Raw genomic sequence first — 86,559 nt, forward strand, 5'->3', positions numbered from 1 at the left:
CAGTTCTTGCCGCCGATCAGGTTCGGGCAGATGTCCTTGGCGGGATGGCCCGGCCCGGGACGCTTGTCGGGATCCTCGACCGCGCGCATCGTGGCGACGTCCCACTTCTTGGCCCAGTTGGAGAACACGTATTTCTCCGCCGACAGCACCTTGCCGGTCTCACGGTTGGCGACGAAGAAGAAGCCGTTGCGGTCGGCCTTCATCAGCGTCGGAACGGTGCTGCCGCCGATCTTGAGATCCGCGAGCACGGCTTCGTTGACGCCGTCATAGTCCCACGCGTCGGCCGGCGTGGTCTGGATGTGCCACTTGATCTTGCCGGTGTTGGGATCGAGCGCGAGCGTCGAAGCCGTGTAGAGGTTGGTCAGCTTGCCGAAGTTGCCGTCGCCGGTCGAACGCACCGCCGTGTTCCACGGGGCGGGATTGCTGGTGCCCCAATAGACCGTGTCGGTCTTCGGATCGTAGGAGCCGACCAGCCAGGCCGCGCCGCCGCCATGCTGGGCGGAGTCGCCCTTCCAGGAATCGCCGCCGGGCTCGTCCGGCGAAGGAACGGTGTAGGTCTGCCACACCTGCTTGCCGGTGTTGATGTCGAAGGCCAGCAGCGCGCCGCGCACGCCGTATTCGCCGCCGCCGAAACCGGTGATGACCTTGTCGCGCACGACGAGCGGCGGCGAGGTGATGACCGAGCCCTGCTTGTAGTCGACCACCTTCGCCGTCCACAGCGACTTGCCGGTCGCGGCATCGAGCGCGGTCAGCTTGCCGTCGAGGCGGCCGACGAAGATCTTGCCGTCGGCGTAGGAGACGCCGCGGCTGTTCACGTCGCAGCAGGCGTATTGCAGCACGTCCTCGGGAATATCGGGCTCCCAGGTCCATTTGCGCTGCCCCGTCGCCGCATCGAGCGCATAGACGTATTTCGGACCCCACGAGCTCGAAACGTACAGCGTGTTGCCGATGACGATCGGCGAGGATTCGTTCGAACGCAACGACGCCAGCGAGAAGGAGTAAGCGAGCGTCAGCTTCCCGGCGTTCTCGGTGTTGATCTGCTTGAGCGGGCTGAAGCGCGTGTTGCCGTAATCGTGGCCGGCAACGGCCCATTGATTCGAATCGGATTGCGCGTTGAGCACCGAGTCGTTGGCGCGAACGCCCGGTGTAACGGCGGCGAGCATCGCAATCATGGAGATGCCGGCCAAGAAGCCCTTCGTTCCAAAGGTCATGTATTCCCTCCGCGATGTTGTTGTGCACGCCTCGTTGGGCGCCTGAGCGCACTGCGCTCGTGATGCGCAGTTCGCCTGCGAGCCATCGTTCGAAATTACAGCATCGCCGTTTCGCGCTTAGTATAGGCGGAAGGTAGTAGTGCAAATCATCGGCGGCTTTCGCCGCTCATCTTGTTGTCGCGCCTTGCGTCCTGCCCTTGTTTTGCAGCTTGAAATGCGCGTTCGAATGAAGGCGGCATCGCGCATCAATCACGATGATGGCGCTACCACGCCGGCGAGATTTTCGAAGAAGCTCGCGGCGAGTTTTCGCGACGTCGAGTCGATCAATCGCGAGCCGAGCTGTGCGAGCTTGCCGCCGATCTGCGCATCGGCCTCGTAGTGCAGGATGGTGACATCAGGGGCTTCTTCTTCCAGCCTGACCTTCGCGCCGCCCTTGGCAAAGCCGGCGACGCCGCCGGCGCCCTCGCCGACGATGCGATAGCCGTTGGGCGCATCGATATCGGTCAGCCTCACCTTGCCGCTGAACGCCGCCTTCACCGGACCGACCTTCAGCACCACGGTCGCCGTCATCTCGGTCGGCGACGCCATCTCGAGCGATTGGCAGCCGGGAATGCAGCGCCTGAGAATTTCGGGATCGTTGAGCGCAGCCCACACCGTGTCCTTCGACGCCGGGATCCGCTGACTGTCGTTCATCTGCATCGCTTCCACCCTTGTTGCCGTTGCCTGTACGGCTCGACTAGGGGCACGGGCGGCTGCGTTCAATCGCCAGGAAGTACTAGGCGCGCATGGCCCGGCGATTGGCCCGCCGGCCTCGCCCCGGGGCATGATTTCGCTGCATTGCCGTAAGCAAAATCAATGGCTTAAGTCGTCTCGTCCTACTACCAAGATCGCGATTACAAAGGCGGGGGCGCATGCTCCTATTCGCGCAACGAGCACGGCATTAAAGGGAGGAACGACGCACGACCGGGCCTAGGTCCAAGGCAAGCGGCGAGATGACCACGGCACGCGCGACCGGCTCACGCGCCTATTGCGGCGGCAGCCGAGCACGCCATTGCAGATGCTAGCTGCGACTTTCCGTGTGTCTCCCACAATGTCGCAGCACGTGATGGCGGCGGCACGAGACGTTGTGGCCGAATCGCAGATCGGCGACCGTCATCACGATGACCCTTCCATGACCGCGGTCAGCAAAAACCCAGTTGCAAAGTTTCGTTTGCGCTGTCTCTAATTAGAACCAATCAAAATAACTTTGGGAGGACTTCAAGTGTCTACAGTCAAACTGACGGTCAACGGCAAGGCCGTTGCTGTCGATGTCGAGGACCGCACGCTGCTGGTCCAGCTCCTGCGCGATCACCTCAACCTGACCGGGACCCATGTCGGCTGCGACACCAGCCAGTGCGGCGCCTGCGTCGTGCACATGGACGGCCGCGCGGTGAAATCCTGCACCATGCTGGCGGGGCAGGCCGACGGCGCCAGCGTCACCACGATCGAGGGCATCGCCAAGGGCGACGAACTGCACCCGATGCAGGCCGCCTTCCGCGACAATCATGGCCTGCAGTGCGGCTATTGCACGCCGGGCATGATCATGTCGGCGATCGACATCGTGCACCGCCATGGTGGACAGCTCGACGAGGCGACCGTCCGCACCGAGCTCGAAGGCAATATCTGTCGCTGCACCGGCTATCACAACATCGTCAAGGCGGTGCTGGACGCCGCCGGCCGCATGAAGGTCTCGCAGGCGGCCGAGTAAGCGGCGCGCCTCGAAACAAGAACAACCGTCGCAGCCGTCGATGGACGGCGCGATCAAGGAAATTTCCGGTCGGGAGGACCAGACATGGGTGTTGAAGGCATCGGCGCACGCGTCGTGCGCAAGGAAGACAAGCGTTTCATTACCGGCAAGGGCCGTTACGTCGACGACATCAAATTGACGGGTATGACCCATGCCTATTTCATCCGCAGCCCGCACGCGCACGCCAAGGTCAAGAAGATCGACTCGTCCGCGGCGCTGAAGATGCCGGGCGTGGTCGCGGTGCTCACCGGACAGGAGCTGGTCGACGACAAGGTCGGCAACCTGATCTGCGGATGGGCCATCACCTCCAAGGACGGCAGCCCGATGAAGATGGGCGCATGGCCGGCGATGGCGCCGGAGACGGTGCGCTTCGTCGGACAGGCAATTGCCGTCGTGATCGCCGACAGCAAGAATCTCGCGCGCGACGCGGCGGAAGCCGTCGTGGTCGACTACGAGGAGCTCCCCGCGGTCGCCGACATGCACGCCGCCATCAAGCCCGGCGCGCCGCAGCTTCATCCTGAGGCGCCCGGCAACCAGGTCTATGATTGGGTGATCGGCGACGAGGGCGCGGTGAATGCTGCCTTCTCGAAAGCCGCCAATGTGGTGAAGCTCGACGTCACCAACAACCGCCTCGCGCCGAATGCGATGGAGCCGCGCGCGGCGATCGCCGATTACGACACCGCGGAGGAGCACTTCACCCTCTATACGACGTCGCAGAACCCGCACGTCGCCCGTCTCGTGCTCTCGGCGTTCTACAACATCGCCCCCGAGCACAAGCTGCGCGTGATCGCGCCCGACGTCGGCGGCGGCTTCGGCTCCAAGATCTTCATCTATCCCGAGGAGATGGTGGCGCTGTGGGCCTCGAAGAAAGTCGGCCGTCCCGTCAAGTGGACCGGCGACCGCACCGAAGCCTTCCTCACCGACGCGCATGGCCGCGATCATATCACCCATGCCGAGATGGCCTTCGACGCCAACAACAAGATCATCGGCCTCAAGGTGAAGACCTACGCCAATTTCGGCGCCTACATGTCGCTGTTCTCGTCCTCGGTGCCGACCTATCTCTACGCGACGCTGCTGTCGGGCCAGTACAACATCCCGGCGATCCATGCCGAGGTGATCGGGGTCTACACCAACACCACGCCGGTCGACGCCTATCGCGGCGCGGGCCGGCCGGAGGCGAGCTATCTGATCGAGCGGTTGATGGAAACGGCGGCGCGGCAGCTGAACGTCGATCCGGCCCAGTTGCGGCGGACCAACTTCATCACCCAGTTCCCGCACCAGACGCCTGTGATCATGGCCTACGACACCGGCGACTTCAACGCTTCCCTCGATGCGGCGATGAAAGCGATCGATTATGCCGGCTTCCCTGCCCGCAAGGCCAAGGCGAAGGCCGACGGCAAGCTGCGCGGCATCGGCGTGTCCTGCTACATCGAGGCCTGCGGCATCGCGCCGTCGAAGGCGGTCGGCAGCCTGGGCGCCGGCGTCGGCTTGTGGGAATCGGCCGAGGTGCGCGTCAACCCGGTTGGCACCATCGAGATCCTCACCGGCTCGCACAGCCACGGCCAGGGTCACGAGACCACCTTCTGCCAGCTCGTCGCTGAGCGCCTGGGCGTTCCGATCAGCCAGGTCTCGATCGTCCATGGCGATACCGACAAGGTGCAGTTCGGCATGGGTACCTACGGCTCGCGCTCGGCGGCCGTCGGCCTCACCGCGATCCTGAAGGCGATGGAGAAGATGGAATCCAAGGCCAAGAAGATCGCCGCGCATGCGCTGGAGGCATCGGAGGCCGACATCGTCATCGAGAACGGCGAGTTCAAGGTGACAGGCACCGACAAGGCGATCGCCCTGCCGATGGTCGCGCTCGCGGCCTATACGGCGCACAATCTGCCTGACGGGATGGAGCCGGGTTTGAAGGAGAGCGCCTTCTACGACCCGACCAACTTCACCTTCCCGGCCGGCGCCTATATCTGCGAGCTCGAGGTCGATCCCGGCACCGGCAAGACTTCCTTCGTCAATTTCGTCGCGGCCGACGATTTCGGTCGGCTGATCAACCCGATGATCGTCGAGGGCCAGGTCCATGGCGGCCTTGTACAGGGGATCGGGCAGGCGTTGCTCGAGCATGCGATCTATGATGCGAACGGCCAGCCGGTCACGGCCTCGTTCATGGATTACGCCATGCCGCGCGCCGACGACGTGCCGTCGTTCAACCTGTCCCACACCACGACGCTCTGCCCGGGCAATCCCTTGGGCATCAAGGGTTGCGGTGAGGCCGGCGCGATCGGCGCATCGGCGGCCGTGATCAACGCGATCACGGATGCGATCGGCAAGAACAACCTGGAAATGCCCGCAACCCCTGACAGGGTGTGGCGCACGATCCACGCGGCTTAAGGGAGGACCGAAGATGTACCAGACCACCTATCATCGCGCCTCCTCGGTCGACGAGGCCGCCAGCCTGTTCGCCAAAGGCAGCGAGTCGAAGTTCCTCGCCGGCGGCCAGACGCTGCTGCCGGTGATGAAGCAGCGCCTCGCAGGTCCCTCCGACGTCATCGACCTCGGCAGGATCAAGGAGCTGCAGGGCGTCGAGCTGTCGGGCGACACTCTGACCATCAAGGCCGCGACGACCTATTACGACATCATGACGAATGCCGATGTGAAGCAGGCGATCCCCGCGATCGCCTATCTCACCTCGGTGCTCGGCGACCCCGCCGTGCGTTATCGCGGCACGATCGGCGGCTCGATCGCCAACAACGATCCGGCTGCGGATTTCCCGGCGGCGCTGCTCGCGCTCGGCGCCACCGTGAAGACCAACAAGCGGTCGATTGCGGCGGATGATTTCTTCCAGGGCCTGTTCACGACGGCGCTCGAAGACGGCGAGATCATCACCGCCGTGTCATTCCCGGTGCCGGCAAAGGCGGGCTACGAGAAGATGCGGCATCCGGCCTCGCGCTTCGCGCTGACCGGCGTGTTCGTGGCGCAAGCCAAGTCGGGCGAGGTTCGGGTCGCCGCCACCGGCGCCTCGCAAACCGGCGTGATGCGGGTGGGCGCGATCGAGGCGGCGCTGAAGGCGAACTGGTCGCCATCGGCGATCGACAGCGTCAGCATCTCGGCGAACGGATTGCTGGCCGACATCCACGGCACGGCGGAATATCGCGCCAATCTGATCAAGGTGATGGCACAACGCGCGGTCGCTGCTGCGCGCTGACAGTTCGACTTAGCGTCTCCACGCAAATTTTCCGCGGCGCGCACTTCGGTGCGCGCCGTTTTATTTTGGCCGTGCGGCATGAAAACCGCTTGCCTCGCTGGCGTGAAGGCGAGAAAAGTTAATCGGCCGATTAACTCGCTCAACAGAAGAAACGTCAGAGGCGATTGCCGATCGCCGGCATCCGTCCGCGACCCGAGGAAACAACAACGTGCTCGACAAACCCTCCCCCACCTCCTCCGTCCGCGCTTCCGGCCCGCTCTCGGGCTTCCGCATCGTCGAATTCGCCGGCATCGGGCCCGGTCCGTTCGCCTGCATGATGCTGGCCGACATGGGCGCCGACGTCGTCACGCTCGACCGCGTCGGCGCGAAGAAGAGCATGAAGTCGGTGGCCGGGCGCGGCCGCAAGGTGATCGAGCTCGACCTCAAGGACAAGGCGGCGATCGCGCAAGTATTGGATCTGCTCGCGAGCGCGGACGCGCTGGTCGAGGGTTTTCGCCCCGGTGTGATGGAGCGGCTCGGCCTCGGGCCGGACGTCGTGCTCGCACGCAACCCGAAGCTGGTCTATGGCCGCATGACCGGCTGGGGCCAGGAAGGCCCGCTCGCCAACGCCGCCGGCCACGACATCAATTACATCTCCATCACCGGCGCGCTCGCCGCGATCGGTACGAAGGAAGCGCCGGTGCCGCCGCTCAATTTGGTCGGCGATTTCGGCGGCGGTGCGCTCTATCTCGTCGTCGGCGTGCTCGCCGCACTGCTGGAAGCACAGAAGTCGGGCAAAGGCCAAGTGGTGGACGCGGCGATGTGCGACGGCGCGGCCTCGCTGATGTCGTTCTTCTTCGACATGACCACGATGGGACGCTGGACCGAGGAGCGCAACCAGAACTTCCTCGACGGCGGCGCGCATTTCTACGGCGTCTACGAATGCGCCTGCGGGCACTTCGTCTCGATCGGCTCGATCGAGCCGCAATTCTACGCGCTGCTGCGCGAGCACGCCGGCCTCACCGACGCCGATTTCGACGCGCAGATGGACCGCAAGGCCTGGCCAGCGCTGAAGGAGAAGCTGAAGGCCGTGTTCAAGAGCAAGACGCGCGAGGACTGGTGCAAGATCATGGAAGGCACTGACATTTGCTTCGCGCCGGTGCTGACCATGTCTGAGGCGACACAGCATCCGCACATGGTCGCCCGCAACGTCTTCATCGAGCGGCACGGCGTGAAGCAGCCGGCGCCCGCGCCACGGTTCTCGCGCACGCCGTCAGCGGCACGCGAGCCGGAGGCGGCGGGGATCGGCGCGGTGATGAAGGCCTGGCAGCGGTAGAGCCAGCGGGCACGCTCTCGTAGGTGGGCAAAGCGAAACGTGCCCACCACTTTGGGCGAGATCACAGAGAGATGGTGGGCACGGCGCTACGCGCCTTTGCCCGCCCTACGGCAGCGCGGCTGACGTCCTACGCCGCGTCCCCCACCTTCAACACGCCGCGCCGGATCTGGTCCTCCTCGATCGATTCGAACAGGGCCTTGAAATTGCCCTCGCCAAAACCGTCGTCGCCCTTGCGCTGAATGAACTCGAAGAAGATCGGGCCGATTGCGTTGGCCGAGAAGATCTGCAGCAGCACCTTGGTCTGGCCGCCATCGACCACGCCCTCGCCGTCGATCAGGATGCCGTTCTTCTTGAGCCGGGCGACATCCTCTCCGTGCTTGGGCAGGCGCGTATCGATCTTCTCGAAATAAGTGTCGGGCGGCGACGGCATGAACGGCAGGCCGGCATCGCGCAAACCTTCGATGGTGCGATAGATATCGCGGCAGCCGCAGGCGATGTGCTGGATGCCCTCGCCGCGATAGGTCTGCAGATATTCCTCGATCTGGCCGGACTCGCCGGCGTCCTCGTTGATCGGAATGCGGATCTTGCCGTCGGGGCTAGTCAGCGCGCGCGAGAACAAGCCGGAGGCGCGGCCCTCGATGTCGAAGAAGCGGATCTGGCGGAAGTTGAACAGCTTCTCGTAGAACCCGGCCCAGACATTCATGCGGCCGCGATGGACGTTGTGGGTGAGATGGTCGAGATAGAACAGGCCGGCGCCATGCGGCTTGGGATCGCGCGCGCCCAGCCATTCGAACTCGGCGTCATAGGCCGAGCCCTTGGCACCGTAACGATCGACCAGATAAAGCAGGCTGCCGCCGATGCCCTTGATCGCGGGCACATCGAGCGTCTTCTGCGCCGACGACACATCGGCCGGCTCGGCGCCGAGCGCAATCGCGCGGTCATAGGCCGCCTTGGCATCGACGACGCGAAAGGCCATGGACGGCGCACAAGGGCCGTGGGCGGCGACGAACTCATAGCCGTGCGTGCCGGGCTCCTCGTTGACGAGATAGTTGATGTCGCCCTGGCGATAGACCGTGATCTTCTTGGTTCTGTGGCGCGCGACCGGCGCATAGCCCATCAGCTTGAACAAAGCGTGCAAGTCTTGCGGATTGGGATGGGCGTATTCGACGAACTCGAAGCCGTCGGTGCCCATCGGGTTGTCGGCAGTGATCGTGGCCGGCGGTGCATCGTGCGGAAACGGTCCCATGGTGTTCTCCCGAATGGCTGCTGACAGGGAACTATCCTTCATGGGCCATGCAATGAGCGTGCAAACGAGACGGGCTTTGGCTATTCTATGCACGATCCGCGCATGAAACGGATGAAAGACGCATGATTTCTGTTGACGCCTTCGACCTCAGGATTCTCGGCGCGCTCCAGGACGATGGCCGCCTCACCAACCAGGAGCTCGCCGAGCTCGCGGGCCTGTCAGCCTCGCAATGCTCGCGGCGGCGGATGCGGCTGGAGGAGGAGAAGGTGATCGCGGGCTACCACGCCGACCTCTCCAGCGAGGCGCTCGGCTTCGGCGTGATCGCCTTCATCCAGGTGGGACTGGCGACACATTCGCCGGACAATTCCAAGCGTTTTCGCGCGCTGGTGAACCGGATCGATGAGATCCAGGAGGCGTATTCGCTGACGGGCGATGCCGACTATGTGCTCAAGGCCGTGCTGCGCGATCTCAAGGGCCTGTCCAACCTCGTCAATGACGTGCTGATGCCGCACCAGAGCGTGGCGCATGTGCGCTCCTCGATCGTGCTTGATAGGCTGAAGGAGAGCTCGAAGCTGCCGCTGAAGGAGATCAAGCCCGGCTGAAATCGAGGGAACTATGGCATTCGCGCTGGCAACGCGATCTGCGATGATCGCAGCTCCAGTTGCGGAGATTCAACATGGCGCTCCAGCTGCGACCGAACTGCGAATATTGCGATTGCGACCTGCCGCCCGACGCGACCAATGCGCGGATCTGCTCCTATGAATGCACGTTCTGCGCGGACTGCGTCGAGACTAAGCTGTTCAATGTCTGCCCGAATTGCGGCGGCGGCTTCGCTCCGCGGCCGATCAGGCCGGCGCAGGAATGGCGGCCGGGCGTATGCATCACCAAGCAGGCGCCGTCCGACAAGCGGGTGCATCTGAAGTACAGCGTCGAGGATGTCGCGGCGCATTGCGCGCGGCTGCGCGACGTGCCGCCGGAGAAACGGTGATTTGGCCCGCTACTCCGCCGCCAATATCGTTCCTTCGACCTCGCCGAACCCGACGCGATAGCCGTTGCCCTGGCACCAGCCGCGCATGACGAGGCTGTCGCCGTCCTCCAGAAACGAGCGCCTGGCGCCGCCGGGCAGTTCGACCGGCTCGGTGCCGTTCCAGCTGATCTCGAGCAGGCTGCCGCGCTGGTTCTTCTCCGGGCCGGAGATGGTGCCGCTCCCTAAGAGATCGCCGACATTCATGGCGCAGCCCGAGGAGGCGTGGTGCATCAATTGCTGCACCGACGACCAGTACATGTACTTGAAATTGGTGCGGCTGATGCTGGCGGGCGCATTGGCACCCGCAGCGCGCAAGGAGACGTCGAGCTCGACATCGTAGTTCTGCGGCTTGGTCTGCTTGAGATAATCGAGCGGCACCGGCTGCTGCTCCGGCCCATTCAGGCGGAACGGCTCCAGCGCCTCGCGCGTCACCACCCAGGGGCTGATCGAGGTCGCGAACGCCTTTGCAAGGAACGGACCGAGCGGCACATATTCCCATTGCTGGATATCGCGCGCGCTCCAGTCGTTGAGCAGCACGAAGCCGAAGATCATCTCCTCGGCCTGTTGCTCGCTCAGCATGCCGCCCATCGGCGACGGCTGACCGATGACGACACCCATCTCCAGCTCGAAATCGAGCCGCTTGCACGGCGCAAAGCTCGGCAGCTCCACGTTCGGCGGCTTCAGCTGCCCGCGCGGCCGCTTCACCCTGGTGCCGGAGACCACGACGGTGGAGGCGCGGCCGTTATACGCGATCGGCATATGCAGCCAGTTCGGCTGCAGCGCATTGTCCTTGCCGCGGAACATCACGCCGACATTGGTGGCGTGCTCCTTCGACGAATAGAAATCGGTGTAGCCGGAGACGGCGAAGGGCAGGTGGAGCTTCGCGTCGCGCATGAGAACGAAAGCGCGCGAGCGCAACTGCTCGTTATCGCGAAGCTCCGGATTGTCGTGCCGCAAGAGCTCGCTGATGCGCGCGCGGGTTTTCGACCAAACCTTTGGACCCAGATGCATCAGGGCGTTCAGTCCTCCTGCAAATGTGCCCGGATCGCCCGCACTGATCAGGCCATCTTGCTCGAGCTCCCAGAGATCGAGCACGTAGTCGCCGATCGCTACGCCGAGGCGCGGGGCACGGCCATCCTTGGTCGAGAACACGCCATAGGGCAGATTTTGGATCGGGAAGTCCGAGGCCGGATCGACGGCGATGAAGGAGCGGAGGCTGGGGTCGTTGGGGTGGGGCATTGGTTCCTGCCGAATGTTTATTCACAGTTTCTCCGCCGTCATTCCGGGGCGCGCGGAGCGCGAGCCCGGAATCCATATTCACAATCGTGGTTATGGATTCCGGGCCTGCGCCTTCGGCGCATCCCGGAATGACCAAGTAACTACGGCTTGCCCGGATCGAACCGCTTCTCCAACCCCTTCCAACAATCCGCGTAATCGGCCTGGAGCGTGGCGGCGTTCGCCGCATGCGCGGTGACGCGCTGCGGGTAGCGGGTCTCGAACATGAAGGCCATGGTGCCGGTCAGCTTCACCGGCTTCAATTCGCCGTTGCTGGCGTGCTCGAAGGCGTCGCGGTCGGGGCCGTGCGGCAGCATGCAATTGTGCAGCGAGATGCCGCCGGGGACGAAGCCCTGCGGCTTGGCGTCGTAGACGCCGTAGATCAGGCCCATGAACTCGCTCATGATGTTCATGTGATACCAGGGCGGCCGGAAGGTATTTTCCGCGACCATCCAGCGCTCCGGGAAGATCACGAAGTCGATATTCGCGGTGCCCGCCGTCTCCGACGGCGAGGTCAACACCGTGAAGATCGAGGGATCGGGATGGTCGAAGCCGATCGCGCCGACGGGAGAGAAGGTACGCAGATCATACTTGTACGGCGCGTAATTGCCGTGCCAGGCCACGACGTCGATCGGCGAATGCGGCAACGTGGTCTTGAACAGCGAGCCGCCCCATTTCACGTAGAGCTCGGTCGGCGTGTCCTTGTCCTCGTAGTTTGCCACCGGCGTCAGGAAGTCACGCGCATTGGCGAGGCAATTGGCGCCAATCGGCCCGCGCTCCGGCAGCGTGAAGGCGCCGCCATAATTTTCGCAGAGATAGCCGCGCGCCGGGCCGTTCGGAATCTCGACGCGGAACTTGACGCCGCGCGGGATCACCACGATCTCGCCAGGCTCGGCATCGATACGGCCGAACTCGGTGACAAGGCGCAGATTGCCCTGCTGCAGCACGAACATCAGCTCGCCGTCGGCATCGTAGAAATGCTGATCCACCATCGACTTGGTGATGAGGTAGACATGCGCGGCCATGCCGGCCTGCGTATTCACATCCCCCGCCGTCGTCATGGTCTGCACGCCCTGAATGAAGGTGACCTCCTCCTTCGGCAGCGGCGTCGGATCCCAGCGCAGCTGCGCGATCGGCAGGTCGTATTCATGGCACGGCGCCGAACGCCACAGCCCGGCGTCGACCTTCTCGAAGCGGCCGGAATGCTTCACTGAGGGGCGGATGCGGTAGAGCCAGGAGCGCTCATTGCTGCCGCGCGGCGCGGTGAAGGGCGAGCCCGAGAGCTGCTCGGCATAGAGTCCGTAGGCGCAGCGCTGCGGCGAGTTGCGCCCGATCGGCAGCGCGCCCGGCAGCGCCTCGGTCTCGAAAGAGTTGCCGAAGCCGGACATGTAGCCCGGCGTCACCTGGGCCGAGCTGCGGATGATCTGATCAGGCGAGGTATTGATGTTCATGACTATCCTCCTCCTTGCAAAGCGGCCCACATTTCCTGGTCGCGCTTGTCGGTCCAGATCACGGGGTCGTCGATACCGGATGCTTCGTCGTAGGCGCGCGAGACATTGAACGGCAGGCAGTGCTCGTAAATGGCAAAGCTCGAGAATTTCGGATCCATCACCTCGCGCGTCGCCGCCATCGATTCCTTTAAGCTGCGGCCCCTGGCGACCGAGATTTCGGCCGCGCCATAGAGCGAGGTGACGAAGTCGCGCGTCATCGCGATGGCCTCGCGCACCGTGGCGGTGCCCTTCAGCGCATCGCCGCGGCCCGGCGCGATCGCCTTCGGATTGAAGTTGCGGATCTCGTTCAGCGTCATCGGCCATTCGCGCAAATGCGCATCGCCGCAATAACAGGCCGAGTGATATTCGATGAGGTCGCCCGAGAACATCACCTCTGCATCCGGCACCCAGCCGACGATGTCGCCCGAGGTGTGGCCGGCGCCGAGCTGCATCAGGCGCACCTCGCGCTTGCCGAGATAGATCGTCATCTCGCCTTCGAAGGTCAGCGTCGGCCAGGTCAGGCCGGGAATGCTCTCCGCATCCTGGAACAGGCGCGGAAAGCGGCCGTACTCGGAATCCCAATCCTGCTGGCCGCGCTCCGCAATCAGCCGATGAGTCTCCTGCGAGGCGACGATACCTTGGGCGTGATAGGCGGAGGCGCCCAGCACGCGCACGGCGTGATAATGCGACAGCACGACATATTTGATCGGCTTGTCGGTCACCGTGCGGACCCGCTCGATCACCTTGTTCGCCATGGCCGGCGTCGCCTGCGCGTCGAACACGAGGCAGCCATCGTCGCCGACGATCACGCCGGTGTTGGGATCGCCCTCGGCGGTGAAGGCATAGAGATCGGTGCCGATCTCGGAGAAGGTGATCTTCTTCTCGGAGAGATCGCCGGTGGATGCGAAGTTCTTCGCCATCAATTCGTCCTTCAGGTCAGGGTTATTGTTGTTGCTGTTGCTGCTGCTGGCCGTCGATCATGCGGCGCTTGGCGAGTCCGATCGCCTCGCGCAGCACGTCGATGTCGCCGATATGATTGGCGAGGATCAGAACCAGCGCCGCGTCGAAATCGGCGCTCTGCTCCTCGGTCAGGCCGCGATGCGCCTCGACGATGGCGCGGAAGGCGTCGTCAGGGCGCGCGAAGTTCGAACTGGTGGAGAGCGGCATGCCAGACCTCAATACAAACCTTCGGCTCGCGCCAGCGCCGCCGCGATCGCCGAACGGGTCGGATGACGGAAGCGCGCCGCGACATAACCGTCGGGCCTCAGCAGGTAGGCGGCACCCGGCACGGCGCCGTAGCGCTTTGCGATTAGGCCCGAGGGATCGGCAAATTCACCGTCGGCGCCAATGCGGATGCCCTTGATACCATCAGGCGCATCGATCGGCGCGCCATTGCTGAACGACAGCAAGGTGAAATCCGTTCCACCCTTGCGGAAGGCATCCGTCAGATAGATCGGCTCGCCGGCGGACGTTGCGGCGGGCGCGTCGAGCATCGAACCGCCGGGCGGCGGTCCACCGCGCCACGTATCCGCATCAAGCGAGGACAGCGGCGTATCGTAGCTGCACGGCACCGACAGCCGACCGCCATTGACCATGCGCTTGCCGAACTCGGTTTCCTTGGCCAGCGACAGCACCGCCTTGCGCAACCGCGCCTCCTGATGCGAGTTCGGTGCCATGAAGTCGGTCGAGCGGGTGGATTCGCGGATGTTCTCGTCGGCCGCCATGCTGCGCTCGAGATGGTAGCTTTCGAGCAGGCTCGCAGGCGATTTGCCGCGCAGCACGCGGTCGAGCTTCCAGGACAGATTCTCCGCGTCTTCGAGTCCCGAATTCGCGCCACGCGCACCGAAGGGCGAGACCTGGTGCGCGGAATCGCCGGCAAAAATGACGCGGCCATGGATGAAGCGGTCCATCCGCCGGCACTGGAATTTGTAGAGCGAAATCCACTCGAACTCGAACTTGTCATGGCCGAGCATGCGCGCGATCCGCGGCCGCACGTTTTGCGGCTTCTTCTCGAGGACCGGATCGGCATAGCGATTGAGCTGGAGATCGATGCGCCAGACATCGTCGGGCTGCCGGTGCAGCAGCGCCGAACGCCCGGCATGGAACGGCGGATCGAACCAGAACCAGCGCTCGGTCGGAAATTCCGCGGTCATCTTGACGTCGGCGATCAGGAACTGATCCTCGAAGACCTGGCCGGCGAATTCCGCCCCGGCCATCTGCCGCAGCGAGGAGCGCGCGCCGTCGCAGGCGACGACATAGCGCGCATTCAGGCGGTAGGCGCCCTCGGGCGTCTCGATCGTCAGCAGCGCGGATTCGTTGCGCTGCTCGAGCGCTGTCACCTTGTTGCGCCAGCGCAGGTCGATCTCCGGCAGCTCGTTGATGCGATCAACCAGATAGGCCTCGGCGTAATATTGCTGGAGATTGATGAAGGCCGGCCGCTTGTGACCGTCTTCGGGCAGGAGATTGAACTGGTAGAGCTGCGACTCGCCATGGAAGATCCGCCCCACACTCCACACCACGCCCTTCTCGACCATGCGGTCGCCGACGCCGAGCCGGTCCCAATATTCCAGCGAGCGTTTCGAGAAGCAGATCGCGCGCGAGCCCTCGCCGATGCGGTCGGCATCATCGAGCAGCACGACGCGCTGGCCGCGCTGGGCAAGATCGATCGCCAGCGACAACCCGACCGGGCCCGCGCCGACGATCACGACCGGATGCGCCGCGGGGCTCGAGCCGGGGCGGTCCTGATCGGGGTGACGGCGGTAGCCGAACTGGGTCTTGGCTTGAGCGGTCTTAGCTTGAGCGGTCTCGGCGTGAGGGGTATTGGCCGGCGCCATACACGAACCTCGGCTCTGGTCAGGACAGGATCGATCTGCTAGATAGTCTCACGTGCAACTATTTTGGACCGGAGCCGGCCGGCCGTCAACTGGAATTCGGAGGCGCTCTCCTTGGCGAGGACATCCAGCGACATCGCGCTCAAGGCGCGTGCGGCCGACGAGCGGCCAAAGCCGCGGCTCGATTTGTTCAGGTTCGTGCCGTTCCGCCTCAATCGGCTCGCCGCGGAGGTCAGTTCCGCGCTGTCGGTCGAGTATCAGGAACGCCACGGCCTCGACATTCCGGCCTGGCGCGTCATCGCCACGCTCGGCTTCCGCAATGATGCCTGCAGCGCGCAATACATTTCGCAATGCACCCGCACGCACAAATCCACCATCAGCCGCGCAGTGACGGCGCTGCTCAGCGACGGCCTGATCGAGCGGGTCGAGAACGAAGCCGACCGCCGCGAATTCCGCCTGCAACTGACCAGGAAGGGCCGCGCGCTCTACGAGGAGCTGTTCCCGCAATTGCTGCGGCGAGAGGACGAGATCCTCGCCTGCCTCTCGGCCCAGGAGCGCAAGCAGCTCTCGGCCCTGCTCGGCAAGATCGAGCAGAGCCTCGATCTGATCCAGACCAGCGAAGAGGCGGATGCGAAGCAGGCGTATTAGGGCGCCCACCCATAAGGCGCAGACGTCAGCTATTGGGAGCCCGGTTGAGAAAACTTGGTAGGACCGTGACGGCAGCGAGGTATATAGCGATGCTCCTTGTGGCGTTTGCCGCAACTCGCGCATACGCCGCTGACATAGGTTATCTGGCTCCCCCTGGAGTCGCGGCAAACGAGTTTCCCTCACCGCAGCGTCCTGTCGCACGGATCGTCAGCCCGCGCCGCTCCGCCGAAGAGCGCCGCGACGCCCTCAATGAGGCCGGTCAAATCGCACGCGCTCTTGAACTGAAACCAGGGATGACTGTCGGCGACATTGGAGCAGGCAGTGGCTACCACACGGTCAGGCTCTCGCACCTCGTCGGATCCGCCGGCTCTATCGTTGCCCAGGACGTCACGCGGGATTACCTCGTCGAACTCGCCAGGCGAACAAAACTTCTGAAGTTGACAAACGTGCAATTCGCGCTCGGCGAACCACACGACCCGCGTCTGCCCGCTTCCTCGCTGGACGCCGCAATCCTTGTGCATATGTATCACGAGATAGCCCAACCCTATGCCTTTCTCTACAATCTTGCGTCCGCCTTGAAGCAAGGTGCGCGGGTCGGAATTGTCGATCTTGAGCTTCCGACGTCGAAGCATGGCACGCCAATTGAGCTCTTGCGCTGCGAGTTGACCGCCGTCGACTATCGCGAGATCGCCACATATAAGCTCGCAGGGGGCGGAGGATACCTGGCGGTATTCTCTCCTCCGGAGCTAGCGGCTCGAAAATCTCCCCACGATATCGTTGCTTGCGGGGATCCTGCCGGTGCTCGTTGACATCGCGCCCGCCTCCCGTCTCAACCCATCCGACGAACTCTACGAGGAGCTGTTCCCGCAATTGCTGCGGCGAGAGGACGAGATCCTCGCCTGCCTCTCGGCGCAGGAGCGCAAGCAGCTCTCGGCCCTGCTCGGCAAGATCGAGCAGAGCCTCGATCTGATCCAGACCAGCGAAGAGGCCGACGCCAAGCAGGCGTATTAGGGCAGGCTGTCGCGAGCGGTTAGTAGATGAGAGGCGAAATGAATAGCCAAGAATTCGTTGAAGCCATCAAGCGCTATGTGAAGGATGCCGCAATCGAAGATACAATAGCCGGTCTGAAGAACCCTCCGGGTAGGAGTGTGCCGCTCCGAGAGCGGGCGTGCTCGGATTGGTACAACGGCCTACGACCGGAAGACGCTGATAACGTTAATCGCGTGATCGCGACATCAGTCCATCAAGCGCTGTTCGGGCTTCTTGCAGTGCTCGATGGCGTACGAACCATTGACGACGAAGCGGGACGGTTCGAGCTGACTTATGTTGGCGCGAAGCGGATCTTGCTCAACGATCAACAGGCCATTGGTCTACACGACCTCCTGAACGCCCCGAACTGAGCTGGTGGGTAGAGCGCCAGCGAAACCCATCCTACGAGCTGTCATTCCGGGGCGCCGCAGAGCGGCGAACCCGGAATGACGGCGACACCATCACCTCGCAAACGACCGCGTCGGCGGCAGATGCAGCGCCCAGGCATCGACCTCATCGCTGGCGCGCGGATAGATCTCGGTCACGATCGGATCGTGGCCGGGGATGAACCTGTCGGGATGGCCGGCGAGGCGCTCGATCGTGTCCCAGCCTTGCGCCATGTCGCCGACATTATAAACGATCGGGAACGGGCTCTTGCGCTGCAGATTGGCGTAATAATGCGCGGCATCTGAGGCCAGCACCACGGCGCCGCGCGCGGTCTCGACCTTCACCACCTGCAAGCCGTCGGAATGGCCGCCGACGCGGTGCACGGTCACGCCGGGAGCAACCTCGCCATCGCCGGAATAGAAGGTGACGCGCTCGCCATAGACGTGGCGCACCATCAGCGTGACATGCTCGACCGAGAACGGGTGGCGCAGCAGGCCGTTGCACATGCAGCGTCCGGTCGCGTAGGCCATCTCGCGCTCCTGCAGATGGAAGCGCGCGTTGGGAAAGCGGTCGAGATTGCCGGCATGGTCGTAATGCAGATGTGTCACGATGACGTCACGAATGGCTGACGCCGAAACGCCGAAACGCTCCAGCGCATCGACGGGATTGAGCGTGAGCTTGCGCGCCCGCGCGCTCGCCTCCTCGGCGTTGAAGCCGGTATCGACCAGAATGTCGCGGCCGTGCCCGCGAATCAGCCAGACGAAATAATCGAGGTCCTGCGCCGCGCTGTCATGCGGGTCGGGCACGAGGAAGTTCATGTGGGGGGTGCGCGGCGACATCGTCGCATAGCGCAGGGCGTAGATCTCGTAGACGTTTCCCATGGGGCTCGCTTTTTTTTAGAGTTGGATCTTGGACGATCGCGCACACCAAGCCACCACCGGCAGGAAAGGTCAAACCCGGAGGCGCGGCTGCAATGTGAGATCGATCACGTCTTCACCCGCCCTGGCTGCGCTAAGGTCCGCCGGACAGCATCGAGGTACCGAGGACCGTCATGATAACCCCATCCATTCCTCTCGCGGCATGCCCATCCGCTGCGGTCCATCATCGGGATAAGGTCGAATCTCCAAGCGGTTGACGCCCTCCGTCCCCGGTTTGATAATGAGGTAAGCGTAAGTTAAGGTCGCCGCGGCGCAAGCTGGAACGGCGCCTTTTGGCTGGACCGCGCTGATTATGAAAATTCGCTTCTTTTTTCTTCTGCCCTTGCTGATCTCGCTCGTCCCGACGGCCCCCTCGCTTGCGGCCGGCGACCGTTTTGCGCTGGTCATCGGCAACGCCAAATATCCGGATGCGGATGCCCCGCTGAAGGAACCGATCAACGATGCGCGCGCCGTCGCCGACGAGCTCAAGCGCGACGGCTTTTCGGTCGAACTCGGCGAGAATCTGACCGGCGACGCCATGCGCCGCGCCTTCGACAAGCTCTACGGCAAGATCAAGCCGGGCTCGGTCGCGCTGGTGTTCTTCTCGGGTTTCGGCATCCAGTCCGCGCGCCAGAGCTACCTGCTGCCGGTGGATGCGCAGATCTGGACCGAGTCCGACGTGCGCCGCGATGGTTTCAGCCTCGAGACGGTCCTCGGCGAGCTCAACACCCGCGGCGCCGGCGTCAAGATCGCGCTGGTCGATGCGTCCAGGCGCAACCCGTTCGAGCGCCGGTTCCGCAGCTTCTCAGCGGGCCTGACCCCGGTGATCGCCCCGAACGGCACGCTGGTGATGTACTCGGCGGCGCTGGCCTCGGTGGTCTCGGACGCCGGCGGCGACCGCAGCCTGTTCGTCCAGGAGCTGCTGAAGGAAATCCGCGTTCCCGACCTGATGGCCGAGGAGACGCTGAACCGCACCAAGATGGGCGTCACCCGCGCCTCGCGCGGCGAGCAGGTGCCGTGGATTTCCTCGTCATTGGCCGAAGATTTCTCGTTCATTCCGGGCGCCGGCGGATCGCGTCCGGCAACGCCGCCGCCCGCGCCTCCCGCTGCGCCGGCCGTCGTCGCCAACAACCCGCCGGCCGCCCCTCCCGCACCGCCGACACCACCACCACCGCCGAAGCCGGCCGACAGCGCGGCTGCGGCTCCCGCTCCTGCGCCTCCGCCACCTGCGGCTCCAGTCGCGGCGCCGGCACCGGCGCCCGCGCCTGCTCCCACGCCGAGGCCGCAGATCGAGGCCGCCCTGCCCCCGCCGCCACCGCCGGTGAAGCCGGTTGATCCCGTTCCTGCGCCGAGCACGGACGGTGGGCCGAGCGCTGCCGCCCTGGCTGACGATCCCACGATCAAGAGCCTGACTGCCAAGATTGCCGCCAACCCTGACGACGTGAACGCGCTGTACCGCCGCGGCCAGGTTTATGCCAGCAAGGGCGCCTACAGCCTCGCCATCAAGGATTTCGACGACACCCTCCGGATCAATTCGAAGGACGTCGAGGCCCTCAACAACCGCTGCTGGACCCGCACCGTGGTCGGCGACCTCCAGGCCGCGCTGAAGGATTGCAACGAGGCGCTGCGGCTGCGGCCGAACTTCGTCGATGCACTGGACAGCCGCGGGCTCGTCAATCTCAAGTCGGGCGCGGTGAAGAATGCGATCGCCGATTTCGACGCGGCCCTGAAGATCAACCCGCGCCTGACGTCCTCGCTCTACGGACGCGGCCTTGCCAAGCAACGCAACGGCTCGGCCCAGGAGGGGGCGCTGGACATCGCCAATGCCAAGGCGATGGATCCGAACATCGTTCAGGAATTCGCAAGCTACGGAGTGCGCTAGTATTTTTTTGAGTCGGGCCCCCGTCCAAGGCTCGAACCTTGAACAGCCCTGGGAAGACCAATGGGCGGATGCCGCAACAGGCTTTTTCGGGGGCGTGTTGCTTGAATTTTGAGAGCACGTGAGCTGGCTGCGCAGGAGGGACTGGGAATGAGATCGGCTGCAAATTGGCTTACCGCGATTCTGTCCATCATCACCGTCGGCGCCGCGCTGTCGCTGCCGACCTCGGCCGCATATGCGGGCGATGACGGCAACAGCAAGAATGTCACCGAGGACGAGATCGTCCGCGCGCTGGCGCCGGCGCCGAAGAAGCCCTTGACGCGCGGCCTCTCGATCGGTCCGCAGACCGCCCCTGCACCGAGCGCGACCGACTCCAAGCTGATCCAGTCGGTGCGCGGCCGCTCGACGCGTTCGCTGTCGTCGACCGAGCGCGAGGAAATCGCCTTGGCCGCCAAGGACAAGCCGAACATCGATCTCGAGATCACGTTCGACTACAACTCCGCCAATATCAGCGCCAAGTCGCTGCCCTCGGTGCAGGCGCTCGGCCGCGCCTTGACCAGCCCGGATCTGAAGGGCTCGACCTTCGTGGTCGCCGGTCATACCGACGCCGCCGGCGGCGAAGCCTACAACCAGGACCTCTCGGAGCGTCGCGCCGATTCGATCAAGCGCTACCTGGTCGAGAAGTACAGCATCTCCGCGACCGATCTCGTCACCGTCGGCTACGGCAAGAGCAAGCTCAAGGACCCGAACCAGCCGCTGGCGGAGGCCAACCGGCGCGTGCAGGTCGTCAACATGGAAAACAAGACCACCGCATCGAAGTGAGCACGACGAATCCATTGCCAGTGACAAGTCGTGATGTCGTGTAAGGTCTCGTTTCCAAAGCGCGTCCCGCAGCCTTGCGGGACGCCGCTTCATGTCAGAAAAGCGCTCCGTTTGGGCCTCGCGCGGATGGCCGTGAGCCAGGTCAGGATGATCCGGCGATGAATTTGACTGAATATCTCAAGCCGGCCGGAACCGTGCTGTTCGTCGCCGCGCTCGGCATCGGCTATTATCTGTTCGAGCATCGCAAGCGTCCCGAGCCGAAGGAGACGCAAAGCGAGGCGCTCGTCATCGTGACGAAGTCGACCAATGCCTGCTTCTCCGATCTGGTGCGGGTGACCGGCTTCTTCGTGCCGCGCCGCGAGGCGGTGGTCGTTGCCGATCAGGAAGGCTCCAGGGTCACCGACCTCCTGGTCACCGAGGGCACGATTGTCGCCGACAATCAGGAGCTAGCGCGCCTGACCGCGCCGCCGCAGATTCCGGGCCAGCCGCAGCGGCCCGGCCCGCAAGGCCCGATCTCGCTGAAAGCCCCCGCGCCGGGCCTTGTCACCGAAGTCCGCACCATCGTCGGCGCGCCGGCCTCGCCGCAGGCCGGTCCGATGTTCCGCATCGCCGTCAACAACGAGATCGAGCTCGACGCCCAGGTCCCGGCGGTGCACATGTCCAAGCTCACCTCCGGCGCCACCGTGCGGATCAGCCGCGACGATGCGCCCGACCTGATCGGGCGGGTCCGGCTGGTTGCACCCGAGATCGACCGCGCCACGCAACTCGGGCGGGTCCGCATCAGCGTCGCCAACAACCCCTCGCTCAAGGTCGGCGTGTTCGCTCGCGCCTCGATCGACGCCAAGCGAAGCTGCGGCGTCTCGATCCCGAAGACCGCGATCGATCACCTCACGGTGCAGGTCGTCAAGGGCAATGTCGTCGAGACACGCAAGGTGCGGGTCGGATTGTCGTCCGACAGCGCGACGGAAATCCTGGAAGGGCTGCAGGTCGGCGAAATCGTCGTGGCCGACGCCGGCTCTTCGCTCCATGACGGCGACCAGATCAAGACCATGTTCGCCGATGAACTCGATCGCACGCGGGTACGCTGATGGCTCTCAATATCTCGGCATGGTCGATCCGTAATCCGCTGCCGTCGGTCGTCTTCTCCATCATCCTGCTGGTGCTGGGTTGGGTGTCCTTCACCAAGCTTGCGATCACACGGCTGCCCTCGGCCGACATCCCCGTGATCTCGGTGGCGGTGTCGCAGTTCGGCGCCGCACCGGCCGAACTGGAATCCCAGGTCACCAAGACGGTTGAAGACGCGGTCTCCGGCGTCGAGGGCGTCAGGCACATCACCTCGTCGATCACCGATGGCCTGTCGGTCACCACGATCCAGTTCGCGCTCGAGACCAACACCGATCGCGCGCTCAACGACGTCAAGGACGCGGTGACGCGCGTGCGCTCCAACCTGCCGCAGAACGTCACCGAGCCGCTGATCCAGCGCGTCGACGTCATCGGCCTGCCGATCGTGACTTATGCCGCGATCTCGCCCGGCAAGACGCCGGAGCAGCTCTCCTATTTCGTCGACGACGTGGTCAAGCGCGCGCTGCAGGGCGTGCGCGGCGTCGCCCAGGTCGAGCGCATCGGCGGCGTCGAGCGCGAGATCCTGGTCTCGCTGGATCCCGATCGCCTGCAGGCGATGGGCCTGACCGCGGTCAATGTCAGCCAGAGCCTGCGCGGCACCAATGTCGACGTCGCCGGCGGCCGCGCCGAGATCGGCAAGAACGATCAGGCGATCCGCACGCTCGCCGGCGCCAAGACGCTTGGCGATCTCGCCGGCACCATGATCCCGCTGTTCGGCGGCGGCGAGGTCCGGCTCGACGATCTCGGCACCGTCACCGACACCATCGCCGACCGCCGAACCTTCGCCCGCTTCAACGGCGAGCCGGTGGTCGCGCTCGGCATCAAGCGCTCCAAGGGCGCCAGCGACGTGAAGGTCGCCGAGGCCGTGCAGAAGCGCATCGACGCGCTGAAAGCCGCCTATCCCGACGTCGACCTGAAGGTGATCGACACCTCGGTCGAATACACCAACGGCAATTACCACGCGGCGATCTCGACCCTGTTCGAAGGCGCGATCCTCGCCGTGATCATCGTGCTCTTGTTCCTGCGCGACCTGCGCGCCACCATCATCGCCGCGATCTCGCTGCCGCTGTCGATCTTCCCGGCGTTCTGGGCGATGGACCTGCTCGGCTTCTCGCTGAACCTCGTCAGCTTCCTCGCCATCACGCTCTCGACCGGCATTCTTGTCGACGATGCCATCGTCGAGATCGAGAATATCGTCCGGCACATGAACATGGGCAAGTCGCCCTACCGGGCCGCGCTCGAGGCCGCCGACGAGATCGGCCTCGCCGTCATCGCGATCTCGCTGACCATCATCGCCATCTTCGCGCCTGCGAGCTTCATGTCGGGCATTGCCGGACAGTTCTTCAAGCAGTTCGGCATCACCGTCTCGGTGCAGGTGTTCTTCTCGCTGCTCGCCGCGCGCTTCGTCACGCCGGTGCTGGCCGCCTATTTCCTCAAGCACAGCACGCACGAGGAGCCGCCGCCCGGCCTCATCCTGCGCTCCTATCATCGCATCGTTGCCTGGTCGGTGAAGCACTATTTCATCACGGTGCTGATCGGGCTCGGCGTCTTCGCCGCCTCGATCTGGAGCATCACGCTGCTGCCGCAGGGCTTCCTGCCGGCCCAGGACAGCGCGCGCTCGCTGCTTGCGCTCGAGCTGCCGCCGGGCACCCAGCTCGCCTACACCGAGAAGGTCACCGAGGACATCGTCGCGCGCCTGCGCAAGCGGCCCGAGGTCAAGAGCATCTTCGTCGACGGCGGCCGCGTCCCGCCGGGCACCCAGGAGGTGCGCCGCGCCGCCCTGATCATCAATTACACACCCAAGGACAGCCGCGACATCACCCAGCGCGAGCTCGAATTCTCCATCAGCCAGGAGCTGGAGAACGTTCCCGATATCCGCTTCTGGTTCCTGGACGAGAACGGCCTGCGCGCGATCTCGCTGGTGGTGACAGGCGTCGACCCCAACATCGTCAACAACGTCGCGAGCGAGCTTGCGACGCAGATGAAGCGCATTCCCACCATCGCCAACGTCATCTCCGAAACTTCGCTGGAGCGCCCCGAACTGCGCATCGAGCCGCGCGCCGATCTCGCCGCACGGCTCGGCGTCTCCACCGAAAGCCTGTCGCAGACCATCCGTGTCGCCACCATCGGCGACGTCGGACCGGCACTCGCCAAGTTCGACGTCGGCGACCGCCTGGTGCCGATCCGCGTGCAGCTCGAGGACGCCGCCCGCGGCGATCTGAAGACGCTGGAGCAGCTCCGCGTGCCGCTCGGCGAGCGCGGCGAGAAGGGCGGCGTGCCGCTTTCGGTCATCGCCGACGTCAAGCTCGACCAGGGTCCGACCAGCATCGGCCGCTACGATCGCGAACGGCAGGCGACCGTTGCCGCCGACCTCGTCGGCTCCGCCGCGCTCGGCGATGCCACCAAGAAGATCTACGACCTGCCGGTCATGAAGACCCTGCCGAAGGGCGTGAAGGTCTCGCCCTCGGGTGACGCCGAAAGCCTGAACGAATTGTCCGAGGGTTTTGCGACCGCCATCACGGCGGGGCTGATGATGGTCTATGCGGTGCTGGTGCTGCTGTTCGGCACCTTCCTGCAGCCGATCACCATCCTGTTCTCGCTGCCGCTCTCGATCGGCGGCGCGATCGCGGCCCTGCTCGTCACCGGCAAGCAGCTCACCACGCCGGTGTGGATCGGCATCCTGATGCTGATGGGCATCGTCACCAAGAACGCGATCATGCTGGTGGAATTCGCCATCGAGTCCATCAAGGCCGGCACGCCGCGCGAGGAGGCCATGATCGACGCCGGCATGAAGCGCGCCCGTCCGATCGTGATGACCACGATCGCGATGGCCGCGGGCATGATGCCGAGCGCCCTGGCCGTCGGCGCCGGCGGCGAATTCCGCTCGCCGATGGCGCTCGCGGTGATCGGCGGCCTGATCTTCTCGACCCTCCTGTCGCTGGTGTTCGTGCCCGCAATGTTCATGGTGATGGACGATTTCGGCGCCCTGATCTGGCGCTTCGCCAAGCGGCTGATCGTGCACAGCGAGGATGCGGAGACGGACCATCATGGGGCTGCGGAGGCGGAAGCCAGGCCGGCGGTGACGAGCGTCGCACGGCCCGCGGCGGAGTAGGGTCCACGCCAGCTTGGAAGCCCAGGTGGCGCAAGTCGTTTGCGTCCGCTAGCCTATGGCATGGCCTTCGCGCGCATCACGATGGACCCTGCCGTCTGCACTGGCAAAGCTTGCATTCGCGGGATGCGTTTTCCGGTTGCGCGGCTGCTCGGCCTGCTGGCGGCCAGCGAGACGCGCGAATCGATCCTCAATGAATATCGGTATTTCGAGCGCGAAGACATCGATGAGGCATTGCGATACGCGGCGTTCCTCGCCGAGGATCTAGCCGTCGATCTGTCTCCACCCGCCGAGCAAGAGTGAAACTGCTCGCCCTACTCGTTTCGCGCGATCGCGGTCAGCTTGGTCATGTTCCGCAGCAGGATGCGGCCGCGCTGGAGATCGAGGATCGCTTCCTTGCGCCAGGCCTGGAGCTGGCGGTTGACGCTTTCGCGGGCGGCGCCGACGAAGACGCCGAGTTGCTCCTGCGAGATGTGGACCTCGGAACCGAAATCGGCGGCGAGCGCGCAGAGCCGCCGCGCCAGCCGCACCGGCAGCGGCTGCAGCATGGATTCTTCCATGCGCTCGCTCTGCCAGCGGATGCGCTGGCACAGCAGCGCGATGATTTTGATCGCGACCTTGGGCTCGCGCTCGAGGAAGCCGAGGAAGTCTTCGCGCCGCAGCACGAACAATTCGCTGGCCTCGCCCGCGGTCGCGTCCGCCGTCCGGTTCTGGCCGTCCAGCACCGCGACCTCGCCGAACAGGTCGCCCGGCCCCATGAAGTTCAGCGTCAGCCGGCTACCGTCGGCGGCGCCGGTCTCGATGCGAACCTGGCCGCGGCGCACGCCGAACAGCGCATTGCCGGGATCGCCCTTCTGGAACAGCACCTCGCCGCTGGCCAAATGCTGGGTGTGGCAGAGATTGGACAGCCGCTGGAGCTCGTCTGCGCCCAGATCGGCGAACATCGGGTTCATCTTCAGGATGACCGCAAATTCGGCCTGCTTGCTCATGTCAATGTCCTTGTGAACGTGCTGGTCATCGTCTCTTGGCAAATCGTCTTGGCAAATCGCTTGAAACCATCAACTTCAGGATCGCGTAAAACAGCGCCGGAGAAGTGTGTCATAAGTCACATAACTTTGCAGCACCCCCTGACTATTTTTACGCGCTTGGAGCCGCTTCCCGTCCGGGGATAAACTCCGGGCGCAAAGGACGGGTGATCGGCCGGGTTCGGCGCGGATTGTCCGTTGCTGGAAAGTCGACATGAGAGCATTGAAATTCGTCGGCGGGGCTTTGGCCGCCGTCATCGTCGTGATCGCACTTCTGCTCGTGGTCGGGATCCCCTCGGGCTTCCTGACCTCGACGATCGCCTCGCGCCTCGAGAGTGCGACCGGCTATCGGCTGTCGATCGACGGCACCACCAAGATCAGCCTATGGCCGACGCTGAACGTCACGCTGAACGACCTCACGCTGGCCGACCCCAAGGACCGCAGCGGCATCACGCGCCTGACGATCGATCGCGTGCAGGCCGACATGTCGCTCGCGAGCGTGTGGTCCGGCAGGCCCGAGATCAGCGAGCTCGTCGTCACCCATCCCGTGCTCTACCAGCCGCTGCTCCGCGAACGCCTGCCGAATGCAGCCGCGCCTGCGAAGCCGCTCGCGCTCGACACCAAAGGCGCCACCATCGACCGCATCAAGGTCACCGACGGCGAAGTGGCATTCTCGCGCCTGCGCGACCGTGTCGAGGGCCGCATCAGCGCCATCAACGCCGACGCGACCCTGGACCGCGACCGCAAGGTCAATATCACCGGCACCGCGCGTGTCGGCGATCACCCGACCAAGTTCGACATCAAGGCGGCCTCGCCGACCGAACGGCCGGCGTTTCATGTGGATTTCGCCGTCGACATGCCCAGCGTGCTGAAGTCCCAGCTCACCGGCCAGGCCGAGATGCGGCTGAGCGGCAATGTCGTGATGATCAACGGCGTGAACGGCAGGCTCGGCGATGGCGCCTTCAATGGCTGGGCTTCCGTCGACATCGCGAGCAAGCCGCTGGTCAAGGTCGATCTCGACTTCCAGCGGCTCGCCATGCCGCTGGCGAAATCGCCGGAAGGCGTGTCCGGGCAGCCCTGGAGCAATGCGCCGATCGACGTCTCGGGGCTCAACTATGTCGATGCGCAAGTGCGGATCTCCGCCAACGAGGCGGTGATCGGCGATGCGCGCATTGCGCCGCTGGCGCTCGACGCCAAGCTCGCCGGCGGCGTGCTGAAGGCCGGCACGGCCAATCTCGGCGCCTATGGCGGCCAGGTCTCGGGCGAGGTGATCCTGGACGCGACGACCGGCGCGCCGAGCTTTGCCATGCATTCCGACCTCGTCGGCGTGCGCGCGCTGCCGCTGCTCCAGGGCCTTGCCGAGTTCGATCGCATCGACGGCAAGCTGCAGGCCAAGCTCGCCCTGCGCAGCGCCGGCAACAGCCAGCGCGCGCTGATGGCGAACATGCAAGGGACGGCCTTCGTCAATTTCCAGGACGGCGCGATCCGCGGCATCAATGTCGCGCAGATGATCCGCTCGCTGACGACGAGCACGCTCTCCGGCTGGCAAGGAAACCAGAATGGAAACCAGAACGGAAACCAGGACCCGAGCCAGGAGCAGAGCACGGATCTGTCGCAGCTCTCGGCCTCCTTCCGCATCGACAAGGGTCAGGCGGTGACGACCGATCTCAACCTGATCGGGCCGCTGGTGCGCGTCACCGGCGCCGGCACCATCGCGCTCGACACCAAGATGATGGGCTTTCGCGTCGAGCCGAAGCTCGTGATGACGACCGAAGGCCAGGGCCGCACCTCCGAGCCGGTCGGCTTCGGCATTCCCGTGATGATCCAGGGCTCCTGGTCGCAGCCGCGGATCTATCCCGACATGGCCGGCATGCTGGACAATCCCGACGCCGCCTATGCCAAGCTGCGCGAGATGGGCAAGGGCCTGTTCGGCCCCGACGGCGCCGGGCTCGGCAACATCCTCGGCAGCCTCGGCCTTGGTGGCACCGTCGCGCCGGGCGGCAATGCAACCGGCAATGCCAATCCGCAAGGCCAGCAAGCGGGGCAGAACAATCTGCTCGGGGGCCCGCTCGGGGAAGCGATCGGCAATCTGATCCAGCAGGGTCTCTCCAGCGGCGCGGGGAGCGGCACTGGCACCGGCACCGGGCGCAACCGCAGCCTGCCGGCAACGCCCTCCACGCCGGCGCCGCAGGCCTCGCCTGCGCCCCCCGCCCTGGAGGACCCGCCGGCCGCGCAGCAGGACAGTCAGCCAATGAACGACGTGCTGCGGCAGCTCTTCAACCGCTAAGCTCCCTCCTTCGAACAGATCGGGCTGCGACCATCGCCGCCCGTCCACCTGCCCAGGAGGCCACAGGGGGGTAACCACACCGGCCGGTCCCCGGCCGCGCGACGGCCCTTCGGTCCAAATTGTGCTAGAACGGCTTGGAAGGGCCTGTACGGCCCATAGCGCGCAGCGTCAGTGGCGGCGCGAGAGGATCGGGATGGCAGGAGCGAACGACAAGACACGATCTCTGCGCGAGGGCCTTTTCGCCAAATACGTCGTCTCCCTCGTCGGCCTCGTCGTGTTCGTCCTCGCCGTCAACGGGGCAATGGAGACCTGGATCTCCTACCGCGCGACACGGACACAGCTGACCGACGGGCTGGAGGACAAGGCGCAGGCGGCCGCCCGGCGCATCGAGCAGGCGATTTCCGAGCTCGACCGCCAGATCAGCTGGGTGACGCGCGCGAGCCAGGACACGCTGGAGAAGCGCCGCGCCGACTATGCGTCGCTGCTGCATCAGGTTTCCGTCGTCAACCAGCTGTTCCAGCTCAACGGCGACGGCCGCGAGGTGCTGCGCGTCTCCAGGCAATCGACCACGACCGGCGGCAATGCCGACCTCTCCCGCGACGTGCGCTTCACCGACGCCGTCGCCCGCGGCGTCACCTACGCGCCAGCCTGGTTCGCAGGCCAGACGCCGATGATGTCGATCTCGGTGGCGCATTCCGGCTTCAATGCCGGGGTCACCGTGGCCGAGATCGACCTCGGTTTCCTCTCCGACTTCCTGTCCGACGCGCAAGTCGGCAAGGCCGCCTTCGCCTATGTCGTCGATCCGCGCGGCCGGGTGCTGGCGACGTCATCGAAAGGGCCCGAGATCGGCAAGGACCTCTCCAAACTGCCGCAGGTGGCGGCCGCGATCGCGCCCGGCCACGAAGCCGAGACGTCGGGCACCGACTTCAACGGCCATGCGGTGATGAGCGCCGCGAGCATCGTGCCGAAGCTCGGCTGGAGCGTGCTGTTCGAGCAACCGACCACGCAGGCCCTGATGCCGATCCGCGACCAGCTGGTGCGCATCGCGCTTCTGATCGGCATGGGCCTGATGGTCGCGATCCTCGCCGGCACGCTGCTCGCCCGCCGCATGATCATCCCGATCACGGCGCTGCGCGACGGTGCGCATAAGCTCGGCGAAGGCGATTTCAGCCACCGCATCGACGTGCACACCTCCGACGAGCTGGAAGACCTCGCCGGGCAGTTCAACCGCATGGCCGACCAGATCCAGGAGACCTATTCGAACCTGGAGAGCAAGGTCGAGGAGCGCACCCGCGATCTCGCGCAGTCGATCCACGAGCTCAAGGTGCTGGAGGAGGTCGGCCGCGCGGTGGCCTCCTCGCTCGATCTCAACGCGGTGCTTGCAACCATCGCCGCCCGCGCCATCGAGATCACCCGTGCCGATGCGGTGCTGATCTACGGCTTCGACGCCGAGACACGCTGCTTCAACCTGGTCGAGGCCAACGGCATCGACAAATCCGCCGAGGGCGCGCATGTCACCATCGCCCAAGGCGGCAACATCCTGAGCGATGCCGCCGACAGCGGCGAGCCGATCGCGCTGGCCGAGCTCGGCGATGCCGCCGAGCAGCCGCTGCGCGAGGCCGCGCTCGCGGCCGGCTTCAACTCGGTGCTGGTGGTGCCGCTGATCGACCAGCAGGGCACGCTCGGCTCGCTCGTGGTGCTGCGCCGCGCCACCGGGGCGTTCGCGCCCAGCATCATCGGCCTGATGCGCACCTTCGCCAACCAGGCCGTGCTGGCGATGCGCAATGCGCAGCTGTTCACCGAGGTCGACCACAAGAGCCACGCGCTGGAGGCGGCGAACACGACCGTGCGCGCGCAAGCCGACAAGCTCCGCGAGCAGACCGAGCAGCTCAAGGACTGGAACAAATCGCTGGAGGAGCGCGTCCGGACCCAGCTCGGCGAGATCGAGCGCATCCGCAAGCTCGAGCGTTTCCTGGCGCCGCAGGTGGCGCAGCTGATCGCCTCCTCCGACAGCCCCGAGGGGTTGCTCACCAGCCAACGCCGCGAGGTAACGGTGGTGTTCTGCGACCTGCGCGGCTTCACCGCGTTCACGGAAGCGACCGAGCCGGAAGAGGCGATGAACGTGCTGCGCGAATATCACGCCGCGCTCGGCCAGCTGATCTTCAAGTACGAGGGCACGCTCGACAAATATGCCGGCGACGGCGTGATGATCCTGTTCAACGCGCCGATCCAGTTCGAGGACCACACCAAGCGCGCGGTGAAGATGGCGGTGGAGATGCGCGACACGATCGGCCCCTTGACCGAGCGCTGGCGCAACCGCGGTCATAGCCTCGGTTTCGGCATCGGCGTCGCGCTCGGCTATGCCACGCTCGGCCAGGTCGGCTTCGAGCAGCGGCTGGAATATGCCGCGATCGGCAGCGTCACCAACCTCGCCTCCCGCCTCTGCAGCGAAGCCAAGCCCAACCAGATCGTGGTCAGCCGCCGCGTCTACGGCATGGTCGAGCCTTTCGTCGAAGCCCGCGCCCTCGACGATCTCCAGCTCAAGGGCTTCAATCACCCCGTGCTGGCGATGGAGATTTTGTCTTGGCGCGACGAGGTCGAGAACGTGGTGGATGCCACGGCGGTGCGGCGGAGGGGGTAGCCGCAAACAAAACTGCGAAAACAACCCCATGCACAGTAGGCAGGGGCTTTGGGATCAATGACTTACGGCAGGCCTCGGCCGCGTGCCGCGCAATTTGACACGTCGGGCAAAACACCGACAGATTGGCAGCATCCCAGCCCCCTCTCACGAACCACATCCCTCCTCCCCGCGACCAACCCTCGCCTCAACGGCGAGGCTGATTTCGTCGGAGACACCCCGTGACGCTTGCCCTGCCTTCGCGTGCCTATGATTTGCAGATGCTGGACCGGCCCGCGGATCGCGCGCGCGACCAGGGCTGGGTGTTTGGGCTGCCGCCGGGCATTGCATCCGAGCAATGGCCGCTCGATCCCGTCACCGGCTATCCCTTGATGCACGGCTTCACGCTTCTGCTGCCGGAGGATTATCGGGTGCATGGCGCGGACATCGTCGCGTTGTCGTTCTTCGCCACGGCGCCCGATCACAATGATGGCGGCGCGCCCGACGATCCCGAGATTCGCGAGGCGGTGCTGGCACGGCCGTCGCATCCGCGGCTGTCGCGCATGACCGACATTCTCGACTACGCCTATGCCGCGCTGCTCTTGACGAAGGCCGAATATGACGGCGCGTTCGCCGCGCCGCCGGCGCCGCTTGCGCTGGCAACGGTGGAGCGGCCGCGCTGGCTCGATGTCGGCGGTGCCAGCGCCTTCTTCGAGGCCGCACCTAGCTACGCCAAGAAGATGTTTGCAGCCCCGCCGCGTGCCGATCTCAACGAGACGCGCGCGATCGCGCTGTCGCCGCGCGCTGATGATCCCAACGCCGGCAAGGGCCCGCAGGATGAGCACGTGCGCGAAAATCCGCCGACCGGCTATCAGCCATATTACTACTATGTCGGCGGCAAGCCGGGCCGCGACAATTTCCGCCTGCACGACTGGGCCAAGGATCACGCCCACAACCACCTCGGCGGCACCATGCGGCCCTGCCAGGCCGTGCCGGAGATGAGCCCGTTCTATATCGAGTTCGAGGAATATTTCGGCGGCTACAATTTCGGCGGCGGCAACGCGCAGCTCGACTTCAAGGACATGAAGTTCGACTGGGCGTGCGGGTGATCATGGAAGCCGCGCAAGGATCCGGACTTTGCGATGATGCGAGCGTTCACGGAGCCATGCCGAGGAACGGATTGACGATGGTGAGCCCGCCGATGCTGCGGCCGTGCTGAAGGTCCCAGAATCACCGCTGTCAAAGAACGCGATCACCGCTCGTTCGCCTCGTCCCGATCGAATTTGTAGCCGGCAGGCAAGGCCGCCCAATTGCGCGCCTCCATGTTCTCGATCGCACGCCGACGCTGCTCCGCCTTGGTCTCGATTTCGATCGCGCCTTTGCGAGTGGCCACGATATCGATTTCGTCGCCCTCCTTGAGGCCGAGTTCATCAACTAGCGCTTTGGGCAGGCGCACTGCGAGGCAGTTGCCCCATTTGGAAACCAGCACCAGCACCCTCCGTGATGTGCATCCCTATCTGCATATCATAGGGAGATATGATGGCATTCCAAGCTGGCGTCCCCTCACGCCCCTCGCTTTGGCCCGATCGCCTCGAATCCGGCCTTTTGCTCGTCGCTGAGATCGGCCTGGAAATCGTCGAGCGCGTCGGCGATGGCGCCGACGGCTTGCAGCATGGTCTGCAGCCGCGCCTTCACGGCGGCGAGGCGGGCCTGCGCCGTTGCAGCGGGTTCTGTCGGACAGGCGCTGAGCGTCTGCATGGTGCGGAGCGTGGTGTCCTGCAGCACCTCGAAGCGGGCGCGGGCGACCTCGTCGAGTTGGAGCGTGGTGGCGATGTCGGCGGCGGGCCATTGCTGCTGGAGCAGCTGCTCGTATTGGCGCTGGGCGTTCTCGTCGGAAACAGGATCGTAGTCCGCCTGGCAGGCCTTGACCGCCTGCGCGTCCTTGGGTGCGTCTTTGGGAGCGTTCTTTTCAGCGTTCTTGCTCGCGTTCTTGATATCGTTCTTGTCAGCATTTTTGGACTGGTAGGACGCCAGCGCGGCGCGACGCTCATTGGCTAAGGCGTTGAGCCGGGCTTTCTGGTCGTCATTGAGCAGGCCGACGAATTTCGACAACGGCGCTTCCATGGTGTCGATGGCCTTGATCATGGCCTCGACACGCTCGCGCATCAGGCCGAGGCGCTCCGCCGCATTCCCTGGCGTTTGCGCCGGGCAGGCGGTGCGGATGGTGTCGCGCGCGGCAAGCCAGGCGGATGAGAGTTCGTCGAGCGCGGTGCGCTGAGCTTCGTTCGGCGCAACGGCGCTCGCGACGCGCTCGACCGGCAGGCCGCCGGTATCGCTGGCCTCGCACAGCGTCTCCGCGGTCGGGACCTTTCGCGCGCGACGGCCTTGCGGCACGGTGTAGGCGGCAAGCTCGGTGGCGGCATAGGGCGTGAACAGCGCGGCATAGATATCGCCGTAGCCGTAGAGCGAGAGGCTGGTGGTGTCGCCGAAGACGATCGCGTTGGTGAGATCGTCATGGGCGAACGGCCAGAACACCGGGCCGACCCAGCCATAGCTGCCATCGGGATGACGCCACCAGCCCTGCGGGCGGCGGCCGCCTTGCCAGCCCGCCAGCGCAGCCTGCGCCGTGAGGGCCGCACGGATCACGTAAGGGTTCGACAGCTGGCTGCGGTCGGCCCCGCGCGGGTCCTGCGACCTCAGCGCAGCTGACCGGTAGCGGCCGCCGCGCACCGCCATGCGGGAATGGCGCAGGCGCGACAGGCCGATCACGTGGCCGACGGCGAAGCGCGCAACCCCGACCGGACCGCCGCGCAAGCCGAACTGCGCCTCGGCTCTGTCAGGCAGCAGCACTGTTGCAACCACCAGGACCGCGCCAGCCAGCGCCAGTCCCATGCGCCCCGACAGGATTTTTGACCTGACGACTGGTATGGCCACGTCTTGTTCGGCCACGTCTTGGCCCTCCCTCCCGCGCCAGGCGCGCAATGCGTCGCATCACGAAGACGCGCGAGGGAACCGAATGTTCCAGAGAGACACAGGACAATGCGTCGCAACGCGCCGGCCGTGCCGTGTCACTCCGCCTTTTGCGGCATCACGAAGGTCTGGCCGGGATAGATCAAGTTGGGATTCTGGATCTTGTCGCGGTTAGCGTTGAAGATCACGGCGTAGCGGGAACCGTCGCCGTAAGCGAGCCGGCTGAGCGCCCACAGGCTGTCGCCGCGGGCGATGATCCGGCTGCCGCCGGCCTCGGCCGGCGCGGCGGTGAGCGCCTCCGCCGGCGAGGCCGATGCAACCACGGTGGCCCTCGGCGCCTGCGCGAAGGCCTTGGGTTTCGGTGCGCCGATCAGTTTCGGCCGGGCCGCTTGCCTGTCGGGCACCGACGCCAGCCGCGGCGAGGCCGACGGCAGCGCGGCGACGACATCCGATTTGTCGTCGGGCTTCTCGGCCGGCTTGGCCTCCTGCTTCGCAACCGGCGGCATGCGCACGGGCGGCGGCGCAGCCGCGGCGATTGTGACCGGCATGGTCCGGCCGGATTCGGTGACCGTGCCGTCCGGCGCCCTGGCGCGGAGCGTCAGGTCATATGAGCCGGCCGGCAGCTGCGGCGGGGTCATCACGAATTGGCCCGAGGCGTCGGCGACCACGCTGTCGAGCGGCTTGCCGTCGCGCAGCAGCTCGACCCGCGCACCCGGCGTGGCGCGGCCGGCAATCACCGCCGCCTCGCCGTGATCGTCGATGCGGGCGACGTCGAAACGGGGGCCGGCATCTGCAGCCGGCGCCGGCGGCTTGACCGGCACGAGGTCACCGAGCGCGGCCACCTGCTTCTGGGTCTCGGCCAGCGCGCCCGCCTTCGGCTCGGGTGCAGGCGGCGCGCTGTCGACGAGCTTCGGCTGTTCCGGCTTCAGCTCTGGCTTGGATTCAGGCTTGGACTCAGGCTTGAACTCCACCTTGGGCTCGACCTTGGCTTCAAGCTTGGGCTCGACCTTGGCTCCGACCTGGGGTTCGACCTTGGCCTCCGGCTTGGCGGCGACGGTGACCTTCGTCCCATCAGGCAGCAGGCGGCGCAGCTCGGTCGGGCCGATCACCAGCGCGGTGCCGACCAGCGCGAGCAGACAGAAGGCAATGAAGGCCTTGGAGGCGGTGATCATTTGAAAAGGACCTTGGGTGGCAAATCAGCCGAGGCCGGCAAGGTGCGCCGATTTGGCTGCCGCAGCAAGACTGTCGATAGGATTATGCTTCCGTCCAGGCGCGCGGGATGAACCGGCGCGACCACGCGGGTGTCCAAGTATCAAGGCCGCCTGGCGGCATTCTTCAAGGGAATTCCTCCCGTGACCGTATTCTCCCGTGCCGCGGGATCCCTAGCGGTTGCTCTGACGCTGGCCGCTGCACCCGCTTTGGCCGCCTCCGGCCCGCCGCCCGGCTTCACGCTTTCCGACGATGCCGATCTCGCCTTCACCTCGCCCGACGGCGCCACCAGGCTCGAGCAGTATATGAAGGAGGACGAGGATTTCGACATCAAGTGGCAGGTCTGGGCGCGACGCGGCGGGGAGATGCGCGAGTTGAAGCCCGAGCAAGGCTATCCGGCCGGCTTCCGTTTCACGGCCGACTCGCAATGGCTGGTGCGGATGCAGAAGACCGGCTCGGGCGAGCAGGACCTCTTCCTCTATCATTTCGAGAACGGCAGCTTCGTAAACGCGACCAAGACGTCGCTCGGCGATCTGGCCTGGGCCTACTTCCGCAGCCGGCCCGACACCAAGAGCATGAAGCTCGACTATCACATCACGGCGAATCTGGTGAAGGGCACCGAAGATGCGTATCGCTGGCTCGGCGTCGACTGGACCAACAACCGCTATCTCCTGATCTCGCTGTCGGGCGAGATGGACAAGCCTCCGAAGAACGGCGCGGTGAAGGGCCTTGCGGATTGGAAATGCCGCTATGACCTCGCGACCGGCAAGTTCGATGTGCCGAAGATGTTCGCCAAGGGCAACGCGGCAGCCTTGAGGTGGGAAATCAGGCGGTGAGGTCCTGCGGTCTCGCCGCGGTCTCCTGTACGATGGAACCAACCCTCTGATTCCATTCCGATTCATATTTTCCTAACCGTCAATGGTAACCGGGTCTTGTCGGTTTTGCTGCATCTTGCATCCCACGGGAGGGCTGGATGGGCGCATCGATCCGATGGACCGCGCGAACGCGCGCGTTGCTCCGCCGTTGGCGCGGAGCGCCGCTGACGTGGCTGATCGCCGGCGGCTTCGTGCTGATGCTTGCGACCGCCATCGGCACCGCGCTCACGGTCGACCGTTTCCGGCAGAATGCCATCGAGAGCGGCCGCGACAGCTTGGAAAACGCCGTCCGCATGCTCGCCCGGCATTTCGACCGGCAGTTCGAGGACTTTGCGGTGCTGCAGAAGAGCATCATCGCCGAGCTCGAGAGCCACGGCATCCAGTCCGCCGAAATCTTCCGCAGCGAGATGGGCACGCTCGCCGTGCACGAGGTGCTGCGCGCGAAAGCCAGCGGCTGGTCCGACGTCGCCGGCGCCAATGTGTTCGATTCCAGGGGCGTGCTGATCAACTCGTCGCGGCAATGGCCGGTCGCCGATATCTCGATCGCCGATCGCGGCTATTTCAACCGTCTCAAGGACGATCCGGCTGCGCAAGAGGAAGTGGAGGTCGTGCCCGGCCGGCTCGGCAACGGACCGGCGATCGTGTTCGCGCGGCGCATCTCCGGCCCGCACGGCGAATTCCTCGGGCTGGTCTCGCGCGCGATCACGCCCGAGCAGCTCGAATCCTTCTTCGCCTCGACCGGGCTCGGCGAGGATTCCTCGATCGCGATGCACCACCAGAACGGCCAGCTGCTCGCCCGCATTCCACACGTCGAAGCGATGATCGGGCAGAACTTCCGCACCGGCACGCTGGAGCAAATGGCGGTGTTCGAGCGCACCTTCGTCACCACCCAGCTCGCAAGCCCGATCGACGGCAAGGACCGCATCGTCGCCTCGCGCCTGCTCACCGGCGAGCCGCTGGTCGTGGTCGCGACCAAGTCGCTCGATGCGACGCTGGCGACCTGGCGCACACAGACGAAATTCTTCGTCACCATTGCCGCGCTGTCGATCGGCCTGTTGGTGCTCACGCTGTTTCTGATCTTCCGCCAGGTGACGCACCGCCTGTCGCTCGAGAAGCAGCGGCTCGACACCGCGATGAACACGATGACGCAAGGCCTGTTGATGTTCGATCAGGACGAGCGGCTGATCGTCTGCAACCGCCGCTACATCGAGATGTACGGGCTCTCTGTCGCCGTGGTGAAGCCCGGCGTCCACTTCCGCGACGTGATCCGGCACCGCCGGGACACCGGCTCGTTCGAGGGCGACGTCGAGGCCTATTGCGACGACATCCTGAGCAATGTCGGCCGCACCAAGAGCGCGATCGTCGAAACCGCCGACGGCCGCCTGATCGAGATCAAGAACCAGCCGGCCGCTGCCGGCGGCTGGCTCGCCACCCATGACGACGTCACCGAGCGAATCCGCGCCGACGAGCGCATCGCCCATCTGGCGCATTACGACGCCCTCACCGATCTGCCCAACCGCGTGCTGCTGCGCGGGCATCTGGAACGCCGCGTCGCCGAGCTCGCGCAAGGCAAGCCATTCGCGATCCTCTATATCGACGTCGACGAGTTCAAGGGCGTCAACGATTCGCTCGGACACGAGGTCGGCGACGAACTGCTGCGCCAGGTGGCGAACCGCCTGCGCGCCTGCGTCAGCGGCAACGACATGGTCGCGCGGCTGGGCGGCGACGAATTCGCCATCGTCAAGGCCGGCACCTCCGATCCGGCCGAGCTGACGGCACTGGCGGAAACCATCCTCAAGGCGTTGCGCGCACCCGTGGATTGCAGGGGGCACGAGGTTCCGACCGATGCCAGCATCGGCATCGCCGTCGCGCCCGACCACGGCGACAATCTCGACGATCTGCTCAAGCGCGCCGATCTGGCGATGTATGCGGCGAAGTCGGAAGGCCGCCGCACCTTCCGCCTGTTCGTGCCCGAATACGACGCCAAGGCGCGGCAGCGCCGCCAGCTCGAGCTCGATCTGCGCCAGGCGCTCGCACGCGGCGAGTTCGAGGTGCACTACCAGCCGCTGGTCGACCTCACCGCCAATGTCGTCACCGGCTGCGAGGCCTTGCTGCGCTGGCGCCATCCCGAGCGCGGCATGGTTTCGCCGGCGGAGTTCATCCCGGTCGCCGAAGACACCGGCCTGATCGGCGAGATCGGCGAATGGGTGCTGAAGCAGGCCTGCGTCGAGGCTGCCTCGTGGCCGGGCCGGATTCATATCGCGGTCAACGTGTCGCCGGTCCAGTTCCGCTCGCGCACGCTGGCGCTCAAGGTCGCCGCCGCCCTCGCGGAGTCCGGGCTCGCGCCGGGCCGGCTCGAGCTCGAGATCACCGAGACGGTGCTGATCCGCGACGACGAGGAGGCGCTGGCGATCCTGCAGCAGCTGCGCGAGCTCGGCGTGCGCATCGCGCTCGACGATTTCGGCACCGGCTATTCGTCGCTCAGCTATCTGCACCGCTTCCCGTTCGACAAGATCAAGATCGACCGCAGCTTCATCAGCGACATCGGTCAGTCCGAGGACTCCTCGCCGATCGTGCAGGCCGTGGTGCGCATGGCCGCCGCGCGCCATATGGCGACCACCGCCGAAGGCGTCGAGACCGAAGCGCAAGCCGAGGTGCTGCGCCAGCTCGGCTGCAGCCAGATGCAGGGCTGGCTGTTCAGCCCGGCGGTACCGGCGACGAAGCTGAAGCAGCTGCTGGCGGCGCAGGCGGTCGCGGCCTAGCCGGCGACGCCACGTCTGGCCCGGATGTCCGCTGCGAGGAAAGCGGCGCCGCTGAGTGTTTGGTTCGAGGTCGTGCGGCGATTTGACAATCAGCGACCGACAGCTATCAATTCATTGAATTCTGCGCACCTGGCTCGTCGAAATGGTGAGCCGCCGATCCGCCTCATTTTCGAGACGCGGGCAAGAAACGCTCAAAATGCCGATGGTTTGCCTCCATTGGCCGCCGCAACGAAGAGTCGCATCGAGTCCCAATCCAAGCGCAAACCACAGGCATTTTGGAGCCACTCAGCGCAATTTGAACCAGGGATTTCTGCATGCCGAATGATGAGTCGAGGACGGGGACGGAGCGTCTGAGACACTGGCTTGAAAGCGTTGGGCTCAGCCAATACACGGACCTCTTCGTCCGCCATCGCATCGATCTCGACATCCTGCCCCACCTGACCGAACCGGATCTGGCACAGATTGGACTGCCGCTCGGAGACCGCAAGCGGCTTCAGCGTGCAACGGCGTCCCTTTCCGGAATGGCCGCGCCAGCCGCGGGCCACACATTGCCCGCTACGGCAATCGTTGCGGAACGTCGCCAGCTCACCACGATGTTCTGCGACATGGTCGATTCCACCGCGCTCTCCGCACAGTTCGATCCCGAGGACGTGCGTGACATGATCGCGAGCTTTCGCGAAACCTGCGTGGGTGTGGTCAAACACTATGAAGGATTTGCCGCCCGCTTCGTCGGCGACGGCATCCTGGTCTATTTCGGCTACCCGAAGGCGCATGAGGACGATGCCGAGCGAGCGGTGCGGGCTGGTCTCGAGATCGTGCGGACATTGTCGACCGCGCCCGCGATCGAGCCGCTGGGTGCGCTCAACCATGCGCCCGCCGTCCGGATCGGCATCGCGACGGGACTGGTGGTCGTGGGCGACTTGGTCGGCCAGGGGACCGAGGAGCGCGATTCCGCGGTCGGCGAGACCGTCAATCTGGCGGCGCGATTGCAGGGCCTGGCGCCGCCGAACGGGGTGGTCATCTCGTCGTCGACGCAGTCGCTGTTGAAGGGAAAGTTCGACTATCGCAATCTCGGGGTCCATGCACTCAAGGGCATAGCCGGAAGAACACAGGCGTGGCATGTGGTACGGCCGTCGCGCGTGGAGACCCGCTTTGCCGCAGCCATCGGCTCCCGGCTGACGCCACTCGTCGATCGCGACGACGAGATCACGGTTCTGCTCGGCCGCTGGGAGCAGGCCAAGGCGGGCGACGGCCAAGTCGTGGTGCTGTTCGGGGAGCCGGGCATTGGCAAGTCGCGCATCGTCCAGGAAATCTTCGTGCGGATTGCGGGGGATCGGCACGGGCATGTCTCGTTCCAGTGTTCGCCCTACTACAGCTCGACGGCGTTCCATCCCTTCATCGAGCAGCTCAAATTTGCCCTGGGCCTCGACCGCGACGATGCTTCGGCCTCGTCTCTGTCGAGTCTCGAGCGGACCGTTGCGGCCGCGCATGGCGACATCGAGCAGATGACGCCGCTCTTTGCGGCGCTGCTGTCGATCCCGACCGGAGGTCGCTATCCTCCGCTCGATCTGTCGCCGCAGCAGCAAAAGGACGCCATCGTCTCCGCCCTCATCAATCATCTCCTGGGCCTCGCGCACGATCAGCCGCTGGTGATCGCCTTCGAGGACGCCCATTGGATCGATCCGACATCCCGGGAGGTCATCGATCTGCTGGTGGAGCGGGTCCAGTACACGCCCATTCTCGTCGTCATCACCTGCCGTTCCGAATTCAAGCCGAGCTGGAGCGCTCACTCTCACATCACGACGCTGGTGCTGAACAGGCTGAGCCGGCAGCAGCGGACGACCTTGGTCGAGCGGGTTGCCGGCAGCCGCAAAATGCCGAAGGAAGTCGTCGAGGACATCATCGTCAAGACCGACGGCGTGCCGCTGTTCGTCGAGGAGCTGACCAAAGCCGTTCTCGAAAGCGACCTTCTGACCGAGGAACGCGGAAACTATGTGCTCTCCGGTTCGTGGCGACCGCTGGCAATCCCGGCGACGCTGATGGATTCGCTGATGGCGCGTCTGGATCGGCTGGGCCCGTTCAAGAGGGTCGCACAGATCGGAGCCACCATCGGCCGGCAGTTCTCCTACGAGATGCTGAACGCTGTCGCCTCCGTACCAGCCGACCAGATCGAGGCGGCGCTCGATCGCCTGGAGGAGGCAGGGCTGATCGTCCGGCTGGGCCATCCGCCGGATGCGCTCTACTCGTTCAAGCACGTGATGATCCAGGATGCAGCGCATGCGAGCCTGTTGCGCAGCGAGAGGAGACGGCTCCACGCGCGGATCGCGTCGGTGCTGGCTCAGAACTATCCGGAAAAGACCGAGCGCGAGCCGGAGCTTCTCGCCTATCATCTGACCGAATCCGATCAAAGCCAGCCGGCTGCAGCTTCCTGGATCAAGGCCGGCAGGCACGCCGCAAGGTTGGGAGCCTATTTGGAAGCGATCGGCCACCTGCGCCGTGGCCTAGCGGTCGTCCTCGGCAGTCCCGAGATGCCCGACCGCGATGAAATGGAGCTGGAGCTTCGCATTGCGCTGGGTAACGCGCTGATCGCTGCCAAAGGTTACGGCACACAGGAGGTGGAAGACAATTTTGCCCGAGCCTCGAGCTCGGACGGCAGCTCGATGATGAAGACAAGGTGCTAGCGGCGATAAGAGGCCTTTGGATGCACCACTTCATTCGGGCTGACCTGACCAAGGCGCATGGTCTGAGTGCCGCACTCCTGAAATTCGCCAAACGGGAACGCCCGAGCGAGTTGCTGTCGAAGCAGACGCTGTACCTCGTGGAGGCCCACAGGTCGATCGCGGCGACCATGCTTTACCGCGGGCGGTTTCTGGCGGCGCAACATCATCTTCGTCGCTCCATCGAACTCGATGATCCGGTTCTGCATCGCGGTTCGGCGGAAAGGCTCCTCAATCCAGGCGTCATGTCGATGTCGTACCTCGGATACCTGCTATGGTTCCTGGGGCAGCCCGACACCGCGCGGCAGCACAGCGAGCAGGCGATTTCCGATGCCGAGCAAATGCGCCATCCTTTTACGCTGGCATTCGCGCAAGTGTTTGGCGCGTACCTTTGTCAGCATCTGCGCGACGTCACGGGCACCAGAGATTATGCCAGCCGCGCGATGACCATTTCATCGCAACACGGCTTTCTGCATTGGAAGCAACAGGCCACCATTCTGCATGGATGGGCGCTGACCGAGCTCGGGGACATGGATGCAGGTCTGAGCGAAATGCGCACGGGCGTCGAGGGTTATGAGGCGCAGAATTCCTGGCTCGCCAGTTGCTGGTTCAGATGCCTCCTCGCGCAAGGCTATGCGAGGGCCGGTCTGTCGGAAGCGGCCTTGCGCGCGCTCGATGGTGCCTTGACGGTCGCGAAGAGGACGGGCGATCACTTCTATCTGGCGGAGATCTACCGCCTGCAAGGGGAGTTCATCCGGGCCCATGCCGGACCAGCGGCCGACTCCGAGGAATTGTTCGTGCAGTCGCTGGAAGTCGCGCGCGGACAGAATGCCCGCTCGTGGGAGCTGCGGACAGCCGTCAGCCTGGCCCGCCTCTGGCGAGATTCCGACAAGCTTGAGCAGGCGGTGGACCTGCTTGTGCCTGTTGTCGGCAGGCTCCGTGAAGGGCTCGTCATGCCGGACGTGAAAGAAGCCATCGCGCTCGCAAGCGAGCTCGATATGCTGTCATCCAGAGATCAGCCATGGATCGCGCGAATCAATTCGATCCGACAGTGCCCGTGACCGGCATCGACATGCGACAGCGCACGCCGCCCGGTTCGAAGGCGAGATCGAACTCGCCGCCGAGGTCCGCCTCGACACAGCGCTCCATCAGCCGCGTGCCGAAGCCGCGGCGCATGGGCGGCGTGACTTTCGGCCCGCCGGATTCCACCCATTCATAATCGAGAATGGTGCCGTGCCCGGCATTCCGCAGGCTCCATCGCATCAAGAGCGTCCCATCCGGCGCCGACAAGGCACCGTACTTTGTCGCATTGGTCAGGAGCTCGTTGAGAACCATCGTAAAGCTGAGCGCCGAGCGCGCATTGAGCGCGACGGGGGGACCTTCCATCCTGATCCGGCCATCCTCCGCAACAGCCGCCGTGATGTCTTCGACGAGCCGCTGGAGCGGCGCGTCCTGCCACTTGCGCTCGGTCAAGAGATCATGCGCACGAGAGAGCGCCAGCAACCGTCCCTCGAAGGTTCGATTGAAGTCGTCCAGACTGCTGGTATGGCGCGCGGTCTGGCCGGCGAGCGATTGCACCATCGCCAGGGTATTCTTGACGCGATGATTGAGCTCATCAATCAGGAGGGTTTGCGCCATTTCCGCGCGCTTGCGTTCGGTGATGTCGACCAGCATGTTGACTGCACCGATCAGCCTGCCCCCCGAATCGAATAGCGGCGTCGGATAGGGAATGAACGGCACGCGCGTGCCGTCCGGTCGCTCCGCAACAGCCTCCACTCCACGCACGGGCCGCCCCTCCCGGAGCGCGATCGCCATCGGACATTGGTCGTGCGGCAGAGGCGTGCCGTCGGGCCAATAGAGCTTCCAGGTCACGCACCATTCGTCGCCGGGCAGCGGCGTGCGCCCGGCCATCTCGACGGCGGTCTTGTTGTAGAAGGTGATGCGGCCGTTTGCGTCGGTGGTGTAGAGTGCGGCGGGCAGCGCCTCGAGCAGATCGCGCATATGCTGCTCGCTCTCGCGAATCCGATCCTGCAATCGCTTGGCTTCCGTGACGTCGTGACTGACGCGAACGCCGTAGCGGAAGCGTCCCGCGCTGTCCGTGACCGAAGAGCTGAAGATCTCGAGATAACGCACGCTGCCGTCGGGGCGCAGGGCGCGCTTGCGGCAGGTGTAGCTTGGAATCTCGCCACGGACCTGTTGCTCATAGAGGGCAAGATCCGCGGCGCAATCGTCGGGATGAGTATAGTCGGAAAAGCTCATCCCCAGCAGCTCCTCACGGGATCTCCCGGTGATCTCGCTCAGATAATCGTTGACCCGGAGCAGCCGCCCATGTTCATCGGCCTCGGCGATGCCGACCTTGGCCGCTTGGTAGGTTGCAGCGAGGCGAGTCTCGCTCGCCTCGCGCGCCAGCTCGGCCACGTGCAGCCCGGTGACGTCAGTTGTAAAGCAGCGCGTGCTGACGAACTTGCCGTGCTCGACACGACTGTTGGAGGTGATCAATACGTGCTTGATCGAGCCGTCCTTCGCGCGCAGGCGGGCGGGATAGCGGTCCAGCCTTTCGCCACAGGAGAGTCGGTGAAGAATGTCGCCGATGACGGGGGCGTCCGCGTGAAATTCGGCCACATGGTGACCGATATACTCTTCGGCGCTGTAGCCCAGCAGATCGAGCTCGGCCTGATTGGCCCTGCGAATGATGCCGTCGCCACCCACGATATGGAGTCCGACCGCACTGTTCTCGAAGAAGTCCTCGAGATCCTTGGTCTTTGCACGAACCTCTTCCTCGATCTTCTTGCGATCTGAAACGTCCTGAAAGCAATTGATTGCGCCCTGGATGCGGCCGGCATGATCGCGCAGGGGACGGATGTTCACGAGTGCAGTGATCCGCGAGCCGTCCGGCCGTTCGATCATGACCTCCGTGTTACGCGCGGGGAGGCCGAGCCGGACCGCATTGGCCATGGGGCACTCGGAATGCGGAAGCAGGGTGCCGTCCATCCTGTAGAGACGATGCGACCCGCAGAACTTTTCGACGGAACCAAGCTCTGGAGTTCTGCCCCACAACTCCGCGGCTTCGCGGTTGTAGGTCACGAGCCCGCCTTCGCTATCGCAGACATAGACCGCGCCCGGAATGGCCTCGAGCGCACCCGGAGCCGCCGCTACCAGGGCCTCGAACTCGGTCAGCTTGCGGGCAGAGAGCGGAAATTCCTCGACATTCGACATACATAGCCCCGACGTGCCGCAGGCGGGCGCCTACGCAATCAGCTTGAACGCATCGAAGCCCAGAGCGTTCCAAGGCCCGCCAACCGCTGGTTGAGACTTGGCGGCGCCGAGTGCGGTCAAAGCGTCCGCGAGCGGCGCTTCGACAGTCGGGCCTCACCCCTGTTGTGCCGACGCCGACGGCACGGCGCTCGACGACGGGCGCACCATGGTCTGGCCCTATTACGTCAACGGCCGCCCCAAGATCCGCTGCTTCATGCCCGGCAGCATGACGTGATCCGGAACGGGCTCGGCAAGGTAAGAGAAGCTCACATCGATTGTCGGGCCGCCCGCACTTCGGCGAATTCGGCGTCGGGGTGGCTGACGATGGTGGCGACCATGATGCCGCTGATGATCAGCGACCAGGCGGTGTTCCAACAGATCCAAAACACGAGCCAGCCTCCCTTTTCCCTCTCTCGCGCCCCGAGCTAACGGCAGAGCGATGCCGCCCTTCCCGGCGCGGGGCCTGCCGCGAGGGCGGCGGCAAGGAACTATTTTGGTTTGGTCGGCGGCGCCGCCCGATCGGTTTGGCCGGTGTGGCGCTTTGCCACGACATCCGCATCGCGCTCGCCCTCGTGCGGGCGCGGCGGAAGCTTGGGCTGGCCGGCTTGACCGCCATGCTTGCCGCCCATGTCGGGCTTGCCTTCGAGATCGTTTGCGCGGGACATGTCGGTTCAATGCGTTCGCAGCGCATTGGTTCGCGACAGCATCGGCCGTTTTCGCCCTGTGAACGGCCTCATAGAACCGCCGCTCTTTGCAGTGCAGGATCGCTGACGCGGCCCTTGGCCTCGCGGCTTGCACCGATGGATTGGCCTGATGCGAAAACGACTCATCCTCTGGACCCTCATGACCTCCGCCCTGGTCGCGATCACCGTGTGGACTATGCTCGGGCCGCCGGACCAGCCGTCCGGGTTGCGTCTGCCCTCCCGAACCGCAGCGGCGCGCTGACCCGGCATCCCGCGACCGATGCGATTTCGGCATCGATCGATCCCCATTGGATTTTGGTGCGGCGTCGCTCCGCCCGCTATGCTCGCGGCAAAAACGATAATGCCGCGAGCCGGCTTTCAGGAGGAGCCCATGTCGAGACCGATGTCGAGACCGATGTCGAGACCGATCCGACGCATCGCATCGCGCGCGCCACGCGCTGCGATCGCCGCCGCCCTGTTCGCTTCGCTTACCCTCATTTCTGGAGTCCGTGCCGGTATGGCCGAAACCTTCGCCTATGTCGGCAATGCCGACAGCAACGACATCAGCGTGTTCAAGATGAGCGAGAGCGGCGAGATGACGCTCGTGCAGACGGCCGCCTTCAAGGGCGTCGAAAAGCCGGGCTCCTCGACACCGCTCGCGATCACGCCCGACCACCGTACGCTGATTGCCGGAATCCGCTCGCAGCCCACTCTCGCGGTGAGCTTTGCGATCGATCCCAGGACGGGCGAGCTCAGCCATCTCGGCAACGGACCGCTCGCGGACAGCATGGCCCATATCGCCATCGACCGCAGCGGCAAGTACCTGTTCAGCGCCTCCTATGGCGGCAACAAGGTCGCGCTGAATCCGCTGCTTGGCAACGGGGTTGCCGGCGAGCCCAAGCAGGTGATCCCGACCGGGCTGAACGCGCACGCCTTCCTGCCTTCGCCCGACAACCGCTTCGCATTTGCGACCAATCTCGGCTCCGATCAGGTGCTGGCCTTCGCATTCGATGCCACGACCGGCACGCTGACGCCGAACGACCCGCCGGGGCGCAAGGTGCCGGAGAAATCGGGGCCGCGGCACTTCGTGTTTCATCCCGGCGGCAAGTTCGTCTATCTCCTCCACGAGCTGAACGGCGATGTCGCGGCCTTCACTTATGAAGCCAGGAGCGGCGCGTGGGACGAGATCCAGCGCACCACCGCGCTGCCGGAAGGGTTTTCGGGAAAACCTTGGGCGGCCGACATCCACATCACGCCGGACGGCCGCTTCCTCTACGCTTCCGAGCGCACCACCAGCACGCTCACCGCCTACAGGGTCGATGGCTCGAGCGGCAAGCTGACCACGATCGGCAGCGTGCCGACCGAGAAGCAACCGCGCGGCTTTCAGGTCGATCCAAGCGGCCGCTATCTCGCCGCGGTCGGCGAGCTCTCCGACAGCATGACGGTTCATGCCATCGACCAGGGCAGCGGCGCGCTGACCAAGCTGAAATCCTACCCCACCGGCAAGAAACCGAACTGGGTCGAGTTCCTGAAACTGCCGTGAGGAGCCATCGCCGACCTACGTAAACATCCGTAATTTCGCGAGGCCCGGCTTGGCGCCATATCTCGGTCATGGACCGGCAGATTGTCTTCAAATGCCCCCAGACGGGCCTGAACGTGCAGCATCGGCTTACCGACGAGCCGAGCGATCGCACGCACGTGTCGGTGTCGTGTCCGGCCTGCACGCGGCTGCATCTGATCGAGCGGGCCAGCGGCAAGCCGGTGGGTGAGCGGCGCCGCTGACGCCCGCCGCGCGCGACTCGAGCTCTTCGGAGCGAACCTGTTCTCCAATCCCGCGACTCATCAAAGACTTGCTTGTCAAAGACTTGCTTGCCGCGACTGCCGGCGGCGGCACGGCGTCCTGATTCGGGACGACGCGGCCGTAGTGCGGGCGGCGGCCATCTGCTATCGATTGGAGGCATAGCCCAAGTGGAATTTACCCAATTGGAATTTCCGATGCGTCATTTGCCCCGCGCCGTTGTTCGAAACCTGTGCCCCGCAGCCGTCGCCGGCCTGCTCGTCCTCAGCCCCCATCCGGCCGGCGCCGCCGATGACGACGCGCCGAAGGGGCCGGCGGTCACGGTGCTGAAGGTCGCGAAATCCTGCTTCTCCGACGTCGTCGAAGCCACCGGCACGATCATCGCGCGTGAGGAAACCTCGGTGCGGCCCGAGCGGCCCGGCCTGAAGGTCACGGACGTGCTGGCGGAAGCCGGCGACACCACCACCGCCGGCCAGGTGCTGGCCCGGCTGGCGCTGCCCGAAGGCGGCACGCTTCAGGTCACCGCGCCCGTGGCGGGGGTGATCGCGACCTCGACCGCGCAGATCGGCAACTTCGCCTCGGCCAAGGGCGAGGCGCTGTTCACGATCGTGGCGCGCAGCGAGTACGACCTCGTCGGCCTCGTGGCCACCACCGATGTGCGCAAGCTCGCGGTCAATCAGCAGGCCACCGTGCGGATCCCAGGTGGCGGCGACATCAGCGGCAAGGTGCGCCGCATCGGACCGACCGTCGAGCCGAACATCCAGCAGGGCATGGTCTACATCGGCATCTCCTCGCAGAAGCGGCTGCTGCTGAATGGGAGCGGGCGCGCGCTGATCAAGACCGGGCAGAGCTGCAACGTGGCGGTGCCGCTGACCGCCGTGCAATATTCGTCCGCCGGCACCGTGGTGCAGGTGATCCGCCGCAACCGCGTCGAGACCAAGCGTGTCGAGGTCGGCTTGATGTCCGGCGGCAATATCGAGGTCCGCGACGGCCTCAGCGAGGGCGACGTCGTCGTCGCCCGCGCCGGTGCCTTGCTGCGCGAAGGCGATCCGGTGCGTCCCGTGATGGCGAGCGCGGAAGCGGCGAAGTAGGAGCAACGTCGTAGGGTGGGTTAGCCGAAGGCGTAACCCACCTCTTTGCTCTCCAAGCTGACGCGAGAGAAGCGGTGGATTGCGCCTTCGGCTAATCCACCCTACAAGAGCCGCGAACTAACCGCCGGCTTCGCCGAAACGGACGTCTTCGAGCAGCGACGACGATACGGTCGGGACCTGGTCGCCTTCGCTGGCGCGGGAGATGGCGAGGCGGGTCTTGTTGAAGACGCTCTCGGCGCTGCCGGGCTTGCTGAGGTTGTTGAGGAACTCGCTGACCAGCACGCTGTGCTCGCCCTTCCCGTCGTCGACGACCTTGCCGGGCGAGGCGGAGGTGAGGATGAGCGCATTGTCGGACGCGCTGATCGGCGCGAGACCGTGGCTGTAGGAGCGGAAGCGGCGCTCGTAGGGATTGCGGCGGGAGGCGTCGACCACGACGAGCTTGGCCTTGGCGCCCTGCTCCTTCATCATCTCGAGCACGCCCTCGATCGACACGCCTTGGCGGCGGACGTCCTTTTCCTTCCAGATCACGGCATCGACCGGCAGCATGTAGCTCTCGCGGCCGGCCTGCACGCCGTAGCCGCCGAAGAACAGCATGACGACGCTGTCGCGGGTGATCCGCGACTTCAGGCGGCTCACGGCGCGGACCATGTCGTCGCGGGTCGCATCTTCCACCATGTCGACGTCGAAGCCGTTCTTGCGCAGGGACGAGGACAGCGCACGGGCGTCGTTGATCGACTGCGTCAGCGGCGCGCTGGCGTCGGGGTAATGTCCATTGCCGATGACTAGCGCCAGGCGCGAGCTCTGGCCGATCGAACCGGTGATCTGATCGGTCGAGACCGCCTTGGCGGCATCGATCGCACGCATGTTGAGAGCAGCATGGGCGCCGATCACCAGCGACACCGTGCCGATGAGGGCCGCGGCGAGGGCGATCGTACGTCTGGAAAGGTCGAGCTGCTTTAGATTCATCTCGCTTCGTTTCCTGTGCCAAAGACCTACCAAGCGCGCGCACACTGTTTGAGTAGCGCGATAGCGGCTTTAGGTTTGAGGGATTGGCCGGGGATGTGACCCCGAATTGCGCGCAATTTGCGGCGCCGCACCAAACAAACCCTTAACCGGATATAGGCCCTGGGGCAATAGATTGCTCAAAATTTGAACTAAGCGTCTAAATATACTTGATAATTCTCCGATCCAAATTGCCGCCTTTACGGCTTCCCCGTAGCCTTCCGGAGAGCGATCATGCAGCCTTCGTGCCGGCTTTTCCGTGACTTCCATCACATTTGTTTTTCCCGCGAATCCGGGTAGCTTTTTCAACGACTTGCAGGGGGTGGCGCGCAGATGGCAGCGTGCCTGATGTCCCCGACCAAGGCCCCCGCGACCAGGTATTTCATGAGCTTTCATTATTTTGCCGGCGCCGCCTGCCGGGCGCTGACGGCGCGGAAGGACGGCCCCTCGCTTTACGACGTCTGCGATCCCGTATTGTCGGATACGGCCAGCGGCGATCCGCATCTCGCCAAATTCTACAGGACCGCCCTCGGCAATCCCGCGCTGCGGATCCTGCTCCGCCGCGCCGGCCTGCCCGAGCTGCGCGACGAGGGGATGCTGACGCGGCTGCGCGCGGCCCTCGCCCAGGCCCGCGACGAGGCCGAGCCCGACTGGGCGGCGGTCGGGCAGCCGATCGCCGATCTCGTCGACAGCATCGCGCTCGACCACCCCAAGCCGCCGCCGGTGCCGTTCACCGCCACCATGCCGCAGAGCGCTGAGATCGACGGCGTGATCCGCGATTGCGCGCAGCATCTGCTCGGCTCGTACCGCCGCAACGGCTTCCTGCCGACCTACGCCGCCTTCAACCTGATCGGCGATCCTGATGTCCGCGGCCGCGAGCTGATCATGGCGCTCACGGGCCTCAACGCGCGCGGCTACAAGAATTCCTCGCTGCTGTTCAACCTCGCCCGCGTCTTCATCGCGCGCTCGCCCGCGCGCGCCGTGGTCAATCCGCCCTGGAAAGGCATTGCCGAGCCGATGTGGGAGCCGGTGCAGATCCGCCACCGCTCGGCCTATTACGACGCGTTCTTCATCGAGGCCCTGCTCGGCTTCGTCGAGACCGGGCTCGCCTCCCCGGCCGACAAGGTCGCGGCGGAGCGCGCGATCGCCGACATGGTCGATTTCTGCGTCAACATCAGTCGCGAGGAGGTCGAGGGCTTGGGCGGCGCGCGCTTCAACGTCGTCACCGCACTGGCGCCGGCGCCGCATCCGCGCTTCTCCCGTTACTTCGCGCAGATCAAGCAGGACCTCGGTTTCGGCATCTACGTGCCGGATTGCGACACCACGGCCTGCTCGATCTCCGCGGCGACGCAGGCCGGCTGTACCGACGCGATCATCGACCAGCCGCTCCTGGACTTCTATGCGGGCTATCAGGTGCGCGCCGGCGTCAACGAACCTCGCGTGACCGTGCCGCTCAACGACAATATCGACTATGAGGGCGGGGTTGCGACCTGGATCGACAATCTCAAGGGCGAGCGCCCTTACGGCAACGATCTCGATCCGACGCTCAATCTCGACATTCTCGAGGTAAGCTTCCGCAACCTTGAGCGCTGGAAGGTGCTGGAGACGCCGTCGCGGCTTGCAACATTGCACCGGATCATCGGCTTTCAGAAGCGGCTGGCCGCCAGCGGCGCCTTCGCCAATCCGCGCTCGCACATCTATTATCTGCCGGAGCTCTACAGCGCCTATTTCGGCCGCTGCTATGCCGCCTTCCTGGCGCTGCCGCTGGCGGCGCAGGCCGCGATCGATCCCGCCGGCGATTTCGATTTCATCCGCCACCGCGTGCTGTCCTACGTCAAGGGCGAGCTGATGGCGGCCGAGATGAACGTGTTCGACGCCGCGCTGGCACTGATCGCGCTCGGCCATCTCGGCGCCGACCCGCGCGCCTTCGCACCGGCGCTGAACGTGATCGTCGCCGGGCTCGGTGAAGGCGGCCGCCGCGGCCCGTTCCGCGCCTATGAATGGAACAAGATGAAGACGCCGACGCGGATCCTGGTCGGTGGCCCGGAGGTGACCTCGGCGTTCGTGCTGATGGGGCTGGCGGTGGCGAAGCGGGCGATGGCGCGAGGGTGAGGGGTCTCGTAGGGTGGAAGCGAAGCGTAATCCACCATCTGACCTCCGCGGATACGAACAGTGGTGGGTTACGCCTTCGGCTAACCCACCCTACGAGACCGTCGCAAAATGACAGGAAGTTGAAAGCCTATCTGTTCGGCATGCGCTGGCCGCGCGGCCAAAAGCCGACCACAATTGCGCCGTCTATCGAGATTTTCATCACAACTGGACGGGCATGTTGCGAAAGGTCCTGATTGCGCTGTCTTTGTTCGCCATCCCTTCGCTGGCGGATGCCGCCGAGATCACCGGCACGACAAAGGTCCGCGCTGGCGATGCGGTGGTGATCGGCACCACGCGGATCCGGCTCGGCGGCATCGACGCGCCTGCAATCGACCAGCTCTGCCTCAACACCAAGTCCGAGCGCTGGACTTGCGGCGTCGCGGCCCGCGATGAGCTCGCCAGATACGCCGAGGGCAAGACTTGGATCTGCCGCCCGAGATCGGTCGACCGGCGCGGCCGCACGGTGGCGCGCTGCGAGGTCGGCGGCGAGGACATCCAGAAATGGCTGGTGCGCAACGGCTGGGCGCTGGCCTACGCCCACATGTCCCGCGACTATGAAGCCGATGAAAAGGCCGCGCGGGAGGCCAAGGCAGGGATGTGGCAGGGCGCCTTCATCGCGCCGTGGGACTGGCGCGTCCGCAACAAGAAGACCGCGATCCTCGGCGCGACCAAGCCGCCTGACGGCGCGCACGCGGTGCTGCTCGCTTCGGCCTCGGGGCCGGTCGCGCCGTCGCCAGACTGCACCATCAAGGGCAACGTCAACAGCTCCGGGGAGTGCATCTTTCACCAGCCGACCAGCCGCTGGTACACGCAGATCAGGATGAAGATCAGCAAGGGCACCCGCTGGTTCTGCTCGGTCGAGGAGGCCGAAGCGGCCGGTTGCCGGGAGACGAAGCGATAACCCAGCCCTGCATTTTGCGCGCTTTTCTCGGGACGCGCCGGCACGTAAAAGCATGATTCAGCGACCCACCATCCTGTTCTCAGGCAATAAGGACCGACAGCAATGACCGTTCGCGCGGGCCGGGAGTTTCTGGCCATCCCCGGGCCCACCACGATGCCCGACGAGGTGCTGCGGGCGATGCACCGTCCGGCGATCGACATCTACTCCCAGGAGATGCTGGATCTCACCGAGAGCCTGCTCAGCGACATCTCGAAGCTGTTCGCGACCAAGGGCAAGTCCTACATCTACATCGCCAACGGTCACGGCGCCTGGGAAGCGGCGCTGAGCAACGTGCTGTCGCGCGGCGACAAGGTGCTGGTGCTCGAGAGCGGACGTTTTGCGATCGGCTGGGGCAACGCGGCGGCGCTGATGGGCGCCGAGGTCGAGGTGCTCAAGGGCGATTGGCGCCGCGCGGTGCGGCCGCACGAGGTCGAGGAACGCCTGCGCCGCGACAAGGAGCACAGCATCAAGGCCGTCGTCGTGGTCCAGGTCGACACGGCCTCCGGCGTGCAGAACGACATCGAGGCGATCGGCAAGGCGATCAAGGCGAGCGGCCATCCCGCGCTCTACATGGTCGATACCGTCGCCTCGCTCGGCTGCATGCCGTTCGAGATGGACAAATGGGGTATCGACGTCGCGATGTCCGGCTCGCAGAAGGGGCTGATGACGCCGCCCGGCCTCGGCTTCGTCGCCGCCAATGCGCGCGCGCTCGAGGTGCACAAGAAGGCCAACATGTCGACGCCCTATTGGAGCTGGAGCGAGCGCGAGGGCACCGAGAATTATCGCAAATATGCCGGCACCGCGCCGGTGCATCTGCTGTTCGCGTTGCGCAAGGCGATCGACATGCTGCACGAGGAAGGCCTGGAGAACGCCTTCCGCCGCCACAGCCTGCTCGGCGAAGCCGCCCGCCGCGCGGTCTCGGTCTGGTCGGAAGGCCAGGTGCTCGGCTTCAACGTGGCCGAAGCCAGCGAGCGCTCCAACACCGTGACCACGGTGACGATGAGCAACGGCCACGATCCGGCGGTGCTGCAACGCTATTGCAAGGACAAGTGCGGCGTCGTGCTCGGCACCGGCATCGGCGATCTCTCCGGCCAAGCCTTCCGCATCGCCCATATGGGCCATGTTAACGCGCCCATGCTGCTCGGCACGCTCGGCGTGATCGAGGTCGGGCTGAACGCGCTGAAGATCCCGCACGGCAAGGGCGGGCTGGAGGCGGCGGTCGCGTATCTGGGTGACGAGGTGGCGGTGTAAGTCGCGCGCGCGCCTCTTCCTTCTCCCCTTGTGGGAGAAGGTGGCGCGAAGCGCCGGATGAGGGGTTCTATCCGCGATTCCCGACTGCCAGTACTCGCGGAGAGAACCCCTCACCCGTCTCGCCGCTATGCGGCGAGCCACCCTCTCCCGCAAGGGGAGAGGGGAAGATCAGCGCTCCACCCGATACGCCTCCACCTGTGCCTTCAGCTCATTCAGCGGCGCGAGCGGCGCTTTCGGGTCGACGCGGTGCTCCCCGCTCGCAAGCCATCTCAGCACCTTCGCATCGATCACCGGCGAATGGTGGATGACGTCGCTGTAATTGTTAAGATCGTGCGTGACGGCCTTGATCGCGCGGAAATCGTGCAGGCGGACGTTGGGCAGTTGCGTCAATCGCCGCGCAATGTGTGCCGTGAGATCGGTGACGATCTTCAGAGTTTCGGGCGAGGCATCGCGCATCGCGACGAATTGCAGGATCGAATAGGGCGGGAGGTAGATGTCGAAGGTCACGTCGGGGTGGCGCGCGATCAGGCCGACGGCGTCGTGCTCGAAATGCCGGACCATGGCTTCGTAGCTGTAGCCTTCGCCGAGGAAGCGACGGCGCACGGGATCAGTGATGTAGGTGAAGGCGGCGAGCGTCTTTCTGGCGTTGTAGTCTCGCGCGACGTCGAAATCCCGCGGCAGGGCGTAGATGTCGTCGACGTCTGACAACGCAAACTTGACCGGCAGATAAGGCGACGCCCGGGTCAGCGGCTCCCGCAGCAGCGGGACGGATCGCAGCAGCGCGAACACCGATTCCTTCGCCATCGCCGCGCTGAACAGATAGGAGGCGATGCCCTTGGCGGTTCGGCGATAAAGATCGACGGACAAATAAGGGTCGGTCTCGATGTCCGCGGCATCGATGAAGATGAAATCGTCCATTTCCCAGATCACGCGCCTTGCGCCGCGGTCGATCGCCTGCTCCAGCACGAAGGCCTGCTGACGCGAGTTGGAGCCGGTCATCGCCAGCTTCAGCGAGCGGACACGAAGCGCGCGGTCGATGTCGCTCTGGCGAAAATGGATTGCGAGTGAGGTGCCCATGAAGGCGGTGTCGAACGGCTGGCTGCTGATCAGCCCGACATTCTGCACGCGCGTGTCCTCCGAGTAGAAGGCCGGGACCAGGCGCGAGGGGCGGAACAGCTGCAGGGGATCGACGATGAAGGTGAGCGCTGCGGCGCCAAGCACGCAGGCCGCGCTCGCCAGCAGAAGACGCCTGAGATGGGTGAACGCGCCCTGCATCAGAACCGGAAATAGATGAATTCGCTGTGGCTCTGGATGCCCAGGAAGCCGAAGGCGAGCAGCAGCGAGGCCGCATAGAGCACCAGCGGCCGCATGCGCCCTGCCCGCAAGGCCTCGCCGACCTCGCGGTTGCCGTGGTCGTATTCCATCAGCGCTTGTGTGTTCGGCGCCAGCCACACCAGCGCCGCATAGATCGCGACTTGCACCAGGGCCGCGATCTCCTCGCGGCCGAGCACGAGGTTCGAAGGGGCAGCCATGGCGTGGAGCACCCGCAATGCCCAGGCGACGCTCTCGGCACGGAAGAACACCCAGGCGATGACGACAGCGAGGAAGGTCAGCACGGCGCCGGCGATGCGAGCTGGGCGTGCAATCAGCGGCGGACCGTTCGGCACCAAGGCATTGAAGGCATGATTGACGCAGAGATAGGCGCCATGCAGCGCGCCCCAAATGACAAAAGTCCAGGCCGCGCCGTGCCAGAGACCGCCGAGCAGCATCGTGATCAGCAGATTGACGTAACGGAGCACGCGGCCGCGGCGGTTGCCGCCGAGCGGGATGTAGAGATAGTCGCGCAGGAATTGCGACAGCGTCATGTGCCAGCGCCGCCAGAACTCGACGATGCTGGTGGCCTTGTAGGGCGAGTTGAAATTGACGGGCAGGAAGATGCCGAACATCAGCGAGATGCCGATCGCCATGTCGGAATAGCCGGAGAAGTCGAAATAGAGCTGGAAGGTGTAGGCGAGTGCGCCGAGCCAGGCCTGGTCGAAGCTCGGCGAGCGCGCCTCGAAGGCGAGCGCGACCAGCGGCTGGATGCCGTCGGCGAGGCAGGTCTTCTTGAACAGGCCGATCGCGAAGATGATGATTCCGCACAACATGAGATGCCCGTCCGGGCGCTTGGTCTCCTCGTGCTCGAATTGCGGGATCATGTCCTTGTGATGGAGGATGGGCCCCGCGATCAGATGCGGGAAGTACGTCACGAACAGCGCGTAATGCGGCAGCGCATAGGCCGCGACCTGGCCGCGATAAGCGTCGACCAGAAACGCGATCTGGGTGAAGGTGTAGAAGGAGATGCCGACCGGCAGCAGGATGTGGAGCGCGACATCCGTGCCGAGCAGCGCGTTGACGTTCTCCGCGACGAAGCCGGCATATTTGAAGATGCCGAGCATGAGAAGATCGCCGACGACGCCGAGCGCGAGTGCGGCCTTTCGTTGCGAGTGCGTGAGCTCCGCCACGATGAGAAGATGGCCGACGCCGTAGTTGAAGGCGATCGAGAGCAGCAGAAGGGCGACGAACTGCCAGCTGCCGATCGCGTAGAAGGTGATCGAAGCCAGCGCCAGCCAGACCACCGGAGCCAGATTGCTGCGCCGGCCGAGCCGGAAATAGCCGGCGAGCACGACCGGCAGGAACAGCAGGATGAACGCATAGGAATTGAACAGCATCGGGCTGGACCGGCGGCGGGATATTGCCCCTCAAAGCACACAAGGGGCCGATCAACAACCCGGCAGCATGGGCGGTCGTGCTGGCAATCCGCGGAATCGGAACGATATAAGGTGGAACACGGCGAGCCGCTTTTTCTTCTCCCTCTCCCCGTTCTCACGGGGAGAGGGTCGGGGTGAGGGGCTCTCTCCACAGATGAGACCATAGCGAGACCTGTACCCCCTCACCCGGAATTTGCTGTCGCAAATTCCGACCTCTCCCCGCAGGCGGGGAGAGGTGAAGGAGGCCGCGACACGTATTTGAACGAGGACCGAGTGACCCAAGCCAAGACGCCTTCGAAGCCCCCCGTCGCCCCGCGCCGGCTGCATTCCTTCACGCGGCACGACATTACCGTGACTGACGATTATGCCTGGCTGAAGGACGCGAACTGGCAGGAGGTGCTGCGCGATCCCGCCGTGCTCGATCCTGACATCCGCAAATATCTCGACGAGGAGAACGCCTACACCGAGAGCCTGCTCGGCCACACCTCGGGCCTGCAGAAGACGCTGGTGCGCGAGATGCGCGGGCGGATCAAGGAGGACGATTCCAGCGTCCCGTCACCGGATGGGCCGTTCGCCTATTTCCGCAGGTTTCGCGAGGGCGGGCAGCACGAGCTGTTCGGCCGCATGCCGCGCGACGGCGGCGACGGCCAGATCGTGCTCGATGGCGACGCGCTCGCCAAGGACCACCAATATTTCAAGTTCGGCGGCAGCCGCCACTCCTACGATCACAAGCTGCAGGCCTGGAGCGCCGACACCAAGGGCTCGGAATATTTTTCGATCCGTGTCCGCGACTGGACGACGGGAAAAGACCTCGACGATCTCGTCGAGGAGACCGACGGCGGCGTGGTCTGGTCTGCGGACTGCAAGAGCTTCTTCTATGTGAAGCTCGACGACAATCACCGCCCGATGCAGGTTTGGCGGCACAAGCTCGGCACCAAGCAAGCCGACGACACGCTGGTCTATGAGGAGCAGGATGCCGGCTGGTTCACCCACCTGCATGAAAGCACCAGCGGCCGCTTCTGCGTCATCGCCGGCGGCGATCACGAGACTAGCGAGCAGCGGCTGATCGATCTCGCCAATCCCGAGGCGCCGCCGCGCCTGGTCGCTACGCGCGAGGAGGGCGTGCAATATTCGCTCGCCGACCGCGGCGACGAACTTTTCATCCTCACCAATGCCGACGATGCCGTCGACTTCAAGATCGTCACCGCACCGCTTCACGCGCCCGAGCGCAAGAACTGGCGCGACCTGATCCCGTATCGGCCCGGCATCTACATCATCGACCTCGATCTCTATGCCGGCCATCTGGTGCGGCTGGAGCGCGCCAATGCGCTGCCGTCGGTCGTGATCCGCGATCTTGCATCAAACGAGGAGCATGCCATCGCCTTCGACGAGGCCGCCTACTCGCTCGATACGATGGGCTCCTACGAATTCGACACGACGACACTGCGCTTTGCCTATTCGTCGATGACGACGCCGTCGGAAGTCTATGATTACGACATGGTCAAGCGCACGCGCGTCTTGCGCAAGCGGCAGGAGATTCCGTCAGGCCATGACCCGGCCGACTACGTCACGACCCGCATCATGGCGAAATCGTATGACGGCGCCGAGGTGCCGGTCTCGATCCTCTATCGCCGCGGACTGAAGCTCGACGGCGCAGCGCCGCTGTTACTCTACGGCTACGGCTCCTACGGCATGGCCATGCCGGCCTCGTTCAGCGCCAACCGCCTGTCGCTGGTCGACCGCGGCTTCGTCTATGCCATCGCCCATATCCGCGGCGGCGCCGACAAGGGCTGGGGCTGGTATCTCGACGGCAAGCGCGAGAAGAAGACGAATTCGTTCGACGATTTCGCCGCCAGCGCCCGCGCGCTGATCGATGCAAAATACACCAGCGCCAAGCGCATCGTCGGCCATGGCGGCTCGGCCGGCGGCATGCTGATGGGCGCGGTCGCCAACCGCGCCGGCGAATTGTTCGCCGGTATCGTCGCAGAGGTGCCGTTCGTCGACGTGCTCAACACCATGCTCGACGACACGCTGCCGCTGACGCCGCCGGAATGGCCGGAATGGGGCAACCCGATCGAGAGCGAGAAGGATTTCCGCACCATCCTGTCGTACTCGCCTTACGACAACGTCGCGGCAAAGGACTATCCGGCGATCCTGGCGATGGGCGGGCTTACTGATCCCCGGGTCACTTACTGGGAGCCCGCCAAATGGATCGCGCGCCTGCGCGCCACCATGCGTGGGGGCGGCCCGGTCCTGCTCCGCACCAACATGGGCGCCGGCCACGGCGGCGCCTCGGGCCGCTTCGACCGGCTCGACGAAGTCGCGATCGTGTACGCGTTCGCGCTGTGGGCAGCGGGGATGGCGGAGGCGTGACGTCGTAGCCCGGATGGAGCGGAGCGCAATCCGGGATTCGCGCAGAGATCAACACTGTTCCCGGATTACGCTCCGCTCCATCCAGGCTACGAGAGCGCTACCTCCCGTTCTTCTTGCGCCATTCCGCGAAATCGGTGAGCGTCCGCGGATCGGTGGCGGGATAGAGACCGAAGATGCCGCGGCCCTTGCCGACTTCCTCGGTGACGAAATCCTCGAACGCGGTCATCTCGAAGGTTTCGTTGGCGATCTCGTCTGCCAAATGCGCGGGGATCACGATGACCCCGTCGGCATCGCCGAGGATGACGTCGCCGGGAAACACCGGCGCATCGCCGCAGCCGATGGGCACGTTGATGTCGATCGCCTGATGCAGCGTCAGATTGGTCGGCGCCGAGGGACGATGGTGGAAGGCGGGAAAGCCGAGCCTTGAGATCTCGGCGGAGTCGCGAAAGCCGCCGTCGGTGACGACGCCGGCGACGCCGCGCTTCATCAGCCGCGTCACCAGGATCGCGCCGGCCGAAGCCGCGCGCGCATCCTTGCGGCTGTCCATCACCAGCACCGCGCCCGGCGGGCAATCCTCGACCGCCTTGCGCTGCGGATGGGAGCGGTCCCTGAACACGTCGATAGTGTTGAGGTCCTCGCGCGCCGGCATGTAGCGCAGCGTGAAGGCCTCGCCGACCATGGCCGGCTGATCCGGGCTCAAGGGACGGACATCCTGGATCATCTGGATGCGCAGACCGCGCTTGAACAGCGCGGTGGCGACGGTGGCGGTAGAGACGGATTTGAGTTTGTTGCGGGTGGCTTCGGAAAGTTTGGTCATGTCGTGCTCTCTCTCGTTCGTCATTCCGGGGCGCGCCACTTGGCGCGAGCCCGGAATCCATACTCCCTATCGTGGTTATGGATTCTCAGGTGCGCAATTGCGCACCATAGCCCATCGCTTCGCGATGTCCCGGAATGACAGGTGCTAGTAGATGGACGGCTCGCCGATCGGCGCGCCGAAATCGGTCTCCAGGAAGTCGAAGTCGCAGCCGTCATTGGCCTGCTTGATGTGCTTGGTGAACATCCAGCCATAGCCGCGCTCGAAGCGCCGCGCGGGCTGCTTCCAGGCGGCGCGGCGTTTTGCGAGCTCGGCCTCGCTCACATCGAGATTGATGGTGCGCGCGGCGACATCGAGCGTGATGCTATCGCCGTTCTGCACCAGCGCCAGCGGGCCACCGATATAGGATTCCGGCGAGACGTGCAGGATGCAGGCGCCGTAGCTGGTGCCGCTCATGCGCGCATCCGAGATGCGCACCATGTCGCGCACGCCCTGCTTCACGAGTTTTGTCGGGATCGGCAGCATGCCCCATTCCGGCATGCCCGGCCCGCCCTGCGGACCCGCATTGCGCAGGATCAGGATGTGATCCTCGGTGACGTCGAGATCGGGATCGTCGACCGCCTTCTTCATCGAGGGATAATCGTCGAACACCAGCGCGGGGCCGGTGTGCTTGAGAAAGCGCGGCGCGCAGGCGGAGGGTTTTATGACGCAGCCGTCGGGCGCGAGATTGCCCTTCAGCACGGCGAGCGCGCCCTCCTTGTAGATCGGATTGTCGATACCGCGGATCACGTCGGCATTGTGGACCTCGGCCCCCTCGATGTTCTCTGCCACCGTCTTGCCTGTGACCGTGATGCAGTCGAGATGCAGATGCGGCTTGATCTGGCCCATCAACGCCGGCAGGCCGCCGGCGTAGAAGAAGTCCTCCATCAGGTAGGTATCGCCGCTCGGGCGGACATTGGCGATGACGGGCACCTTGCGGCTCGCCGTCTCGAAATCGTCGAGGCCGATGTCCTGGCCGGCGCGGCGGGCCTGCGCGATCAGATGGATGATGGCGTTGGTGGAGCAGCCCATCGCCATCGCGACCGCAATGGCATTCTCGAACGCCTTGCGGGTCTGGATCACCTTCGGCGTCAGATCCTCCCACACCATCTCGACGATGCGGCGGCCGCATTCGCTGGCCATGCGGATATGGTTGGCGTCCGCGGCGGGGATCGAGGAAGCGCCCGGCAGCGTCATGCCGATCGCTTCCGCAATGGCGGTCATGGTCGAGGCGGTGCCCATGGTCATGCAGGTGCCGTAGCTGCGGGCGATGCCGGCCTCGATGTCGAGCCAGTCCTTATCGGAGATCTTTCCGGCGCGGCGCTCGTCCCAATATTTCCAGCCGTCGGAGCCGGAACCCAGCGTCTTGCCCTTCCAATTGCCGCGCAGCATCGGGCCTGCCGGCAGATAGATCGCCGGAATGTTCATCGAGGTTGCTCCCAGCAGCAGCGCCGGCGTGGTCTTGTCGCAGCCGCCCATCAGCACCACGCCGTCGACGGGATGGCTGCGGAGCAGCTCCTCGGCGTCCATCGCCAGCAGGTTGCGATAGAGCATGGTGGTGGGCTTGAGCAGCGATTCCGAGAGCGACAGCGCCGGCAGCTCCAGCGGCAGGCCCCCCGCCATCAGGATGCCGCGCTTGACGTCCTCGACGCGCGACTTGAAGTGCATGTGACAGGGCTGCGCGTCCGACCAGGTGTTGAGGATCGCAATGATCGGGCGGTCCTTCCACTCCTCCGGCGCATAACCCATCTGCATGGCGCGGGAGCGATGGCCGAACGAGCGCAGATCGTCGGGCGCGAACCAACGCGCGCTGCGGAGCTGGTCGGGCGTTTTCTTCTTCATGATGGGGCCCCATTTCTGGATGGTATTCCGCTCGATCACGCGGAAGATCAGGGCTCGACAAAGAGCCGGATGATGATCTCGGTCAAGAGGCCTGTGAAGACTGCAGGTATGCCGAGGAGGGCAAGGGGAGCTTTGGGCGCTGGCGTGCAGCCGCAGCGGGTAGATCGACCGGCTGCGCCGGCTACATCTGTCCTCACCCGGGTGCGGAAGGCGGCCTACGCCGCTCCCGCGACGATCGAATTAGCCGGAGCCATTCCGTTTTAGGCCGCGTTGCGGCCGCTGCACCGTTCCGGCCCGTGGTAATCGGCATCGCCGCTCTTGCGGCGGTCGATCGGACCGGTGCGCAGCCTGACGAAGAAGGCCTGGACCTCGGCGGCGAGGCGTTCGGCCGCCCCCGCGACGTGGTTCGCGGCACCCATCACCTCGTCGGCCGAGCGATTGGTTTTCGCGATGGCGCCGGAAACGGTGCCGATGCTGGTCGCCAACGTCTGTGTCCCCGACGCCGCCATCTGAACGTTCTGCGAGATCTCGCGCGTGGCGGCCCCCTGCTCTTCCACGGCGCTTGCGATCGCCGCGGTCACCTCGTCGATCCGGCGCATGGCGGTTGCGACCTCCTTGACGGAGGCAACTGCGCTGCCGGTCGCGTTCTGGATCGCGACAATGTGCTGCGCGATCTCCTGCGTCGCCTTGCGGGTCTGTTCGGCCAGCGCCTTGACCTCGGACGCCACCACGGCAAAGCCGCGACCGGCCTCGCCGGCGCGCGCGGCCTCGATGGTGGCGTTGAGCGCCAGGAGGTTGGTCTGGGCCGCGATCGCCTGGATCAGGTCGACCACCGAGCTGATGCTCTGTGCGGCGTGCGCGAGCCCTTCGATCTCACTCTCCGAACGCGCGGTCACCTCGCCCGCGGAGCGCACGGTCGTGTTTGACAGCTCGATCTGGCGGCCGATCTCGACGATGGAGCCCGCGAGCTGCTCGGCCGCCGCGGCGACGGTCTGGACGTTGCCCGCGGTCTGTTCGGAGGTGGTCGCTGCGGACGCGGCCTGGCTCGTCGCATGATTGGCGATGCCGCTGAGGCTCTCTGCGGTCTGCCGCATGGTGCCCGCATTCTCGCCGACCAGCGCGAGCAGGTCGCGCGAGGTCGCGCGAAATTCCTCGACCGCCCCCTCCATGTTGCGGTTGGCCGCTTCGCGTGCCTCCGCCTCGCGCGCGAGAGACGCCGCCGCCCGTTGCTGGGCAATCACATTGTCGCGGAATTTGGCTACCGCCTGCGACACCACGCCGATCTCGTCGCCGCGCTCGGCCGTCCTGAATTCGACGCTGGTGTCGCCGCCGGACAGGCGCGCGGAATCGCCCACCAACTCGATGATCGGACGGGTGATGGAGCGCGCAACCAGGATCGCAATCGTTGCCCCGAGCGCAAGCGCTGCGGCGAGCAGGATCCATTGCAGCAGGAGCAATCTCTCGACTGCGTCGGCCACACTGCGGGCGTCGTCGGCGAGCTTCGATTGTTGATCACTCTTGAGACCGCCCGAGCGCTTGCCATCGGTATCCTTGCGACCGTCGAGCAGGTCGAGGATCCGGGCGGCGCGCGGCGCGGCCTCGGTCGACAGGATGAAGACCGGCATATTCCATTGCGGCGTCTGGCGGATGGCGAAGATCTTCTGCGGCAGCGGTATGAACGCCTCGTTCGCCTTGACGATGGCCCGATAAGCGGTCGCCTGCCGTGCGGTGAGCAGATCGGTCTGGGTACCGACCGACGCAAGCGCGGCCCTGAAGGTCGCCAGCGGCTTTTCGAACTTGTCACGATCGGCCGCCTCGCCCGAGGCAACGTACAGGCGCAATTGAGATCCCGCGGCGGCAAGATTGCCACGCACATCGGCAAACGTCTTGAGCAGGCGCTTGCGCGGCGGCGTCGCCTCCAGCGCCTCTTCCTCGTCGATCATGCCGGTGATCTCGGCGAACATGGCCGAGATCAGCGGCGCGGCTTCCTTCGCCAGCAATTCGCTCGCCGGATAGGCCGAAGGCGTGAAGGCGGCCGCTTCGGCCTTGTCCTGGGCCTTGCGGAATTCCGCCATCAACGTTCTAGCCTCGCTCCAATTGGTCTTGTTCTGGGGGCTGGAAAAGCCCTCTGCCATGCGGTCGACTGCAGCGGCCGTGCGATCCAGCTCGGCCCAGACCGCGGCCCGGTCGCGCTTGCCCTGCGCATCGCCAGTCAGCAGATAGCCGCGCAGCGTCGAAAGCGTGGAATAGAGATTGCCGACGAGCTCCGTGCTCGCGATCGCGACCGGCGCGCGTTGATCCACGACTGTCCTGATCCGCGACGAAATGTCCGACACGGCGGCGACGGTGTAGATGACGGTCGCTGCGAGCAGGCCGCAGATCAACGCGAAGCCGCCGAGCAGCCGGGTGCGAATTCCGGTGTTCGCGATCGATTTGAACATGAGAGATCTCGAGCTGGTGGCCGTTGGGGGAACCGGCTTCGTCGGGTAAAGGAATGCCGAAATTGAAATACGCGAGGTACCGAGATGGAACTCGCGGAGATAGTAGTTCGCCCTCTTTAATTCGCGGTGAAGATCGGGTTCTGTACAACTACGGCGAGAAGAATATCTCCTGTCTTTGAAACGACTTATTGCGTTCGGACCGGATCGCATATGCACGCAAGCGTGCGTACCGGCCACAGCGCCTCGTCTGTCGCCACGCCAGGAAGGCATTCGCGGCAAACGCGAGGTGCTTGCAGCGCGGCCAGAATCCGCGCAACAATTTCGCATTTGTTGCTTTGATTTGGGGCCGCTGGAACGCCCAATGCGGCCGGAGGATTTTAGGCGTGGCCAACATCCTGATCGTGGATGACGATCCGGCCGTCCAGTTCACCATCCGGCTGCTGCTGGAACGGGCTGGTCATCACGTGACGGTCGCCGAGGATGGCCGCAAGGGGCTGGCGCTGTTCGAGGCCAGCCGGTTCGACCTGCTGTTTCTCGACATCTTCATGCCCGGTATGGACGGACTGGAGACGATGCGTCACATTCGGATGCTGGCCCCAGCCGTTCCGATCGTCGTCATCTCCGGCCGTTCGATCACGCCGGATGCCTATGCGGAGCCGGACTTCCTGAAGATGGCGACCAAGCTCGGCGCCGTGGCCAGCCTGCAAAAGCCGTTCCGGCCCGATGCACTGCTTGCCGTGGTCGCAGATTGCCTGAAGGCCGACGCGCCAGAGGGGTCCGATGTCCGCTCCGGCCGCCGATGACAAGAACGCCTCTGCTGCAAGCCAAAAATGGCGCAGCGCTGCGGCAGGTCCGGCGAAACTCCCCATGCGAGCAGCAACGACGCTGGCCACGCGGCTGGCCCTCGCGATGATCCTGCTGGTTGCGGTCACCGTGGCCGCAGTCGGATGGTTGGGCTATCGCAACACCACACAGGCCGTCATTCCGCGGGTGCTGGAGCGGGTCGAAGCCCAATCCCGCCTGCTTGCAACCAATCTTGAATCCTACGTTGCCGGCGTACGCGGCGATCTGGTCGGCTATCGCGCCGCAGCGGCAATCAACGGCCTGATCCGCGCTCATGCCGGCGGCGGGATCGATCCGGCGGACGGCGTTTCGGAGCAGACCTGGCGCGAGCGTATCGCGGCGCGGCTCGCGGCCGAGATCGACGCCAAGCCCATCTACGGGCAGTTCAGGATCATTGGCGTCGACGACGACCAGCGCGAGCTGGTCCACGTCGATCGTTCGGGTCCCAACGGAGCAGCCCGGATCGCTCCGGACAGCGAATTGGAGCGCAAGAGTGGCCGCGCCTACTTCCAGGAAACCATACGGCTCGGGCCCGGCGAGATCTATGTGTCTCCCATCGAGCTCGCGACCCGTCAGGGGGGAACGACGGCGCCTCACGCGCCGACTTTGCGCGTGGCGATGCCGCTGTTCACGGCCGACGACAAGCCGTTCGGCATCATCGTGGCCAATATCGACATGCGCCCGGCACTCGAGCGGGTCCGCGCGGCGACAACCTCGGGCGGAGAGATCTACGTCGTGAATGCGCGCGGCGACTATCTCGTCCATCCCGACCGGACGCGGGAGTTCGGGTCATCGCGGGGCCATCCGACCGATTGGCGCAAAGACCTTCCGTTCTTGTCAGAACTGGCCGGCACGTCGGACGTGGCCACGCGGGTCACAACCGACGAGGCGGGCCGGACGAGCGGCGCGGCATTCGTGCCGTTATCGCTTGCGGGCAGGGAATGGGTCGCCATCGTCGCGACTGTTCCCCCGTCCGTGTTCGGCCGCGTGCCGGCCGCCATTCAAAAAACGTCCCTGCTCGTCGGCGTGCTGGCTGTTCTCGCCGCGGCTGCGCTCGCGGTGCTGCTGGCGCGCTCGTTGACCCGCCCGATCGGGCGTCTGACGGAGGCGGTGCAGGCCATCGGCAGCGGACGTCCCGCGGAGATCCCCGTCGATGCTAGCGGCGAGACCGGCGTGCTGGCCCGGGCCTTTGCGCGGATGGTGGAGGAGATGCGCGCGAAAACGGCCGCGCTCGAACGCGAGATCGAGGAGCATCGCCGCACCGAGGCCGCGCGGAGCCATCACGCGGCGCGCGAGAACCTGTTCAGTGCCGCGGTGGAATCGTCCGACGATGCGATCGTCATGCAGACGCTCGATGCCATCATCACCGGCTGGAATCCGGCCGCCGAACGCCTTTACGGCTATACGGCGGAGGAGGCGATCGGCAAGCCCACCTCGATCATCGTCCCGTCCGACCGCCGCGAACAGGGCAAGGACTATCTGCGGCGGATCGCGCGGGGCGAGCCGATCGAACGCTTCGAGACGGTCCGCCTGCGCAAGGACGGCACGCCGGTCGAGATTTCGCTCGGCCTGTCGCCGATCAAGGGACCGTCGGGCGAGACCATCGGCGCGTCCGGAAGCGCGCGCAGCCTGACCGAGGCGCGGCGCGCCGAGCGGGCGCTGCAGCACCAACTCGAGGAGCGGCGTCAGATCTTCGAGACGTCGCAGGATCTGATCATGATCATGGACGCGCGGGGTCATGTCGCGCAGATCAGCCCGAGCAGCGAGACCATTCTCGGCTATCGGCCGGACGAGATGATCGGCCGCAGCGGCGCCGACTTCATCCATCCCGATCACCTGGAGCAGTCCCGTGCCGAGATGCGGGCGATGCGACACGGCGAGCGCGTCAGGCTGGCCGACACCCGCTGCTACCACAAGAACGGGCACGAGGTCTGGCTGTCCTGGCTCGGCAGTTGGTCCGAGCGCGCCAAGCGCTTCTTCTTCGTCGGGCGCGACATGACGGAAGCGCGGCTCGCGCAGGAATCGCTGCTCGAGAGCGAGCGGCTCGCCCGCAACATCGTCGAGACCTCGCTCGACGCCTTCGTCCAGACCGACGAGACCGGAAGCATCCTGAACTGGAACTCGCAGGCGGAACAGCTGTTCGGCTGGCGCCGCGACGAGGTGCTCGGCAAGAGCACGATCGACCTCATTGTCGCCGAGAGCGAACGTGGCCGGGTCCGAGCCGGCCTGAAACGCTTCCTCGAAGACGAGGGTGGCCGGACGCTGAACCGCCGCCGCGAGCTGATGTGCTGCCGGCGCGACGGCAAGGAATTCAAGGCCGAGTTGAGCGTCACCGCGCTGAAGCGGCGCGAGGGCCTGCTGTTCAACGTCTTCTACCGCGACCTCACCGACAAGATCGCCGCCGATGAGCGCATCCGCCATGCCGAGAAGATGGAGGCCGTCGGCCAGCTGACCGGCGGCGTGGCGCATGACTTCAACAACATTCTCACCGTCATCACCGGGACGATCGAAATTCTCGCGGAGGCGGTCGCCAAGGAGCCGCAGCTCGCGGCGATCACCAAGATGATCGACGAGGCCGCCGCGCGCGGCGCCGACCTGACCCAGCACCTGCTCGCCTTCGCGCGCAAGCAGCCGCTCCAGCCGCGCGAGATCGACATCAACTCGCTGATCGTCGACACCGCAAAGTTATTGCGTCCGACGCTCGGCGAGCAGATCCAGATCGAATCGGTGTTCGAGGACGAGAATTGCGTTGCCATCGTCGATCCCAACCAGCTCACCACCGCGATCCTCAACCTCGCGCTCAATGCGCGCGACGCCATGCCCGGCGGCGGCAAGCTGATCGTGGAGACCGGCGCCGCCTATCTCGACGAGGTCTATGCCAGCGCCAACGACGTGCCGCCGGGGCACTACGTGCTGATCGCCGTGAGCGACACCGGCACCGGAATCCCTGCGAACATGCTGCCCCGGGTGTTCGATCCCTTCTTCACCTCGAAGGGGCCCGGCAAGGGCACCGGACTCGGGCTTTCGATGGTCTACGGCTTCATCAAGCAGTCCGCAGGTCACATCAAGATCTACAGCGAGGAGGGCCACGGCACCACGATCAAGATGTATCTGCCGCCCGGCAAGACGCCGACGGCGGTCGGCGAGGGCGTGACACCGGCGACGATCGAGGGCGGACACGAGACGATCCTGGTGGTCGAGGACGACCGGCTGGTGCGCGACTACGTCCTGGCGCAGTTGCATTCGCTGGGTTACGTCACGTTGCAGGCCGCGAACGCCGCGGAGGCGCTCGCGATCGTCGCGGCCGGCAAGCCGTTCGACCTTCTGTTCACCGACGTCATCATGCCCGGCAAGATGAACGGACGGCAGCTCGCGGACGAGCTGATGAAGACGCGCCCGGATCTCAAGGTGGTCTACACGTCAGGCTATACCGAGAACGCGATCATCCATCACGGCCGGCTGGATTCCGGCGTGGTGTTGCTGGCCAAGCCCTATCGCAAATCGGATCTGGCGCGGATCATCCGCAAGGCATTGAGCGGGTGAAGGCCCGTAGCCCGGATGGAGCGCAGCGCAATCCGGGAACAATCGTGCGGCGCGCGAAATCCCGGATTACGCTTGCGCTCCATCCGGGCTACGAAACCGTCGGTGAGGAGAGATGGACCCGGCTCAGCAACGCATCATTGCATGATGCGCTGCTGAGCCGTGGCACGAGACCATGTTACGACGCGCGCTGGGCTGCGGTCATCACGATGCGGATCAGGTCGGCGGCATTGCGCGCGCCGAGCTTCTTCATGATGTTGGCACGGTGGTCCTCGATGGTGCGCGGACTGATGCCGAGCGTGCGGCCAGCCTCCTTGTTGGAGGCGCCGGAGGCGAACTGCTCCAACACCTCGCGCTCCCTGCGCGTCAGCGGCTCGCGGCCGGGGAAATGCAGCGAGCCGAATTTCGGCGACGCGTTCTCCGCCTGCCTGCGTGCATAGGCACCGATCGCCTCGTCGAGACGGCCGACGATCTCGCTGCCGCGGAACGGCTTCTCGATGAAGTCGAGCGCGCCGCTCTTGATCGCGCCCACCGCCATCGCGATGTCGCCCTGCCCGGAGATCATGAAGATCGGCGCAGGATAATCCTCGCCGTGCAGCTCCTTCAGGATGTCGAGACCCGACTTCCCGGGAATATTCACGTCGAGCAGGATTGCAGCCGGCGTGCGGTTTCGCGCGACGGAGAGCAGCGCTGCACCGTCCGCAAAACAGATCACTTCATAGCCCGCCGCCTTCAACACCATCGACAAGGTGTCGCGAACGGCAGGGTCGTCATCGACCACGAAGATTTCACCGCGAGAGCTTTGTTCGGCCATGTGCCACATCCGGTTGGCATGAAGGACTCGCGTCCGCGCCATTCGTTATGGCGCTCGGCGCGGATTCGGCCCACCCGTATTTGTACGGGACATGGACTTAACGCACAAGTAGCGGCATGGCGCCTAATTGCATTGGACGGAGAATATCCATGCTAAATTTGGCCGACACGCCGCCTCCTGTCGCAACGTCCGAAGTCGAGAGCCGTGAGCTGATTGCGGCGGACCTTCGTTTACTGATCGCACAGATCGAGACCAGCATGCGCCGGATCGCCGCAGCCATGGATCAAGAACACGGCAGCGATCCGGAAGGTTCCGCAGATGTCGTCTTGCTCGACGACGTCACGCCCCGCTACGCCAGCGCGAGCGCGGCCCTCAATGTCTGCCGGGCGGGCCTCGGCCACGCCCTGCAATGTCTATCGGAATCCGGCAACGCGGCCGGAAGCCGCGTCTGACCGTATGGCGGCTCCGCAAGCTCAGGCGCGGTGCCGTTCCACGATCGCGTCGGTGGCGACACCACCCCAGGTGTGAATCGCCGGCAGGCCCATCGCGGTCTTGCCGAGATTGGCGAGGCTGATGCGCAGCGCCGCGAGATCCAGCGGCTTCGGCAGGCTCTGGAGCTCGATGCCGACCGAACGGGCGAAGCTGCGGGCGGCACTGCGGCGCTTGCCGTCCATGCCGCTGATGACGATCACGGAGCCTGCAAACTTCGCGCTCGCCATCTCGCGCAGCACGTCGACGCCGTCGCCGTCCTCCAGCACGAGATCGAGCGTCACGCAGTCGAAGCGCGCGGCGCGCAGCTTCTCGATCGCGTCCGCCACCGATGGCGCCACAGTGACCTCGTGGCCCGCCTGCTTGGCCGCGACCGTGATCAGGCGGCGCTGCGTGGCGTCGTCATCGACCACCAGGAGCTGAAGTGCACGCCGCTCGGCGCCGTCGGGCAGGTTTGACGAGATCGGGGAAAGAGAACTTCTGGGCATTGCCGTATCCTGGGATTGAGAGCGTCAATGGATACACGGCTCGCGCTGAAGCCGCGTAAAGCTGCCGCGAGCAATTGACTCGGAAACGTTCAGCAAATGTGAAGCAAAGTGCGGGAAAGCGCAGCGACGGCGGCGGCGAGATCAGGCCGCGGCGTCGTGGCCACCGGCCGCACCGCGCTTCTTCCGGTTCTTGCCGCGCAGGAACTGGATGTCCATTTCGGCGCCGTTGACACGGACCAGCTCGCAGCGACGATAGGCGAGACCCGTGGACGACAGCAGCAGGAAGAACTCCTTCAGGTTCAAGCCCTGGATCGAGCCCTCCACCGTGAGAACCGCGTCGGTGTCGGAGATCGCGTTGAGCTTGCAGTCGCGCCGCCAGGTGCCGTCGATGGCCATGATGCAGACATCATAGCCACGGCTGAAGGTCACACGCTCCGCGCCCTTGCCATCCTCGGCCATGATTATCGTCCCGCCATCGCCGCCATGCGCGGCGCCGCACCGGCGAGAACCGGCTTGGCCGCGGCCGCGCGCGGATCATTCGGCTTGTAGAGGCCGCGCCGCTCCGGAATCGGCCGGAACGTGTCGGTCAGTCCAACCACGGTCTCGGCGGCGCCGAGCACCAGGAAGCCGTCGGGCTCGATCTGGCGCGCCAGGCGGTTGAAGATATTGATCTTGGTGTCCTGATCGAAATAGATCAGCACGTTGCGGCAGAAGATGACGTCGAAGGTGCCGAGCTGGGCGAAATCGTGCAGCAGGTTGAGCTGGCGGTGCTGGATCATCGCCCGCAACTCGGGATTGATCTGCCAGGTCTCGCCGGTCTGCCTGAAATATTTCACCAGCATCTGGATCGGCAGGCCGCGCTGCACCTCGAACTGGCTGTAGACGCCGGCCTTGGCCTTCTCCAGCACCTCTTGCGACAGGTCGGTCGCGATGATCTCGACGCGCCAGCCGGTGAGGGCTGCGCCCATCTCCTTCAGGCACATCGCCAGCGAATAGGGCTCCTGCCCGGTCGAGCCCGCGGCACACCAGATGCGCACGCTGCGCTTGGCCGCACGCGCCTTGATGACCTCCGGCATGATGTGGTCGCGGAAATGATCGAACGGGACCTTGTCGCGGAAGAAGAAGGTCTCGTTGGTGGTCATGGCCTCGACCACGTCGGTGATCAGCTGGCGCGAGCCGCCTTGCAGCTTCTGCACGAGTTCGGCGATGCCGGAGAGCCCGGCCTTGCGAGCCAGCGGCAATAGGCGGCTTTCGATCAGATATTGCTTGTCTGCGGACAGGTCGAGACCGGAATTATCCTTCAGGAACTTACGCAGGTACTCATACTCGGTCGGGGTCACGGATGGCCTCTCGAAAGCTGTACTGGAACACTCTGGCCCAAGCGCTTTGGGCCTGACACACTCAGACCATGACTTGTCCGACCGGGATCAAACCAACTTCAGCGAACTTGTCGGCGATGATGTCTTTGTCGAAGGGCTTCATGATGTACTCGTTGGCACCGCCGCTGAGCGCCTGAGCGATATGAGCCACGTTGTTCTCAGTGGTGCAGAACACCACTTTCGGCTGGTCGCCGCCTGGCAGGCGGCGCATGTGGCCCATGAACTCGAAGCCGTCCATGACCGGCATGTTCCAGTCGAGCAGCACCGCGTCGGGCAGCTGCCGCTGGCAGATCTCGAGCGCCTTCGAGCCGTCTTCGGCCTCGGTGACCTCGAACTCCAGACCTTCCAGGATCCGGCGCGCGATCTTGCGCACCACGCTGGAATCATCGACCACCAAACACGTCTTCATTTCTGTTCTCCGGCTTCGATGTTTCGTTGGCTCAGGCGGCCATTTGCGTCTTGGTTTCGAGCTCGAGGACGCGGTCGACGTCGAGGACGACCATGAGCTGTCCGTCGAGGCGGTGGACGCCGCCGGCGAGCTTGGCCATGCGGGGGTCGAGGTTGACGGGGTTTTCTTCCTTACCGTCCTCGGGCAGGCGCAGCACCTCGCCGATCTGGTCGATCAGGAGGCCATAGGATTCGCCGCGCAGGTCGACGCCGACCGCCATCGCGGTCTTGCCGTCCTCGTCCTTGGGCAGGCCGAGGCGCGAGCGCATGTCGACCACGGTGACGATGCGGCCGCGCAGGTTCAACACGCCCGCGATCTCACGCGAGGCCAGCGGCACGCGGGTGACGCGCTCGGGCATGAACACGTCCTGGACGCGGGAGATCGGCAGGCCGAACAGCTGGCCACCGATCATCGCGGTGACGTACTCGACCATGGCGCCTTCGCTGGACTGGGTCTTCTTGCTCATTTCAGGGTCTCCTGGTCCATGCCGCTCAAGGTTTAAGCCGCGGCCGCCCGGCTCAGCTCGGAGGCGCCGGCGGCACCCGCGGTCTGCTCCTTCAGCGCCGCGATCAGGCCGGGACGGTCGAACTTGGCGACGTAATCGTGGAAGCCGGCCTGACGGCCGCGCTCGATCGCCGCCGGCGACACCAGCGCCGACAGGCCGATGATCGGCGTCGCAGCGAGGTTGTTGTCGGAGCGGACGACTTCCGCGAACTCGAACCCGTTCATGTCGGGCATCTCGATGTCGGTCAGGATCACGTCGAAGCTTTGGGCGCGCAGTGCCGCGAGGCCCTCCTGCGCGGTCGGCGCGGTGCGGACGCGGTAGCCGGCGGCCTTCAGCACCGGCGCCAGCATGTTGCGGAAGAAGGCCGAGTCGTCGACCAGCAGCACCGACTGCGAATGCAGCGACGGCTTCATCTCCTTGCGGGTGAACCAGTCGGCGAACGCCATCGGCAGGAAGTGGCCGACGTCGATCACCTCGGTGGCCTGGCCCTTGATCACGGCCGAGCCGAGAACGCCGGAGGAGGAGCCGCCGACCTCGATGTTGAGGCGTTCCTCGACGATGTCGATGATCTCGTCGACGACGAGGCCCATGGAGCGGCCGTCGTCGGCGAACACCAGGATCGGCTGGGCGCCCTGGGAAGCAATGGTGACGCCTTCCATGGCCACCAGCGGCATCAGCTGCTCGCGGTACTGCACCATGTAGCGGCCGTTCGAGAACTCGATCTTGTCGGCCGGCAGCTCTTCCAGGCGCGTGACGAGGCCGAGCGGAACCGCCTTAGGCTGCGACGAGCCGGCGCGGAACACCAGCAGCGAGGTGGTCTGCTCGCCACTTCCGATGTGATGGCCGGCCGCTTCGTCACCCATGCCATGGGCCGAGGAGCCGGCGGCGCCGAGCGCCTTGGCGATGCCGTTGGGATCGATGATCATGATGACCGCGCCATCACCCAGAATGGTGTTGCCGGAGAACATGTCGATGTGACGCAGTTTTGTCGACATCGGCTTGACCACGATTTCTTCGGTGTGGAACACGCCATCGACGACGATGCCAAAGGTCTGGCTGCCGACTTGCGTCACCACGATGAAGCCGTTCTCGGGATCGGAGGCCGCGCCGTCGTCGATCTTCAGGAGCTTCTTCAGATGGATCAGCGGCAGCAGCTTGTTGCGCAACCTGAGCACCGCGGTGTCCTTGATGCGCTCGATGCGGTGCTCGGAGTTGGCGCGGGCACGGACCAATTCCACCACCGAGAGCTGCGGGATCGCAAAGCGGTCGCCGGCGGCTTCGACGATCAGCGCCGAGACGATGGCGAGCGTCAGCGGGATCTTGATGGTGACGGAGCTTCCTTCGCCGGCCACGCTCTTGATGTCGATGGTGCCGCCGATCTGGTCGATATTGGTGCGGACCACGTCCATGCCGACGCCGCGGCCCGAGACCGAGGTGATGGCAGCGGCAGTGGAGAAGCCCGGCGCGAAGATGAACTTGTGGATCTGGGCTTCGCTCATCTTCTCGAGCTCGGCCTCGGTGACGAGACCGGACGAGAGCGCCTTGGCCTTGATCTTCTCGGTGTTGAGGCCGCGGCCGTTGTCGGCGATGCAGATGATGATGTGGCCGCCCTCGTGATAGGCGGACAGGCGAATGGTGCCCTGCTCGCCCTTGCCGCTGGCGAGGCGCTCGGCGGGGGTCTCGAGGCCATGATCGGCGGAGTTGCGCACCATGTGGGTGAGCGGGTCCTTGATCAGATCGAGCACCTGGCGGTCGAGCTCGGTGTCGGCGCCGTGCATCTCGAGCTCGATCTGCTTGCCGAGTTCGGATGAGAGGTCGCGGACGATGCGGGGCAGCTTCTGCCAGGCATTGCCGATCGGCTGCATGCGCGTCTTCATGACGCCTTCCTGCAGCTCGGCGGTGACGTTGGAGAGGCGCTGCAGCGGCACCTTGAACTCGGTGTCCTCGTTGCGGCGGGAGATCTCCAAGAGCTGGTTGCGGGTCAGGACCAGCTCGGAGACCATGGTCATCAGGTGCTCCAGCGTATCCACGTTGACGCGGATCGACTGGTTGGCGATGCGGTCGCCCTCGCCCGCCATCTCGTCGGCCATCGACTTCTTCGGCGCGGCCTTTTCCTTGGCGGGCTTTGCGGCTTCAGCAGCCGGCTCGGCCTTAACCTCAGCCTTGGCCACGGGCGCGGGCACCGGCGCTTCGATCGCGGTCTCGCGGAAGGCGCGCTCGAGCTCGTCGAGCGAGACCTCGCCCGGACGCAGCGGACGCTCCAGGGTCTGATCGACCAGCGTGCCCATGGTCATCTCCTTGGCGGGGGCGGCTGCAGCGGCGGGCGCTTCCGGCACCAGCGGCGGCGCATCGGCAACGGGAGCAGCAGTGCCGGCTGTCGGCATCGGCTCCGCCGAGCCTGACATGGCCGCCATGCCCTGCTCGACCATTGCTTCCAGCTTGTCGATGAGATCGCGGTCGTTCCCCTCAGGCTCGGCCTCGGTCGCCTCCAAGCCAGCCAAAATCTCCTTGATGCGGTCGATCGAGGACAGGATCACCGTCACCGCCTCGGCGGTCACAGGCATGCCGTCACGGAATTTGCCCATCAGGGTCTCGCCGGCATGCGCCAGCGCTTCCAGCCGTGGCAGGCCGAGGAAGCCGCAGGTGCCCTTGATGGTGTGGACCAGGCGGAAGATGTTATCCAGGATCTTGGCGTTGTTCGGCTCCTGCTCGAACTTCACCAGCTGATTGTCCACGGTGTCCAGGCTCTCGCTGGTCTCCGTCAGAAACTCCCGCAACAGATCATCCATGAGCTACGCCTTACTGACCCGGGCCGCAAACGCGACGTCCGAGCCACCCTTGGCACGGACGGACGCCCTATCCTGGATCGTTAGACATCCCCTTTCACAGTCCCGTTAATTTCATCCTCCGTGCTACTACGGATTTTGAAGAGAAGTTTGCGGTTCTGCCGCGTGTTGCAGCGCTTTTCGGCAAAACCATCCCCGCGCCGCAACGGCGGGAGCCGCGCGGTGAACGAGCCACTAATCGCGCGACGCGGCGTGCGAGAAAGTCCTGCTCGTGAAGAACGATAGAGGCGGTCGAGGCAAGCCGGCCGCGCCCTCGTCGCGCGAGTGCTTGGGCGTTGCCGGATCTAGGCGGTCCACGCTCGAGGTAAACGAAGCGTTACCCCGCGGGGAAAGCGGCTCGTGTCGCGCTAACCGAGCTGCACGGCCGTGGCAATGTCGGAGCGGGGGCGAGGCTCTGCCAGGCAATCGTTGATGGCGGCGAGCAGCGCGTGCGGCGTGAACGGCTTGCGCAGACAGCGCGCGGCGCCGAGCTCCAACGCCATCCGCAGGAAGTCCGGCGCGGGCGAGTCCAAATTCGCGAAGGCGTAGCCGGACATCGCGATCAGCGGAATGACCGGAGCCCGGTCGTGGAAAATCCGGATCGATTCGAACCCGCGCATGTGCGGCATGAAGATGTCGATGATCATCAGATCGAATTGCTTGTGCTCGAGGGCGCGCAGTCCGGCTTCACCACCCTCGGCGATCGTCACCCGAAAATTGTTGCGCTGGAGGTAAACCTCGATGGCCATGCACACCATCGGGTCATCGTCGACGACGAGAATATGGCGCAGATCGTCTCGCCCGGATTGAGCTTCCCGTTCCGGCGATTCAACAATCGAACCGTGGGGCACGCCTTTCTCCTTTGCTTTCGATGAGAGATGAAACTAACATTTTTGCGGACGCGGTCGAGGCGACGCGAGCCGGCCCAATGGCCAGCGCGACTGCAATGCCTTCCGGCTCCTGAGGCCCCCTTGCCGCTTTTTCCCTGCGCAATCGTTGCAGGACGGCCGCCTCGTCAACGAATCAGCGTGCGCTACTTAATTCCGCCGCAAATGAGACAGGTTGTCTGCCCTCTAACGGGTATATGGACGACACCACAACCTTCAGATTAGTATTTGCGCGCCGTGCAACTGAGTGACGAAGGCCGCCGCGCCCAGCGTCCATCGAACCCGCCGGATTAACCTGCATGACCGTGAGCGGCCGCCCGCCCAACCAGCTGCTGCAACTGCTCGATGCCGCGGATTTCGATCTGCTGCGTCCGCACCTCGCGACGGTTGAAATGGTCAGCAAATCTGTCGTGGGCGAGATCGGCACTGCACCGAGACATGTCTACCTCCCGCATGGTGGATGCGTTTCGATCAGGGTGAGCCTGTCCGAAGGACAGACGATCGAAATTGCGATGCTGGGCCGCGACAGCGTCGTGGGGCCGGTGCGGCCCTTGCCGACGGCATCTCGCCGATGGACGCGGTTGTGCTGTTCCCAGGAGCTGCTTCCGTGATCGAAATCGGAGTTTTCCGCGCGGTCGCGACCGCAAGCGCACGCCTCCGCAAGCTGATGGTCCGCCACGAGCAGGTCATGCTCGCGCATGTGCAGCAATCGCTGCTCTGCAATACGCTGCATCTGGTCGAGGCGCGGCTCGCGCGTTGGCTGCTCCGCGCCCACGACCTGTCCGACGGCCAAATCCTGCCGCTGACCCAGGAGGCGCTGGCGCAGATGATCGGCGTCCGCCGCAACGCGATCTCGCTGGTCGCGCATGCGCTGCAGCGCGCCGGCATCATTCGCTACAGCCGCGGCCAGATCGAGATCATCGATCCCAAGGCGCTGCTGGCGACGTCCTGCGGCTGCTATTCGGCGGTGAAGGCCCATCACCTGCGCCTGATGGGAATCGTGGCGTGACGGGAGCACGATGCGATCTCTGTGTTCCGACGTGCACGCAGCGTCGATGCATCGCCAGGGCCGGACAACTTGTCTCAATTGCCAATATATCCCGCCGCGAGGATGATGGAACTTACCCGCGCACCGCGTGAGTGCAGGCGTGCGATTCCCAGGTGCAAGGGTACGGAGGAGGCAGCTTTGGAAAGCATGGCGCGTCCGTCCAACGGTTTCCTGTCCGCACTGTCGGCAGACGATTATGAGTTGATCCGCCCGCACCTGCGAACTGTGGATCTGCCCCACGGGGCGGTGCTGGTCGAGACCGGCGAGACGCTCATGCGCGCCTATTTTCCTCACCGCGGCGTCATCTCGCTGGTGGTTGAACTGGCCAAAGGCGAGCATGTGCAGGTCGCCATGATCGGCCGTGGTAGCCTGCTCGGAACGCTCGCCATCGAGGGTGATGCGTGTGCGTTGAACACCGCCATCGTGCTGGTTCCCGGCGCCGCCTCGGTGGTGGATCTGGACCGCCTGCGCATGGCCGCCGATCAGAGCAGCGCCCTGCGCACGCAGCTTGCGCGTCACGGGCTGGCGGTCTACGCCCAGGTGCAGCAAACCGCGGGCTGCAACGCCGCTCATCCGGTGGAGTCGCGGCTGTCGCGCTGCCTGCTGCACACGCATGACATGTCGGGCGAGTCGCGTCTGCTGCTGACACAGGAGACCATGGCTCAGATGATCGGGGCCCGGCGCAACAGCGTGTCGCTGGTCGCCAACTCCCTGCAGCAGGCCAATTTCATCCACTACAGCCGCGGACACATCCAGATCACCAACCTGGACGGGCTGCGTCAGACGGCGTGCGAATGCTACGCCGCCGTGAAGGCCCAGTACGACCGGCTGCTCGGCCCGCCCTGAACGCCGCGGTCGCTTGGTAAACCGCGGGCTAATGCCGGCCTGCAAACACCAGCCATCCTGCTACCAGAACTGAAATTCGAAGGCCGTACACACGCGACATGCCTCGCGCGGCGGCGTGCCGCGCGACACGAACCGGGATCAGGGCAGGCAAGACATGTTTGACGTCACCGTCGGGCTTGCGAACGCGATCGATGCCGAACCCGCGCGCGAGCCGCGCGCGTACGAAGCGCTGGTGCGCGAGATCGGCGAGGACGGTGCCGGCGAAGTGCGCGACGTGTTCTGGAGCGAGACCTGCGCGCGCCTGCAATCGTTCCGCACGCTCTCGCCCGCGCAGCACCACGCCAGGATCACGCGCGAAGCGCATTCGTTGAAGAGCGCGGCCGGAACGTTCGGCTATTTCAGGCTCGCAGCGCTGGCGCTGCGGCTGGAGAAAACCGCGGAAAGCCTCGGCGAGACCGAATTCCGCGCGCTGCTGGACCTGATGGATGCGGCCTACGCCGCCGCGCATGCGCAGGAGCCGCAAGGCGAGCTGGCTTGGGATGCGCGCTCGTCGCGCTGCTTCGCGTGAAAACGCTCCGGACTACTCGCGCGTGCATTCCCGCCGTACTTCTACGGTTTGCGATTTTCACAGATGGCTAATCATAGCTGGCGATAGTCCCGGAAAACCAGGAGGGTTTTCCATGTTCACCTACGAGACCGCAGACCAGAAGGAGGTTCGTCGCTTCCGGATCGCACAGTTCAACGGCCGGATGGCGACGGTGAAGGCCGGCGGCTCGACCGTGACCGGTTTCGTGCGCTCGGTGCTGGAGCAGGAATCGAGCATGCCCCCCCGCTGGACCATCACGATCATTCCGAGCGCGCCGAAGGAAGAGATCAAGCCGCTGCGTCCCACCTCGCGCGCACGTCCCTTCGCCGAAGACTATTTCTGAGCGCCACGGATTTCCCAACTTTCGAGATAGGCGTCGGGTCTCGCCCGACGGCGGGCGACGGGCCCGGCCTCAGTCGATCGAATGCAGCAGCGCCGCACGGACGAGGTCCGCGGTGTTGCGCGCACCGAGCTTGCGCATCGCCTCGGCCCGATGGCTCTCGAAAGTGCGCGGACTGATCTGCATGCGAAGCGCACCCTGCTTGTTCGAGTAGCCTTCGCTGATCAGCCTCAGCACCTCGCGCTCGCGCCTGGTCAGCCGCTTCTGGCCCGACGGGCCGATCAGATCGGCGCTCGGCGGCCGCGGCGGTTGCAGCACGCGGACGGCCTTCGATTCCGCTTCTTCGGACGGGCTGGGCAAGCCGCCCTTGTGCGGGCCGGCGAGCTGCTTGACCAGGCCGCAAACGCGCTCGGTCTGGGCCAGCGCGTTCTCCACCACCCGCTGCAAATAGGCGCGATCGCCGGTCGCGGGGACGAGCTGATCGCTGTGGTGCTTGATCTCGCCCATGTAGAGCAGCAGCGCGGTCAGGGGGCCATTGAGCTCGCGGGCGATGGCAGCCCCCATTTCGTCGGCCGCCTTGGCACGCAAGGCGCTCAGGCGGGCGAAATCGAGCTCTTCAGCTGAAGCAGCGCTGCTTTCGTGCCATGCCGACGGCCGCGAATCGGTGGCCGTATCATTCTGTGACCCCATGTCACTCGTTTAGCGGAACCGGGGCGGGTCTGTGATTAACTTTTTGCTCCGTATGACTACGGTGATTTAGACGGTTTTACGCTGAAATGACGACTTCGGCACAATTTGTGCTTGCGCGGCGCCGCACGCGACCATGCAGCGGTTGAGTTTTCTGCCGAATGCTGGGCTGGGAACGGGAAAAGCTCCTCGGCGAACGCCTTGCTCCGACATCCACCCCCCGGATTTTACGGATTAATTAACGGCGACTTGCTTCTCTAGGGAGGTTGAGAGCGCGCAAATGCCTCCACGCATTGGGCCCGCAAGCCCGCGGGCCACGCTGCGAAAGATTGCGTGCCATGGACGAGATCGACCGGCTATCGGAATTTCTGCAGAGGCTGACGCCGCTGTCGCGCAGCTGTCTGCTCAGCGAACTCGAACGGCTCGAGCTGTGCGGCATCGACATGCCGGGTTCGGCCGACATCCAGGCCCGCTTGCGCGCCGAATTCCGCAAGGACGGATCGACCCAGGCGCGCGCCACCAGCCCGTCGCGCTATTTCTTCGCGCCGCTCGAGCTGCTGCTGATCGATGGCGCGCCCGAGCATGCCAACATGGGGCGGATCTCGCGCAATACCCTCACCCCGATCTGGGAATGGATCTGCCGCGACCTGCTGCCGACCATGGCGCGCGACTACATCAAGGCGATCGGCGACCAGGTCGCGGCCAACAACCCGAAGGAAGTCCAGAAGATCGCCTCGACCTTCCAGATCAAGGTCGTCAAGGTCCTCGAGAGCACCCTCGCCTCGCCCGAGAGCGCCGAATCCGCGCGCGCCAAGCTCGGGCAATATACGGCCTCGCGCACCGCCTTCGACGACGTCGTGAAGATGCTGCACGTGTTGCGCGCCGGCGATGCACTGCCGAAGTTCAACGCGAAGCTGCCCGACAAGATCGCGAAGTTCGACGACGGCCAGGTCGCCCAGATCACCGCGCAGCTCGACGCCTTCAAGAAGGCCCATCCCCAGGCACTGCCCTTCGCGCTGGCGCTGGTGGCGCGACGCCTGAAGGCGTCCTGGCAATTGGTGCGGCTCGCTACCCGAGCCGCTGCGAGCAAGGCCGCCGCAGACGTCGCCGCCACCCCCTATGCCTGCGTCGTTCCCATGGTTCTCGACCGGCTCGACGACAAGCGCCTCGCGCTTCGTGTCGCACTCCGGCACAACCGGGTGCTGATCGCCCGCGACCTGCTCGCGGACATCTACGACACCGAATATGCGCTCAAGGTCCGCATCGACGGCATCGAGCAATGCGAATGGGGTGTCCGGCTCCAGCAATTGATGGATGCGATCGCGGCGCTAGTTTCCGCCGAGGTGAGCCGCTTCCCTGCCAATGTCGGCCACATTCTCGGCTCGCGGCGGCTGCGCAGCCACGACACGCTCGGCGGCAAGCTGAGCTATCTGGCCTGGAAGGGACGCGACGCGATGCAGGACGGTGCGGCGGCGTTCCGCAAATTGATCGGGCAAACCTAAAGCGTTTGAGCATGATCTTTCCGGAAAACCGCTGCACACTTTTCCGGATCATGCTCTAGACCCGGTTCGGTCGCGAAAAGCCACGATGCGCCGCGCGGCTAGCGCGGCAGGCACAGGAAGCGATCCATGAATCGCCCTGACAGCACGAACCTGAACCACCAATAGATCATTCGCCGCATCGACATAGCTGTAATCCTCGACAGCCCTCCACCGGCTCGGGGGAGCTTTAGCGCGAGTGCGGCAATGCGCGTGTGATGTGCTTCACATTCTTGGCCGCCGACGCGGACCCGTTGTCGCAGAACTGTCGCGAGCGAAAGGCGGCGGTGCGCGCATCGCGGGAAGACGCAAGCGTGAAAGCCGCCGCCGATTCACGTTGCGCCGGCTTCATCGCCGCCGCGGGACAACCGCGCGCGTGCGCCCAAAGATTTCGTCGACAAATTAGCTCGAATTGCAGGGCTTAACGTTACTCAGATAATTCAAGAACGATGTGAAGCTCTCCTTATTTGAACCCACGCTCCGCGTTTAAGAAACCGTCACGGAACGGGAGTGGTGTACGATGAACGATGGGATGATTGAACTCGTCGGACGAAGGCCTGTGACCTTCGGACGGCGAAAGGTGACGCCGCGCGCCTGCGTGGCCGACAGCAAGCGTCACTTGCGCGCGTTCCTCAGCGAGATCCTCGAGGATCTCGGCTTCGTCACCTGCGAATGTGCCAGCGCCGACGAGCTGAAGACGGTGCTCGCGAGCGAATTGCCGGATCTGATCCTGCTCGGCGTCGCCGCCGACGGCATCGAGCCGGGACGATTCCTCGAAGTCCTGGTGCGTGAGGCATTTGCCGGCAAGGTTCTCGCCGTCGGCGCCCGCGATTCGATCATCGTCAAAGCCGTGCGGCAGGTCGGCGACGAATATGGCCTTGCCATGCTGCCGCCGCTGACCACGCCCTTTGCCGCGGAGACGCTGCGCGAGCGCGTTGCGATGCTGCTGCCGGATGAGCCGGCGCCGAGCCCGGCCGTGCATGTCGGCGAAGCCCTGCATGCCGGCTGGCTCGAGCTCTGGTACCAGCCCAAGATCGACGCGCGCACGCTGGTCCGCAACGGCGCCGAGGCCCTGGTGCGGATGCGGCATCCGACCTGGGGCGTGGTGCCGCCGGCCTATTTCATCCCGGAGCCGCACGATCCGCATTTTCGCGAGCTGTCGGAGTTCGTGATCGATCGCGCCGTGCAGGACTGGCACTATCTTCTGGAGCAACAAAGCCCGGTCAACCTGTCGATCAATCTTCCCGCCGCCTATCTCAGGGGGCCGCAGGCGGTGCGCGATCTCTGCCGCCGCGTGCCGACGCATCCGGCCTTCGGCGGATTGACGGTCGAGATCGACAGCGAGGAGGCGATCCGCGAACTCGATTTCCTGGCCGAGGTCGCGCGCGAGGTCGGCCTGCACAATATCGGGCTGTCGATCGACAATCTCGGCGCCAACTGGCCGTCGCTGATGGACCTCGACAAGATTCCCTTCGTCAAGCTGAAGGCCGACCGGCAGTTCGTCACCGGCAGCGGCGGCGATCGGCTGAAGCGCACGGTGTGCCGTCACATCGTCGAGCTGGCGCAGACCTTCGGCGCGCGCGCGGTAGCACAAGGGGTCGAGAGCCGCGCCGACCTCATCGCAGCGAGCGAGATCGGCTTCGATGTCGTGCAGGGCTTTCTATTCGGCAAGCCGATGCCGCTGAAGAAGTTCGCGAAGGCCGCGCTGACGCGCACCGTGATGGGATGACCGCGTTCGCTACGCCGTTTCCTCGCGGAGATCTGCCGTTGACCGCATCGCTCCTGGCTTGCTCGGCGCGCCGCGTTCGTGAGCGGAATCGAGGTGGAGCGCGAAACCGCGCGCTCCGGGAGACTCGAGCCCGGCGCGGAGCTGCATGCTCGGAATGACGTAATCGCCGCCATTCTGGCGCCGATAGGGAATCGGCAAAGTTGTCGCAAGCGTTCTCATCCGCTCGCGCAGGCGTTCGGCCGTCGCGCCGAAAGCGGCTTCATCGAACCTGTCGGCCTGATAGGCCACGAACGGCGGCAGGACGTCATATCCGGGATAATAGAGAATGCCGTGATTGATCGGAAACAGCAGGTCGTCGATCGGCCCGTTGACCCCGCGGGCGGAATAATGGTCCTGCCAGCCGCCGGCCGTCACGATCAGCATCGCGCGTTTGCCGGCCAAGGTCCCCTCGCCGTAACGGTCGCCCCAGCGCTTGTCGCTGTGCTCGCCGACACCATAGCCGAAGCCGTAGGCGAACACGCGGTCGACCCAGCCCTTGAGGATCGCGGGCATGCTGAACCACCACAGCGGAAACTGCAGAATCAGAGCATCCGCCCACAGAAGCTTCTCGATCTCGCCCTTGACGTCGGCAGTCAGCGTGCCCGCCTCGAACGCCTGCTTGGATGCCGCGGCGACCGCGAGACGCGCATCGACCGGCAGCGACGGAAAGTCGCCGCGGTCGACCTCGGACTTCCAGCCCTCGGCATAGAGGTCGGAGACCCGCACCTCGTGCCCCTGCGCCTCGAGCTCTCTGACGGCGACATCCCGGAGCGAGCCGTTGAGCGAGCGCTGTTCAGGATGAGCATAGACGATCAAGACTTTCATGTTCGGGCACCATTGGATTGAGGATTGTGGCTCGGCAGATAGCGCGGTGGCCCGCGATCCGGTAGACGTAGCCGATGGATAAGATTGTGCCGGAAAATGGATAGGCCGGAGGTTACGCTCGAGCGCATGCGCAGCTTCGTGCGCGTCGCCGAGCGCGGAAGCCTGTCCGCGGTCGCGCGCGAGCTCGGGATCGGCCAATCCACGGTGACGCGGCACATTCGGGAGCTGGAGCAGGCGGTCGGCGTGCCGCTGCTCACCAGGACCACGCGCAGGGTCACCGTGACGGAAGAGGGCCGCCATTACTACGCCGACTGCGTGCACATCCTGCGTCTGGTCGAGCAGGCCGGTGATGAAGCGCGCTCGACGCGCGGCGCGCCGGCCGGAACGGTGCGGGTCTCCTGCACCGCGGCGTTCGGCGTGCTCCACGTCAGCCGCTTGATCTTCGCCTTCCAGGACGCTTATCCGGAGGTGTCGGTCGACCTCAGCCTGACCGACGAGCGGATCGACCTCGTCAGGGAAGGCGTCGATGTCGCGCTGCGTCTGGGGCCGCTCGCCGAAAGCACGATGAAGCTGAAGTCGCTCGGCCAGTCGCGGCGGCTGCTGGTGGCCGCACCCGATTATCTTGCCGCGCGTGGCCGGCCTGCGCGCCCGCAAGACCTCGCTCATCACGAGGGCATTCGGATGTCCAACATCGCTGCCAGCGATGTCCTCGTGCTGCAGGGGCGCCGCGGCGGCCGCCATGCGATACCCTTCGAGGGGCGGCTGCGCCTCGATCACGGGCTCGCCGCGCGTGAGGCGCTCGCGGCCGGCCGCGGCATTGCGCCGGCGCATCTGTGGCTGGTCAGCGACCTGCTCGCGGACGGCAGGCTCGAACGCGTGCTGCCGGACTATTCACCGCCGCCCGTTCCGCTGAACATGCTGATCGTGCCGGAGCGGTCCGGCATTGCGCGCGTGCGCCTCCTGGTCGATTTCCTCGCCGGAGAGATCGCGCGACTACCCGGGATCGAAAGGCCCCAATCAGGGCTTTCTGTTCGGCAAGCCGATGCCGCTGAAGAAGTTCGCACGGAGCGCGCTGACGCGAACGGTGATGGGGCAGCAGTGAGGCCTAGCGGCAGACCCAGACGCCGTTGACCAGCACGCGGACGCAGGCTGGCGCGACGACGGCGGCTCCTGCGGCTGCTGCACCGACGGCGGCGCCACCGACCACGGCACGACGCGTCGTTCGACGTGCGACGCCCGCAACACTCGCCGGCGTCGCCGGCCGGCCGACGCGGGCTTCCGCGCTCTGGATCGAGAATGAAAGCCCGTCCTCTGCCGACCACTGCACCGAGGTCAATGCTGCGCAGGCAACAACGGCGCCGGCCAGCCACAATTTAGTTCGCATGACGTCCTCCCTCGCTGTTCAGGCAAGTAAAGGCAGACACCGAGTCGGGACAGGCATTGATCTAGATCAAGGTTCGGCGGCCGCATGACACTGGCGGCAGGCGTGAGGCGACAGGCTCACGCATAGCGCCGCGCGAAGAAGACGCAGGCGACGACGATTGCCGTCGCGGCGATCATGCTTGCTGCGACCGGCTCGCCGAGCAGAAGACCGGCGAGCGCCAGACCGAAGAACGGCTGCAGCTGCTGCAGCTGGCCGACGCGGGCAATGCCGCCGATGGCGAGCCCGCGGTACCAGAAGATGAAGCCGACGAACATGCTGAAGACGGAGACGTAGGCGAGCCCGATCCAGGCGGGCACACCGATGCCGCTCCAGACCGGCGGCCAGGTCAGCACCGCGAGCACCAGCATCAAGGGCAGCGCGAGCAGCAGCGCCCAGGAGATCACCTGCCAGCCGCCGAGGCGGCGCGACAGCGCGGCGCCCTCGGCATAGCCGAGGCCGCACAGCACGATCGCGGCGACCATCAGCAGATCGCCTTGAAGCGAGGCCGCGTCGTCGCCGGCGAGAGCAAAGCCGGCCACCGTTGCGCTGCCGAGACCCGCGAACAGCCAGAACAGCGGCCGCGGCCGCTCGCCGCCGCGCAGCACGCCGAAGATCGCGGTCGACAGCGGCAGCAGGCCGATGAAGACGATGGAGCGCGCGGAGGTGATGTGCTGGAGCGCGAGCGCCGTCAGCAGGGGAAAGCCGACCACGACGCCGATGGCGACGATGGTGAGCGAGGCGAGATCACGGCGCTGCGGCCGCGCCTGCCGGAGCAGGCCGAGCACCACAGCACCAATCAGCGCCGCGATGACGGCGCGCGCCGAGGTCAGAAACAGCGCCGAGAAGCCGCCGACGGCGACGCGCGTCGCCGGCAGCGAGCCGCTGAAGATGATGACGCCGAGAAGCCCGTTGCCCCAGCCGCTGGCGGAAGAGTGCATGTTGGTCTCGCTTGGTGGACGGCGGCGGATCGGGTGCCGGGGCGGTTGAACGCCTCGCGTGATGGCATGGAACAACAAAAGTTCGAAAACAACCCCATGCACAGTAGACGGGGGTTGCAAGATCAATGGGTTAGGCGGGGGGTGGGATTGGGTG

72 protein-coding genes and 3 pseudogenes (1 of these 75 running past the window's edge) are annotated in these 86,559 nt (G+C 65.2%); 41 read left to right on the plus strand and 34 right to left on the minus strand.

Features of this window, described 5'->3' with window-relative positions; translation table 11 throughout:
- Both I6F31_RS31030 and I6F31_RS31035 read right to left on the minus strand, forming a co-directional pair.
- On the minus strand, positions 1-1,211 hold the 5' portion of the coding sequence (locus tag I6F31_RS31030; protein ID WP_063824126.1) for a PQQ-dependent methanol/ethanol family dehydrogenase. 505 nt of this gene lie to the left of the window's left edge; only the first 1,211 of its 1,716 coding nucleotides appear in the window; its start codon is at positions 1,209-1,211; its stop codon lies beyond the left edge, outside the window.
- A 249-nt stretch (positions 1,212-1,460) separates the two neighbouring features.
- Entirely contained in the window at positions 1,461-1,910 is a 450-nt protein-coding gene (locus tag I6F31_RS31035) for a carbon monoxide dehydrogenase subunit G (protein WP_036031382.1), read from the minus strand.
- A gap of 562 nt (positions 1,911-2,472) precedes the next feature.
- Between I6F31_RS31035 and I6F31_RS31040 the strand changes: the two genes are divergently transcribed.
- The 4 genes from I6F31_RS31040 to I6F31_RS31055 all read left to right on the plus strand — a co-directional run bounded on the left by I6F31_RS31040 (position 2,473) and on the right by I6F31_RS31055 (position 7,514).
- Positions 2,473-2,958, plus strand: a complete 486-nt coding sequence (locus I6F31_RS31040) for a (2Fe-2S)-binding protein (RefSeq protein ID WP_036016131.1) — start codon at positions 2,473-2,475, stop codon at positions 2,956-2,958.
- Positions 2,959-3,042: 84 nt separating this feature from the next.
- On the plus strand, positions 3,043-5,385 hold the full coding sequence (locus I6F31_RS31045; protein WP_036016129.1) for a xanthine dehydrogenase family protein molybdopterin-binding subunit: 2,343 nt from the start codon (positions 3,043-3,045) through the stop codon (positions 5,383-5,385).
- A gap of 13 nt (positions 5,386-5,398) precedes the next feature.
- Positions 5,399-6,199: a xanthine dehydrogenase family protein subunit M gene (locus I6F31_RS31050; RefSeq protein ID WP_036031377.1), complete on the plus strand. Its 801-nt coding sequence runs from the start codon at positions 5,399-5,401 to the stop codon at positions 6,197-6,199.
- Positions 6,200-6,407: 208 nt separating this feature from the next.
- Complete coding sequence (locus I6F31_RS31055) at positions 6,408-7,514, plus strand: CaiB/BaiF CoA-transferase family protein (protein ID WP_225148638.1); 1,107 nt, start codon at positions 6,408-6,410, stop codon at positions 7,512-7,514.
- 127 nt (positions 7,515-7,641) lie between these two features.
- Here I6F31_RS31055 and hppD read toward each other — a convergent pair whose 3' ends face one another.
- Positions 7,642-8,760 carry a 4-hydroxyphenylpyruvate dioxygenase gene (gene hppD / locus I6F31_RS31060; protein ID WP_036016122.1) on the minus strand — a complete coding sequence of 373 codons (1,119 nt, stop codon included), beginning with the start codon at positions 8,758-8,760 and terminating at the stop codon, positions 7,642-7,644.
- A 122-nt stretch (positions 8,761-8,882) separates the two neighbouring features.
- Between hppD and I6F31_RS31065 the strand changes: the two genes are divergently transcribed.
- Positions 8,883-9,362, plus strand: coding sequence for an Lrp/AsnC family transcriptional regulator (locus I6F31_RS31065; RefSeq protein ID WP_036016121.1), 480 nt, complete (start codon positions 8,883-8,885; stop codon positions 9,360-9,362).
- A gap of 74 nt (positions 9,363-9,436) precedes the next feature.
- Positions 9,437-9,748, plus strand: coding sequence for a DUF1272 domain-containing protein (locus I6F31_RS31070; protein WP_036016119.1), 312 nt, complete (start codon positions 9,437-9,439; stop codon positions 9,746-9,748).
- Positions 9,749-9,757: 9 nt separating this feature from the next.
- Here I6F31_RS31070 and fahA read toward each other — a convergent pair whose 3' ends face one another.
- The 5 genes from fahA to I6F31_RS31095 all read right to left on the minus strand — a co-directional run bounded on the left by fahA (position 9,758) and on the right by I6F31_RS31095 (position 15,386).
- Positions 9,758-11,026: a fumarylacetoacetase gene (gene fahA / locus I6F31_RS31075; RefSeq protein ID WP_225172775.1), complete on the minus strand. Its 1,269-nt coding sequence runs from the start codon at positions 11,024-11,026 to the stop codon at positions 9,758-9,760.
- Positions 11,027-11,166: 140 nt separating this feature from the next.
- Positions 11,167-12,513: a homogentisate 1,2-dioxygenase gene (gene hmgA / locus I6F31_RS31080; protein ID WP_036016113.1), complete on the minus strand. Its 1,347-nt coding sequence runs from the start codon at positions 12,511-12,513 to the stop codon at positions 11,167-11,169.
- Between the two features lie 2 nt (positions 12,514-12,515).
- On the minus strand, positions 12,516-13,472 hold the full coding sequence (locus I6F31_RS31085) for an MBL fold metallo-hydrolase (RefSeq protein ID WP_225148635.1): 957 nt from the start codon (positions 13,470-13,472) through the stop codon (positions 12,516-12,518).
- A 22-nt stretch (positions 13,473-13,494) separates the two neighbouring features.
- Positions 13,495-13,719 (minus strand): DUF2783 domain-containing protein, encoded by a 225-nt coding sequence (locus I6F31_RS31090; protein WP_025032749.1) that lies wholly within the window; start codon positions 13,717-13,719, stop codon positions 13,495-13,497.
- Between the two features lie 8 nt (positions 13,720-13,727).
- Entirely contained in the window at positions 13,728-15,386 is a 1,659-nt protein-coding gene (locus tag I6F31_RS31095) for an FAD-dependent oxidoreductase (protein ID WP_225186609.1), read from the minus strand.
- A gap of 111 nt (positions 15,387-15,497) precedes the next feature.
- Here I6F31_RS31095 and I6F31_RS31100 point away from each other — a divergent pair, with 111 nt between their 5' ends.
- From I6F31_RS31100 to I6F31_RS31115, 4 genes and pseudogenes are all read left to right on the plus strand, one after another.
- The gene (locus tag I6F31_RS31100; protein WP_057030293.1) at positions 15,498-16,031 is read left to right on the plus strand and encodes a MarR family transcriptional regulator; all 534 of its coding nucleotides are present in this window, start codon (positions 15,498-15,500) and stop codon (positions 16,029-16,031) included.
- An 89-nt stretch (positions 16,032-16,120) separates the two neighbouring features.
- Positions 16,121-16,840, plus strand: a complete 720-nt coding sequence (locus tag I6F31_RS31105) for a methyltransferase domain-containing protein (RefSeq protein ID WP_225129955.1) — start codon at positions 16,121-16,123, stop codon at positions 16,838-16,840.
- Positions 16,841-16,877: 37 nt separating this feature from the next.
- Positions 16,878-17,042 (plus strand): annotated as a pseudogene (locus tag I6F31_RS31110) (MarR family transcriptional regulator); the annotation flags it as partial.
- Between the two features lie 38 nt (positions 17,043-17,080).
- Entirely contained in the window at positions 17,081-17,431 is a 351-nt protein-coding gene (locus tag I6F31_RS31115; protein ID WP_036030648.1) for a hypothetical protein, read from the plus strand.
- Positions 17,432-17,521: 90 nt separating this feature from the next.
- Here the strand turns inward: I6F31_RS31115 and I6F31_RS31120 are convergent, their stop codons facing one another.
- Complete coding sequence (locus tag I6F31_RS31120; RefSeq protein WP_225186610.1) at positions 17,522-18,328, minus strand: N-acyl homoserine lactonase family protein; 807 nt, start codon at positions 18,326-18,328, stop codon at positions 17,522-17,524.
- Between the two features lie 349 nt (positions 18,329-18,677).
- On the opposite strand from I6F31_RS31120, the gene I6F31_RS31125 reads away from it, so the two are divergent.
- The 5 genes from I6F31_RS31125 to I6F31_RS31145 all read left to right on the plus strand — a co-directional run bounded on the left by I6F31_RS31125 (position 18,678) and on the right by I6F31_RS31145 (position 25,599).
- Complete coding sequence (locus I6F31_RS31125; RefSeq protein ID WP_225143616.1) at positions 18,678-20,246, plus strand: caspase family protein; 1,569 nt, start codon at positions 18,678-18,680, stop codon at positions 20,244-20,246.
- A 147-nt stretch (positions 20,247-20,393) separates the two neighbouring features.
- On the plus strand, positions 20,394-21,065 hold the full coding sequence (locus I6F31_RS31130) for an OmpA family protein (RefSeq protein ID WP_036015976.1): 672 nt from the start codon (positions 20,394-20,396) through the stop codon (positions 21,063-21,065).
- 158 nt (positions 21,066-21,223) lie between these two features.
- A complete protein-coding gene (locus I6F31_RS31135) occupies positions 21,224-22,153 on the plus strand; it encodes an efflux RND transporter periplasmic adaptor subunit (RefSeq protein ID WP_036015974.1) in 930 nt (309 codons plus the stop codon).
- Entirely contained in the window at positions 22,153-25,299 is a 3,147-nt protein-coding gene (locus I6F31_RS31140; protein WP_225186611.1) for an efflux RND transporter permease subunit, read from the plus strand. The genes I6F31_RS31135 and I6F31_RS31140 overlap by 1 nt, the downstream gene beginning before the upstream one ends.
- A 60-nt stretch (positions 25,300-25,359) precedes the next feature.
- Positions 25,360-25,599, plus strand: coding sequence for a DUF433 domain-containing protein (locus I6F31_RS31145; RefSeq protein WP_225186612.1), 240 nt, complete (start codon positions 25,360-25,362; stop codon positions 25,597-25,599).
- 11 nt (positions 25,600-25,610) lie between these two features.
- Here the strand turns inward: I6F31_RS31145 and I6F31_RS31150 are convergent, their stop codons facing one another.
- A complete protein-coding gene (locus tag I6F31_RS31150) occupies positions 25,611-26,285 on the minus strand; it encodes a Crp/Fnr family transcriptional regulator (RefSeq protein WP_036044931.1) in 675 nt (224 codons plus the stop codon).
- Between the two features lie 250 nt (positions 26,286-26,535).
- Between I6F31_RS31150 and I6F31_RS31155 the strand changes: the two genes are divergently transcribed.
- The 3 genes from I6F31_RS31155 to I6F31_RS31165 all read left to right on the plus strand — a co-directional run bounded on the left by I6F31_RS31155 (position 26,536) and on the right by I6F31_RS31165 (position 32,334).
- Positions 26,536-28,608: an AsmA family protein gene (locus tag I6F31_RS31155; protein WP_225186613.1), complete on the plus strand. Its 2,073-nt coding sequence runs from the start codon at positions 26,536-26,538 to the stop codon at positions 28,606-28,608.
- A gap of 193 nt (positions 28,609-28,801) precedes the next feature.
- Positions 28,802-31,249 (plus strand): adenylate/guanylate cyclase domain-containing protein, encoded by a 2,448-nt coding sequence (locus I6F31_RS31160; RefSeq protein ID WP_225186614.1) that lies wholly within the window; start codon positions 28,802-28,804, stop codon positions 31,247-31,249.
- Between the two features lie 218 nt (positions 31,250-31,467).
- Positions 31,468-32,334 carry a hypothetical protein gene (locus I6F31_RS31165; protein WP_225186615.1) on the plus strand — a complete coding sequence of 289 codons (867 nt, stop codon included), beginning with the start codon at positions 31,468-31,470 and terminating at the stop codon, positions 32,332-32,334.
- 143 nt (positions 32,335-32,477) lie between these two features.
- Here the strand turns inward: I6F31_RS31165 and I6F31_RS31170 are convergent, their stop codons facing one another.
- The 3 genes from I6F31_RS31170 to I6F31_RS31180 form a co-directional block, all read right to left on the minus strand.
- Complete coding sequence (locus I6F31_RS31170) at positions 32,478-32,714, minus strand: AbrB/MazE/SpoVT family DNA-binding domain-containing protein (RefSeq protein WP_225186616.1); 237 nt, start codon at positions 32,712-32,714, stop codon at positions 32,478-32,480.
- 74 nt (positions 32,715-32,788) lie between these two features.
- A complete protein-coding gene (locus tag I6F31_RS31175; protein WP_225186631.1) occupies positions 32,789-34,117 on the minus strand; it encodes a Spy/CpxP family protein refolding chaperone in 1,329 nt (442 codons plus the stop codon).
- A 176-nt stretch (positions 34,118-34,293) separates the two neighbouring features.
- The gene (locus tag I6F31_RS31180) at positions 34,294-35,367 is read right to left on the minus strand and encodes a LysM peptidoglycan-binding domain-containing protein (RefSeq protein WP_225114563.1); all 1,074 of its coding nucleotides are present in this window, start codon (positions 35,365-35,367) and stop codon (positions 34,294-34,296) included.
- A 180-nt stretch (positions 35,368-35,547) separates the two neighbouring features.
- On the opposite strand from I6F31_RS31180, the gene I6F31_RS31185 reads away from it, so the two are divergent.
- The 3 genes and pseudogenes from I6F31_RS31185 to I6F31_RS31195 all read left to right on the plus strand — a co-directional run bounded on the left by I6F31_RS31185 (position 35,548) and on the right by I6F31_RS31195 (position 42,819).
- On the plus strand, positions 35,548-36,240 hold the full coding sequence (locus I6F31_RS31185; RefSeq protein ID WP_225186617.1) for a hypothetical protein: 693 nt from the start codon (positions 35,548-35,550) through the stop codon (positions 36,238-36,240).
- Between the two features lie 137 nt (positions 36,241-36,377).
- Entirely contained in the window at positions 36,378-39,041 is a 2,664-nt protein-coding gene (locus tag I6F31_RS31190; protein ID WP_225186618.1) for an EAL domain-containing protein, read from the plus strand.
- Positions 39,042-39,355: 314 nt separating this feature from the next.
- A pseudogene (locus tag I6F31_RS31195) lies at positions 39,356-42,819 on the plus strand (AAA family ATPase).
- Here I6F31_RS31195 and I6F31_RS31200 read toward each other — a convergent pair.
- Positions 42,794-44,974, minus strand: coding sequence for a PAS domain S-box protein (locus I6F31_RS31200; RefSeq protein ID WP_225186619.1), 2,181 nt, complete (start codon positions 44,972-44,974; stop codon positions 42,794-42,796). The pseudogene I6F31_RS31195 and the gene I6F31_RS31200 sit on opposite strands and share 26 nt — an antisense overlap.
- A 97-nt stretch (positions 44,975-45,071) precedes the next feature.
- Between I6F31_RS31200 and I6F31_RS31205 the strand changes: the two genes are divergently transcribed.
- On the plus strand, positions 45,072-45,248 hold the full coding sequence (locus tag I6F31_RS31205) for a hypothetical protein (RefSeq protein WP_225114568.1): 177 nt from the start codon (positions 45,072-45,074) through the stop codon (positions 45,246-45,248).
- 31 nt (positions 45,249-45,279) lie between these two features.
- On the opposite strand, the gene I6F31_RS36565 is transcribed toward I6F31_RS31205, so the two are convergent.
- Positions 45,280-45,402: a hypothetical protein gene (locus tag I6F31_RS36565; RefSeq protein ID WP_260345449.1), complete on the minus strand. Its 123-nt coding sequence runs from the start codon at positions 45,400-45,402 to the stop codon at positions 45,280-45,282.
- 99 nt (positions 45,403-45,501) lie between these two features.
- The gene (locus I6F31_RS31210; protein ID WP_156447317.1) at positions 45,502-45,678 is read right to left on the minus strand and encodes a hypothetical protein; all 177 of its coding nucleotides are present in this window, start codon (positions 45,676-45,678) and stop codon (positions 45,502-45,504) included.
- Positions 45,679-45,826: 148 nt separating this feature from the next.
- Between I6F31_RS31210 and I6F31_RS36570 the strand changes: the two genes are divergently transcribed.
- From I6F31_RS36570 to I6F31_RS31225, 4 genes are all read left to right on the plus strand, one after another.
- Positions 45,827-45,958 (plus strand): hypothetical protein, encoded by a 132-nt coding sequence (locus I6F31_RS36570; RefSeq protein WP_260345447.1) that lies wholly within the window; start codon positions 45,827-45,829, stop codon positions 45,956-45,958.
- A gap of 255 nt (positions 45,959-46,213) precedes the next feature.
- Positions 46,214-47,239, plus strand: a complete 1,026-nt coding sequence (locus I6F31_RS31215) for a lactonase family protein (RefSeq protein WP_225114569.1) — start codon at positions 46,214-46,216, stop codon at positions 47,237-47,239.
- A gap of 68 nt (positions 47,240-47,307) precedes the next feature.
- Positions 47,308-47,478, plus strand: a complete 171-nt coding sequence (locus I6F31_RS31220) for a hypothetical protein (RefSeq protein ID WP_167361671.1) — start codon at positions 47,308-47,310, stop codon at positions 47,476-47,478.
- Positions 47,479-47,691: 213 nt separating this feature from the next.
- Complete coding sequence (locus tag I6F31_RS31225) at positions 47,692-48,585, plus strand: HlyD family efflux transporter periplasmic adaptor subunit (protein WP_036015950.1); 894 nt, start codon at positions 47,692-47,694, stop codon at positions 48,583-48,585.
- Between the two features lie 117 nt (positions 48,586-48,702).
- On the opposite strand, the gene I6F31_RS31230 is transcribed toward I6F31_RS31225, so the two are convergent.
- Complete coding sequence (locus I6F31_RS31230) at positions 48,703-49,551, minus strand: caspase family protein (protein ID WP_036015927.1); 849 nt, start codon at positions 49,549-49,551, stop codon at positions 48,703-48,705.
- Positions 49,552-49,971: 420 nt separating this feature from the next.
- Between I6F31_RS31230 and I6F31_RS31235 the strand changes: the two genes are divergently transcribed.
- The 3 genes from I6F31_RS31235 to I6F31_RS31245 all read left to right on the plus strand — a co-directional run bounded on the left by I6F31_RS31235 (position 49,972) and on the right by I6F31_RS31245 (position 53,929).
- Positions 49,972-51,699 (plus strand): hypothetical protein, encoded by a 1,728-nt coding sequence (locus tag I6F31_RS31235; RefSeq protein ID WP_036030586.1) that lies wholly within the window; start codon positions 49,972-49,974, stop codon positions 51,697-51,699.
- A 214-nt stretch (positions 51,700-51,913) separates the two neighbouring features.
- A complete protein-coding gene (locus tag I6F31_RS31240; RefSeq protein ID WP_225186620.1) occupies positions 51,914-52,639 on the plus strand; it encodes a thermonuclease family protein in 726 nt (241 codons plus the stop codon).
- Between the two features lie 102 nt (positions 52,640-52,741).
- Positions 52,742-53,929 carry an aminotransferase class V-fold PLP-dependent enzyme gene (locus I6F31_RS31245; protein ID WP_225186621.1) on the plus strand — a complete coding sequence of 396 codons (1,188 nt, stop codon included), beginning with the start codon at positions 52,742-52,744 and terminating at the stop codon, positions 53,927-53,929.
- A 168-nt stretch (positions 53,930-54,097) separates the two neighbouring features.
- Here the strand turns inward: I6F31_RS31245 and I6F31_RS31250 are convergent, their stop codons facing one another.
- Both I6F31_RS31250 and I6F31_RS31255 read right to left on the minus strand, forming a co-directional pair.
- Positions 54,098-55,204 (minus strand): hypothetical protein, encoded by a 1,107-nt coding sequence (locus tag I6F31_RS31250; RefSeq protein WP_225186622.1) that lies wholly within the window; start codon positions 55,202-55,204, stop codon positions 54,098-54,100.
- Positions 55,204-56,640: an MBOAT family protein gene (locus tag I6F31_RS31255; RefSeq protein WP_036015919.1), complete on the minus strand. Its 1,437-nt coding sequence runs from the start codon at positions 56,638-56,640 to the stop codon at positions 55,204-55,206. The genes I6F31_RS31250 and I6F31_RS31255 overlap by 1 nt, the downstream gene beginning before the upstream one ends.
- 312 nt (positions 56,641-56,952) lie before the next feature.
- Between I6F31_RS31255 and I6F31_RS31260 the strand changes: the two genes are divergently transcribed.
- Complete coding sequence (locus tag I6F31_RS31260) at positions 56,953-59,052, plus strand: S9 family peptidase (protein ID WP_036015918.1); 2,100 nt, start codon at positions 56,953-56,955, stop codon at positions 59,050-59,052.
- A 97-nt stretch (positions 59,053-59,149) separates the two neighbouring features.
- Here I6F31_RS31260 and I6F31_RS31265 read toward each other — a convergent pair whose 3' ends face one another.
- The 3 genes from I6F31_RS31265 to I6F31_RS31275 all read right to left on the minus strand — a co-directional run bounded on the left by I6F31_RS31265 (position 59,150) and on the right by I6F31_RS31275 (position 64,188).
- Complete coding sequence (locus I6F31_RS31265) at positions 59,150-59,869, minus strand: ribonuclease activity regulator RraA (RefSeq protein WP_036015946.1); 720 nt, start codon at positions 59,867-59,869, stop codon at positions 59,150-59,152.
- Between the two features lie 144 nt (positions 59,870-60,013).
- The gene (gene araD / locus I6F31_RS31270) at positions 60,014-61,747 is read right to left on the minus strand and encodes an L-arabinonate dehydratase (protein ID WP_036015945.1); all 1,734 of its coding nucleotides are present in this window, start codon (positions 61,745-61,747) and stop codon (positions 60,014-60,016) included.
- A gap of 260 nt (positions 61,748-62,007) precedes the next feature.
- The gene (locus I6F31_RS31275; RefSeq protein ID WP_036015916.1) at positions 62,008-64,188 is read right to left on the minus strand and encodes a methyl-accepting chemotaxis protein; all 2,181 of its coding nucleotides are present in this window, start codon (positions 64,186-64,188) and stop codon (positions 62,008-62,010) included.
- A gap of 383 nt (positions 64,189-64,571) precedes the next feature.
- Between I6F31_RS31275 and I6F31_RS31280 the strand changes: the two genes are divergently transcribed.
- Positions 64,572-64,991 (plus strand): response regulator, encoded by a 420-nt coding sequence (locus tag I6F31_RS31280; RefSeq protein WP_036015915.1) that lies wholly within the window; start codon positions 64,572-64,574, stop codon positions 64,989-64,991.
- Positions 64,969-68,574, plus strand: a complete 3,606-nt coding sequence (locus I6F31_RS31285; protein ID WP_036015913.1) for a PAS domain S-box protein — start codon at positions 64,969-64,971, stop codon at positions 68,572-68,574. The genes I6F31_RS31280 and I6F31_RS31285 overlap by 23 nt, the downstream gene beginning before the upstream one ends.
- A 175-nt stretch (positions 68,575-68,749) precedes the next feature.
- Here I6F31_RS31285 and I6F31_RS31290 read toward each other — a convergent pair whose 3' ends face one another.
- Positions 68,750-69,385: a response regulator gene (locus I6F31_RS31290; protein WP_026202588.1), complete on the minus strand. Its 636-nt coding sequence runs from the start codon at positions 69,383-69,385 to the stop codon at positions 68,750-68,752.
- A gap of 149 nt (positions 69,386-69,534) precedes the next feature.
- On the opposite strand from I6F31_RS31290, the gene I6F31_RS31295 reads away from it, so the two are divergent.
- Positions 69,535-69,837 (plus strand): hypothetical protein, encoded by a 303-nt coding sequence (locus tag I6F31_RS31295; protein WP_036015912.1) that lies wholly within the window; start codon positions 69,535-69,537, stop codon positions 69,835-69,837.
- Positions 69,838-69,858: 21 nt separating this feature from the next.
- On the opposite strand, the gene I6F31_RS31300 is transcribed toward I6F31_RS31295, so the two are convergent.
- From I6F31_RS31300 to I6F31_RS31330, 7 genes are all read right to left on the minus strand, one after another.
- A complete protein-coding gene (locus I6F31_RS31300; RefSeq protein ID WP_036015910.1) occupies positions 69,859-70,362 on the minus strand; it encodes a response regulator in 504 nt (167 codons plus the stop codon).
- Positions 70,363-70,503: 141 nt separating this feature from the next.
- Positions 70,504-70,821 (minus strand): hypothetical protein, encoded by a 318-nt coding sequence (locus I6F31_RS31305; RefSeq protein ID WP_036015908.1) that lies wholly within the window; start codon positions 70,819-70,821, stop codon positions 70,504-70,506.
- Between the two features lie 2 nt (positions 70,822-70,823).
- Positions 70,824-71,702, minus strand: a complete 879-nt coding sequence (locus tag I6F31_RS31310) for a protein-glutamate O-methyltransferase CheR (protein WP_036015907.1) — start codon at positions 71,700-71,702, stop codon at positions 70,824-70,826.
- Between the two features lie 61 nt (positions 71,703-71,763).
- Positions 71,764-72,150 carry a response regulator gene (locus I6F31_RS31315; protein WP_036015905.1) on the minus strand — a complete coding sequence of 129 codons (387 nt, stop codon included), beginning with the start codon at positions 72,148-72,150 and terminating at the stop codon, positions 71,764-71,766.
- A 31-nt stretch (positions 72,151-72,181) separates the two neighbouring features.
- Entirely contained in the window at positions 72,182-72,655 is a 474-nt protein-coding gene (locus I6F31_RS31320) for a chemotaxis protein CheW (protein WP_225137425.1), read from the minus strand.
- Between the two features lie 32 nt (positions 72,656-72,687).
- A complete protein-coding gene (locus I6F31_RS31325; protein WP_225174750.1) occupies positions 72,688-75,483 on the minus strand; it encodes a hybrid sensor histidine kinase/response regulator in 2,796 nt (931 codons plus the stop codon).
- 404 nt (positions 75,484-75,887) lie between these two features.
- On the minus strand, positions 75,888-76,370 hold the full coding sequence (locus tag I6F31_RS31330) for a response regulator (protein ID WP_225152508.1): 483 nt from the start codon (positions 76,368-76,370) through the stop codon (positions 75,888-75,890).
- Positions 76,371-76,705: 335 nt separating this feature from the next.
- Between I6F31_RS31330 and I6F31_RS36740 the strand changes: the two genes are divergently transcribed.
- The 5 genes from I6F31_RS36740 (at position 76,706) to I6F31_RS31350 (ending at position 79,229) form a co-directional block, all read left to right on the plus strand.
- Entirely contained in the window at positions 76,706-77,017 is a 312-nt protein-coding gene (locus I6F31_RS36740; protein WP_225152510.1) for a hypothetical protein, read from the plus strand.
- Positions 77,014-77,415, plus strand: coding sequence for a helix-turn-helix domain-containing protein (locus I6F31_RS36745; RefSeq protein ID WP_346656505.1), 402 nt, complete (start codon positions 77,014-77,016; stop codon positions 77,413-77,415). The genes I6F31_RS36740 and I6F31_RS36745 overlap by 4 nt, the downstream gene beginning before the upstream one ends.
- A gap of 186 nt (positions 77,416-77,601) precedes the next feature.
- Positions 77,602-78,300, plus strand: a complete 699-nt coding sequence (locus I6F31_RS31340; RefSeq protein WP_192893380.1) for a Crp/Fnr family transcriptional regulator — start codon at positions 77,602-77,604, stop codon at positions 78,298-78,300.
- A gap of 154 nt (positions 78,301-78,454) precedes the next feature.
- Positions 78,455-78,868 carry an Hpt domain-containing protein gene (locus I6F31_RS31345; protein ID WP_225186623.1) on the plus strand — a complete coding sequence of 138 codons (414 nt, stop codon included), beginning with the start codon at positions 78,455-78,457 and terminating at the stop codon, positions 78,866-78,868.
- 112 nt (positions 78,869-78,980) lie between these two features.
- Positions 78,981-79,229 carry a hypothetical protein gene (locus I6F31_RS31350; protein WP_225184296.1) on the plus strand — a complete coding sequence of 83 codons (249 nt, stop codon included), beginning with the start codon at positions 78,981-78,983 and terminating at the stop codon, positions 79,227-79,229.
- A 69-nt stretch (positions 79,230-79,298) separates the two neighbouring features.
- Here I6F31_RS31350 and I6F31_RS31355 read toward each other — a convergent pair whose 3' ends face one another.
- Complete coding sequence (locus tag I6F31_RS31355; protein ID WP_225186624.1) at positions 79,299-79,916, minus strand: helix-turn-helix transcriptional regulator; 618 nt, start codon at positions 79,914-79,916, stop codon at positions 79,299-79,301.
- Between the two features lie 335 nt (positions 79,917-80,251).
- Here I6F31_RS31355 and I6F31_RS31360 point away from each other — a divergent pair, with 335 nt between their 5' ends.
- Together I6F31_RS31360 and I6F31_RS31365 are read left to right on the plus strand one after the other, a co-directional pair.
- Entirely contained in the window at positions 80,252-81,415 is a 1,164-nt protein-coding gene (locus tag I6F31_RS31360) for a hypothetical protein (RefSeq protein WP_225186625.1), read from the plus strand.
- A gap of 556 nt (positions 81,416-81,971) precedes the next feature.
- Positions 81,972-83,180 (plus strand): EAL domain-containing response regulator, encoded by a 1,209-nt coding sequence (locus tag I6F31_RS31365; protein ID WP_225186626.1) that lies wholly within the window; start codon positions 81,972-81,974, stop codon positions 83,178-83,180.
- 9 nt (positions 83,181-83,189) lie between these two features.
- Here the strand turns inward: I6F31_RS31365 and I6F31_RS31370 are convergent, their stop codons facing one another.
- On the minus strand, positions 83,190-84,044 hold the full coding sequence (locus I6F31_RS31370; protein WP_225186627.1) for an NAD(P)H-dependent oxidoreductase: 855 nt from the start codon (positions 84,042-84,044) through the stop codon (positions 83,190-83,192).
- A gap of 96 nt (positions 84,045-84,140) precedes the next feature.
- On the opposite strand from I6F31_RS31370, the pseudogene I6F31_RS31375 reads away from it, so the two are divergent.
- Positions 84,141-85,067 (plus strand): annotated as a pseudogene (locus I6F31_RS31375) (LysR family transcriptional regulator); the annotation flags it as partial.
- Positions 85,068-85,149: 82 nt separating this feature from the next.
- On the opposite strand, the gene I6F31_RS31380 reads toward I6F31_RS31375, so the two are convergent.
- Together I6F31_RS31380 and I6F31_RS31385 are read right to left on the minus strand one after the other, a co-directional pair.
- Positions 85,150-85,428, minus strand: a complete 279-nt coding sequence (locus tag I6F31_RS31380; RefSeq protein ID WP_036008513.1) for a hypothetical protein — start codon at positions 85,426-85,428, stop codon at positions 85,150-85,152.
- 116 nt (positions 85,429-85,544) lie between these two features.
- Positions 85,545-86,405, minus strand: coding sequence for a DMT family transporter (locus I6F31_RS31385; protein ID WP_225186629.1), 861 nt, complete (start codon positions 86,403-86,405; stop codon positions 85,545-85,547).
- Positions 86,406-86,559 lie beyond the last annotated feature (154 nt).

Source organism: Bradyrhizobium sp. NBAIM01 (assembly GCF_020194115.1).
Taxonomy (GTDB): domain Bacteria; phylum Pseudomonadota; class Alphaproteobacteria; order Rhizobiales; family Xanthobacteraceae; genus Bradyrhizobium; species Bradyrhizobium yuanmingense.

What these genes read in the sequence shown, in the direction of transcription:
- I6F31_RS31035 (WP_036031382.1), bottom strand. Translation starts at nt 1,910, where the DNA reads ATGCAGATGAACGACAGTCAGCGGATCCCGGCGTCGAAGGACACGGTG.
- I6F31_RS31045 (WP_036016129.1), top strand. Translation starts at nt 3,043, where the DNA reads ATGGGTGTTGAAGGCATCGGCGCACGCGTCGTGCGCAAGGAAGACAAG.
- I6F31_RS31050 (WP_036031377.1), top strand. Translation starts at nt 5,399, where the DNA reads ATGTACCAGACCACCTATCATCGCGCCTCCTCGGTCGACGAGGCCGCC.
- hppD (WP_036016122.1), bottom strand. Translation starts at nt 8,760, where the DNA reads ATGGGACCGTTTCCGCACGATGCACCGCCGGCCACGATCACTGCCGAC.
- I6F31_RS31065 (WP_036016121.1), top strand. Translation starts at nt 8,883, where the DNA reads ATGATTTCTGTTGACGCCTTCGACCTCAGGATTCTCGGCGCGCTCCAG.
- I6F31_RS31070 (WP_036016119.1), top strand. Translation starts at nt 9,437, where the DNA reads ATGGCGCTCCAGCTGCGACCGAACTGCGAATATTGCGATTGCGACCTG.
- fahA (WP_225172775.1), bottom strand. Translation starts at nt 11,026, where the DNA reads ATGCCCCACCCCAACGACCCCAGCCTCCGCTCCTTCATCGCCGTCGAT.
- hmgA (WP_036016113.1), bottom strand. Translation starts at nt 12,513, where the DNA reads ATGAACATCAATACCTCGCCTGATCAGATCATCCGCAGCTCGGCCCAG.
- I6F31_RS31085 (WP_225148635.1), bottom strand. Translation starts at nt 13,472, where the DNA reads ATGGCGAAGAACTTCGCATCCACCGGCGATCTCTCCGAGAAGAAGATC.
- I6F31_RS31090 (WP_025032749.1), bottom strand. Translation starts at nt 13,719, where the DNA reads ATGCCGCTCTCCACCAGTTCGAACTTCGCGCGCCCTGACGACGCCTTC.
- I6F31_RS31095 (WP_225186609.1), bottom strand. Translation starts at nt 15,386, where the DNA reads ATGGCGCCGGCCAATACCCCTCACGCCGAGACCGCTCAAGCTAAGACC.
- I6F31_RS31105 (WP_225129955.1), top strand. Translation starts at nt 16,121, where the DNA reads ATGCTCCTTGTGGCGTTTGCCGCAACTCGCGCATACGCCGCTGACATA.
- I6F31_RS31115 (WP_036030648.1), top strand. Translation starts at nt 17,081, where the DNA reads ATGAATAGCCAAGAATTCGTTGAAGCCATCAAGCGCTATGTGAAGGAT.
- I6F31_RS31120 (WP_225186610.1), bottom strand. Translation starts at nt 18,328, where the DNA reads ATGGGAAACGTCTACGAGATCTACGCCCTGCGCTATGCGACGATGTCG.
- I6F31_RS31125 (WP_225143616.1), top strand. Translation starts at nt 18,678, where the DNA reads ATGAAAATTCGCTTCTTTTTTCTTCTGCCCTTGCTGATCTCGCTCGTC.
- I6F31_RS31130 (WP_036015976.1), top strand. Translation starts at nt 20,394, where the DNA reads ATGAGATCGGCTGCAAATTGGCTTACCGCGATTCTGTCCATCATCACC.
- I6F31_RS31135 (WP_036015974.1), top strand. Translation starts at nt 21,224, where the DNA reads ATGAATTTGACTGAATATCTCAAGCCGGCCGGAACCGTGCTGTTCGTC.
- I6F31_RS31140 (WP_225186611.1), top strand. Translation starts at nt 22,153, where the DNA reads ATGGCTCTCAATATCTCGGCATGGTCGATCCGTAATCCGCTGCCGTCG.
- I6F31_RS31145 (WP_225186612.1), top strand. Translation starts at nt 25,360, where the DNA reads ATGGCCTTCGCGCGCATCACGATGGACCCTGCCGTCTGCACTGGCAAA.
- I6F31_RS31150 (WP_036044931.1), bottom strand. Translation starts at nt 26,285, where the DNA reads ATGAGCAAGCAGGCCGAATTTGCGGTCATCCTGAAGATGAACCCGATG.
- I6F31_RS31155 (WP_225186613.1), top strand. Translation starts at nt 26,536, where the DNA reads ATGAGAGCATTGAAATTCGTCGGCGGGGCTTTGGCCGCCGTCATCGTC.
- I6F31_RS31160 (WP_225186614.1), top strand. Translation starts at nt 28,802, where the DNA reads ATGGCAGGAGCGAACGACAAGACACGATCTCTGCGCGAGGGCCTTTTC.
- I6F31_RS31175 (WP_225186631.1), bottom strand. Translation starts at nt 34,117, where the DNA reads ATGGGACTGGCGCTGGCTGGCGCGGTCCTGGTGGTTGCAACAGTGCTG.
- I6F31_RS31180 (WP_225114563.1), bottom strand. Translation starts at nt 35,367, where the DNA reads ATGATCACCGCCTCCAAGGCCTTCATTGCCTTCTGTCTGCTCGCGCTG.
- I6F31_RS31190 (WP_225186618.1), top strand. Translation starts at nt 36,378, where the DNA reads ATGGGCGCATCGATCCGATGGACCGCGCGAACGCGCGCGTTGCTCCGC.
- I6F31_RS31200 (WP_225186619.1), bottom strand. Translation starts at nt 44,974, where the DNA reads ATGTCGAATGTCGAGGAATTTCCGCTCTCTGCCCGCAAGCTGACCGAG.
- I6F31_RS31210 (WP_156447317.1), bottom strand. Translation starts at nt 45,678, where the DNA reads ATGTCCCGCGCAAACGATCTCGAAGGCAAGCCCGACATGGGCGGCAAG.
- I6F31_RS36570 (WP_260345447.1), top strand. Translation starts at nt 45,827, where the DNA reads ATGCGAAAACGACTCATCCTCTGGACCCTCATGACCTCCGCCCTGGTC.
- I6F31_RS31215 (WP_225114569.1), top strand. Translation starts at nt 46,214, where the DNA reads ATGGCCGAAACCTTCGCCTATGTCGGCAATGCCGACAGCAACGACATC.
- I6F31_RS31220 (WP_167361671.1), top strand. Translation starts at nt 47,308, where the DNA reads ATGGACCGGCAGATTGTCTTCAAATGCCCCCAGACGGGCCTGAACGTG.
- I6F31_RS31225 (WP_036015950.1), top strand. Translation starts at nt 47,692, where the DNA reads ATGCGTCATTTGCCCCGCGCCGTTGTTCGAAACCTGTGCCCCGCAGCC.
- I6F31_RS31230 (WP_036015927.1), bottom strand. Translation starts at nt 49,551, where the DNA reads ATGAATCTAAAGCAGCTCGACCTTTCCAGACGTACGATCGCCCTCGCC.
- I6F31_RS31235 (WP_036030586.1), top strand. Translation starts at nt 49,972, where the DNA reads ATGAGCTTTCATTATTTTGCCGGCGCCGCCTGCCGGGCGCTGACGGCG.
- I6F31_RS31240 (WP_225186620.1), top strand. Translation starts at nt 51,914, where the DNA reads ATGTTGCGAAAGGTCCTGATTGCGCTGTCTTTGTTCGCCATCCCTTCG.
- I6F31_RS31245 (WP_225186621.1), top strand. Translation starts at nt 52,742, where the DNA reads ATGACCGTTCGCGCGGGCCGGGAGTTTCTGGCCATCCCCGGGCCCACC.
- I6F31_RS31250 (WP_225186622.1), bottom strand. Translation starts at nt 55,204, where the DNA reads ATGCAGGGCGCGTTCACCCATCTCAGGCGTCTTCTGCTGGCGAGCGCG.
- I6F31_RS31255 (WP_036015919.1), bottom strand. Translation starts at nt 56,640, where the DNA reads ATGCTGTTCAATTCCTATGCGTTCATCCTGCTGTTCCTGCCGGTCGTG.
- I6F31_RS31265 (WP_036015946.1), bottom strand. Translation starts at nt 59,869, where the DNA reads ATGACCAAACTTTCCGAAGCCACCCGCAACAAACTCAAATCCGTCTCT.
- araD (WP_036015945.1), bottom strand. Translation starts at nt 61,747, where the DNA reads ATGAAGAAGAAAACGCCCGACCAGCTCCGCAGCGCGCGTTGGTTCGCG.
- I6F31_RS31275 (WP_036015916.1), bottom strand. Translation starts at nt 64,188, where the DNA reads ATGTTCAAATCGATCGCGAACACCGGAATTCGCACCCGGCTGCTCGGC.
- I6F31_RS31285 (WP_036015913.1), top strand. Translation starts at nt 64,969, where the DNA reads ATGTCCGCTCCGGCCGCCGATGACAAGAACGCCTCTGCTGCAAGCCAA.
- I6F31_RS31290 (WP_026202588.1), bottom strand. Translation starts at nt 69,385, where the DNA reads ATGGCCGAACAAAGCTCTCGCGGTGAAATCTTCGTGGTCGATGACGAC.
- I6F31_RS31295 (WP_036015912.1), top strand. Translation starts at nt 69,535, where the DNA reads ATGCTAAATTTGGCCGACACGCCGCCTCCTGTCGCAACGTCCGAAGTC.
- I6F31_RS31300 (WP_036015910.1), bottom strand. Translation starts at nt 70,362, where the DNA reads ATGCCCAGAAGTTCTCTTTCCCCGATCTCGTCAAACCTGCCCGACGGC.
- I6F31_RS31305 (WP_036015908.1), bottom strand. Translation starts at nt 70,821, where the DNA reads ATGGCCGAGGATGGCAAGGGCGCGGAGCGTGTGACCTTCAGCCGTGGC.
- I6F31_RS31315 (WP_036015905.1), bottom strand. Translation starts at nt 72,150, where the DNA reads ATGAAGACGTGTTTGGTGGTCGATGATTCCAGCGTGGTGCGCAAGATC.
- I6F31_RS31320 (WP_225137425.1), bottom strand. Translation starts at nt 72,655, where the DNA reads ATGAGCAAGAAGACCCAGTCCAGCGAAGGCGCCATGGTCGAGTACGTC.
- I6F31_RS31325 (WP_225174750.1), bottom strand. Translation starts at nt 75,483, where the DNA reads ATGGATGATCTGTTGCGGGAGTTTCTGACGGAGACCAGCGAGAGCCTG.
- I6F31_RS36740 (WP_225152510.1), top strand. Translation starts at nt 76,706, where the DNA reads ATGACCGTGAGCGGCCGCCCGCCCAACCAGCTGCTGCAACTGCTCGAT.
- I6F31_RS31340 (WP_192893380.1), top strand. Translation starts at nt 77,602, where the DNA reads ATGGCGCGTCCGTCCAACGGTTTCCTGTCCGCACTGTCGGCAGACGAT.
- I6F31_RS31345 (WP_225186623.1), top strand. Translation starts at nt 78,455, where the DNA reads ATGTTTGACGTCACCGTCGGGCTTGCGAACGCGATCGATGCCGAACCC.
- I6F31_RS31350 (WP_225184296.1), top strand. Translation starts at nt 78,981, where the DNA reads ATGTTCACCTACGAGACCGCAGACCAGAAGGAGGTTCGTCGCTTCCGG.
- I6F31_RS31355 (WP_225186624.1), bottom strand. Translation starts at nt 79,916, where the DNA reads ATGGGGTCACAGAATGATACGGCCACCGATTCGCGGCCGTCGGCATGG.
- I6F31_RS31360 (WP_225186625.1), top strand. Translation starts at nt 80,252, where the DNA reads ATGGACGAGATCGACCGGCTATCGGAATTTCTGCAGAGGCTGACGCCG.
- I6F31_RS31365 (WP_225186626.1), top strand. Translation starts at nt 81,972, where the DNA reads ATGAACGATGGGATGATTGAACTCGTCGGACGAAGGCCTGTGACCTTC.
- I6F31_RS31370 (WP_225186627.1), bottom strand. Translation starts at nt 84,044, where the DNA reads ATGAAAGTCTTGATCGTCTATGCTCATCCTGAACAGCGCTCGCTCAAC.
- I6F31_RS31380 (WP_036008513.1), bottom strand. Translation starts at nt 85,428, where the DNA reads ATGCGAACTAAATTGTGGCTGGCCGGCGCCGTTGTTGCCTGCGCAGCA.
- I6F31_RS31385 (WP_225186629.1), bottom strand. Translation starts at nt 86,405, where the DNA reads ATGCACTCTTCCGCCAGCGGCTGGGGCAACGGGCTTCTCGGCGTCATC.